Genomic DNA, 115,343 nt, shown 5'->3' on the forward strand with positions numbered 1-115,343 from the left:
CAACGCCCCGCAGGCCATCATCGAGCTCGTCCGCGAGCAGACGGTATCCTCCGAGGCCGATCGCGCTCGTCGCGTGCAGGCGTCGCAGGCCGCTCCGGCTGCTGCCGCCACCAACGACGAGACGGCTGCCGACGAGGCCGCTGCCGAGCAGAACGTCGTGGAGGCCGTCGAGGCCGACGCCACGGACGCTCAGGTCGAGAACGCCGACGCGGTCATCGAGGGTGTCGAGGCGGAGGACGCCCACGCGTCCAACGCCGACGAGGCCGACAAGAAGTAAGTGTCCTCTTCGGACTCTGCGCACGAGCCCGCCACCGATTCCGGTGGCGGGCTCGTCCGTTTGCGCCTCGACATCGCCTACGACGGCACGGATTTCGCGGGATGGGCCACCCAGCGCGATCAGCGCACGGTATGCGGAGTGCTCGAGGACAAGCTGAGCACCGTCGTCGGGTGGCCCGTTCGCCTGGTGGTCGCGGGGCGCACCGACGCCGGGGTGCACGCCGAGGGGCAGGTCGCGCATCTCGATCTGCCGCGGGAGGCGTTGTCGCGCATCGACTCCCATCGTCCCGGTGCGCCGCCCGATCTCGGGGTGCTGGTGCGGCGCCTCTCCCGGTTCCTGCCGCCGGACGTACGGGTGACCGACGTGACCGAGGTGACGACGGATTTCGACGCACGCTTCTCCGCGTTGCGACGCCACTACGAGTACCGGCTGTCGACGGCGCGGTTCGGTGTCGCGCCGATGCGGCGGGGTTTCGTGGTCGGGTGGCCGCGGTCGGTGGACCCGGGGGCGATGAACGACGCGTCGACGCGACTGCTCGGACTGCGCGATTTCGCCGCGTTCTGTCGGCGACGCGACGGGGCGACGACGATCCGCGATCTGCAGCGCTTCGAGTGGGCGCAGGACGGTTCCGACCTGACGGCGTTCGTCAGCGCGGACGCCTTCTGCTGGTCGATGGTGCGCTCTCTCGTGGGCGCGGTGTTGGCAGTCGGGGACGGTCGACGCGCGGTGACGTGGCCGGCGTCGTTGCTGGGGGAGTCGGACCGGTCCAGCGCGATCACGGTGGCTCCCGCGCACGGATTGTCGCTCGTTCGGGTGGACTATCCCGCCGCGTCGGAGTTGGCGGAGCGCAACGCGACCACGCGAGCGGTGCGGCCGTCGGCGCCCGGGTGCTGCGGCTAGGGTCCTGTCATGGCTCCGGTTCTGGGCGTGATCGTCGGCAGTGTCCGCGCGGGGCGTGTCGGTCCGACGGTGGCGCAGTGGTTCGTGCGCCGCGCGGAGGCGGACGGGCGATTCGACGTCCGAGTGCTCGACCTCGCAGAGGTGGCTCTGCCGCTCGATCTCTCGGGTGGTGAGGGACCCGCAGCCCTGGCGGCGTGGGTGGGGGAGTGCGACGCGTTCGTGTTGGTGACTCCCGAGTACAACCACGGCTATCCGGCGTCGCTGAAGCTCGCCCTGGATTCGGTCAAGCACGAGTGGCGCGGCAAGCCGGTGGGATTCGTGTCCTACGGCGGCATGGCAGGGGGCGTGCGTGCAGTGGAGCAGCTCCGGCAGGTGGTGGCCGAGCTGCACATGGTGTCGGTGCGGGACGCGGTGTCCTTCGTGCGAGTCAAGCGTGCGTTCGACGCCGACGGGAGCACGCGGGACGAGGTGGCCCCCGATGCCGCCGACCGGATGGTGGGACAGCTCGTCGACTGGGTCCGTCCCTCACCACGCTGACCGGCCCCGCGGCCGACCGATGGCGTCGGTCTCCGCGGCCGTGGACACCAGACGCACAGTCGTGGATCGACTGCCGACTCGGCACAGCACGCGGTCGGACGAACCCTGTTGCACGACAGCGACGTCCGCGGTGTCGTCGTCGCCGGCGGTGGTGAACACGCACGCGTGTCCGTTCGGTCGACGGGGGCCGGGGTGGTCGTGGACCAGAAGGTCGACCCGGGGGTCGATCGGATGATGTGGCGCTGCGAGGGTGAGCGCCGACGGGTCGGCCGCGGCGGCGACCGGCTGTTGCCAGACCGCGGGCCGGTCGGTGGCCACGACGACGCGGGCACCCGTGGCCACCGCGCGCCACACCAGCTGGAACACCACGAACGCCTCGGCGTCGACCGCGACGTGTCGCACTCCCGGTCCCCACAGGCGTACGGCGACGCCGCGACCGTCGTCGCGCACTCCGATCAGCTGTCCGCACCCGGCGAGGGGAACGGCGAGGAGTTCCGGATCGGCGGCGGCTACGGGGAGGAGGCGGTCCGGGCGGCGTCGGTAGCCGGGACCGTTCTCGCCGGCCCGGCGGCGGTCCGGTCGGACGCCGATCATGCCTCGGAGTTGTCGGTCGGTCGCGACCGAGAGGTGTCCCCGCGTCGTGGACCCGGCCGAGGTCAGCCACCACGACACGGCGTCCGCGGTACCGATCGCGGACCGGGTGGCGGCGACGGTGCGCCGACCCGTCGGCAGGGCGTGCCACAGCCCCGGATCGGCGTCGTTCCGGGCAGCGTCGAGTGCGTCGACGTCGAGCGGCCGCAGCAGGACCGCATGGGCAGCCGCCACGTGGACGAGCCGCTGCAGGTGAAGGTCGAGAACGGCCGCGAGACCGGCGGCGCCCCCGCCGCGGCGAGCGATCGCCGGGGCCGCGTGCACCACGTCCAGGACCATAGTCAGGTAGGTGCTGCGCACGGCGGCGGCTCCCGCCGCGCTCGTCATCGGAAGGACCGTGGCGTGAGGTCGCCCCGGGTGCCGCGGTCGACGGACCACGCTGTCCACGACGACGTCGATCGGGGCCTCGTCGCCGTCCGCGGCCCGAGCGAGCAGAGCCCGCACCGGAACCGACAGATCCGGCTCGACCGATTGCCCGTCGAGGATCGACCAGCCCTCGGAGCGGGTGGGCGTCAGCTCCGCCACCACGGCCGCCGTGGCCCCGTCCCAGACGAGCGCGGTCGGCCGGCCTGCGATGTCGACCGACACCGTCGTCGTCGACCGCGTGCGGGCGTGCGCCGGGGCCCACCGACCTCGGGGAGCCGACCGAATCCACCGAGCCCACGGAGACCACGAGGGCGCGACGGCGGCGGCGAGGAGAACCGCCGCACCGAGTGCCACGGCGATCACGACCGCCCACCCGACGGGTGCACCGAGTGCGGCCGCGACGAGGGCGACCACGGTGCCGCCGGCCACGGCCGTCGACACCCGGCGGTGTTCCCCGGGGCGGGGATCGGCGGCATCGGACGCGTCCGCGGCCGCCGGTGACCCGATGTACTGTGCCCTCAGCACGGACGGCCTCGGGGGGCGTCCGCGAACGGCCGGGGGGCCGGTGAGGTGGGGGGACGATGGCACGGACACCGACCACGAAGTGGCAGGTGGGGGCGCACCGATTCGCGACGCGGCGCGTGGACAACGCTCTGCTGCACGGTGATTCGAGTGCTCGGCACGATCCGCTCCGGTCGTCGGGGCGCGCCGCGGCCGTGGGCGCGGTGCTCGCGATCCTGATGCTGGCCGGGTGCGGGATCCTGGCGTTCCTGCGGCCTGCGCCGACCATCGGGGATGCCGAGATCGTGCGTGACGACGACACCGGGTCGATCTACGTCGTCCGTGACGGGGTGCTGCATCCGACCTCCGGTCTCGCGTCCGCACGGCTGTTCGTCGGTCGACCGGACGACGCGTTGGGTGTTCCGACGGAGCGCATCGCCGATCGACCTCGGGGCGCGGCGGTCGGCATCGTCGACGCTCCGCACTCCGTGGCGGTCCGGACGGACGCCACCGTCTGGTCGGTGTGCGATCGCGGTGCGTCGCCGGGACAGGCCGGACGCACGACGGTCTCCGTCGCCTCCGACTCGGGCACGGCGCGAACCCGGCAGCTCGGCGACGCGATGGTGTGGCGGCGCGACGACGTCACCTACCTCGTCCACGACGGCGTGCGTTCGCGCGTCGACCTGGCCGACACGGTGGTGGTGCGAGCCCTCGGACTGGACGGCGCGGTGCCCGTCCCGGTGAGCGCCGCGCTGCTCGACTCGGTGCCCGAGTCGCGACCGCTCGACGTGCCGCGCCCCGACGGCGCCGGAGCGCCGGTGTCCTACTCGTTGGGTGGCCGGGTGGTCGGATCCGTGGTGACGGTCGACCTCGGCGATCGCAGCCAGCACTACCTCGCCCTGGCCGACGGCATCCAGTCGATCGGTCCCGCGGTGGCCCAGGTTCTGCGGTTCGCCGACTCGGCCGGGCGCGTCGGCATCGACGTCATCGCCCCGGACGTGATCGCGCGCGCACCCCGAACCGAACGCCCGCTGGACGTCTCGGCCTTCCCGGACACCCCGCCGCGACTCGACACGGTCGGCGACGCGTGTGCGGTCTGGTCGGCGCCGGACGCCGGCCCCGTCACCGTCGTCGGCGGCCGCGAGGTTCCGGACCTGCGGCCGACGGCCGTCGAGCAGCCCGGGGCGGACGGTGGCGGGGACGCCGTCGACAGCGTCGATCTCGACGCGGGCGCGGGGGTGTACGTGGTGGCGACCGACCCGGAGGTCGCCGACACCCGACGTGACGGCCGCTTCTACGTGTCCGACACCGGCACGCGCTACGGCGTCCCGACGGACGACGATGCACGCGCGCTCGGATTCGGCGATCCCGTGCCCGTGCCGTGGTCCATGCTCGCGCTGCTCCCCGCCGGCCCGACCCTGACCGTCGACGCGGCGCGACGCAGTCACGACGGACCGCCGGTCGACTCGGTGTCGAACGGTCGGTGACGCCGAACAGCGCGGACCACCGCGACGCCGCCCAGAAGAAGGGCGCACGTTCCCGCTGCCGTGACCGAGACGGTCGCGGGACGACGATCGGGCGGAGGGTCGGCGGGCACGGGTGCGAGAGGACGCGACGCCGCCGGCGCGGTGACGTCGATCGCCGTGGCCGTCACCGCGGCCACCGGGTCCAGCGTTCCGAAACCCACGGCCGTGTCCACACCACCGGCCGGGGCGTGGGCGGTGCGCACGATGCGCTCGATCACCTCCGGAGCGCGGAGCTCGGGGAATCGTGCGCGCACCAAGGCGGCCGTGGCGGACACGAACGGAGCGGCGAAGCTGGTGCCGTCGAAGGGCACCGTCCGTCCGTCACGATCGACGGTGCCGGCGGCCAATCCGCGCCCCGTGGGGGACAACGAGACCACCCCGGTGCCCGGCGCTGCGATGTCGACCCAGGGCCCGCCGAGGGTGAACGCCGACGGTCGACCGTCGGGGTCCACCGACGCCACGGTCAGGACGTGATCGTCGAACCACGCGGGAGAGGCGACGGTGCGCACGGGGGCGTCGTCGACGTCGTCGCCGCGAGCCAGGTCGTTGCGGTCGCGACACCGCCGACCGTCGACGTTCCCGGCGGCCGCGACCACCACCACGTCCTTCTCGACGGCGGCGTACTGCACCGCGGCGCCGAGCGCGGAGTCGCCCAGGAGCGATCCGGCGGGCGCACAGGCGACCTCCGAGATGTTGACGACGGTCGCGCCCGCATCCGCGGCCGCGACCACGGCACGCGCCATGGTCGCGACGGTGCCGTACCCACTCGAGGTCGATCCGTCGTCGGTGTTCGGCGACGAGGATAGCGCCGCGTACGCGGAACTCGATTGACGAATGCCGAGGATGCGGGCGTCGGGCGCGCCGCCGACGAATCCCGTTGCCGGATCGTCGTGGCCGGCGATGAGGCCCGCGACGACCGTGCCGTGGGCGTCGCAGTCCTCCGTGCCGTCGCCGGTGGCGTCGACGTAGTCGCCCCCGGGCTGCAGGCCGGGGAGTTGGGGGTGGCGTGCCACCCCGGTGTCGATGACGGCGACGAGCTGGCCCGCCCCCCGCGTCAGCGGCCACACGTCGGCGAACCCGAGTTCGCGCTGCGCCGGCGGCGGTGCGCCCGTCGCGGCGGCGGGCGCCACCGCGGCGCAGGCCGTCCGCTGTTCGGTCGGCTCGTCGGGACCGATCGGGTCCGCGCTCGGGAGGGCGCCGGGGTCTATGACGGGCGACGCTCCCGCCACCGGCGCGGTCACCATCGCCGTGAACAGGGCGATCGCGGCACCCGTCCGCAGGACCGACGCCCGGATCACAGCCCACGCACCGTGGAGAGAGCGCCGACGATCCACACCGTGACGGGGATCAGTGCACCCGTCGCCGCGTACTCGCCCCAGTCCGCCGCCCGACGCACCGTGGGGGTGAACTCGTGGCGCGGCGCGAGGAGTCCACAGACGATCGTGACCACCGCGGCCGCGCCCGTCCCGGCCAACCACACGGCCGCGAGATCCGGCCGCACCACCACACCCACGGCGCACACCGCCGGGACGATGCAGCCCCCGGACACGGCAGCGATCAGCGCGCGGGTTCGGTCCCCGTGGCCGCGGCTCTGCGAACAGAACACGGCCGCGACCAGGACGGCGAACCCGAGGCGCACGGGATCCGTCGCGTCCGCGAGCTCGGCCGACGCCGCGACGACGGCCGCTGCGGCGGCCAGGACGGACAGCGCGGCGCCGTACCCCGTGAGGTAGCTGCGGGCCGTCGCACCGCGGGCGGCGACCAGATCGATGTCCGTGTCGACGGTGGCCGCGGCCGCGGCTCGAGTCGTCTCGGTGTGGCGATGGGCCACCCGGCCGGTCCCGGAGACCGCATCGCCGAGCGGGAGCGGACGGATACGGATGCCGGCTCGCGACGCCGCCAGGCGAGGGGCACGCGTGACGGCGATCGTGCAGACCGTCGCCGTCACGGCGGCCACGTGCGCCGTCGAGAATTCGGCGAAGGCGGAGACCGCCCCGACGACCGTGCCGACGACGGCGACGGCCGTGATCGCGGTGAAGGTCGCGCGGCCCACGTTTCCGGCGACCGCGGACGTCAGGACGCACACCGTGGCCACCGCGGCGAATCCGAGCACGGCATCGGCCGCGAGGTCGTGACCGGGTACCGCCCCGACCCCCGCTCCGAACGCGAGCAGGCACGCCGATCCGCGTGCGCTGCAGACGAGCAGCGGATCTCGGGTCACGGTGGCGCAGAGGTACGCCGCGGCGGCGGTCAGCACGGCCACCGTGATGCCGACGACGACCAGAGCGGCGTGATCGGCGACGATCGTCGCCGCGGCCGCGGCGGCTGCCACGGCGAGGCCGACGGGCCCCACCGAGGCCGGCCACCGGGTTGCGTCGCTACCGCCGGGGACGAGCGCGACCGCAGCCGCGAGGTCGTCCACCACGGGGGCGCTCACCGAGCCGCTCGGGGCCAGAACCAGAACGTCGCCGTCGCGAACATCGTTGTCCCACAACGACCTCGACCGCACCAATCGGCGCCCGGTGATCGTCCACAGCTCGTACGTCGCCGGGATCGACTCCGGTTCCGCCGCGCCGGCGCGGGGCCGCACGACGGCCAGCAGGGCCGGGACGACCGCCGCCACGGCCAGACCGGCGGGCACGCTGACGTCCGCCTCCACACCGTCCCGCACCACCGTCGTCCGGACCGATCCCGGGGCCACGGTGCGGACGGATCCGTCCGCTACCGCGCCCTCGCCGGACCGTCGGTCGATCGCCCCCGCGATCGGTTGCCCATTCATCGACCTGTCCCCCCGAACGGTCTCGCGCACCGGGGCGTCGATGCCGCCCCCGGAATCCGACAGCACTATAGGTGACCCCGCCGACACCGGCCGTCCGGCCGGGGAACTCGAGCCGAAACCATCCCCGGGTCGGCAGCGATCACCTCGTTCGTGTCGGACTGCCGGGTTATCGTCACGCGTGGTTCGTCGGCGGGGCGACGACACCGAGGGGGGATACGTCATGTCGATCGATGCAGCACTTGCGGACGGTGGTCCGCGGGCACCCGGTGCGAGGGTGCCGTTCAGCCGTCCGCGCTCCCGGTCGACGCCGCCGGCGGCGTCGACCGGCGACGTCGCGCTCGAGGCGCCGCCGGAAATCCCCGGGGTCGCACCCGCGAGTCCGATGGCACGCCTGATCCCGGTCGTGATGGTGGTGGCGATGGTCGGGATGGTCGTGTTCATGGTGACCTCGGGTGCGGCCGCCAACCCCACGGCACTGCTCTTCCCGGTGATGATGGGTGTGTCGATGCTGGCGATGGTCGCGAGCGGAGGTCGTGGTGGCGCCTCGCGTGCGGCCGAACTGGATCAGTCGCGTCGGGACTACGTCCGCTACCTCGACCGGGTGCGGGCGGACCTGGACCGCACCGCGCACACACAGAGCGTCGCGCTGCGGCACGCCCATCCGGAGCCGACGTCGCTGATCGCGCTCGTCGGGTCCGAGCGAATGTGGGAGCGTCGGCCCGTCGATCCGGACTTCCTGCACGTCCGGGCGGGGACCGGCAGCCAGCGACTGCTCACGCGGCTGGTGCCGCCGGAGACCGGGCCGGCCGAGGACCTCGACCCGGCGTGCGCGGCGATGCTGCGCGATCTCGTCCGCGCCCGAGCCATCGTGCCGGGATTGCCGACCGCGCTGTCCCTGTCGGCGTTCTCGGCGGTGACGGTTCCGGCGTCGGAGCGCGGCCGGTCGGTGCTGCGCGCGATCGTCGCGCAGGCGGCGACGTTCCACGGTCCGGACGACCTTCTCGTCGTCGTGTCGGCACCGGCGGAGGACGTCGAGTGGGACTGGGTCAAATGGCTGCCGCACCACCGGGTCGCGCTCGATCGTGACCCCCTCGACTCCCTCGGCGCAGTCGGCGCCGCGCTGCCGGAGACGCTCCGAGTCGTCGACCACGTCGAACTCGGTGCCGTGTTGTCCCGAGTTCCGGTCGAGGCGCGGGTCCTGGTCGTGGCCGACGGCCACGGCCACGACATCGCACGCGTGTCGACCGTGGTCGACCGGCCCGGGGTGACCGTCCTGGGAACCGTGCCCGGCGACGTCGGATCGGCTCTGCCGGACGACGCGACCGTCCCCCGTGTTCTCGACCTCGTCCTCGACGGGGACGACCTCGGCGCGCGCAGCAGCGTCGGTGTGGAGATGTTCGGCCGCGCCGATGCGGTCGACCGGCCCACGGTGACGGCATTGGCCCGTGCGCTGGCCCGATACGAGGCGGCGTCGGACGCCGGCGCCGAGGCGGGGCCGCGTCGATCCGATGCCTGGCACCACCTTCCGGGCATGACCGCACCGGACGAGCTCGATCCCGACGTCGCGTGGCGGGGCCGGACCGGTCGAGCGCGCCTGCGGGTCCCGTTCGGACTCGACTACGACGGGCGGGTGGTCGAACTCGACCTGAAAGAGGCCGCCGAGGGCGGCATGGGCCCGCACGGCCTGTGCATCGGTGCCACCGGCTCGGGCAAGTCCGAGTTGTTGCGCACGCTCGTGCTGGGGTTGATCGCGACGCACGCCCCCGACGTGCTCAATCTCGTGCTCGTCGACTTCAAGGGCGGTGCCACGTTCCTCGGACTGGACGATGCACCCCATGTCGCCGCCGTGATCACCAATCTCGCGGAGGAGGCGCACATGGTCGAGCGCATGCGTGACGCACTCGCCGGCGAGATGAACCGTCGGCAGGAACTGCTCCGGTCGTCCGGCAACTTCGCGAACGTGACCGAGTACGCGGCCGCTCGCGCGCGCGGTGCGGCGCTGGACCCGTTGCCCGCGCTGTTCGTCGTGGTCGACGAGTTCTCGGAACTGCTCAGCCGGTTCCCGGACTTCGCGGACCTCTTCGTCGCCATCGGGCGGTTGGGTCGGTCCCTGCACATCCATCTGCTGCTGGCCAGTCAGCGTCTCGACGAGGGGCGCCTGCGGGGACTGGACTCCCACCTGTCGTACCGCATCGGCTTGAAGACCTTCTCGCCCGGCGAGTCTCGCTCCGTCCTGGGGGTGCCCGATGCGTATCACCTCACGGGCGGACCCGGCGCCGGGTTCCTCAAGAGCGACGCCGGTGACCCGGTTCGCTTCACCGCGGCCTTCGTGTCCGGGCCCGTGGTGACGGCGGGCGGCGAGACCGCGTACACCGGACATGCGTCGTCCGGGCATCCGCCCGTGCGTCTCTTCTCGGCCGTCGACCGAGTCGGGCCCGCCGAGCTCGTCGAGTCGTCGGGCGCGTCGGGTTCGGGGATCGGGTCGCCGGTCGAGATCGACGTGTCGGGCCCGGCGACCGGATCGGCGACCACGGGGTCGGGCGGATCGCGAACGTTGCTCTCCGCCGTGGTCGATCGACTGCGCGGCCACGGTCGTCCCGCCCACCGGGTCTGGTTGCCCCCGCTCGATCGTCCCGTTCCGCTCGACGCGATCGCGGGGGGACCCACGCGGACCGGCACGGGGTCGCTCGCGGCCACCGTCGCCCTGGTCGACCGGCCCTTCGACCAACGACGCGACCCGCTGGAGCTGGACCTGTCGGGGTCGGCGGGTCACCTCGCCGTGGTCGGTGGACCGCAATCCGGGAAGTCGACCGCGGCCGCCACCGTCGTTCTCGCACTAGCGCAACGGTATTCGCCGAGCGCGTGCCGAGTGGTGGCACTCGACTTCGGCGGCGGGACACTGTCGTTGCTGCGCGGCCTGCCGCACGTGTCGGCCATCGCCGGGCGTGCCGATGCCGACGTGGTGCGCCGCATCGTCGCGGACACCGCGTCGCTGATTCGTCGACGGGAGTCGCTCTTCCGTGAGTGGGGGATCGCCTCGATGGAGGAGCTCCGCGCCTCGCGCGCCGCACGCCCCGACACCGACAGCGCCGACGTGATCCTCGTCGTGGACGGGTGGGCGACCGTGCGGTCGGACTTCGACGCGATCGAGGCCACGCTCGCGCGGATAGCGGCCACGGGCTTGTCCTACGGCGTCCACCTCGTTCTCACCGCCGGGCGGTGGGCGGACATCAGGCCGGCCGTGAAGGACGCGATCGGATCGCGTCTCGAGCTGCGGCTGGTCGACCCGCTCGATTCCGACGTGGGGCGGGCGCAGGCCTCGTCCGTTCCGCAACGCCCGGGTCGCGGCGTCACCAAGGACGGGCTGCATCTGCTGGTGGCGTTGCCGCGTCTCGACGGCGTGCCCTCGGCCGTGGGGCTGACCGGCGCCATCGGCGACGCGGTGACCCGAGTGCGCACGGGCTGGGCCGACAGTCCCGCCGCGCCGCCGTTGCGACTGCTTCCGCACCTCCTGCGCCGGGCGGACTTCCTGGCGACCGCGTTCGGGGTCGAGGCGTCACGGCCCTGGCCGCCGCCCGGCCGGGTCGGCTTCCACGGCGTTCTGCCCCTGGGCGTCGACGAGGACGAGTTGGCACCGGTGTCCGTCGATCTGGCCGAGAATCCGCACTTCCTCGTGTTCGGTGACGGGCGAAGCGGCAAGACCTCGGTGTTGCGGTCGTTGTGCGCGGGGCTGGTGGAGGCGAACGATGCTGCGTCCCTTCGCGTTCTGCTGATCGACTACCGACGCACGTTGCTCGACGTGATCCCCGACGACCGGCTGGCCGGACGGGCATCGTCCGCGGACGAGGCCGGCCCGATGGTTGTCGAGCTCGCGCGACACCTGCGCGGGCGGCGGCCGGGGCCGGAGACGACCAAGGAACAGCTGGCGGCGCGGTCGTGGTGGACGGGCCCCGAAATCGTGGTCGTCGTGGACGATTACGACCTCGTGGTCACGCCCAGCGGCAACCCGGTGGCCGAGCTGCTGGACCTCCTGTCGGTCGCCCGCGACGTCGGCCTGCACCTGGTGATCGCGCGGCGATCCGGCGGTGCGGCCCGGGCCCTGTACGAGCCGGTGCTGGCCCGCCTGCGGGATCTTGCGACTCCGGGGTTGATCCTCAGCGGCAATCGCGACGAGGGAGTCCTGCTCGGCACGGTCCGGCCGTCCGAACAACCACCCGGGCGGGGCACCGTCGTCGACCGTTCGCGCACCATCGTGGTTCAGACGGCCTACGCGGAGGACGCGTGATCGGCCTCGTGGTCGGTGTCGACGCGCTGTGGTGGTTCGACGGCGCCACGCTGCGTTCGCTTCCCACCGGCCTGGCTCGCTACGGGGACGTGGTGGTCGCCGAGGAGTCCGCGGACCCGGTGGACCTGTTGGGCGGAGTGGACGACTCGGTGTCGCTCGCGGGCCACGAGGTGCCGACGTCGGACGCGATCGGGGTGCTGATCGAGCGGGCCGTCCGTGCGGGCGACCTCGGCGGGCCCGTCGCGGACACCCTGGCTCTGGTCCACCCGCCCCACTGGGGCGCGGTCCGCTGCGCCGTGCTGACCGCCGCGGCGCGCCCGCACGCCCGGGACGTGACGGTCGTGGACTCCGCCGCCGTCGCGGCGCGGGCAGCGAACCGGATCGAGGCCTGTCCACACGACGGTGGCTGCCGTACCGCCGTCCTGGACCGCACGCCCGGACGGCTCACGCTGTCGACGGTCTCCTCGGTGGCCGCCGGACCGGTCCTGGCCGACTGCGCACTGCTGGTGCCGTCGACCGTCGCCGGCGGTGTCGACGAGATCGACCTCGAGGCGGCGGTCGCCCGAGCGCTGCGTGACGTCACCGCGACCCTGCCGATCTGCCGGGTCGTCGCCCACGGGCCGTCTGGCGCACTGACCGCGGAGGTGCTGTCGGGGCTCGCCTCGGTGCCCGTTCTGGAGGTCGACGACGGATCGCTCGCGACGGCGATGGAGAACCCGCGCTCGGGTGAGTACCCCGGCCTCTCGGAGCCGGCGGCTCGGGTCGTCGGCGACGAGCCGAACGGGCCGGCCCCGGGGCCGTACGACGCGCTCGACTCCGGCGTCTGGGACTCGTGGGGTGACACGGACGGCGCCACACCGCGGCGCGGGGCGTGGTTGGCGGACCGTGTGGCGTCGACACCGCCGGCGAGCGGACGGCGCCGACGCGCCGTGGGCGCCGCGGCCGCGCTGCTCACCGCCGCGGCAGCCGCGGTCGCGTTGGTCGTCGTGTGGCCGGTCGGGACGACGTCGGGCGCCGAGCGGAGCGCAGCGTCGGCACGATCGTCGGTGCCCGTGGCGCCGCAGCCGACCGAGTCGTCGTCGCCGTCACCGCTGCTGCCGCCGTCGCCGCCGCCCCCGCCGCTGCCGACGACCACCCCCGGGGCGACCCCGTTCCGCGTGGGTGCGCTGGGCCTGTCCGTTCCGACCGGGTGGCACCTCGAGCCCGGTCCCGGGCGCGCCGAACTGCGTCCCGACGACGGCACGCCGATGCGCATCCTCGTCGTCGTCCGGGACATCGACAGCGGGCTGGGGCTCGACGAGATCGAGGCGGAGCTGCGCACGGCGGCCGAGGGGTCCCGGCGCGTCGCGGGACTACGACGGACGGAAGGGAACGGACGTCAGCAACTCGAGTACCTGGAATCGCCGTCGGACGGCACCACCGTGGGGTGGACGGTCTTCGCCGCCCGCGGTGAGCAGATCAGCGTCGGGTGTCAGGGCGGCCCCGATTCGTACCCGGTTCTGTCGCCGGTGTGCGCCGAGTTGTTGGCCGGACTGTCGGTGCAGTGATCCGGCGGTCCGCTGCGGATTCGCCGAACGGGGAACCGTTCCGCGGCGGGCGGCGTCCAACAGAGTGCAGGGGTGCGACACCGCGGAACCCGCGCTATCGAGGGGGAATACATGTCACAGATGAGGACCACCGTCGAGACCATGCAGGTCACGGCAGGCAAGGTCGATCAGCTCACGCTCGAGGTCAAGGCGTTGCTCGATCAGCTTCGCGGCGACGTGGCCAGTGTCGGCGGCAGCTGGGAGGGTGCGGCCGCCGTCGCGTTCCAGAGCGTCATGAACAGCTGGGACACCAGCGCCAACAAGCTGCAGGTCGCCCTGGGCGCCATCGGGGATTCGATCAAGGCCTCCGGCACCGCCTACGCGGCCGCCGAGGACGACAACACGCGGGCGGTCACGGTCGCCGGCGCGCTGAATCTCTGACCCGTCCGACCCACCAACCGGAGAAAGGAAACGACATGAGGTACGTGTTCGGAGCGATCGACCAGGTCAGCGCGCAGATCGACGCGAAGCAGGCCGCGCTCAACGCCAAGCTCGACGAATTGCGGCAGATCATCACCCCGCTCGTCGCCGACTGGGAGGGCGCCGCGTCGGAGTCCTACCAGGACAAGCAGCGGCAGTGGGACTCCGCTGCACTCGAGCTGAACCAGGTGCTGGAGCAGGTCGGGTCGGCGGTGAGTCGCGGTAACGCGGACATGCAGGCGCGGGAGGCGGCCAACCGGGGGATGTTCGTCTGACTGGCCGTCGGCCGCGTCGTGCGCGACGCGGCCGACGTGTCGGTCCCGTCGAGCACACTGCTGGACATGACCGTCGATCTCGCCCTGGCTCGTGCTCGGATCGCGCAGGCCCGCGCCGAGGCGACGGCACGGGTGGCGTCCCTCGACGAGCAGCACCGGGGCATCGTCGAGGGATCACGCTGGACCACCGACGACGACGAGCACGATCCGGAGGGCTCCACCATCGCGTTCGAGCGCGCCGCCGTGGCGTCGATGCTGCGGGACGCCCGGCAGGAGGTCCGCGACCTCGACGAGGCCGAGGGTCGTGTCGACGCCGGCACCTACGGACTGTGCGAGCGGTGCGGGCGGGAGATCGCGGACGTGCGACTCGACGCACTGCCCGCCGCACGCCGGTGTATCGACTGCAACTCTCTACGTCGCTGACAGCGTTTTGACCTGCGATCCGGCGGGCCGGTAAGGTACCCCGTTGGCGTTCGATACATGCAGTCACCTCGATGCGTGTCTGCCGGTCTCTCGGGTCTCCACTGGCCGCCGAGAACCACCGATCGAACGTCGGCCAGCACATCGACGATGAGACAAGGAAGTCATTCGTGTCCACGTATGCGCCCAAGGCCGGGGATACCACCCGGACCTGGCACGTGATCGACGCCACCGACGTCGTTCTCGGCCGCCTTGCCGTCCAGGCAGCGAACTTGCTGCGCGGCAAGCACAAGCCCACCTTCGCCCCGAATGTCGACGGCGGTGACTTCGTTGTCATCATCAACGCCGACAAGGTCGCCATCTCCGGCAACAAGCGGACGGACAAGTTCCACTACCACCACTCCGGCCACCCGGGTGGTCTGCGCGCGCGCAGCATCGGTGAGGTCATGGACAAGAACCCGGACCGCGTCGTGGAGAAGGCCGTCAAGGGCATGATCCCCAAGAACAAGCTGGGCAGCGCCATCGCCAGCAAGCTCAAGGTCTACGCCGGCCCCGACCATCCCCACGCGGCTCAGCAGCCCGTTCCGTTCGAGATCAAGCAGGTGGCCCAGTGACTTCCCCCGAGCAGACCCCCGAGCAGTCGGTCGACGAGAACGTCGTGACCGAGACCGCCGAGTTCGCCCCCGAGGAGAGCGTCGAGATCGCCGACGAGTTCGTCTCCGTCGAGGATCCCGAGGTCGCTGCGGACATCGAGGCCGCCGCCCGTCCGGCCGTCTACATCGATCGTCCCGTCACCACGGTCGGTCGTCGTAAGGAAGCCGTCGTCCGCGTGCGTCTGACCCCGGGCACCGGGCAGTTCACGCTGAACGGCCGCACCCTCGAGGACTACTTCCCCAACAAGGTGCACCAGCAGCTCATCAAGAGCCCGTTCGTGCTGGTCGAGCGCGCCGAGAGCTTCGACGTGACCGGCCTTCTGCACGGCGGCGGCCCCTCCGGCCAGGCCGGCGCGCTGCGTCTCGCGATCGCCCGTGCCCTCATCGAGGCCACCCCGGACGATCGTCCGGCCCTGAAGAAGGCCGGCTTCCTCACGCGTGACCCGCGTGCGGTCGAGCGCAAGAAGTACGGCCTGAAGAAGGCCCGCAAGGCATCGCAGTACTCGAAGCGCTGATCCTCGGCACTTCACCCGACGCAGGCGCTCCGGCCGATCCCTCACGGGACGGCCGAGGGCGCCTGCGTCGTGTCGGGCCCGCGTCACTGCGCGCCCACCGTCACCCGCGTCACCCGCACCACCGCTCGAAAGAGGTAGCCGCCATGGGTCGTCTGTTCGGAACCGACGGGGTCCGTGGCCTCGCCAACGCGGACATCACCGCCGACCTCGCTCTGCGCCTGGGCCGCGCGGGAGCTGCCGTGCTCGGCGCCTCGGCGACGCCGGTGTCCCCGGACGGGTCCGCCTCCCGACCCGTCGCCGTGGTCGGCCGTGACCCGCGGGCGAGCGGCGAGATGCTCGAAGCCGCCATCGTCGCCGGTCTCGCCTCGGCCGGCATGGACGTGCTGACCGTCGGCATCGTCCCCACCCCGGCGCTCGCGTACCTCACCGACGCCTACGACGCGGCGCTCGGCGTCATGATCAGCGCGTCGCACAACGCCATGCCCGACAACGGCATCAAGTTCTTCGCCGCCGGCGGACACAAACTGGACGACGAGCAGGAAGACCGCATCGAGGCCCTGCTGGGCGCCGCACCGACCGGGCCCACCGGCGCCGGGATCGGTCGCGTGCGCACCGCCCCCGACGGACTGTCCCGGTACGAGGACCACCTGGCCAAGACCGTGCCGACCACGCTCGACGGCATCACCGTCGTCGTCGACTGTGCCCACGGCGCGGCTTCCGCCGCGGCGCCCGACGCCTACCGCGCCGCCGGTGCGACCGTCGTCGCCGTGAACGCCGACCCGACCGGCCTGAACATCAACGACGGGTGCGGGTCCACCCATCTGGACGTGGTCCAGCGCGCCGTCCTCGAACATGGGGCCGACCTCGGCCTCGCGCACGACGGAGACGCCGACCGGTGCCTCGCCGTGGACGCGAACGGCGACGTGGTGGACGGCGACGCGATCATGGCGATCCTGGCCCTGGCGATGAAGGACGCGGGCACGCTGCCGCAGGACACCCTCGTCGCCACCGTCATGAGCAATCTCGGTCTGCACATCGCGATGCGCGAGGCGTCGATCACGGTGCGCACCACCGCCGTCGGCGACCGCTACGTGCTCGAGGAACTGCGGGCCGGTGACTACGGGCTCGGTGGCGAGCAGTCCGGCCACATCGTCATCCCGGCGTTCGGTACCACCGGCGACGGCGTTCTCACCGGGCTGCAGCTGATGAGCCGGATGGCCTCGACCGGGCGCACTCTGCGCGACCTCGCGTCGGTGATGCGAACCCTCCCGCAGACGTTGATCAACGTGCGGGTCGAGGACAAGCAGGCCGCGACCGCCGACGACGCCGTGACCGCGGCCGTCGCCGCCGCCGAGGCCGAACTGGGGGACCGGGGCCGGGTGCTGCTGCGTCCGTCGGGCACCGAGCAGCTGGTGCGCGTGATGGTCGAGGCGGGCGACACCGAGACCGCCGAGCGACTCGCCGGCCGAATCGCCGAGCGGGTCGCCGCCGTCGGTCGGTAGTCGACCGACGGCGACGCAGCCGGACCCGCGTCAGCCGATGAGCGACTTCAGCAGCTCGACCTGCTTCACTCGCCCGGCGCTGTCGGAGGCGATCGGGTGGATGTTCAGGGTGGTGGCACCCGCGGCCTCGAACGCGGCCAGGCGCTCCTTGACGAAGCTCTCGGTGCCGATCAGCGAGATCGACCGCACCAGCTCGTCGGGCACCGCCGCCGTGGCCTCTTCCTTCTTGCCGGCGAGGTACAGGTCCTGGATCTTCTCCGCCTCGGCCTCGTAGCCGTAGCGGACGGCCAGGTCGTTGTAGAAGTTCTTGCCCTTGGCGCCCATGCCGCCGACGTACAGCGCGAGCTGCGGCTTGATCCAGGGGAGGAACTGGTCGGCGTCGTCGCCGATGGCGACCGCGGGGCTCGCGTAGACGTCGAGGTCGCCGAGCGCGGGATCACGCTTGGCCTTGCCCGCGGCGAGCGACTCGCCCCAGACCGACTCGGCCTTCTCCGGGTGGAAGAAGATGGGCTCCCACCCCTGGGCGATCTCGGCCGTCAGGGCGACGTTCTTGGGTCCGAGCGAGGCGATGACGATCGGAATCGACTCACGCACAGGATGATTGATCAGCTTGAGCGGCTTGCCCAGCCCGGTGCCCTTCTCGGCCGGCAGCGGGATCTGGTAGTACTTGCCGTCGAACTGCACCTTCTCGCGGCGCCAGACCTGCCGGCAGATGTCGACGATCTCGCGGGTGCGCCCGAGCGGAGCGTCGTACTTCACGCCGTGGAAGCCCTCGATGACCTGCGGCCCCGACGCGCCGATGCCCATGACGAAGCGGCCACCGGACACGTAGTCCAGACCGGCCGCGGTCATGGCGAGCAGCGACGGGGTCCGGGTGTAGATCTGGAAGATGCCGGACGCCAGCTCGATGGTGGACGTCTTGGCGGCGAGGAAGCCGATCTGGCTGACCGCGTCGAACGAGTACGCCTCGGGAACGAACGCGATGTCCATTCCGGCCCGTTCGAGCGCGCCGACCTCCTCGACGGTCTCCTGGAAACCCCCCGAGTAGTTGAGTTGCATCCCGATTCGCATGAGTCTCCTCGACGTCGTCGCCGGTGTCTTCTCACCTGCACGTGGGTCGGACGTTACCGCCCGGTAGGCGTCGGTCGTGGCGGTGGTCCGACGACGGTGGAACCGATCCGGCCCCGGGCCGCGTCCAAGTTCGGTGGGCGGCCACCCGGGCGCCGGTGAGGACGGGGGACGGCGATGAGCGATCCGATGGCAATGGATGCGGACGCGACGGAGGCCGCGGCCCGCGCGATGGCGGAGTCGGTGAGCCGCGCGGAGGCGGCGGTGGCCCGGTTGTCGGCGCGGTCCTTCGACGCAGCGCACGGCGGTCGTGAATACGGAGCCCGCGCCGCGACCGTCGACGCCCGCCTCCGTGACCTGGCGAGCGGCCTCGACTCCTGGAACAGGGAAACGCGCGCGGCGGCGGACGCCGTGGCGGGAGCGGTCGGCGCGACCCGCGCCACCGACGCGTCCGGCGCGTCGGGTGTTGCGGCCGCCGGGGCCGGCCGATGACCGACCCGAGCTCCCTCGACGCCGTGCTCGACCGCGGCGCGTCCGGATTGCGATTCTTCGGCCGGGTGCTGCCCTGGCGCGATGCCGCCGGGGGTGCCGGCCCGTCGTATCTGGACCTCTGTGCGGCCTACGACATGCAACGCGGGCTCGAGCCGGACGCTCTGCGTGCGGACGGCGAGACCTGTCGCGCGGCCGCGACGTCGCTGCGCGAGGAACTGTCCGTCCGAGACCGGGCAATCGGAGCGCTGTCCGAAGCGTGGACGGGCGGCGCCGCGACGGCGGCGGGCGACGTGCTCACCGCTCAGTCGACGCGGGCAGGTGCCGATCTCGATCGGCTCGACCTCGCCGCGGCCGCGCTGGTCCGTGCCGCGGACGGGCTGCACGCGATCGTGGAGGACAAGGCGGTCGCGGCGGCCGACCACGATCGCCTCGACGTGGGCGGTCGCGCGATGGTCGACGCGGAGGCCACCGTGGCAGCCGCGACGCAGGACCCGTCGTCGTGGTCGGTGGACACGGTGTCGCGGCTCGCGGCCGTCGTGCCCGAGTTGGCGGCCATGGTCGCTCCCGGTGCCGGGGCGTTGTGGGAACGGCCGGACGTGGTCGAGGCCGTTCGCGCGCAGTGCCGCGAGTGGACGGACGACGTCTTCCTGCCGGCGGTCGACGAGGCCACGGCGAGCTTTCAGCGACTGTGCGAGGACACGCATCGAGCGGTCGGGCGCATCTTCGACGTGGTCGACACGGCGCTCGAGGGTGTGACCACGGACCCGTACCCGACCCCCGACGCGCCCGACGCGCCCGTACCCACGGCGCCGATTCCGCCCCCCGCGCCGATTCCGCCCACCGCGACCGGGCCGGCGAGCGCGACCGGGCCGGCGAGCGCGGGATCGGTGTGCGCGGTCGAGTCGCCGGATCCCCAGCCGGTGCCGACCCAGCCCGTCGCGACCCACCCGGCGGGTGCCGTGGCCGCCGCGGCATCGGAGGACCGATTCGCCGCCCTGGTGCGGTCGGCGGTGTCCGACGCGGTGACGGCGGTGCTCGACCGCGCCGAGATTGCGGACCACCCCGCCGAAACCACTCCGTGCCCGGCCGGGACCGCGCAGTACCCCGCCGACGCGGGGGCGCCCACCGGTGCAGCGTCCGAGACGGGTCGGCCCGAGATCGGTCGGCTCGAGGTCGGTCGGCTCGAGGTCGAGGGCGCGGGTCACCACATCCGGATCGAGGTGCACGCCGACGGATCCCTCGACGTCACCGCGGGCCCCACCGACGCCCCGAACGCCGACGAGCCACCTTCGACACCGACCGCGCCGGAGGACACGCCCGCGGCGGAGCTAGACGCGGAGGCCCCCGTCGAGACGCCGTCGCCGGCTCCCGACCAGCCCGTCGAGGCCGCCGAGGCCGAGGCCGCCGAGGCCGCGGCCCCCGAAGCGCCGCCGCCGCCGGATCAGCCGGAGGCGCCGTCCGGAGAGTGCGCGCCCGCCCCGATCGTCGAGGGTGCGCCGGCGGCCGCAGTCGCGCCCACCCGGCCCGCGCCCGAGCCCTCGCCAGCACCCGAGCCCGACCAGCCGCCGGCTCCGGTCGACGGCGTCCGGCCGGAACTGGCCGAGGCGGGACCGCTGTGAACGAGCGCACCGTGGCCGCGCTCATCGACGAGGTGGTCGCCGATCATCGACGCTCCACGGCGCGACTGCGGGAGCGGCTCCGCCGCGACGCGCAACGGGACACGGATCGGCGGGACCGGGTGCTCGGACCGCGGGGCGACGACATCCCGACGAGCCGACCCGGCATCGACCCCATTCTGCGTCCGGTGCGCGAGAAGCGGCCCACCGAGAACGGCGCCACCGCGAACGGCGCCACCGAGCACGGCACGCCCGAGGGTGATCCGCGCCCTGCTCAGCGCCCGGCGAGGTGGCTGAGCTGACGCAACGCGCCGCCCTTGGAGGGCGTGTCGACCATCGGCTCGTTCGGGTCCAGCACCCGCGTGCCCTTGAACTCGGCGTCGGGGTCGGAGAACGCCGCGTAGTCCTCGTGCCGGGCGAGGCGGTGCAGCAGGAAGCCGGTGAGGAGCGCCCGGACCGCCTTGCGGGTCTTGGGCTGGGCGTTGCCGACGCCGAAGAAGCTGGCGAGCTTGCGGCCCTCCACGATGCCGTCGCCGACCGACTTGTCGATCACCCGCAGGACGGTCGGTCCGCCGAGGGCGCCGGCGAGGGCCACGGGCTCGGCCGTCAGGGAGGTCAGTTCCGCCGGGGCGCCGATCACCAGCGCCGGTGCGGTGACGGCGTCGGCGATGCCGTCGGTCAGGACGCGCGGGCTGGTGGGGCCGGGGTACAGCGCACCCACCGCCCGGATGTCGGATCGTTGCGACGCGGCGAGGACAGCCGCGCCGGCGCCCATGGCGTGGCCGGCGACGGCGAGCTTGTCCGGGTGCACCGAGATGTCGCCGGTGCCGAGACGGATGCCCGCGCAGATGTCGAGCGCGACCGTCAGGTCGTGAGCGAGGGCGGCGTGGGAGGGCACCGGCCCGCGCTGCGTGTCGGGCGCCGCCACGACGAAGCCCCACGAGGCCAGATGCTTCAGCGTGGAGTCGTAGTTCTTCGACGACGACATCCACCCGTGGGCGAACGCCACGGCCGGCAGCGACGACCCTTCCTTGGGTGCGTAGATCACACCGGGCAGGCCGGCGAGCGCCATGTCACCGCGGACCACGCGATGCGGACCGGTTCTGGCGAGGTCGGTGACCAGCTTCTGCGTCTTCGGCACGTCGTCAACCGTATCCGAGCCCGCGCGGTGGAGGGGAGGGACTCGCGGTGGGTGGCCGGAGGGGGCACCGTGCCGACGTAGGCTGTCGCCCATGTGCGGAATCGTCGGGTACGTCGGACATCGGCCTGCGCTGCCGATCGTGGTGGATGCGCTGCGGCGGATGGAGTACCGGGGATACGACTCCGCCGGGGTCGCCGTGTTGAACGGCGAGGGCGGGATGGCCGTCGAACGCAAGGCCGGGAAGCTCTCCAATCTCGACGCCGAACTGGACGATCTCGGCCGCGACACCTTCGTCGGCACCACGGGAATGGGCCACACCCGCTGGGCCACCCACGGTCGCCCCACGGACCGCAACGCGCACCCGCACCGCAACGCCGACTCCACGATCGCCGTGGTGCACAACGGCATCATCGAGAACTTCTCCCCGCTGCGGGCCGAGTTGGAGGCGGAGGGCGTCGAGTTCGCGTCCGACACCGACACCGAGGTCGCCGTCCACCTGGTGGCGCAGGCGTACGCGCAGGGTCCGACGGCGGGGGACTTCGTCGAGAGCGCCCTCGCGGTCCTGCGTCGCCTCGAGGGGGCGTTCACCCTCGTCTTCACGCACGTCGATCACCCGGACACCATCGTGGCCGCACGCCGGTCGACGCCGTTGGTGGTGGGCGTCGGGCAGGACGAGACGTTCCTCGGCTCGGACGTGGCCGCGTTCATCGAGCACACGCGCGACGCGGTCGAGCTCGGTCAGGACCAGGTGGTGGTGATCACCGCCGACGGGTACTCGATCATGAACTTCGACGGGACCGAGGCACAGGGTCGTCCGTTCCGCATCGACTGGGATCTCGCCGCCGCCGAGAAGGGCGGCCACGACTACTTCATGCTCAAGGAGATCCAGGAGCAGCCGACCGCCGTCGCGGACACCCTGCTCGGGCACTTCGACAAGGGCCGCATCACGCTCGACGAGCAGCGTCTGTCCGACCAGGAACTGCGCGACGTCGACAAGGTCTTCGTGGTGGCGTGCGGGAGTGCCTACCACTCGGGGCTGGTGGCCAAGTACGCCATCGAGCACTGGACGCGTCTGCCCGTCGAGGTCGAGCTGGCCAGCGAGTTCCGCTACCGCGACCCGGTGCTGGACCGGTCCACGCTGGTGGTGGCCATCTCCCAGTCCGGCGAGACCGCGGACACCCTCGAGGCGGTCCGTCACGCCAAGGAGCAGAAGGCGCGCGTGCTGGCGGTGTGCAACACCAACGGCTCGCAGATTCCGCGCGAGGCCGACGCCGTGCTCTACACCAGGGCGGGACCGGAGATCGGCGTCGCGTCGACCAAGGCGTTCCTGGCGCAGGTCACCGCCAACTATCTGGTGGGCCTGGCGTTGGCGCAGGCGCGCGGGACCAAGTACCCGGACGAGGTGGCGCGCGAGTACCGCGACCTCGAGGCCATGCCGGACCTCGTCGCGAAGGTGCTCGAGACGGTGGAGCCGGTGCGGGCGCTGGCGCGGGAACTGGCGACGTCGCCGACGGTGCTGTTCCTGGGTCGGCACGTCGGGTACCCGGTGGCGCTCGAAGGTGCCCTCAAGCTCAAGGAACTGGCGTACATGCACGCCGAGGGCTTCGCCGCGGGTGAGCTCAAGCACGGCCCGATCGCGCTGATCGAGGACGGGTTGCCGGTGATCGTGGTGATGCCGTCGCCGAAGGGGCGGGCGGTGCTGCACTCGAAGCTGTTGAGCAACATCCGGGAGATCCAGGCGCGCGGGGCGCGCACGGTGGTCATCGCGGAGGAGGGCGACGAGACGGTGCGGCCGTACGCCGACCACCTGATCGAGATCCCGGCCGCGCCGACGCTGCTGCAGCCGCTGCTGTCGACGATCCCGCTGCAGGTGTTCGCGGCGGAGGTCGCGCAGGCGCGGGGGTACGACGTGGACAAGCCGCGGAACCTCGCCAAGTCGGTGACGGTCGAGTAGCGGAGCGGATCGACCCGACGGCGCAGTCGAGTAGCGGAGCGGATCGACCCGACGGCGCAGTCGAGTAGCGGAGCGAGGCTCAGCGGACGATGACGACCCCGGTCATGTTGGGGTGGACGGTGCAGAAGTAGTTGTAGGTGCCGGGGTCGTCGAAGGTCTGACTGAACTGGCCGGCCGCGATCATGGGGCTGTGCAGCAGGGACGACGCGTTGTCGATGCCGACGACGTTGTGGGCCATGCGGTCGTCGTCGAAGAACCAGGTGACGGTGTCGCCGGGGGAGATGGTGACGCTGGCGGGGCTGTAGGCCATGTCGGCGACGGTGACGACGTCGGGCCCGGTGGGGCGGTCGGCCGTCGGGGTGTCCTCGGTGCAGGCGGTGAGCGAGATCGCCAGCGCCGCCGCGGTTCCGAGGAGGGCGAGGCGGTGGCGGGACGTGTCGAAGCGGGCCATGTCTCCACGCTAGACCTCGTTACGGTGGGGGCATGGAGTACGTGTTCACCGCGGACGAGGCCCGGTCGCTGGAACGTCCCGTCGTCGCGGCGGCGCCCGAGTACGCGGTGATGAGGCGCGCGGCGTTCGGCCTGGCGGGGGTGGTCGCGGCCGAGTTGCGGGCGCGGTGCGGCGGGGTCGTCGGTCGGTCGGTGGGGTTGCTGGTCGGGTCGGGTGACAACGGCGGCGACGCGCTGTTCGCGGGCGCGGTACTGCGACGCCGTGGGGTGGCGGTCTCGGCGGTGCTGATCGCTCCCGACCGAGCTCATGGTGGTGGTCTGGCGGCGTTCCGGGCGGCGGGCGGTCGGGTGGTGCCGCGGTTGGGGGCGGTGGAACTGGTGGTCGACGGCATCGTCGGTCTGTCGGGACGCGGGGGCCTGCGCCCGGAGGCGGCCGAGCACGTGCGGCAGGTGACGGCGCCGATCGTCGCCGTGGATCTGCCGTCGGGCGTGGACGTCGACACCGGCGCGGCGGACGGGCCGGCGGTGTCCGCGGCGGTGACGGTGACGTTCGGCGTGCGCAAGCCGGTCCACGTGCTCGCGGCTCCGCGGTGCGGTCGGGTGGTGGTCGTCGACATCGGGCTGCCGGACGCGACGACCGAGCTGGCCTGCGCCACCGACGCCGAGGTGGGGGCGGTGTGGCCGGTGCCCGGCCCGCACGACGACAAGTACAGCCAGGGGGTCGTGGGCGTCCTGGCGGGCAGCGAGAAGTACCCGGGTGCGGGCGTGTTGTGTACCGGCGCGGCGGTGGCGGCGACGGCCGGCATGGTGCGGTACGTCGGGACGGGCGGCGCCGAGGTGCTCCACCGCTACCCGGAGGTGGTCACCGCTCGGTCGATCGACGAGTCCGGCCGCGTGCAGGCGTGGGTGGTGGGGCCGGGCTTCGGGACGGACGACGACGCCGCTCAGCGTCTCGCGGACATCCTCGCCACCGATCTGCCGGTGCTGGTCGATGCGGACGGTCTGACGGTTCTCGCGTCGCGACCCGACCTGATCGCCGGGCGCAGCGCACCCACCCTGCTCACCCCGCACGCCGGTGAGTTCGCCCGCCTGACGGGCTCGGACCCGGGCCCGGATCGGGTGGCGTCGGTGCGCGCGCTGGCCGCCGACCGCGGCGTGACCGTTCTGCTCAAGGGTCGCGCGACGCTGATCGCGCATCCCGACGGCCGGATGATGGTCGACGAGGCGGGCTCGTCGTGGTCGTCGACGGCGGGGTCCGGAGACGTGCTCGCGGGCATGGCGGGGGCGTTGCTGGCCGCCGGTCTGTCCCCGCTGGTCGCGGCCACGGCGGCGGCGCGGGCGCACTCGATCGCGGCGGCGCTGGCCGCGGCCGGGTCCGGTCGACCGGCGGCGGCGCCGATCTCGGCGTCGGTGCTGTTGGGCGCGGTGCGGGACGCCGTGGGGACCTTGCGGGCACGAGCGGGCGTGGCGGGAATGGCAGAATCACCGCGGTGAGCACCGCGATTCCGTCGGCCGGCACGACGGCCCGTCCGCAGGCCGAGGCGGTGATCGACCTCGACGCCGTGGCCCACAACGTGCGGGTGTTGACCGCTCGGGCGGGCTCGGCGGACGTGATGGCCGTGGTGAAGGCCGACGGGTACGCCCACGGTGCGGTGCCCGTCGCGCGCGCGGCGTTGGCGTCCGGGGCCGCCGAGCTCGGGGTGGCCACGGTGCGGGAAGCACTCGCCCTGCGGGCGGCCGGGATCGCGGCGCCCGTGCTGTGCTGGTTGCACGCGCCGGGTGCCGACTTCGGCGCGGCAATCGAGCACGACGTCGAGATCGCGGTGTCGACTCCCCGCCAGATCGCGGACGTCGCGGCGGCCGCCCGGGAACTCGGACGACGGGCGACGGTCAGCCTGAAGGTGGACACCGGCATGAACCGCGGGGGACTGGCGCCGGACGTGTTCGATGCGGCCCTCGACCTGCTCGCGGCCGAACGGGGCAGCCTGGACGTGCGCGGCGTGTTCTCCCACCTGGTCGCCGCCGACGAGCCGGGGGACCCGGTGACCGATCTGCAGAAGCGCCGTTTCGACGCCGCGGTCGACGCCATGGTGCGCGCGGGTGTCCCGCCGCGGGTGCGCCACCTCGCGAACTCCGCCGCCACGCTGCTGCGTCCCGATCTCGCCTACGACATGGTCCGCCCCGGCATCGCGGTGTACGGCCTGTCGCCGGCGCCGGAGGTCGGCGCGTTCGATCTGCGTCCGGTGATGACGCTGCGCGCGACGGTCGTCCTGCTCAAGCACGTGCCGGCCGGTGGGGGCGTCGGCTACGGGCACCGCTGGATCGCGCCGCGCGACACCGTCGTCGCGTTGCTGCCGATCGGGTACGCCGACGGGGTGGTCCGATCCCTGAGCAACCGCTACGAGGTCGCGATCCGCGGACGCCGCCACCCGGCGGTCGGCCGCGTGTCGATGGACCAGATCGTGATCGACGTCGGGCCGGGCACCGACGTCGAGGTCGGCGACGCGGCGTACCTGTTCGGTCCCGGAGACCACGGTGAGCCGACGGCGCAGGACTGGGCCGGCACCCTGAACACCATCGGGTACGAGGTGGTCACCGGCGTCCGCGGGCGCGTGGAACGCACGTATCGAGGTGGGGACGCGTGATCGGCGCGCGGATGGCCGGCATCGTGGGCGGCGCGGCGAGCATCGCGGCCGTGGCGGCCGTGGCCGGGATCGCCGCGGTGCGGCGCCGGGTCGGCGACCCCGTTCCCGGCGTCGACCGCGCTGCGGACTTCGAGACGGTCGAGTTCGACCGCGGCAGCATCGTCGCGGCGAGCGACGGTGTGCCGCTGGCCGTGCGGGAGGTGGGTCCGACGACGGCCCCTCTCACGGTGGTGTTCGTTCACGGGTACTGCCTGCGCACGGAGTGCTGGTACTTCCAGCGTCGGGACCTGGCCGCCCGGTGGGGCGACGACGTGCGCATGGTCTTCTACGACCAGCGCGGCCACGGACGGTCGGGCGACGTCGCGCCGGAGGACTGCGACATCCCCCGACTCGGCGCGGACGTCGCCGACGTGATCCGCGCCGTGGCGCCGACGGGGCCGGTGGTGCTGGTGGGTCACTCCATGGGCGGCATGTCGGTGCTCGCGGCCTGCCGACTGTTCCCCGACGCGGTGGCCGACCGCGTGGCGGGGGTGGCTCTGCTCTCGACCACCGCCGCGGGCATCGCGACCACGGGTCTCGGCCGGAACCTGCAGAACCCCGCGGTGGACGCGTTCCGGCTCGCGGTGCGCTCCGCCCCCGGTGTCGTGCAGATCGGGCGGGGCGCCGTCCGGTCGGTCGTCGCCCCGGTCCTGCGGGCGGCGTCGTTCGGGACGACCGTGTCTCCGGCTCTGGATGCATTCGCGGAACAGATGATCCACGACACGTCGGTGACCACGATGGTCAACTTCCTGAAGGCCCTCGAGCTGCACGACGAGCGGGCGGCGCTGCCGATCATCGCGGACGTGGCCACGCTGGTGCTGTGCGGCGACGACGACTGGGTGATCCCGTTCGACAAGTCCCGCGAGCTGTCCGAGATGCTGCCGCACGCGGAGATGGTGCAGGTGCGCCGAGCGGGTCACCTGGTCCAGTTGGAGTTCCCGGACGAGGTGAACGACGCACTGGACCGGCTCGTCGAGCGGGTGCGGAGCGGCAGGATCGACGCGACGCCGAGGAGGATCACGGTTGGGTGAGGCGGACACGGCGGTCCTCGAGACCGCCGAGGACACCGAGCAGCTGGGCGAGCGGCTGGCCGCCGAGCTCGCCGCGGGCGACGTGGTGGTGCTCGACGGCCCGCTGGGCGCGGGCAAGACGACCTTCACCAAGGGTCTCGCCCGCGGACTCGGTGTGGTCGGTCGGGTGAGCTCGCCGACGTTCATGATCGCGCGCACGCACCGCCCGGGATCGGACACGGGGGTGGGCCTGGTGCACGTCGACGCCTACCGGCTGGGGCTGGGGACCGGGGCGTCGGCGACGGACGAACTCGATGCGTTGGACCTGGACACCGAACTCGCCGATTCAGTGGTGGTGGTGGAGTGGGGTGAGGGGCTGGCCGACACGCTCGCCGATCGCCACCTCGTGGTTCGCCTCCGGCGGGAGCCGGAGTCCGACGTACGCACGGCCTCCTGGCACTGGACCCGCGGTCGCGCCGAGTAACCTGATCGTCCGTGATCGTTCTCGCCGTCGACACCTCCACACCCGCGGTGACCGCGGGTCTCGTGCGACTCGATGTCGACGGAGCCGCCGCTCCCGTCGCCCTCGCCACCCGGGTGACCGTCGATGCCCGCCTGCACGCCGAGGTGCTGACCCCGCAGATCGTCGAGTGCCTCGCCGAGGCCGGACTCCAGCCCTCCGACGTGGACGCCGTGGTGGTGGGAACCGGGCCGGGGCCGTTCACCGGCCTGCGCGTCGGGATGGCCACCGGCATGGCGTTCGCCGACGCCCTTGGCGTGCCGGTGCACGGGGTGGGCAGTCTGGACGCGATCGCCGCCGCCGTGCCCGGTGAGCGCGAGGTCCTCGTGGTGACCGACGCCCGTCGCCGCGAGGTCTACTGGGCTCGATTCTCGGCGGGTCGCCCGGTGGCGGGTCCGTCGGTGTCGGCTCCCGGCGACGTCGAGGTGGGGTCGGCCGAGGTGGTGGCGGGGTCCGCGTCGCACGTCGACATGGTGGATCTGCCCGTCGAGCCGGTCGAGAGTCCGTCGCCCGAGTCGCTGGTCGCGGTGGCGGCCGGCGCGATTCGACGTGGGGATCGGCCAGAGGAGCCGGTGCCGCAGTATCTCCGCCGGCCGGACGCCGTGGCCACGGCCGATCGTGCAGCCGTGGCCACGGCCGATCGTGCAGCCGTGGCCACGGCCGATCGTGCAGCCGTGGCCACGGCCGATCGGGCAGCGCGTTCGTGACGGTGATCGAACCGATGGTTCCGGCGGACGCGGCGCGGTGCGCCGAACTGGAGACCATCCTGTTTCCCGGTGACGGTCCCTGGCCCGAGGACGCGTTCCGCGACGAACTGCGGACTCCGCACGTGCGGTACCGCGTGGTGCGCGACGACGACGGCGGTGTGCTCGGTTACGCCGGAATCGCGCTGCTGGGAACGGGTTCCGGCGCCGAGGCGGAGATCCACACCATCGGGGTCGATCCGGCGGCGCAGGGGCGGGGGATCGGACGGGCGTTGCTCGCCGACGCCCTGGCCGCGGCCGACGCACACGGTGGGCCGGTGTTCCTCGAGGTCCGCACGGACAACGACGCCGCGTTGGGTCTCTATCGTTCGTCGGGTTTCGCGATCGTCGGAACCCGGCGTGGTTACTACCGCCCGTCGGGCGCGGACGCGTACACGATGCGCCGTGAGCCCGGTGGTCGACCGACGACGGAAGGATCCGACTCGTGATCGTCATGGGTATCGAGAGCTCCTGCGACGAAACAGGAGTCGGCATCGTGCGCTATCACGAGAGCGGTGCCGCGGCCGGGACGTGCGAGATGTTGGCCGACGAGGTCGCGTCGAGCGTCGACCAGCACGCGCGCTTCGGCGGGGTGGTGCCGGAGATCGCGTCGCGGGCGCACCTGGAGGCGATCGTGCCGACCATGCGGCGGGCGTTGGCGGCCGCGGACGTCGAGCGTCCGGACGCGGTGGCGGTGACCATCGGGCCGGGGCTGGCGGGGGCGTTGCTCGTGGGCGTCGCGGCGGCGAAAGCGTATGCGGCGGCGTGGGGTGTCCCGTTCTACGCGGTCAATCACCTGGGTGGGCACGTCGCGGTCGACACGCTCGAACACGGTCCGATGCCCGAGTGCGTGGCGCTGCTGGTCTCGGGTGGGCACACGCATCTGCTGGAGGTCTCGTCGCTCGCGGATCCGATCGTCGAGCTCGGCAGCACCGTCGACGATGCGGCGGGCGAGGCGTTCGACAAGGTCGCCCGTCTGCTCGGTCTCGGCTATCCCGGTGGCCCCGTGCTCGATCGCCTTGCGGCGCAGGGTGATCCGACCGCCATCGCATTCCCCCGCGGCATGACGGGGCCTCGCGACGCGCGCTACGACTTTTCCTTCTCCGGCCTGAAGACCGCCGTCGCGCGGTACGTGGAGAAGTCGGAACGGACCGGGACGCCGCTGGTGGTCGCAGACGTCGCGGCGTCGTTCCAGGAGGCGGTGGCGGACGTGTTGACGCTCAAGGCGATGCGGGCGCTCGAGGACCGGGGAATCGACACGCTGGTCCTGGGCGGGGGAGCGACGGCCAACTCCCGTATCCGGTCGCTCGCCGAGGAGCGGTGTGCCGCAGCGGGTGTCACGCTGCGCGTACCGACCCCGCGCCGGTGTACCGACAACGGCGTCATGATCGCCACCCTGGGCGCCCACGTCGCCGCGTCCGGGGCGGCGCCGTCGTCGCTCGGGGCGGCGACGGATCCGGGTCTGCCGGTGTCGACGTCGCTGGTGCCCTGACGGGCCCCGGTCAGGGAGCGGCGGTCGGCCCCGTCGATGAACTGGACCCCGTCGTGGCGGGCACCCCGTTCGGCTGCGGGAGGGGCGCGGGCGTCCCGACGTTCGGTACCGGTTCCGGTGCCGTCGTGGTCACGGGCGGCGTCGGAGACGGGGCCGTCTCGGGCCCCGGTGTCACCGGTGGTGTCGGACCTGCGTCGGGATCGGGCGTCGTGGTCGCGCCCGGCCACCAGGGCGGCAGTCCCGGCAGCCCCGGCAGTTCGATGATCGGCAGATCCGGTGCCGGACGCAGGCTGGGTGTGGTCGGCGTCGTGGACTCCGGCGCGGTCGTGGCCGGTGCAGTCGACGTCGGGGTCGACGGGGCCGTCGCCGCCGGGGGCGCCGTGTAGTCGTAGGTCGCGGTGGGCGCCGGGTATCGGGGCAGCGGGGGCGCCGTGGGCGCCGCCGGGTCCTCCCAGCCGCCGGTGAGCGCGGGCGGGGGCGCGGGCAGCGCGTCCGGTGTGGAGGTGGCGGGGACCGACTGCTCGCGCAGCCCCGTCGTGGCACCGGTGGTGACGGTGGCGTCGTCGATCGGGGTGAGGGCCTGCACGCCGTAGGCCAGCACCACCGCCAGCACCGCGCAGGCGACGGCCACCATGCCGGCGGTCCGGACGCCGGAGGTGGCGGGCGTGGCCGCGGCTCTGGTCGGGGCCGCGAGACGCCGGGCGAGCAGCGCCGCGCCCTTGGCCACCGCGGCGTCGGGCTCGGTGGTGGTGACCAGGGGAACGTCGACGGTGTCGGCGACCGCGTCGACGACGGCGGGCACGAACGCGCCGCCACCGATGACGGCAGCCGCGTCGGGCCGGGCGGCCGGGCCGTGCACGGTCACCGCGGTGTCGATCAGGTCGGTGATCGCGGCGCGGAACGCGAGCAGGGGTGCGGCCAGGGCCGTGTCGAGTTCGGCCCGCGTCACGGTGACGGTCTCCCCGCCGGGCAGCTCGACGCTGCTGCGGTCGGTCGACGACAGCTGTTCCTTGGCCGTGGTCAGGCGAGCGGCGACGAGGGTTCGGTCCAGCGCGCGCACGGTCTGCAGACGCGACTCGACCGTGGCGGCGAGGGCGCGATCGACGACGCGGCCGCTCATCGCGTCGGTCCGCGTGGACGCGCGCACGGTGCCGTCGACCTGGTCGACCACGCTGATGGTGCTGCCGGACGCGCCGACGTCGATCAGCAGGACGTGCCCGAAGCGAGCCACCTCGCCGGTGTGCCGCAGCCAGCAGAGAGCGGCGTCGACGTCGGTGACGAGGTTGTCGGCGGTCAGGGCGTCGTCGTGCCGACGCAGGGCCGTGAGCAACGGCCGCGTGCGTGACGACGGCCGGTGCGCGACGCCGATGCGCGGCCGGACCGTCTCGCCGTCGCGGACGAGGTGGTCGGTCGCGAGGGTGAGCGCGGTGGTGACGAGCTCCGCAGGATCGGACCGCACGCCGTCGACGGTGAGCATGCGGTAGTCGAACAGTTCGCGGCCGGTGTCTGTGGTGGTGAGGACGGCGGCGCACACCGCCTCCGAGCCCGCGGAGACGCCGAGGGTCACGTCGGGGACGGCGCGGTCGGACGGGTCGGTCCGCGGGGGTGTCCGGTCCATGTGCGCCTCCTCTCGGCGTGGTGTCGGTGCTCCGGGCGTACTCGGTGGTCTCGGCGTTCGAGCCCGGTTCCGCGCACGCCGACGAGACGTCGCGTGCGCCGTTATGGGAACGTTACCGAACTCGGCGCGAAATAGCGCGCCCGTTCTCCGACGTTGTGAGTGCCGACGGCGGGCAGAACCCGCCCCGACAGGCGGCTTCGTCGCCTCGAGAAAAAGGATGTGAGTGCGCGTGTCCGTGGTTCCGGAGCCCCGAGATCCCGAGTCGGCCCCGTTCGAGGTGGGCGTCACGACGTTCGCCGAGACCTACCCGGAAGAGGGCGTGGCGAATGTGCGCGGCCACGGACAGCGCCTGCGCGAGGTGGTGGAGGAGGCCGAGCTCGCCGACCGCATGGGTCTCGACGTCTACGGGGTGGGCGAACATCACCGGGAGGACTTCGCGGCCTCCGCCCCCGCCGTCGTGCTCGCCGCCATTGCGGCCCGCACGTCGCGCATCCGCCTGACCAGCGCGGTGACGGTGCTCAGCTCCGACGATCCGGTGCGCGTGTACCAGGACTTCGCGACACTCGACCAGCTCTCCTCGGGCCGCGCGGAGGTCATCGCCGGCCGCGGATCCTTCACCGAGTCGTTCCCGCTGTTCGGCTACCGCCTCGAGGACTACGACGAGCTGTTCGCCGAGAAACTCGATCTGCTGGTGGCGATCGCGAACTCCGACCGCGTCACCTGGAGCGGACGCCACCGTCCGGCCCTCGCCGATCAGCCCGTCCACCCCCGCGCGCAGCAGGATCCGCTGCCGGTGTGGGTCGGGGTGGGTGGCAATCCGCAGTCGGTGGTGCGCGCCGCGTCGTACGGCCTGCCCGTGGCGCTGGCCATCATCGGCGGCGAGCCGGCGCGGTTCGCGCCGTTCGGTGACCTGTATCGCCGGGCGCTCGACGAGTTCGGAAAGCCCCGCACGCCGCTCGCGGTGCACGCGCACGGCTACGTCGGGGACTCCGACGACGCCGCGGCCGACGAGTTCTTCGGCCCGTACCGCACCGCGATGTCCCACATCGGCCGCGAGCGCGGGTGGCCGCCGATCGGCCGCGGCCAGTTCGACGCGGCCCGCTCGCCGCAGGGGTCGCTGGTGCTCGGCTCGCCGGACACCGTGGCCGACAAGATCGTCACGATGTCCCGCCTGCTCGGGCTGGACCGGTTCATGCTGCACATCAGCGTGGGCACCCTGCCGCACGAGAAGGTGCTGCGCAGCATCGAGTTCCTCGGCACCGAGGTCGCGCCGCGCGTGCGGGAGCGGATGGCCGCGACATCGGGCAGTCGGAGAGGTTGAGTGCTGGCACTCGCATGTATAGAGTGCTAGACGACGCCAGGGTCCGTCGGCCCGGCACCCGCGACGACGGGACGGCGATCCACAGCGTCACGCAAGTGATCCTGCTCGCGCAGGTGGACATGAAGACACGACGGCCGAGGACGACCCTCGGCCGCGACACCGAACGTGTGAAAGTGGAGGGCTCATCGTGGCAGGCGTGAACATCAAGCCGCTCGAGGACAAGATCCTCGTCCAGGCCGTCGAGGCCGAGACGACGACCGCCTCCGGTCTGGTCATCCCCGACACGGCCAAGGAGAAGCCCCAGGAGGGCACCGTGGTCGCCGTCGGCGAAGGCCGCGTGACCGACAAGGGGAACCGCATCCCGGTCGACGTCAAGGAGGGTGACACCGTCATCTACTCCAAGTACGGCGGCACCGAGATCAAGTACGCCGGCGAGGAGTACCTGATCCTGTCCGCACGCGACGTGCTGGCAGTCATCTCCAAGTAAGCCCCACGCTCTCCGCCCCGGTGTCCCTCAGTGGCCCGGGGCGGCTTGCGTTACGTCCGACCGACGAGGAGCCGTCAGCCGTATGGCCAAGCAACTGGAATTCAACGAGGCTGCCCGGCGCAGCCTGGAGAAGGGCGTCGACAAGCTCGCCGACGCCGTCAAGGTCACACTCGGACCCCGCGGCCGCCACGTGGTGCTCGCGAAGGCGTTCGGAGGACCGACCGTCACCAACGACGGTGTCTCGATCGCCCGCGAGGTCGAGCTCGAGGACCCGTTCGAGAACCTCGGCGCGCAGCTGGTCAAGAGTGTCGCCACCAAGACCAACGACGTCGCCGGCGACGGCACCACCACCGCGACGGTGCTGGCTCAGGCGCTGGTGCGTCAGGGTCTGAAGAACGTCGCCGCGGGCGCCAACCCCATCGCACTGGGCGTCGGTATCACCAAGGCCGTCGAGCACGTCTCCGACGCGCTGCTCGCCGCGGCCGTGCCGGTCGAGGGCGAGACCTCCGTGGCGCAGGTCGCCACCGTGTCCTCGCGTGACGAGGTCATCGGACGGATGGTCGGCGAGGCGCTCGGCCGCGTCGGCGCCGACGGCGTCGTCACCGTCGAGGAGTCCAGCTCGCTGGTCTCCGAGCTGGTCGTGACCGAGGGCGTGCAGTTCGACAAGGGCTACCTCTCGCCCTACTTCGTCACCGACGCCGACAGCCAGGAAGCCGTCCTCGAGGACGCGCGCGTCCTGCTCTACCGCGACAAGATCGGCTCGCTGCCGGACTTCCTGCCGCTGCTCGAGAAGATCGCCGAGGCCGGCAAGCCCGTCCTCATCGTCGCGGAGGACGTCGAGGGCGAGGCCCTGTCCACCCTGGTGGTCAACTCCATCCGCAAGACGGTCAAGGCCGTCGCGGTCAAGGCTCCGTTCTTCGGTGACCGCCGCAAGGCGTTCCTCGAGGACCTCGCCGTCGTCACCGGCGGCACGGTGATCAACGCCGACCTGGGTCTGACCCTGAAGGACGCCGGACTGGACCTGCTCGGCACCGCCCGACGCGTCGTCGTCTCCAAGGACGAGACCACCATCGTCGAGGGCGCGGGCACCGCCGAGGCCATCGCCGACCGCGTCGCCCAGCTGCGTCGCGAGATCGAGGCCACCGACTCGGACTGGGACCGCGAGAAGCTCGAGGAGCGTTTGGCCAAGCTCGCCGGCGGCGTCGCCGTCATCAAGGTCGGCGCGGCCACCGAGACCGACCTCAAGGAGCGCAAGTTCCGCGTCGAGGACGCGGTGAACGCGGCCAAGGCGGCCGTCGAGGAGGGCATCGTCCCCGGCGGCGGCGCCGCTCTGGTCCACGCCTCGCGCGGTCTCGCGGGCGGCCTGGGCCTGACGGGCGACGAGGCCATCGGTGTCGAGGCCGTCCGCCTCGCCCTGCGGGCTCCGATGTTCTGGATCGCCTCCAACGCGGGCGTCGACGGATCCGTCGTCGTCGGCAAGCTCGCCGACGCCGAGGACACCACCGGCTTCAACGCCGCGACGCTCACCTACGGCGACCTGGTCGCCGAGGGCGTCATCGATCCGGTCAAGGTGACGCGGTCCGCCGTCGTCAACGCCGCGTCGGTGGCCAAGATGATCCTCACCACCGAGTCCACCGTCGTCGACAAGCCCGTCGAGGACGAGGGCGACGAGGGCCACGGACACGGCCACAGCCACTGATCGAGCGACCCGCTCGGCCCGAACACGACGAGACCTCACCGGATCCGATCCGGTGGGGTCTCGTCGTCGGGTGGGTCGGCCGGAAGGCCGCCGGTCAGGACGCGATGCGGCGACGTCCGCGCCGGGCCAGTGCGTCGCGCTCCGCCTCGCTCAGGCCGCCCCAGATGCCGTAGGGCTCGTTCACGGCCAGCGCGTGCAATCGGCACTGACGCAGCACCGGGCACTCACGGCACATCTCCTTCGCGCGCGCTTCACGCTGGGCGCGGGCACGTCCGCGCTCGCCGTCGGGATGGAAGAAGACGGACGAGTCGACGCCGCGGCACGCGCCGTGCATCTGCCAGTCCCAGACGTCGGCGTTGGGTCCGGGAAGGTTCTCGGGCTGGGGCATGGCGTCCTCCTGCGTCGGTGGTGACCGGTGGTGGGTCGGATCTCGCGTCATCGGCGGTCACCGGTCCCGGCGTGGCGTCCACCAGGACCAGAGCAACCGTACGAAGGGGTCCGAAAAGGCGTCAACAGTCCGGATTCGTGGTGATCTCCACAGTCCGAGGCCGAATTTCTTAACCTGCCCGTCACGTGCGTCCGGTCCCGCCGGTCCCGGGCGACGGTCGTAACGCGGCCGTCATCCGGGCGACCAGCGCGCGTTACCGACGGGCCCGCGGTGGGCCGTCACGCGCGATGTGAACAGTGGGAAAACTCTGCGTCGGGCGCACCGATAGCGTGGTTCCGGTGATCGAGACGAACGACGTCCGGGCGTGGCGTCGCGCCGTGGAACTCGGCGGCCTCGGCTGGTACGCGCGGGCGCGCGCCGACGCCGCCGCGCTGCGCCGCTCACCGGACGCCGTCGTGCGCTCGATGGCCGCGAGCCTCGACGCGTCGCTCGTCCGGCAGGGCGGCGACCACCGCCGCGCGGCCGTGCTCGACGGTCGCGCCGCGGCCGAGGTGGGACTGCGGACCGCGTCCCCGGCCGCCGTGGACGCGCTGGTCGGGCTCGCGGCGGACGCACTCGGGGTGGGCCGGTTGTCGACGTCGACCGCGCTGCTCACCCGGGCGGCCGCTCTGCTTGCGCGCTGCGAGCCGGCGGGGGAGTCGCCGCGGGCGGGTGTGCGCTACCGGTGGGTCCGTGCGGAGGTGGCCATGGCGTCGGGCGACGGCGCGGCCGCCGAGCGCTGGGCGCTGAGCGCGTCCGCCGCGGCCGACGCGCTCGACTCGCCGCGGCACCGGGTGAAGTCGGCGGTGGTGCGCACCGCCGCCGCCCTCGTGACCGGCCGAGACGGGGTGCGCGGAGACGCACGACGCGTCCGACGCGAGGCCGAGGACGGCGGGTTCCTGCCGTTGGCGTGGGCCGCCGCGGCGATCGGGGACGCCGCGGGCGACCCCCTCGCCGCGGCCGAGCGGGCCCGGCTCGCCGCGGTCCTGCGTGCCCGCGGCGGACCGTTCGACTGAGCGTGCGGGGAGTGCAGTGCGTCGAGCCCGCCGCGAAGCGGACTGTTCGGTCACACGAATTCTCGCGGTGACTATCCTGAGAGGGTTCCCGGTCGGCGGCACCGGTCGGGAAGCGCGTTCGGTCGACGGACGGGTCGGGAGCAGCACGACGGGGGTGAACGCATGATCGTCACGGACGGAGGGCTCGACGCCGCCGTGGCCGCGGCGGCCCGCGGCGATCGCAACGCCATGGCCGTCGTGCTCGAGACCGTGCGACCCGTCGTCGTCCGCTACTGCCGTGCGCGCGTGGGCGCCGGAGACCGCGGTCAGATGTCCGCGGACGACGTCGCCCAGGAGGTCTGCATCGCCGTCATGACGGCGCTGCCCCGCTACGAGGATCAGGGCCGGCCGTTCATGGCGTTCGTCTACGGAATCGCCTCCCACAAGGTCGCCGACGCCCACCGCAGTTCGGCCCGTAACAAATCCGAACCCATGGCCGATGTTCCGGATGTCATGTCCACCGAGGAAGGCCCCGAGCAACGGGCGCTGGACTCGGAGGCAGGACGCCGCATGACCGAGCTGCTCTCGACGCTGCCGGAGAAACACCGCGAGATCCTGGTGCTTCGGCTGGTGGTCGGGCTGTCGGCGGAGGAGACGGCTGCCGCGGTGGGAAGCACCGCCGGCGCCGTCCGTGTGGCGCAACACCGGGCATTGGCGAAGCTGAAGACGGCTGTAGTGGGAGCAGGTGACAAGTATGGCCCGTGACACGGGGCGCGGCGCGGACCGCGACCGGTCGCTCGACGACGACGAGGACACCCCCGTCGATCTGATGGCCGTGCGTCGAGACGACGCCCTCATCGAGGCGATCGCGGGCCACGGTCCCGTCGCCACGGCGGACGCGGACGAGTATCGACTGGCCGCGCTGCTGGCCGAGTGGCGCGAGGACATCGTCTCCACCCCCATGCCCGCCGGCCCGTCGCTCGACGAGGTGCAGGCCGCCATGGACCGCGAGCGGGACGGCGCGGCCGATCGTGGTCGCGCCCGGAGCCGCCTGCGCATGCTCCGACCCGTGGTCGGTGCGGCCGCGGCGGTGGCCTTCCTCGCCGGCGGTGTGTCCGCGGTGTCCTTCGGGGCCGAGCCGGGCGACCCGCTGTGGAAGGTCAAGGAAGTGGTCTTCACGCAGGAAGCGGAGTCCACGGCGGCACGGGTCGACACGACGTCGGCACTGCAGAACGTCGAGACCGCGCTCGCGCGCGGCGACGCCGACCAGGCTCGTACCCTGCTGGCCGAGGCCGCCACGCGGACCCCGGCCGTCCGGGACGAGCAGCAGCGCGCCGAACTCCTGGGGTGGTGGACGCGGCTGAACCAGCAACTGTCGACGCTGACGCCTCCGGTGTTCCCGGCTCCGCCCGCGCCGACGGTCACGCCGGACGTTCCGGCGCCGGAGGCCCCGCAGCTGCCCCAAGACTTGTCGCCTCTGCCGTCCGACGTCGTGATTCCGTCGGCGATCCCGAGCCTGCCGCCGGCGCTGCCGCTGCCGTCGAACTTCCCGACTCTGCCGATCCCCGTTCCCACGGCGCTGCCGGGACTGCCCGTACCCACCACCACGACCGAACTGCCGGACATCCTCCGCCTGCCGGTGCTACCGAGCACCGCGCCGGCGCCCACGGCCGCACCGGACGCCGGCGAGCAGACGCCGAACTAGGGTCACCCCCGTACGACGAACGCCCACCGACCTCGCGGTCGGTGGGCGTTCGTCGTCGAGTGGTCGTTCGTGGTCGTTCGTGGTTTCGGGGGTCGGGTCAGGCGTCGAAGCCGTCGCCGTGCAGCGCGTCGTTCATCGACGCGTCGGCGTATCCCCGGCAGTAGTCCCAGGTGACGTAGGCGTCGGGAATGGGATCGTAGGCCGGCTCGTGGGGACGGACGGTGCCGTCGACCAGCAGTTGCAGCAGGTTCGCGCGCAGCATGTCCCAGTCGTGGAAGTGGTCCTGCTGGCAGTCCTCGCAGCAGACGACCAGTCCGCGGACACCGCGGTGGGAGAGCAGTGCCTCGTAGACCGCGAGATCGGCGAGATCCTCCTCCACCGCCAGGCGCTCCTGGGGGTCGAGGGGCTGTCCGGGCTCGATCGCGTCGAGTGCCGCCGAGGGGTCGGCGGGATCACCGGCGAACGGGTCTGGTGGAAGACCGGGAGGCAATTGATCGCGCACGTCGACCACGGTACGCAGCGAGGGCCGGTCCGCGCCACCGCTACGGACCGATGCTGGTCGTTCCGTGACTCGGGGGTGCGGATACGATCGGGACCGGCCGGAACGGTCGTGGACGGCAGAGTCCGCACCGTCGCCGTGGGCGCCTCGCGTCGTCCCGCCGGTCCGCACGTCGTCACTCCAGGAGGGCCCGCTGACATGACCACACCCGACCTCACGAGCACGGTCACGTCCGATGCCGCGGCGACCGAGCCCGTGGCTCCGCGTGTCCGGACCGGTGGCGACGACCCGAACAAGGTGGCGATGCTCGGACTGACGTTCGACGACGTCCTGCTGATCCCGGCGGCGTCCGACCTCATTCCCAGCAAGGTCGACACGTCCAGCCAGCTCACTCGCGACATCCGGTTGCGTGTGCCGCTCGTGTCGAGCGCGATGGACACCGTCACCGAGGCGCGCATGGCCATCGCCATGGCCCGCGCCGGGGGCATGGGCGTCCTGCACCGCAATCTGTCGGCGCAGGATCAGGCCGCGCAGGTCGAGGTGGTCAAGCGGTCCGAGGCCGGCATGGTCACCGATCCGGTCACGTGCTCGCCGACCGACACGCTTGCCGAGGTGGACGCGCTCTGCGCCAAGTTCCGCATCTCGGGACTGCCCGTCACCGACGAACGCGGTGAGCTCGTCGGCATCATCACCAACCGCGACATGCGGTTCGAGGTCGATCAGAACCGCAGCGTCGCCGAGGTCATGACCAAGGCCCCGCTGGTGACGGCGCGCGAGGGTGTGACCGCGGACGCCGCGCTGGGTCTGCTCCGGCGCCACAAGATCGAGAAGCTGCCCATCGTGGACGGCAAGGGCATGCTGACCGGCCTCATCACCGTCAAGGACTTCGTCAAGACCGAGCAGCACCCGCTGGCGACGAAGGACCGCGACGGCCGCCTGCTCGTCGGTGCCGCCGTGGGTGTCGGGGACGATTCCTGGTCCCGCGCCATGCTGCTGGCCGACGCGGGCGTCGACGTGCTGGTGGTCGACACCGCCCACGGCCACAACTCGCAGGTGCTGCAGATGGTGAGCAAGGTCAAGGCCGAGGTGGGGGACCGGGTGCAGGTGGTCGGCGGCAACATCGCCACCCGCGCCGGCGCCCGTGCGCTGGTCGAGGCCGGCGCGGACGCGGTCAAGGTGGGCGTCGGTCCCGGCTCGATCTGCACGACGCGTGTCGTCGCCGGTGTCGGCGCGCCGCAGATCACGGCGATCCTCGAGGCCGTCGCGGTGTGCAAGCCCGCCGGCGTCCCGGTGATCGCGGACGGCGGTCTGCAGTTCTCCGGCGACATCGCCAAGGCGCTCGCCGCCGGTGCGTCGACCGCGATGCTGGGATCGCTGCTCGCGGGCACCGCCGAGTCGCCGGGCGAATTGATCCTGGTGGGCGGCAAGCAGTTCAAGAGCTACCGCGGCATGGGTTCGCTCGGCGCGATGCAGGGCCGCGGCGCCGCCAAGTCCTTCTCCAAGGACCGCTACTTCCAGGACGACGTGCTGGCCGAGGACAAGCTGGTCCCGGAGGGCATCGAGGGTCGCGTGCCGTTCCGCGGGCCCCTCTCGCAGGTCATCCACCAGCTGACCGGCGGTCTCCGCGCCGCGATGGGTTACACCGGATCGACGTCGGTCGAGCACCTGCAGGAAGCGCAGTTCGTGCAAATCACCTCGGCGGGTCTGAAGGAGAGCCACCCGCACGACATCACCATGACCGTCGAGGCACCCAACTACACCGCTCGCTGACCTCGGCTGCACCCGGTCACCGGGCACGACACCCCCCCTAAGCAAGTTCGACGAAAGAAGGCACGCGCGTGCGCGACCTGGTGGAGATCGGCATGGGCCGCACGGCCCGTCGCACCTACGAACTCGAGGACGTCGACATCGTCCCGTCGCGGCGGACGCGCTCGTCGAAGGACGTCTCGACGGCCTGGCAGCTCGACGCGTACCGGTTCGACATTCCGGTGGTCGCCCACCCGACGGACGCGCTGGTCTCACCGTCGTTCGCGATCGAACTCGGCAAGCGGGGTGGCCTCGGCGTCGTCAACGGCGAGGGCCTGTGGGCGCGTCACGCGGACGTCGACGCGGTCATCGAGCGGCTCACCGACATCGCCTCCCGTGAGGTCGACGCCGACGCCGCGGTGGCGTTCCTGCAGGAACTGCACGCCGCGCCCCTGCAGCCGGATCTGCTCGCCGCTGCCGTCGCGACGGTGCGCGAGGCTGGAGTGACGGTCGCCGTCCGGGTCAGCCCGCAGAACGCCCTCGCGCTCACCCCGGGCCTCGTCGCCGCGGGTGTCGATCTGCTGGTGGTGCAGGGCACCATCATCTCGGCCGAGCACGTCTCCGCCGGCGGCGAGGAGCCGCTGAACCTGAAGACCTTCATCGCCGAGCTCGACGTGCCCGTCGTCGCGGGCGGTGTCAGCGATCACCGCACCGCGCTGCACCTCATGCGGACCGGTGCCGCAGGCGTGATCGTCGGCTACGGCTCGACCGAGGGTGCGACCACCACCGGTGAGGTCCTCGGCATCGGCGTGCCCATGGCCACGGCCATCGCCGACGCGGCCGCCGCGCGTCGGGACTACCTGGACGAGACCGGTGGCCGGTACGTCCACGTGCTCGCCGACGGCGACATCACGACGTCGGGCCACGTGGCCAAGGCCATCGCCTGCGGCGCCGACGCCGTCGTGCTCGGCGCTCCGCTCGCCGTGGCCGAGGAGGCCCCCGGCCGCGGGTGGTACTGGCCGTCCGCCGCCGCGCACCCGTCCATGCCGCGGGGGGCGCTGCTCGAGGCCGCGTTCGGCGAGGACCGGCCCAGCCTCGACCGGGTGCTGTTCGGCCCGTCGACGGATCCGTTCGGCTCGCTCGACCTGGTGGGCGGACTGCGCCGGTCCATGGCCAAGTCGGGCTACTCCGATCTCAAGGAGTTCCAGAAGGTGGGCCTGAACATCCGCGGCTGAGTGCCGCGGAACCCCGCCGGTTTCTGTCACCGGCGTTCACACCTACGCTAGGATCAGTGGTGTTTCTCACCGATCCCGGCGAAAGGTGCCCGCATGCGTGGCCAGTCGACCCCCACACGTGATTACGACGTCCTGATCGTCGGATCCGGCTTCGGCGGCAGCGTGACCGCACTGCGGCTCGTGGAGAAGGGCTACCGGGTCGGCGTGCTCGAGGCGGGTCGGCGGTTCGAGGACCACGAGTTCGCGGAGACCAGCTGGGATCTGAAGAAGTTCCTCTGGGCCCCGGCCCTCGGGTGCTTCGGCATCCAGCGCGTCCACCTGCTGCGGGACTGCCTGATCCTCGCGGGTGCCGGTGTCGGCGGCGGGTCGCTCAACTACGCCAACACGCTCTATCAGCCGCCGCGGTCGTTCTTCCAGGACCAGCAGTGGGCGCACATCACCGACTGGCACGACGAGCTCACCCCGTTCTACGAGCAGGCGCAGAAGATGCTCGGCGTGGTGCAGAACCCGCACATGACCCCGGCCGACGAGGTCATGAAGTCGGTGGCCGAGGACATGGGCGTGGGGGAGACGTTCATCCAGACCCCGGTCGGCGTGTTCTTCGGCGACGAGCCCGGCAAGACCGTTCCGGACCCCTATTTCGGAGGGGTGGGCCCGGATCGGCGCGGCTGCATCGAGTGCGGCGAGTGCATGACCGGCTGCCGTCACAACGCGAAGAACACGCTGCTCAAGAACTACCTCGGCCTGGCCGAGCGCGGCGGCGCCGAGGTGATTCCGATGACCACGGTCACCGATCTCGCCCCGCAGTCCGACGGCTCGTGGGTGGTCTCGACCCGTCGCACCGGCGCCCGCGTGCGCAAGGACCGCACGAAGTACACCGCACGGCACGTCGTGCTGGCCGCCGGCACGTGGGGCACGCAGCAGTTGCTGCACGCGCACAAGGACTCCGGCGCCCTGCCGAAGCTCTCGCCCACGGTGGGTCGGCTGACGCGGACCAATTCCGAGTCCATCGTCGGCGCGGGCAAACTGACCCACGATCCCTCGGTGGACCTCACGCGCGGCGTGGCCATCACGTCGTCGTTCCACCCGACGTCCGACACGCACATCGAGCCGTGCCGCTACGGCAAGGGCTCCAACGCGATGGGTTTGCTGCAGACGCTGATGACCGACGGCGGCGGACGCACCCCGCGCTGGGCGAAGTTCCTCGGCGAGGTGGGCCGCAACCCGCGCCGGTTCGTGCGCATGATGAACACCCGGCACTGGAGCGAGCGCACCATCATCGCCCTGGTCATGCAGAACCTCGACAACTCGATCACCACCTACACCAAGCGCGGGCCGTTCGGTCGCCGCGTCACCAGCAAGCAGGGCCACGGCCAGCCCAACCCCACTTGGATTCCGGCGGGCAACGAGGCCACCCGCCGCATCGCCGAGAAGATCGACGGCGTCGCCGGGGGCACCTGGGGCGAGGTTTTCAACATCCCGCTCACCGCCCACTTCCTGGGCGGGGCCGTGATCTCCGAGGACGCGACGGACGGGGTCATCGACCCGTACCACCGCGTGCACGGCTACCCCACGCTGAGCATCGTCGACGGCTCGTCGGTGTCGGCGAACCTCGGGGTGAACCCGTCGCTGACCATCTCGGCGCAGGCGGAGCGGGCGGCGTCGCTGTGGCCGAACAAGGGCGAGGAGGACCTGCGCCCCGCCCAGGGCGAGGCGTACCGCCGGCTGCAGCCGATCGCCCCGCACAGCCCCGTGGTGCCCGAGCACGCGCCCGCCGCATTGCGGCTGCCCATCGTCGCGATCACGAGCGGGTCGGCCGCCCCGGCGGCCCCGTCGCGCGAGTCGCGGGTTCCGAGCAGCACCGGCGCGGCGTGAGCGCGGCGGCGCTCTCTAGACTGACCGCGTGAGCGAGACGGACGAGACACGTCAGACGGAAGCGGTCGCCGCGGCCACCGGGAATGCCAACCCGGTGCTGGTGATCGACTTCGGTGCCCAGTACGCGCAGCTGATCGCCCGTCGCGTCCGCGAGGCCAGGGTCTTCTCGGAGGTGGTGCCCCATACCGCGTCCGTCGCGGAGATCGCGGCGAAGTCGCCGTCGGCCATCGTCCTCTCGGGTGGCCCGTCCAGCGTGTACGCCGAGGGCGCGCCGCAGTTGGACCCGGCGATCTTCGACCTCGACGTGCCCGTGTTCGGCATCTGCTACGGCTTCCAGGCCATGGCCGGTGCGCTCGGCGGCACCGTCAGCCATACCGGCACGCGGGAGTACGGTCGCACCGATCTCACGGTCTCCGGCGGTACCTTGCACGACGGTCTCCCCGGCACGCAGCCGGTGTGGATGAGCCATGGCGACGCGGTCACCGCGGCGCCCGAGGGTTTCGAGGTGGTGGCCACCAGCGCCGGCGCACCGGTCGCCGCGTTCGAGAACCGCGCCCGCCGACTCGCGGGCGTTCAGTACCACCCGGAGGTCCTGCACTCCCCCCACGGACAGCAGGTTCTCTCACGCTTCCTGCACGACATCGCCGGCATCGCGCCCGCCTGGACGGCCGCCAACATCGCCGACGCGCTGGTCGAGCAGGTCCGCGAGCAGGTCGGGGACGGGCGCGCGATCTGCGGGCTGTCCGGCGGTGTGGACTCGGCCGTCGCCGCCGCGCTGGTGCAGCGTGCCATCGGTGACCGACTGACCTGCGTCTTCGTCGACCACGGTCTGCTGCGGGCGGGGGAGCGCGAGCAGGTGCAGCAGGATTTCGTGGCGGCGACGGGTGCACGCCTGGTGACCGTCGACGCCGTCGAGACGTTCCTACGCGAGTTGGACGGGGTCTCCGATCCCGAGACCAAGCGCAAGATCATCGGCCGCGAGTTCATCCGGTCCTTCGAGGGCGCCGTGTCCGCCGAGCTCGGCGACAGCGCCGCGCACGGGGAGAGCATCGACTTCCTCGTCCAGGGCACCCTGTACCCCGACGTCGTGGAGTCCGGCGGCGGGACGGGCACGGCCAACATCAAGAGCCACCACAACGTCGGCGGTCTCCCCGAGGACCTGCAGTTCTCCCTGGTGGAGCCGCTGCGGCTGCTGTTCAAGGACGAGGTACGCGCCGTCGGCCGCGAGCTGGGGCTGCCGGAGGAGATCGTCGCTCGCCAGCCGTTCCCCGGTCCCGGCCTCGCGATCCGCATCATCGGAGCGGTCACCCCGGACCGGCTGGAGACCCTGCGTCACGCCGATGCGATCGCCCGCGAGGAGCTCACCACCGCCGGACTCGATGCGCAGATCTGGCAGTGTCCGGTGGTGCTGCTCGCGGACGTGCGCAGTGTCGGCGTCCAGGGTGACGGCCGGACCTACGGCCACCCGATCGTGCTGCGTCCGGTCTCGAGCGAGGACGCGATGACGGCCGACTGGACGCGCCTGCCCTACGACGTGCTCGAGAGAATCTCCACGCGCATCACCAACGAGGTCCGCGAGGTCAATCGCGTGGTACTCGACGTGACCAGCAAGCCCCCGGGCACCATCGAGTGGGAGTGAATCTCGCGTCCTCGGGCCGGGTCACCGCTCACTGAAACCACGGCGTCGGGTCGACTCCGGCCAGGACGACGGCCGCGAGGGCCGTCGTCGCCACGCCGGAGACCAGCAGGACGAGCGACGGACCGCGCCGACGGTCGCCGGTTGCGTCGGTCGCGTCTCGGGTCGCGTCTGCGTCGATGCGGGGCGTGTACTCATCCACGGGTGACCTCCACGTTGCCGAGGGTGGTGGTCGCGTCGAGGGTGAGCACCGGGGCGTCGGGCCCGCTGGTTCCGTCGACGCGCGCACCGGGGCTGCCGATGCAGTCCATGTTGCCGACGTTCGAGTTGCAGGTCACCACCACGTTCATCGACGACGGCACGGTGACCTCGGCGTTGCCCACCGTGGTGTCGACAGTGATCCGGCGATCCTCGGTCAACTCGAGTCCGCGCAGGTCGAGTTCGACGTTGCCCATGGACGTCGAGTAGGAGTCGGCCAAAGCCGTCATGGTCGTCGGCGCCGCCGTCACGTTGCCCATCCGCGGGGCGCCGGCGTCGACGCCGACCAGGGCGGACACGACGACGAATCCGGCGAGCGGACCGGCGACCACGAGCAGTCCGTAGCCGCGTCGTCGGAACGCGCCGACCACGAGTCCCAGTCCGATCACGGCCAGGGCGACGGCGCCGACGGTGGTCGCGGAGACCCACGAGCTGCCGAACACCGCGCCGAGCGCCACGGTGACCGCGGAGGCCACGACGGCGATCGCGATGGTGGCGGACGTCAGGTGCGACGAGCGCGGCGCGGTCGGCAGCGGCGCGATGGCGCGACGGGGCTCGGGCAGATCCCACGCGAAGGGTGCGACGCCCAGCGGGTCCCAGGCGGGCGGCGCGGCCGGTGCGGACGCGGTACCGTTACCGCCCTCCTTGCTCAGCGAGACCGCGGCGTCTCCGGTGGCGGCCGCCGGCTGCGGGTCGGGAACGTAGCGCTCGGGAAGCCGGGTGTAGGGCGACCAGTGCTGGGGTGCCGGATGCGACCACTGCTGATGCGGCAGAGGCGTTCCCGGTCCGGGCGGAGTCACCGACCACGGCGTCGTCCCGGCGATCCCCGGCAGGGCAGGTGGTTCGGGAGTGCGCCGGTGCAGCAGGTACCAGCCGCCGAGCATGGCGACCGTCGAGACCAGGCCCGATCCGGCGCCGATCGGGCCGGTGCTGACCAGAGCGATCGCGAGCACCACCGCGAGCACGACGGCGGTGGTCTGCGACTCCGAGCTGCGTCCGCGTCCGAGCAGCGACTCCGCGGCGGACGTGGTCTCGCCCGCTCGGGGGAACGTCAGCCACGCGGCGAGGTACAGCACGAGCCCGGACCCGCCGAAGAGAGTGGAGACGACGAACGCGACGCGCACCAGCACCGGATCGACCCGGTACCGGTGTGCGACACCCGCGGCGACACCGGCGCCGGGCCCGGCATCGGGAAGCCGGGACGGTCGGGTTCGCCAGATCTCGGACAGCTGCGTGGACGCGGTGGACGTGGTCATGGCATTCATCCTGCTGATCGCCGGCCGTCGGCACATCGGGGCGAACCCTGAATTCGCCACCACGCGTCGGCGGCCACGACATGGGGGTGAACCCCGATACCGTTCCGCCCCCCGTCGTGTCAGGATCGAGGGCGTGTCCACGCTGCCCGCCGTCGAGTCCGCGCCGTCGGCGACCCGTGTGCCGACGGGGTCGGCGCGCCCGGACACGGCGCCGCCGGAGCTGCGGCGCCGTGCCGGTGGCCGGGTCGTCGCCGGGGTCGCCGGCGGACTCGCCGATCACCTGTCGGTGGACGTCGGCCGCGTGCGGATCGCCTTCGCGGTGTTGTGCGCCATGGCCGGCGCCGGCATCGTCGCCTACGCCCTGTTGTGGGTGTTCACCTCCGCGGGCGACGACACCGCGAAACCCACCGGCCGAGAACGCCGTCGAGCGTGGGGACTCGCCGGACTCGGCATCCTCGGTGCGTTGGTGCTGGGATCCGGCCCCATCGGGCTGTCCTCGGCCGTCGTCGTCCCGGTGGTCGTCGTCGCGGTCGGCGCGACGGTGGTGTGGCGCGAACTCGATTCCGCCGGAACGCGATCGGCGTCGCCGCGGGGACAGCGCACCACGGTCCTCGGCTGGGCGCGCATCGTCGCCGGCGCGACGCTCGTCGTGGTCGGGCTCTGTGTCGTCGTCCTCTCCCGCGCCGACATGGCGGCGCTGCAGTCGTCGTTCGTCGCCGTGGCCGTCACGGTCGTGGGTATCGTGCTGCTGACCGTGCCGCTGTGGATGCGGCTCTGGCGCGCGCTCGCCGACGAGCGGGCGGCCCGCATCCGCACCGAGGAGCGCGAGGACATCGCCTCGCACCTGCACGATTCGGTGCTGCAGACCTTGGCCCTGATCCAGAAGCAGTCGCACGACTCGGCCGAGGTCGTGCGCCTGGCCCGCAGCCAGGAACGCGAGCTGCGCAAGTGGCTCTTCGGCGGCGGCCGGGACGATCACGCGAGCCTGGTGCGCGCGCTGACCACGATCGCCGGGGAGGTCGAGGACCACTACGGCATCACGGTCGATCCGGTGACCGTCGGAGACGTGGCGCTCGACGACGCGCCCGATTCCGGTGGGCTCGGTCGGGAGGCGGCGACCGCCGTGCTCGGGGCGACCCGCGAGGCGTTGGTCAACGCGGCCAAGCACGCCGGCGTGGCCTCCGTGGACCTCTACGCCGAGGTGACCCCCGAGTCCGTCGAGGTCTATGTTCGCGATCGCGGATGCGGATTCGATCCGGCCGCGGTGGCCCCCGACCGGCAGGGGCTCGCGAAGAGCGTGCGCGGGCGCATCGAACGTCGGGGCGGCACGGTGCAGGTGCGCTCGAATCCCGGCCGCGGCACCGAGATCGGCATCGTCGTTCCCCGCGAGCCCGGCCACGGCGAGAAGGCCGACCACCACCGCGACGGTCGCGGCGACCGAGAGGACCGATCCGCGTGACCGACCCGGACACCAGCACCTTCTCCGTCTTCCTGGTCGACGATCACGCGGTGTTCCGCTCCGGTGTCCGCGCCGAACTCGGCCGGGTCGACGACATCACCGTGGTGGGTGAGGCGGGCGGCGTCGCGGACGCGGTGCGCGGTATCGCCGCGACGAAGCCGGACGTCGTCCTGCTCGACGTCCACATGCCCGACGGCGGCGGCGTCGCGGTCCTCCAGGCGATCGACGACGGTCCCGTCTGCCTCGCGCTGTCGGTGTCCGACGCCGCCGAGGACGTCATCGCCGTCATCCGGGCGGGGGCGCGCGGCTACGTGACCAAGTCGATCTCGGGGGCGGATCTGGCGGACGCCGTCCGCCGCGTCGCGGGCGGCGACGCCGTGTTCGGACCGCGACTGGCGGGGTTCGTCCTCGACTCCTTCACCGGCCGGTCCGCGACTCCGGAACCGGCGCTGGACCCCGAATTGGACTCGCTGACGCCGCGCGAACTCGAGGTGCTGCGCCTGCTCGCGCGCGGCTACACCTACCGGGAGATCGCCGAGACACTGTTCATCTCCGTCAAGACCGTCGAGACCCACGCGTCCAACGTGCTGCGGAAGACGCAGCAGTCCAACCGCAACGCCCTGACCCGGTGGGCCCACCGCCGTCGGATCGAATGAGACGACTGCGCCCGGTCGCGACCGTCCTCGGCGCGCTCGGCCTGCTGGCCGGTGCGGTCGCCGTCGTGACGGCCCGGGTGGACGTTCCCCGGTTCGTCGTCGTGGGACCGGCGTCGTTCGCCCCGATCCTGTTGTGCTGCACCGTTCTCGGCATGCTGCTGTGCCTCGCGGTGCGGCGCTGGTGGATCGCGGGGGCCTCCGCGTCGGTGCTGGCGATCGCCGGGACGGTCGTGGTGCCGCTGTACGTCGCCGACGCCGCACCGTCGGCCGGCACACCGATCACCCTCATGCAGGCCAATGTGATGCTGGGGGAGGCGGATCCGGCGGCGCTGGTGGCGTCCGTGCGGGATCGCGGTGTCGACATCCTGACGGCGCAGGAACTCACCCCGGAGTTCGTCGACGCCCTCGACGACGCGGGAATGAGCGACGTCCTGCCCTACCGGTTCGCCATGCCCTACCCCGGCGGGGCGGGAGCGGGGATCTACAGCCGCGTCCCGGTGACCGACGGCCGGGAACTGGACGGGTATCTGCTCTCGAGCGTCACCGCACGCGTGGACCTCGGCACCGGACCGGTCCGCGTCTACGCCGTGCATCCCGTGCCGCCGTATCCGACGCCGACGCCCGTCTGGGCGCAGGAGATGGCGATGCTGCGCGACGAACTGCGCACGGCCGCAGACTCTCCCGAGCCGGTGATCGTGGGCGGCGACTTCAACGCCACCCACGCCCACGCACGGTTCCGGGCGCTCCTGACCGACGGCTGGTCCGACGTCGGCGACGCCGTGGGGGCGGGCATCGTCCCGACCTATCCCACCGACAAGAGCTACCCACCCCTGGTGGGAATCGACCACGTCCTGGTGCGGGGTGTCGGCGCGACGTCCTCGACGGCCGTCGACATCGCGGGGTCCGACCACCGGGGTCTGGTGGTGGAGTTGGCGCTCCGATAGGTGCCCGGTCGGGCTCGGGCGAAGGTCAGAGCACCAGCACCAGCACGAGCACGAGGATCAGCACCAGGACGCCCGCGCCGACACCGAGCCACAGCACCAGGTTCTCCGGCGGCCCCGACCGGCGGGTCGCGGGCTCGAAGGGCGGCGGAGCGTAGGTGGGCGGGAGCGTCTCGCGGTCCCCGATCGCCCCGTCTGCACTCGGCCGCGGCACGCGGTCCAACGGCACGGCGGTGGGGGCGGCCGGCAGGCCCGTCATGGTGCGGCCGTGGATGCGCTCGGCGCGACGGGTGGACGTCGGGACGCGGGCGCCGCGGGACGCCCAGAACGGAACCTGACCGTCCTGCGCGCGCAGCGGCGTGTTCAGCACCGCACCGGCACTGCCGTTCTTGCCGACGGCGAGGCGCACGAAGCGGTCGCGCACCTCGGCCATCGACGGACGACGGGACGGGTCCGGCTCGAGCATGTGCAGCAGGGTGGCCGTCATGGGCCCGCTGCGCCGCGGCGGGGTGATCCGGCCGCCGGCGACTCGGTGCAGCAGGGCGATCGAGTCGGCGTCGATGCCGAACGGCGGTTGTCCCTCGGTGGCGGTGTACAGGGTGGCGCCGAGAGAGAAGACGTCGCTGGCCTCGGTGGGGTCCGCGCCGCGTGCGACCTCGGGGGCGAAGTACGCCGGGGTGCCGGTGATGACGGCGCTGTTCTCCTCGTGCGTGTCGGTCTTGGCGCGGGAGATGCCGAAGTCGCTGATCTTGACCATGCCGAGGGCGCCGCCGCGGTCGGCCACGAGGATGTTGCCGGGCTTGATGTCGCGGTGCAGGATGCCGGCGGCGTGTGCGGCGGTGAGGGCGTCGGCGATCTGGGCGCCGATCTGGATCACCTCGAACGGCGGCAGCGTCTCGGTGATGTTGAGGGCCATGGCGAGGCTGCGGGCGGGCAGGTACTCCATGATCAGCCACGGCTCGCCGCTGTCGATCGCGACGTCGTGCATCGCGATGGCGTGGGGGTTGTTCAGTTGCGCCGCCATGCGCCCCTCGCGGAGAGCGCGGTCGCGCACCTCGCGGGCCGCGTCCGGGGGGAGGTCGACGGTGGAGGTCGCCTGCTTGACCGCCACTTTGCGGCTGAGCAGGGTGTCGCTCGCGAGCCAGACGGCGCCCATGCCGCCGCCGCCGATCTTGCTGTCGAGGCGGTATCGACCCGCCAGGAGATAGTCGGGTCCGACGGCCGGGCGAGAGCGGCGAGCGGGGGTCGCGGCGTCGCCGGGAGGCTGGGGATCCGTCACGGCGTCGAGGTTATCCGACCGCGCCCGCCGGTCCCGGTCGAGCCGCTCGACCAGGCGTTTTCCGGTCACCTTGACGTTCGAACACCCGGCGGCTTTACTGGAGTCGTTCGAAAACGTGTTCGAATATCTCGGTTCCCCCGAGTCCCGATCCGGGGAGTGAGTATGCCTGTTTCGGTCGATCTGGACGGTCTCGACGGTCTGTCGCGCAGCGAGCGGATCGAGGTGCTGCGGCGCCGCATCAGCGGTGCGACCGGCCCCGCTGCCGGTTCCCCTGCTGCCGGGTCCGCCGCCACGGCTCCGGCCCTGGAGTCCGTTCCCACCGAGGCGACCCGCCCCGCCCGGCCGGTGCTTCCGGTGCCGAGCGCGTTGTCGGCGTTGCTGCCGGAGGGCGGACTGGCCCGCGGATCGGTGGTGGCGCTCTCCGGGGCCGGGTCGCTGCTCACCGGCATCCTGGCGTCCGTCACCGCGTCCGGGCGGCACGCGGCGGTGATCGGGATGCCGCGGCTCGGCCTGCTCGCGGCGGCGGAGATGGGTGCCGAGCTGCATCGGCTGGCGTTGGTGCCGAATCCCGGGGCGGATCCGGTGGAGGTGGCGGCCGTGCTGCTCGACGGCATCGATCTGGTGGTGCTGGGCCTCGGCGGGTCCACCGTGCCGCCGTCGCGCGCACGGGCGGTGGTGGCGCGCGCCCGCACCAAGGGCGCCACGCTCGTCGTCACCGACGGCCGGTGGGACGGGGCGGAACTCACCCTGTCGGCGCACGTCGACGGGTACGACGGTCCCGGGTCCGGTGATCGCCGCGGTCGAGGCCGGGTGCGGGCGGTCCGGTTGGGCGTCGAGGTCCAGGGGAAGGCGATGCGGCCGCGCACGGGCCGTCTGGTGGTCGCGTCGGCCGGGGAGGGCGTCGAGTGGTCGACCGCGCGGGAGAGCGGTCCGATGCTGACGGCCTTGCCGTGACGGGCCCGGAGAATCGACGCGGGTCGAACGCGCGCCGCAACCGGGTGCTCGCCGTGTGGTGTCCCGACTGGCCGGCCGTGGCCGCGGCGGCCGCGGCGGACGTCCCCGCGTCCGCGCCGGTGGCCGTGGTGTCGGCGAATCGGGTGGTCGCCTGCTCGGCGACGGCCCGCGCGGCCGGGGTCCGGCGCGGCGGGACGCGTCGGGAGTCCCAGGCGCGGTGCCCGGAACTGCATGTGGCACGGGCGGATCCGGATCGCGATGCGCGTACGTTCGAGCCGGTCGCGGCCGCGGTGGACGAACTGATTCCGGGAATCGAGGTGTTGCGTCCGGGTCTGCTGCTGCTGTCGGCACGCGGCGCGGCGCGGTACTTCGGGGCGGAGGAGAACGCGGCCGAACGACTGGTCGACGCGGTCGCCGCGGTCGGCGTGGAATGTCAGGTGGGCATCGCCGACGAGGTCTCGACGGCGGTGATCGCCGCCCGGCACGGGGCGATCGTGCCCGCGGGTGGCGGCGCCGGGTTCCTCGCACCGCTGCCGGTGGCGGAATTGTCGGCCGAGCCGTCCCTCGCGGCGCCGGACCGGGTGGACCTGGTGGACCTGTTGATCCGTCTGGGGCTGCGCACGATCGGGGACTTCGGGACGCTCTCGCCGGTCGACGTGGCGTCGCGGTTCGGGACCGATGCGGTGGCGGCGCACCGCAGCGCCCGTGGGGAACCGGAACGTCCGCCGTCGGCTCGGGTGCTGCCGCCGGATCTCGACGTCGAGCACCACTGCGATCCACCGCTGGACCGGGTGGACGCCGCCGCGTTCGCCGGTCGTGCGTTGGCGGAGAAACTGCACGTCGCGTTGTCCGCGGCGGCGGTGGCCTGCACGCGGCTGCTGGTGCAGGCCCGAACGGCCAACGGCGAGCACCTCTCCCGCACGTGGCGGTGCGCCGAGCCGCTCACGCCGGAGGGCACCGCGGATCGGGTGCGCTGGCAACTCGACGGCTGGCTCACCGGACGCAGCGAGAACAAGCCGACGGCCGGGGTGGTGCTGCTCCGCCTCGAACCGGTCGAGGTGGTCACCGCCGGAGCGTTGCAGCTCGGTCTGTGGGGCGGGGTCGGCGACGAGGACGAGCGTGCACGACGCGCGTTGGTGCGCGTGCAGGGTCTGCTCGGTGGGGACGCGGTGCAGGTGGGGGTGCTCAGCGGCGGCCGCGGTCCGACGGAGCGGGTGACGATGGTGCCGTGGGGCGACGAGCCGGTTCCCGACGCCGATCCCGCCGCGCCCTGGCCCGGTCGCATGCCGTCGCCGTCGCCCACCGCCCTCACCACCACTCGCCCGGAGATCACGGTGGTGGGCGCGTCGGGGGAGCCGGTCGGGGTGACCGAGCGGGGGATGTTCGATCGGGACCCGGCGGTGCTGACGTGGGGGTCGAGCACGTGGTCGCTGCACGGGTGGGCGGGCCCGTGGTGCGTCGACGAACGGTGGTGGGATCCGGGTGCGGTGTCCACGGCACGACAGGTGGCGCGGGCGCAGATGGTGCTCGAGGACGCGCGCGCGGTGCTGGTGCTCCACGACGGAGGACGATGGTTCGTGGAGGGCATCTACGAATGAGCGACAGCAGTATCGACACCGGCTCCGGCCGCGCCCGCGACCGACTGCACGAGGCCACCGTCCTGCACGCGGACCTGGACTCGTTCTACGCGTCGGTGGAACAGCGGGACGACCCGTCGTTGCGTGGTCGGCCGGTGATCGTCGGCGGTGGCGTCGTCCTGGCCGCGAGCTACGAGGCCAAGGCGTACGGGGTCAAGACCGCGATGGGGGGTCGGCAGGCCCGCGCCCTCTGTCCGCAGGCGGTGGTGGTGCCCCCGCGGATGCACGCCTATGCGCAGGCCAGCAAGGACGTCTTCGAGGTGTTCGAGAACGTCACCCCGCTGGTGGAGGGCATCTCCATCGATGAGGCGTTCCTCGACGTGACCGGCCTGGCGCGACTGTCCGGATCGCCGGCCGACATCGCGGCGGACCTGCGCCGCACCGTCGCCGAGGACGTCGGGCTCCCGATCACCGTGGGGGTGGCGCGGACCAAGTTCCTGGCCAAGATCGCCAGTGCCGTCGCCAAGCCGGACGGGTTGCTCGTGGTCGATCCGGCCCGCGAACTCGAGTTCCTGCACCCGTTGCCGGTGGAACGCATGTGGGGCGTCGGCAAGGTCACCGCCCGCAAGCTGCACGCGCAGGGTATCCGCACCATCGGCGAGCTCGCCGCGGAGCGGGAGGGCGCGCTGGCCGCAGTGCTCGGATCCGCCGCCGGTCGGCATCTCCATGCTTTGTCGAACGGCGTCGACGCCCGGAGGGTCACCACCGGTCGCAGTCGTCGGTCGGTCGGCGCGCAGCACGCTCTGGGACGGCGACACAAGGATCCCGCGGAGATCGACGCCGCCCTCACCGCGCTGGTGGACCGCGTCACCTACCGGATGCGCAAGGGCCACCGCGCCGGTCGGACGGTGACCCTGCGTCTGCGGTTCGACGACTTCACCCGCGCCACTCGCTCGACCACCCTCGGCCGCGCCACCGCCGACACCCACGTCGTGCTCACCGCCGCGCGATCGCTGCTCGAGGCGGCGATGTCGACCATCACCATGCAGGGCCTCACGCTGGTGGGGGTGGCCGTCTCGAACCTCGAGGACGGTGCGGCGATGCAGCTGGAGTTGCCCTACGACACGCCCCCCGACGACCAGGAGCACGGCCACGAGCCCAGCCGGGAGCACGGCCACGGGTACGTCGACCGGGCTGCCCTCGACGCCGCGCTCGACGGCGTCCACCGGCGGTTCGGCTCCGCCGCCGTCACCCGCGGTGTGCTCCTCGGTCGCCAGGAGCTGCCCTCGGTGCCGCTGCTCGGCGACTGAGACGGCATCGGTCCCCGGGTACAGTGGCGCTCGGTGAGTACCGACGACGCCCCGCGCGAGAACATCCCGACCGGCCCCGGCCCGTCCCGGCCGCACCTGTACTACCGCGACTCCGGCGGTGAGGACGCCCGCGACTCGCCGGTGGTCCTGGTCCACGGTATGGGCGGGGACGGCGCCACGTGGAACCGGTTCGCGCAGAGCCTGATCCGCCGTGGTCGGCGCGTGATCGTGCCCGATCTGCGTGGGCACGGCCGCAGTGGCCGCGCCGCCGACTACTCCTTCGCCACGTTCGCGGACGATCTCGAGGCGCTGCTCGACCGCCTCCGCCTGACGCGTGTGGACCTGGTCGGGCATTCGCTCGGCGGACACACGGCCACGCTCGTCGCGCAACGCCGCGGCGACGCGGTGCGCAAGCTGGTGGTCGAGGAGGCCCCGTTGCCGCTGCGTCCCGGTGACCCGCCGCCGGTCCTGGGCGGAGCGCCGTCGCCGCGGGAGCTGCTGCACGCCCTGTCGTCGATCGTGCGCCATCCGCGTGCGGCGTGGGCGTTCGACCGGTCGATGACGGCGCCCGCTCTGACGCAGTTCCGCACCCCGGACCCGGCGTGGTGGTCGGCGCTGGCGTCCGTGACCGCGGACGTGCTGCTGGTCGTGGGTGGGTTGACCGGCATGGTCGACCGCGAGCGCCTCGCCGCGGCGGTCGCGGGGCTGCCGCGCAGTCGGGTGGTGGCGGTCGACAGTGGGCACAGTGTGCACCGAGATCGCTTCGAGGAGTTCAGGACTGCGGTGGAGCCGTTCCTCGACGGTCTGTGACCCGTCCAGACTCGTCGTCGACGCCTCGTGTCGACGTCGACCGCGACGCTACGGTCGGCGACATGCCGCTGCCCACGCGCACCACCGAGCCGTTCGCCCTCACCGCACTCGACGCCCGACTTGCCGGCCGCGCGGCCCTGTACGGCGTGTCGGAGTTCAGTCTGATCACCGTCACCGGATCCGGCGGTCCCGCCTACGTGCAGCTGCAGGTGTGTCCGTCCGGCGCGCGCTACCGCGCGGTGATCGAGAACCTGAGTCCGCGGGCGGCCCGCGATCTGAGGAAGGGTTACATCGCCAACTTCCACCACCCGGTGCTGTACGCGCAGGCGCTGCGGCTCGCCGCCGTGCGCCTGTCCGAACTGCTGCCGATCTCGCCGACCACCCGCTCGGTGCTCCTCGCCGCGCCCGCGCTGGCCGCCACCGCCGACATCGCGGAGAACGTGGTCAATCTCTGGATGCACGAGGACACCCGGCGCATCACCGACGCCACCGCCACGACGTCGAGCGTGCTCGCCGCCGTCAAATGGACGGGCACGATCGGACCGCTGCTCTACCTCTCGCGCGGCTTCCTGCCCCTGTGGTTCGGGGCCGTCCGGGACCGAGTGCCAGGATGGTCACGGAAGTCCTGACATCCCAGCATCCACGGAGGATCCGACGATGGCCGTCACCGCTCTGCTCGACCTCAGCCTCGATCCGGCCCGCCTGCCGGAGGCGCATCGCGTGCTCGCCGAGACCCTCGTCGCCACACGGGGATTCGACGGGTGCCTGGACGTCCGCGTGACCGCGGACGTCGAGGATCCCGCGCACGTCGTGGTCGTCGAGACGTGGCAGAGCCGGGAGCACGACGCCGCCTACCGCGCCTTCCGCGCGTCGCCCGAGGGGCGCAGCGAACTCGGCACCGTGCTGGTCGCCGCGCCGACGTTGACCGTGCTCGAGCAACTCGACATCTGAGCGGATCCGGTGCGCGCCGGTCACGACCGGTCGGCGAGCCAGGATGCGAAGTCCTGCTCGCCGCGGCGGAACTCGCCGGTGGGAAGCAGGGCGCCCGAGGCCATGCCGCGACCGGCGGCTCCCGGCACGCGCAGGGGCAGCACCAGACGACGCGACCCGCGGGCGCGCAGGACCCGCCGAGCCAGTTCCACCTGTGATTCCGGTGCCGGACCGGCGATCTCGACGACGGCCCGGCGCGGGGCGGCCGTGGCCACCTCGACGAGGAACGCCGCGACCTCGTCGACGGCGACCGGCCGGCTCCGCATGACCGGGACCACCGCGATCGGGCCCCGTGTCATGGTGAGGGTCTGGTCGGTGAACTCGTGGAACTGCGTCGCGCGAACCACGGTCCACGGCACGTCGGACTCGCGGATCAGCTTCTCCTGCAGCCGTTTTCCGGCGTAGTAGCCGGAGTCGACGCGGTCCGAGCCGACGATGGACAGTGCCACGTGATGTCCCACCCCGAGCCGCGCTTCCGCTCCCAGCAGCGTGCGGGTGACGGCGCCGAAGAACCGCTCGGAGGTCGACCGGGAGAGGGTGGTGACGTTGCTCGCGTCGATCACCGCCGCGACGCCGCCGAGGGCGTCGTCGAGCACCGTCGCGACGCCGCCGAGGGCGTCGTCGATCACCGCCGAGGGGACCGTCAGATCGATGCCGGCGGACCGGGACAGCACCACGGCCTCGTGTCCTGCGGCGCGGACGTGGTCCACGACCCGTCGTCCCGTCGTTCCCGTTCCTCCTGCCACGGCGATTCTCACGATGGCCGTTCCTTCCCGTGTCGACATACTGGAGCCGAGATGCGGCGTCCCATCGTGACATCGCGCGGGCGAGGCGAGAAGCCGAGTGAACGGAGAACCGAGGGCCATGGCGGGTGCGTACGCGATCGTGTCGGGGGCGAGCATCGCGGGCCTGTCCGCCGCTCTGTGGCTCCGCCGAGCCGGATGGGACGTCACGGTGCTCGAGCGGGCGCCGCGGTTCCGCGACGGAGGGCAGAACGTCGACGTGCGCGGCATCGCACGGGACGTGCTGGACCGCGCCGGGCTGACCGAGCGGGTCCGTGCGCTGAACACCACCGAGACCGCCACCGTCATGATCGGTGACCGCGGGCCGATCGGCGAGCTGCCCTCCGATGGGCCGGACGGGCCGACGGCGGAGTTCGAGATCCTCCGCGGCGACCTGGCCGGGGCGATACGCGACCTCCTCCCGCCCGAGGTGACCGTCCGCTTCGGCGAGTCCGTGTCCGCGGTGCACGACGGCGGCCGCCGTGTCGTCACCACCTCGACGGACGAGCTGCGCGGCGATCTGCTGGTGATCGCCGAGGGGGTGCGGTCGAGCACCCGCGATCTCGTCTTCGCCGACGACGTCGTCACGCGGGTGCCGATGGGGATCGACATGGTGTTCGGCACGATCCCTCGGACGGCGGACGACGACGACCGGTGGCGTTGGTACATCACCCACGGCGGGCGGCAGGCCCATCTGCGGCCGGACCCGCACGGCACCACCCGAGCGTTGCTCTCCTGTACCGCGGAGGACGATCTGGTGGGCGCGGACAGGGACCGCCTGCTCGCACTGCTGCGGCGCCGGTTCGGCGACGTCGGCTGGGCCGCTCCGCGCATTCTGGCCGGGTTCGCCGACACGGACGATCTCTACGTCGACCGGCTCGAACAGATCCGCATGAGCACCTGGCGTCGAGACCGGGTGGTGTGCCTCGGGGACGCCGCGTGGTGCGTCACCCCGCTCGGCGGCGGCGGTGCGTCCCTCGCTCTGACGGCCGGGTACGTGCTGGCCGCGTTCGTTCCGCCGGGGGCCGACGACGACACCGTGCGGCGCGGGCTCGCCGACGCCGAGCGGTGGTTGCGGCCGGTGGTCGACGAGGTGCAGTCCGTCGACCCGCGGGTGCTGCGCCTGGCCTATCCGCGGTCGCGGGCGGCGCTGGCGGTGACGCGTCTGGCGGTGCGGGCCGTGACGCGAACGCCGTTGTCCCGGCTGGTCGCCGGGGCGGGTGAGGTGGTGCCGACGGACCGGGACCTGCCGGAGTTCACGGCGCGCCGCTGACCCCCGAGGGCGGGTTCAGTGGCCGATCCCGACCTTCGCGTGCACCCGTTTCATCCAGGCGGGGGCCCACCAGTTGGCCTCGCCCATCAGCTTGACCAGGGACGGCACCAGCAGCATGCGGATGATGGTCGCGTCGATGATGAGCGCGAGGATCATGCCGACGCCGACGAACCGCATGATCGACAGGCCGGACACCGCGAAGGCGCCGGTGACGATGATGAGGATGAGGGCGGCGGCCGTCACGATGCGTCCCGTGCGCTGCGCGCCCACGAGGACGGCCGCCTCCGTGCTCGCGCCGGCCGTGCGGGCCTCGACCATGCGGGACATGAGGAACACCTCGTAGTCCGTCGACAGGCCGAAGACCACGGCGAGGATCAGCACGACGAACGTCGCTTCCAGCGGTGCGGGACTGACGCCGAGCAGGGAGGCGCCGTTGCCCTCCTGGAAGATGAACGTCAGCGCGCCGAACGTCGCGGCCATGCTGAGCGCGGCCATGGCGACCGCCTTGATCGGCAGCACCACCGACCCGAAGGCCAGGAACAGCAGCACCAGGGTCGAGCCGACCATGATCGCGAGCATCACCGGCAGCCAGTGCATGATCGCGGTGTTGCCGTCGAGCACCAGGGCAGCCGCACCGCCCACGGTGAGTGTGGTGCCGTCCGGTTCGGGAATCGCGCGGATCTCCTTCACCAGTTCCTGCTGCTCGGTGGAGTCGACCCCGGAGGCGAACGTCGCGTCGATGACCACGAAATTGCCGCTGGCCGTTCCGAACTGCACGTTCGCCACACCCTCGACGGCGCGGGTGGCGGTGACGACCGCGTTGATCGCCGGCCCGTTCGGGCGTGCGGAGTCACCGGTCAACACCAGGGTGGCGCTGTCGCCGGTGCTGCGGAAGTCGTCGGTGAGCGTCTCGTAGGCGATGCGCGCGGGATCGTCCGCGGGCAGAGCGGTGTAGGACACCTCGCCGAGCGTCGTCTTCAGCAGGGGGCTCGCGAGGATCAGCAGACCGGCGGTGATGACCGTCGCCACGATCACCGGTCGCCGCATCACGCGGGTGACGATGCCGCCCCACAGGTGATGCGCGCGTTCCTCGCCACGATCCGACGCCGTGCGCGACCAGGTGATCGCGTTGATGCGCGGGCCGAGGATGGCCAGGACGGCGGGTACCGCGGTGAGGGAGAGGATCGCGGCGCAGCCGACGGCGGCCATGGCGCCGTAGCCGAGCGAGCGGATGATCGCCTGCGGGAAGACCAGCATTCCCGCGAACGCGCAGACGAGCAGCAGGCCGGAGAACGCGATGGTCCGCCCGGCCGTGAGCACCGTGCGTCGCGCGGCCTCGCGGCCGTCGGCGCCCTTCCGCAGTTCCTCGCGGAACCGGCTGACGACGAACAGGCCGTAGTCGATGGCCAGGCCGAGGCCCAGCAGCGAGGCCACGTTGATCGCGAAGGACGAGATGTCGGTGAACTCCGTGAAGATGCGCAACACGGTGAGCGCCCCCGCGACGGCCAGGACTCCCACCGTCACCGGCACCGCGGCCGCCACCACGCCGCCGAAGATGAAGACCAGCAGGATCAGCGTGATCGGAATGGCGATGATCTCCGCCCGCACCAGGTCCTGCTGCAACTGGGTGTTGAACGAGATGCCGGCGACCGACGCCCCGGCGAACTGCGTCTGGATGCCCTGCGCCTCGAGCTTCGGCAGCAGGTCACCGAAGGACTGCAGGGTCACTCCCGTGTCACCGCCCAGGGACACCGTCGCGAGGGCCTTGGTGCCGTCGGTCGAGGCGAGGAATTCCTTCTGCGCGGCGGGCGCCGACCAGTAGGAGGTGACGTTCTCGGGCTGCACCTCGGCCTCGAACGCGTCGAGAACTCCGGTGACCTCGGGGCCGATGTCGTCGAGCGTGCGGCCCTCGGGGGCGGTGTAGATGGCGATGATGTCCGGCGCGGCCGTGCCCAGGCCCTGGATCTGGCGGGACACCGCCACTGCTTCGCTGCCGGGGTCCTCGTACCCACCCTGGCTGAGCTTGCCGAACACGCCGAGTCCCCACGTGGCGCCGGTGAGCACGATCAGGACCGCGGCGATCAGCACCCACCACGGCCGTGACACCACGAACGACGCCCAACGTGTCACAGCAGTTCTCCCTCTCGAGGTGTTCTCCGTCCGACCCCCGGCAGCGACTGTAGTGAACCGACTCGAGGGAACTCTGTGACGTGTTCGGACCGGGCGGTCAGTCGGGTGTGTCGACGGGGTCGGCAGGGTCGGCCAGCTCGGAGGTGTCGACGGTCACCGCGGTGGGCGGTCGCAGCGCGGTGACGGTGGCCCAGCCGTGCTCGACGAGGCTCGCATCGCTGTCGTCGTCGGTCTCGGTGTGGATCTCGTCGAACCGCACGGTGACGAACTCGTCGTCGCGGTCGCCGATCTCGGCCTGCACGGCGCCGAAGGTCGCGAGCCGGGCGGCGCGGATGCCGCGTAGGTCCGACGGTGGCACGGCCGGCACGTTGACGTTGATCACGCGATCGGGGTCGAGATGGTCGAGGAACCACCGCAGGGCGCGGGCGGTGACGTCGGCCGCGGTGTCCCAGGACGTGGCGGCGGGTCGGGCGGCACCGGGGTCCGCGCTCGGGTCGCCGGTGCGCGACGACACGGCGGCGAGCGACGACGCGTCCACCCCGGCCAGCGACACGGCCAGCCCGGGGATGCCGTGGGTGACGGCGGTCAGAGCTGCACCGACGGTGCCGGAGTGCAGCACCGCCGACCCGGTGTTGGGGCCGTGATTGATGCCGGACAGCACGACGTCCGGTCGCGGCCCGAACGCGCCGCGCGAGGCGACGAAGGCGATGAGGGCGGGGGAGGCGTGCACCGCGAAGGCGTCCACGTCGAGATCGTCGACGACGGTGCGCGTACTGCGCAGCCGCCCGCCGTCCTCGAGTCCGGACAGCGCGGCGGACGCGCCGCTGCGTTCCTCGTGCGGCGCGGCGACCACGACGTCGAGTCCGGCCTCGACGGCCACCCGCGTCAGGACCGCGATGCCGCGGCTCGACACCCCGTCGTCGTTGGTGATCAGTGCGCGCACGATGACCTCCCGGTCGGCTGCTCGTCGATGTCCACTCGGTCTCCGTCACGGCCGGTACGGCCGCACCTCGACCGAGCGCGCGACCGTGTCGACCAGTCCTCGCTGTCCTGTACCCAGTCCACGTCGGGTCACGTTCGCGGTTCCGGCGGCCCCGCCGAGGCGCAGGGCGTCCTCCATCGAGGCGCCGTGTGCCAGGGCGGTGGCGATGCCGGCACTCATGGAATCGCCGGCGCCGTGGTGGTCGGTCTGCTCCAGCGCCGGGGTGAGCACCTCGAGGACCGTGCCGTCGACCAGGGCGAGGGCCGGCTCGGCGGCACGGGAGAGGACGACGGTCTCCGCGCCCTCGTCGTGCAGGGCACGCATCGCGTCGATGAGCGCGTCCGGGTCCTCGGAGTCGGCCCGCCCGTCCTCGACGAGGTCCTCGTGGCTCATCTTGAGCACGGTGAGCCCGCCGGCGAGGGCGGCGGTGGCCGTCGGCCCGGAGAGGTCGGCGACCACCGGTGTGCCGAGGGAGCGCAGGTCGCTGCAGAGCCGTCGGTAGAAGTCGGGCGGGACGACTTCGTCGGTGTGCGGACCGCCGAGCAGGGCGATGTCGGCGCCGGCACCGCACTCGAGCGCGAGGCCGAAGAGGTCGTCGAGGGCGTGCCGGGCGAGCGGCGGGGGGTCGATGGTGGCGACCTCGGTACGTTCCCCGTCCCGACGATCGTGCACGTAGGACCCGGATTCGGTACCGAGGTCGACGGCGCGGACCGTGATGTTCTCGCGGCCGATGAGGTCGCGCAGGACGGCGCCGCTCTCGCCGCCGAACGCGCCGGTGAGCGTGACGTCGAGGCCGAGGTTGACGGCCATGCGGGCGATCCAGTGTCCCTGCCCGCCGGCGTGGACGTGCAACTCGGTGTTCCCGCCCGGTGCCGTGTCGAGGGTGATCGTCAGCAGGGGCGACGGTGCGAACACCATCGCCGTCGGGGTCTTCGCGGTGGTGGCCATCGTGCCACTGTGCCCGTTTCGTCCCGTTGTGAAACGGGTTTGCGACGTGTCGGTGGGCCGTGCTGCAATGGTCTCATCGGTACGAACACGTGTTCGAACACATGCCGGGCGTGACGGTCGAGAGGGGAGGGGGCGGACGTGGGATGGAACGACGGTCCGCCCAACTGGACGGAGATGGAGCGGTTGCTCTCCGGACGTCCCCGTCCAGGGTCGAGGGTGATCGATCCTCTGGTGGGCGACGGCGGAGACAGCCCGGCGTGGTCCCGCAAGCGGTCGCCGTACGAGGGCGAGGTGCGCCGCCCGGCCACCACGGTGCCCTACGCGGAACTGCACGCGCACTCGTCCTTCAGCTTCCTCGACGGCGCCTCGCAGCCGGAGGAGATGGTCGAGGAGGCCGTCCGGCTGGGGCTGGACGCGATCGCCCTCACCGATCACGACGGCATGTACGGGGTGGTGCGGTTCGCCGAGGCGGCGAAGGAACTCGGCATGAAGACGGTGTTCGGGTCCGAGCTGTCGCTGTCCGGCGCGGCCCCGGCGGAGTCGCGCGCGGGCACCGTCGATCCGGACGGCGTCCACCTGCTGGTGCTCGCCCGCGGGCAGGAGGGGTACCGGCGGCTGTCCCGGCAGATCGCCGCCGCGCACCTCGTGGGCGGGGAGAAGGGCCGACCGCAGTACGACCTCGACGCGCTCACCGAGGCCGCCGGTGGCCACTGGCAGATCCTCACGGGGTGCCGCAAGGGGAGTGTGCGTGCGGGCCTGGCGCGCGACGGCCTCGCGGGGGCCGACGCCGCGCTGCAGGATCTGGTCGATCGCTTCGGTTCGAATCGGGTGAGCGTCGAGCTCACCGCGCAGGGCGTGCCGGAGGACGACGAGCGCAACGACGCGTTGGCCGGCCTCGCGGCCCGGTACGGGCTGGGCGTCGTGGCCACCACGGCGGCGCATTTCGCCCGTCCGGACCGTCGCCGGTTGGCCATGGCGATGGCGGCCGTGCGGGCCCGGCGCAGCCTGGACGAGGCGTCGGGGTGGCTGCCGCCACTCGGGGGCGCGCACCTGCGGTCGGGGGTGGAGATGGATCGGATGTTCGCGCCGTATCCGACGGCCGTGTCCGGCGCGGCGGCACTGGGGGAGGAGTGCGCGTTCGATCTGCATCTGATCGCGCCGCAGCTGCCTCCGTTCGACGTGCCGGACGGACACACCGAGATCTCCTGGCTGCGCGAGCTGACCTACCGCGGCGCGGCGCGGCGCTACGGCCGGCCGGAGGAGGACCCGGCCGCCTACGCCCAGATCGAGCACGAGCTCACCGTGATCGAGCAGTTGAACTTCCCCGGTTACTTCCTCGTGGTCCACGACATCGTGGCGTTCTGCAAGCAGGCCGACATCCTGTGTCAGGGACGAGGATCGGCCGCCAACTCCGCCGTCTGCTACGCCATCGGCATCACCCACGTCGACCCGGTGCGCAACGGGCTGCTGTTCGAGCGATTCCTCTCCGTCGAGCGCGACGGCCCACCGGACATCGACGTCGACATCGAGTCCGACCGCCGCGAGGAAGCCATCCAACACGTCTACGCCAGGTACGGCCGGGACTACGCGGCGCAGGTGGCCAACGTCATCACCTATCGCGGCAAGTCCTCGGTGCGGGACATGGCGCGAGCGTTGGGCGCCTCGCAGGGACAGCAGGACGCCTGGAGCAAGCAGATCACCCGGTGGTCCGGCGTCGGGTCGGCCGACCTCGTCGCCGAATCGCGGGAGACCTCGATCCCCGTTCCCGTCCTGGACCTGGCCGCGCAGATCGAGAACTTCCCGCGTCACCTCGGAATCCATTCCGGGGGCATGGTGATCTGCGATCGACCCATCGCCGACGTGTGCCCGGTGGAGTGGGCGCGCATGGCGGGTCGGACGGTCCTGCAGTGGGACAAGGACGACTGCGCCGCCGTCGGGCTGGTGAAGTTCGACATGCTCGGTCTCGGCATGCTCTCCGCGCTGCACTACATGATCGATCTGGTGAAGGAGCACAAGGGAATCCACGTGGACCTCGCCGAACTCGACCTCGGTGAGGCGGCGGTGTACGAGATGCTCCAGCGGGCCGACTCGGTGGGAGTGTTCCAGGTGGAGTCGCGAGCGCAGATGGCCACCCTGCCCCGCCTCAAGCCCCGCGAGTTCTACGACCTGGTGGTGGAGGTCGCGTTGATCCGCCCCGGGCCCATCCAGGGACACTCGGTGCACCCGTACGTCCGCCGCCGCAACGGGCTCGAGCCCGTGACGTTCGACCATCCCTCGCTCGAACGCGCCCTCGAGCGCACCCTCGGCGTCCCCCTGTTCCAGGAACAGCTGATGCAGATGGCCGTCGACGTGGCGGGGTTCTCCGCGACCGAGGCCGATCAGCTGCGCCGAGCCATGGGGTCCAAGCGCAGCCCCGAGAAGATGGAGCGGATGCGGGAGCGGTTCTACGCCGGCATGCGCGAGCTGCACGACATCACCGGCCCCAAAGCCGACCGCATCTTCGACAAGCTCTACGCCTTTGCCAACTTCGGGTTCCCCGAGAGCCATTCGCAGAGTTTCGCGTCGCTGGTGTTCTATTCGTCGTGGTTCAAGCTGCATCACCCGGCGGCGTTCTGCGCGGGACTGCTGCGGGCGCAACCGATGGGCTTCTACTCACCGCAGTCCCTGGTGGCCGACGCACGCCGCCACGGGGTGGCGGTGCACGGGCCGGACGTGCAGGCCTCGCTCGCCCACGCCACCGTCGAGAACGCGGGCCTCGAGGTCCGGCTCGGTCTCGCGGAGGTACGCGGCATCGGCACGGACCTGGCGGAGACCATCGTCGCGGCCCGGGCCGACGGACCGTTCCGCGCCCTGCTCGATTTCACCGGTCGCGTGGAACTGACGGTGGCGCAGACGGAGTCGCTCGCCACCGCCGGCGCGTTGGCGTGCTTCGGCATCACCCGGCGGGAAGCGCTGTGGGCGGCCGGCGCCGCCGCGGCGGAGCGCCCCGATCGCCTGCCCGCCGTGGGGGCGTCGATTCGAGCGCCGTCGCTGCCCGGTATGAGCGCCTGGGAACTCGCCGCCGCCGACATCTGGGCCACCGGCGTCTCCCCGGACAGCTACCCCACGCAGTTCCTCCGGGAGCGGCTGGACGAGTTGCAGGTGGTCCCGGCCGATCGGCTCCTGTCGGTGACCGACGGTGATCGGGTGCTGGTGGCCGGCGCTGTCACCCACCGACAACGCCCGGCGACGGCCGCCGGCGTCACCTTCGTCAACCTCGAGGACGAGACCGGCATGATCAACGTGGTCTGCTCGGTAGGGGTGTGGCACAAGTACAAGCAGGCGGCCCAGCTCTCGCAGGCGCTCTACGTCCGCGGCATAGTGCAGAACGCCGAGGGTGTGGTCACCCTGGTCGCGGACAAACTCGAGCCCCTCGACCTCCGTGTGTTGCTGCGCAGTCGTGACTTCCGCTGAGCCCGGCCGTACACCGTGCCGGCGGGCGCGGTCCCGTGCCACCATGCGCCCATGAGAACAGCGCGTCCGAGAACAGCGCCCACGACAAGGCTGGCCGCCGTCCTGTGCATCGCGGGTCTGCTCGCGGCGGCCGGATGTGCCACCCGTGAGCCGGATCTCGGGCCGAGCGGCGAACCCCACGACGCCGGTGCCGTCAGCGCCCCCGGAACCGACTCGGGCATCGCCCTCACCGAGGCGGCCCCGGCACGCTCGCAGGTCACGCCGACCCGCCAGGACGTCGTGAACGCCGCCGTCTCCCTCGTCGCGGACGATCCGATCGCCGCGGCGGACCGCACGCAGGCGATCGCCGAGAACCGCGGCGGTCGAGTCGACTCTCGCACCGACTCGCCGTCGGTCGACGACGGACCCGCGTCCGCCGCGCTGACGGTGCGGGTGCCGGCCGACGGCCTCGACGCGGCACTCGACGAGGTCGGCACGGTCGGCCGCGTCACCGCGGTCGGGGTGGATCGGACGGACGTCACCGATCAGGTGACCGACGTCGACGCCCGCATCGCCGCCCTCGACGCCACCGTGACCCGACTGCGCGACCTCCTCGCCACCGCGTCGTCCACCGCCGATCTACTCGCCGCCGAGACGGCCCTGTCGGATCGGCAGGGGGAACTCGACAGCCTGCGGGGGCAGCAGCAGTCCCTGCGCGAGCGAATCGACCTCGCCACCGTGTCGGTGCAGATCACCGAGACCGAGACCGCGTCCCGCGGCGGGGTCGGCGACGCCTTCGCCGACGGCTGGCACGCGCTGCTGCGAGCGCTCACCGCGGTGGGGCTGTTCCTCGTCGCCGCGGTGCCGTGGGCCGCGCTCGTCGCGGTGCTCGTCGGCCTCGTGATCGGCCTGCTCCGACTGCGTCGGCGCCGCCGCACCCGAGCCCGACCGGCTCAGATGCTGCCCTCGAACCCGAGCTGACGCCACGCCTCGTAGATCACGACGGACGCCGCGTTGGTGATGTTCATCGACCGTCGGCCCGCCAGCATGGGGATGCGCAGTCGGTCCGTCACGTGCGGATCGGCGAGCACCTCCGGCGCGAGGCCGGTGGGCTCGGGGCCGAGCAGCAACACGTCGCCCGCGCGGTACTGCACGGAGGCGTAGGACGTCGTCGCGTGCGCAGTCAGGGCGAAGACCCGTTCCGGCGCCAGTGCCTCCCAGGCGGCGGCCAGGCTCGGGTGCACCGTCACCGACGCCAGGTCGTGATAGTCCAACCCCGCCCGCTTCAACTTCGGCTCGGACAGGTCGAACCCCAGCGGTTCGACGAGGTGCAGCTCGCACCCGGTTCCGGCCACGAGCCGAATGGCGTTGCCGGTGTTCTGCGGGATGCGGGGCTCGTGGAACATCAGACGAAACACCCGATCAGCCTGCCACGTCGCATCCACCCGTCGTCGCGTGGGAAACTGAGTGTCGTGACGGCGACTCGACTGGACGGCAAACTCACTCGCGACGAACTCTTCGTCGACCTGACCGCCCGGGTGTCGGCGCTGCGGGAGCGCGGCATCGTCCCCGGCCTCGGCACCGTCCTGGTCGGCGACGACCCCGGATCGGCCGCCTATGTGCGGGGCAAGCACAACGACTGCGCCAAGGTCGGCATCGCCTCGATCCGGCGTGATCTCCCCGCGGACATCACGCAGGACGAGTTGGATGCCGTCATCGACGACCTCAACGCCGATCCCGCGTGCACCGGCTACATCGTGCAGCTGCCGTTGCCGAAGCACCTCGACGAGAACCGGGCGCTCGAGCGGGTCGACCCCGACAAGGACGCCGACGGACTGCATCCCGTGAACCTCGGCCGTCTGGTGCTCGGCAAGGACTCGACCCTGCCGTGCACCCCGCGGGGCATCGTGCACCTGCTCCGTCGGTACGACGTCCCGCTGAACGGCGCGCACGTGGTGGTGGTGGGCCGCGGCGTGACCGTCGGTCGACCGCTGGGATTGATCCTCACCCGTCGTTCCGAGAACTCCACCGTGACGCTGTGTCACACGGGCACGCGGGACCTGGCCGCCGAGGTGCGCCGCGCGGACGTCGTCGTCGCGGGCGCCGGGGTGGTCGGCCTCATCACGGCCGACATGGTCAAGCCGGGTGCCGCGGTGATCGACGTCGGCGTCTCCCGCACCGACGACGGCCTGCGCGGCGACGTCGCCGCGGGCGTGGAGGACGTCGCCGGGTTCCTCTCGCCCAACCCCGGCGGGGTCGGTCCGCTGACGCGGGCGTTCCTGCTGTCCAACGTGGTCGAGCGCGCCGAGCGCACCGCCGGCGCCGACCGGTCGTGACCGCGCTGCGCCGTCAGCTGCCCGTCCTGATGGTGGCGGCCGTCGTTGTCGCCGCGGTCGTGCTGGTGCTCGCCGACCGCTGGCGCCGCGGCGCCTTCGTCTTCGGGATCGCCGTCCTGGTCGCCGCGGCGCTCCGGCTGCTGCTCACCGAGGATCGGGTGGGCGTCCTGGCGGTGCGCTCACGCACCTTCGACGTCGTCTCGATGGCCCTGGTCGGCGGCGCCGTGGTCTGGCTGGCAGTGTCGATCGACCCGCTCGGGACCGACTGACCGTTCTCGGTCGCGTTCGGTCACCCGTCGGACGACCGCGACACCCGCAGCGCCACCGGGACCAGCACCGCCAGAACGAGGATCGAGACGACGATCGAGTACGCCGTCGGGTGCATCGACGCCCAGTTGACCGGCTCGCGGATGGCCGGTGACGGCGCCACCGGGTTGCCGAACGCCTCGCGGGTGGATCGCGCCGTCGACGTGATCGGATTCCATTGCGCGAACGCGCGCAACGGCCCCGGCAACGTCGACGAGGGAATGAACGCCGACGAGATGAACGTGATGGGGAACAACACGATCATGAGCGCACTCTGCGCACTCTCGGCCGTACCGGCGACGAGGCCCACCACCGCGCCCAGCCAGGAAATCGCGAAGCCGAAGAACATGAGCAGCAGGACGGCCCCCAGCGCGTCCAGCACCGACGAGCGGATGCGCCACCCGACGGCGTAGCCCGCGGCGATCATCACGGCGATCGAGACCACCGAGACGAGAGTGTCGGACAGGGTGCGGCCCAACACGATCGACACCCGGGACATGGGCAGGGAGTGAAACCGGTCGACGATGCCCTCCTTGCTGTCCGTCGCCAGTCCGATGGCGGTGAACGCGGCGCTGAACACCACGGTCTGGGTGAAGATGCCGCCCATGAGGAACTCGCGGTAGGTGGGGCCGCCGAGTGCCCCGCCGAAGACGTAGGAGAACAGCAGCACGAACATCAGCGGCTGCACCGTGGCGCCGAGCAGCAGTTGCGGAACCCGCAGGATGGTCAACAGGTTGCGCTGGGTCATGGTCAGGCAGTCCACGAGGAAGCTGTGGACGTTCTGGGGACGCACCGCCGGGATCGACGGTTCCGGACTCGGTCGGCGTGCGTGCCGGGCGGCGCCGGGTTCGCGGCCGGTCGCACCACCACCACCGCCGTGGGCGGGACGGTGCTCGGTGCGCTCGGGTCGGTAGGTGGTCACGTCGGCTCCCCGGCGCCGACCGCTTCGACGGCCCCCATCGGCTCGGCGGAGCGGCCGGTGGATTCGAAGAAGACGTCGTCGAGGTCCGGCACGTTGATCCGCGCGTCACCGACGTCGATGCCGGTGCGGTGCAGGCGGGAGAGCACGTCCACCATGCTGGCGCTGCCGTGCCGCCCGTCCACGGTGAACCACCCCTCCGCGACCGTGGTGCGGTGGACCCGGAAGTTCATGTTCGGCAACAGATCCGAGGCCAGCCGTAGATCCTCCGGCCGGCGCAGCCGGACGTCCACAGCGGGAGGCCGGACCCGCTCCTTGAGTTCCGTCGGTGTGCCGCGGGCGACGACGACGCCGCGGTCGATCACGGCGATCGCGTCGGCCAACCGGTCCGCCTCCTCGAGGTACTGGGTGGTGAGCAGAACCGCGGTCCCTTCTGCCTTGAGTTCGGCGACGATGTCCCACATGTCGTTGCGGCTACGCGGGTCCAGGCCGGTGGTCGGCTCGTCGAGAATGATCAGCGGCGGCCGGGCGACCAGCGCGCCGGCGAGGTCGAGGCGTCGCCGCATGCCCCCCGAATAGGTGGACACGGCGCGCGAGCCGACGTCGTCGAGCCGGAACCGTTCCAACAGTTGCCGTGCCCGCGCTCGTGCGTCGCGCGCGCCGGCGCCGTACAGGCGGGCGAGCATGCGCAGGTTCTCGTAGCCGGTGAGCTTGTTGTCGACCGCGGCGTACTGACCGGACAGGCCGATCAGCCCCCGCACCCGACGGGGATCGCGCACCGCGTCCACCCCGGCGACCGTGACGGTGCCGGCCGTCGGCCGAACGAGCGTTCCGACGATGCGGACGGTGGTCGTCTTGCCGGCACCGTTGGGTCCGAGCACCGCGGTCACCTCACCGGCCGCGGCAGTGAGGTCGATGCCGTTCAACGCCCGGTGCGATCCGCGCCGCGAGGAGTAGTCCTTCACCAGGCCCCGCACCTCCACCGCGGGGGCGTTCCGCGGGTCGACGGCCGTCATCGAGTGCCGACGGTGGCGGATCGGAACCCGCCGAGCCGACGCGCGACCGCGGCCAGCGCCTCGGCGGACCCCATCGCGTTGTGCGCCGCGTCGACGGGAGTGTCGGTGATGGACCCCGCCACGTGCGGGCGCCACGACCACGCGCCGAGCCCCGTGTCCGGACCCGACGCCGCGGAGAAGACCTGCAGGTCCCCGCCGAACCGGCCCGGGGTATGCGCGTGGCCGAGGTCGACGAACAGTCGGTACCGCTCGTGCAGGCGACGCATCCGATCCGCGTCGAGGTGCGCGGTCGGTCCGCCCACACCGCGGATGAGGGCGATCGCACCCTCGACGTCCAGATCGTCCGGCACGTCGGCGTCGATCGGCACGAAGTCGCGGACCAGCGCGGCCACCGTCATCTCGGCGCGTGGCATGTCGGCGGGAATCGGGTACGCGTCGAGCACGATGAGATCGACGTCCTCGCCGAGCTTCTCGAACTCCACCGCCATCGCGTGCGCGAGCAGGCCGCCGAGCGACCATCCGAGCAACCGATACGGCCCGGCGGGGAACTCGGCCCGCACCACGTTCACGTAGTCGCGGGCGATCTCGCCGAGCGACGCGGGTTCCGGTGCGCGCGTGGCGATACCGCGCGCCTGCAGTCCCATCACCGGGACCGACGGGTCCAGATGGGGGAGCAGTCCCGCGTAGCTCCACGACAGGCCCACCGCCGGGTGGACGCAGACCAGCGGGGCGACGTCGTCCGCCCCGGACCGCAGGGGCAACACCACGTCCCACGACGCCCCGGCCGGGGCCGAGCGTGCGGCGCGCCGCGGCGCACGGTGATGCGAACCCACGGCCGTCGGTGCCGGCGGCGGTGTCACGGCCGCCGACGCCGGCGGCGCAATGGCCTCCGGCTGCCGGGTGTCGATTCCGTCGTCGAGCACGATCGCCTCCTGTAGTCGAGCGGACAGCGATGCCGGTGTCGCGGCATCGAAGAACCATGTGACGTCCACGGCGTCGGGGTTCACCCGGTCGCCGAGACGGTCGCGCATCAGGTCGAGGACCCGAACCGCGGCGAGCGAGTTGCCGCCGAGCGTGAAGAAGTCGCCGTCCGCGGGGACGTCGTCGACCTCGAGCACCTCCGCGAACGCCGAGCGCAGCATCGACTCCAGCGCGGCGCGTTCGTCGGTCGCCTCGGAAAGCGCGGGCACCGCGGGCACCACGGCCGCCACCGGGGCGGCGTCCCGGTCCTCGTCGACGAGGACCACCGACCGCAGGGCCTCGCGGTCCACCTTCCCGTGGGTGGTCAGGGGCAGCCGCTCGTGCAGAACGAACCGACTCGGTACGTGGGTGCGCGGCAGCGTGGCGGTGGCGTGCTCCCGCAGGGCCGCGTCGTCGACGCCGGGAGCACAGACGTGCGCCACCAGCATCGGTCCGTCGGGACCGGGGCTCACCAGCACCGCCGCGCCGAGCACGGCGGGATGGGCGGTGAGCACGGCCTCGACCTCGGCGGGTTCGATGCGCACGCCGCGCACCTTGGTCTGGGCGTCCGACCGCCCGAGGATCTCGAGGACGTCGGGCATCCGTCCGGCGGCACCGTCGGCAGGACGCACCCGCACCAGATCGCCCGTGCGGTAGGCCCGCGTCCCGGGGGGACCGGCGGCGTCGGCGACGAAGCGCGACGCGGTGAGCCCCGGCCGACCCGGGTAGCCGACGGCGAGACCCGCTCCGGCCACGTAGAGCTCGCCGGTCTCACCCGTCGGCACCGCCGCCAGGGTCGGCCCGAGCACACGCACCGCCGTGCCCGCCACCGGTGTCCCGATGTGCGGTGGCCGACCCGGCTGCTGCACACCCATGGTCGCGGCGACCGTGGTCTCGCTCGGCCCATAGGCGTTGACCAGGCGACGGGAGGACGCCCACCGCTCGGCCACGGCGGCGGGCAGGGCCTCACCGCCGGTGCCGACGGTGCGGACGCCGGGAACCGCGTCGGGCTCGAGCAGGGCCAGAGCGGCCGGTGTCAGGAAGACCGTGTTCACCGACTCCCGGTTCACGACAGCAGCCAGGGCCGATCCCGCGAAGGCGTACGGCGGGGCGACGATCGTCGCGGCACCACTGCCGACGGCGAGGAGGAGCTCGAGTACCGCGGCGTCGAATCCGGGGGACGCGACGTGCAGGACGCGCGACCGGTGGTCGGTCTCGAAGGTGCTGCGCAGCGTCGCCGCGAATCGATCGAGGCCACGGTGGGGGACCGCGACCGGCTTCGGGCGCCCGGTGGTGCCCGAGGTGTAGATCAGATAGGCCACGTCGTCCGGACGGGCGGCGCGCGCCGGCTCCGACGGCGGCGGTGGGGTGCCGTCGTGGTCGGTCGGAACACCGGCGGGGTCGAGCGACCACCAGGTGACCGAGTCGGGGAGCGAGACCGCGTCGATCTCGCGCGTGAGGCCGACGACCGGCGCCGCGTCGTCCAGGACGTACTGCAGGCGGTCGCGCGGGTAGGTCGGGTCGACCGGCAGAACCGCGGCCCCGGACAGGGCGACGCCCCAGAACGCGGTGACCGAGGCGGCGGACCGACCCATCGCCACCGCCACCACCGTGCCCGGCCCCGCGCCGGCGGCCCGCAGTCGCGCGGCGAGCGCGTCCGCCGCGGCGAGCAGTTCGGCGTAGGTGCGACGACCGTCGGACGCCGACACCGCCGGTCGGTGCGGCCCGTCGGTGGCCGCGGACACCAGCAGGTCGGCCATCGTCGACCCGCGCGGCACGGGCGCCGCCGCGAGGTCGCCGACCGGGCGATCCGGCGCGCGGGTACCGCGCTCGAGCACGTCGCACACCGCGGCGGCCAGGCGCCGAGCCGTCGCGGGCAGGAACATCTCGCGCGCGAACGTCACCTCGACGTCGGCGCCGCCGTCGCGCCGCGCGGTCACCGTGAACACCAGGTCGAACGCGGAGTGGCGCGGGGCGATCGCGAGGGCCGACACCGTCTGGTCGCCGAACTCGACGTGCACGGGCGGGGTCGGCCGGACGGACAGCACGATCTGCACGACAGGATGGCGCGCGGGATGCCGCGGCGGGTCCAGAGCGGCGACCACCTCGTCGAACGAGGTCTCGGCGTGGTCGAGCGCGCCGAGGTCGGCGTCGCGCACGGCGGCGACCGTCTCCGCGAAGGACGACGCCGGGTCGACCGCGGTGCGCAGCACCACCGTCTCGACGGCCATGCCCACCATGGACTCCAGGCCGGCGGCGTGGCGGCCGGCGTGCGGGGTGCCGAGCACGACGTCGGACGGGCCGGACGGGTCGGACGGGCCGGACACAGCGGCCCGGCCCTCGGCGGCGACGACGGCGGCGAGCGCCGCGTGGATCACCATGAACTCGGTGGCCCGGCTGCGTGCCGCCAGCGCCTGCACCGCGCGGCGTGTCTGCGCCGACAGCGGGACGGTGACGGAATCCGCTCGGCCCGAGGTGCGGTCCGGCCGCGGAAGGTCCGGTGCGACAGCGTGTTCCGGGGCGATGCCGTCGAGTCGGGTGCGCCACCAGTCCAGCGAGGCGGCCGCGCGAGCGGGGTCGAGCGCGGCGCGGCGGGCGAGCAGGTGGTCGATGTACTGGACCGGCGGCGTCGCCCACTGCGGGGACTCGCCCGCCGTGCGCGCGGCGTACGCGACCAGCAGATCGGCCGTCAGCGGACCGACGGATTCGCCGTCCGCCGCGATGTGGTGCACCGCCACGCCCAGCACGTGTCGATCGGCCGCCAGGTGGACGATGCAGGCGCGCACGGGAGCGTCGGTCGCGAGGTCGAATCGGTGGTCGCCCAGCTCGGTCAGTGCGGCGTGGACGTCGGGGTGATCGGTGAGCGGCGCGGACGGATCCGGTCCGGACACCGACGACACGTCGACGGTCCGGACGGGGATCTCGACGGAGTCGAGGACCCGGTGCGTCGGGACGCCCGCGGACGTGGGGTAGACCGTGCGCAGGGACTCGTGGCGCGCCACGACGTCGTTCAACGACGCGACGACGGCGTCGTCGTCGAGCGGCCCGTGCACGGCGAGACCCGACACGATGACGTACGCGGCGGCGGCCGGCGTGCGGTTGGCGAACCACATCGACAGCTGCGACGACGACAGCGGAACGACGGCCGGCCGCTCGGGCGGGTCGAGCACCGGCCGCGGCGTGGTGGCGTCCGCGATACCGGCGACACCGGCGACGTCGTCGAGGGCCGCCAGTCCGGCCACGGTGGGGTTCTCGAAGACCGCACGGACCGGAACGCGAACGCCCGTGCGCTCGGCCAGGGCGGCGGTGAACACGGTGGCCGACAACGACGTTCCCCCGAGGGCGAAGAAGTCGTCGTCCACCCCGACGGACTCGCGACCGAGAACCGCGGCGAGCACGTCGGCGACGACCCGCTCGTCGGGGGTCGAGGGCGCACGGTGCGCGGTGGTGCCGTCGAGGGTGTCGGGCAGGGGGAGGGCGGCGCGGTCGACCTTGCCGACCGGAGTCAGCGGCAGCGTGTCGAGGGGAACGACGGCCGTCGGCACCATGTGCCGGGGCAACCCGGCACGCGCCGCGGCGAGCACACGGGCGACGTCGATGTCGCCCGCGGACCCACCGGGAGCCGGGCGGACGAAGGAGACCAGCACGGTCTCCCCGGCGGGCCCGGGCGCCGTGACGGTGACGGCACCTGCCACGCCGGGGGCGTCGGCGAGGACGGCGTCGATCTCGCCGAGCTCGATGCGCAGACCACGGATCTTGACCTGGAAATCGCTGCGACCGGTGATGCGGACGTCGGGTCGTGCGCCGCCGACGGCGTCGGTGAACCGCCACACGGCCAGGTCACCGGTGCGGTACATCCGGGCGCCGGGCGGCCCGTACGGATCCGCGACGAACCGCGCCGCGGTCAGCGCGGGTCGGTCCTGGTAGCCGCGGGCCAGTTGCACTCCCGAGAGGTGCAGTTCGCCTTCCGTGCCCGGTGGCACCGGTGTCAGGTCGCGGCCCAGCACGGTGGCGCGCACCCCGGACACGGGGAGGCCGATGGAGACCTCCGTGCCCGCGAGATGCGGGGCGTGCGAGCAGATGGTGCTCTCGGTGGGGCCGTAGATGTCGACGATGCGTCGCCCCGGACCCCATTCCGCGAGCAGCTCGGCGCCGAAGTTCTCGCCGCCGATCCCGAGCGTCGAGGGCAGCCGCCGCGGCCCGTCTCCCGCCGACATGGTCGACAGCACCGACGGGGTGAGGAACGCGTGGGTGACCTCGTGCTCGTCGACGACGGCCGCCAGCTCGTCGCCGCCGACGACGCCCGGCGGGACGACCACCAGGGCGCCGCCGGAGCCGAACGCGAGACCGAGCTCGAGCATCGACGCGTCGAAGCTGGGGGAGGCGAACGCGAGCACCCGCGCCGAGGCGTCCGCACGGTAGGCGCGGACCAGCTCACGCGTGATGTTCGCGAACGCTCGCCGGGTGACCTGGACGCCCTTCGGACGACCGGTGGTACCGGAGGTGTAGGTCACGTACGCCGTGCAGTCGAGGGGCACGGGCACCGCGGCGCGGACGGGCGGCACGCCCTCCGGGGACAGCAGACCCTCGGTGGTGGTCCACAGGAACCCGTCGCTGGGAACGTCGGCCGGATCCGAGCACACCGCGTGCAGGGTCTTGCTGTCCCGCACCATGAACGCTCGGCGATCCGCAGGGTAATCCGGGTCGACCGGCACGATGCCGCCGCCCGCGCGAGCGACCGCCAGCACCGCGGCGATGGACTCGGTGGACCGGCGCACCAGACCGATGACGCGGCTGTCCGCCGACACTCCGTTGTCGAGCAGGCGCGCGGCTCCGCGTCGGACCAGGGCGTCCAACTCGGCGTACGTGGTGCGCCGCGTCCCGTCGACGACGGCGACCGCGTCGGGTGTCCGCGCGGCGTGCCGCCGGACCAGCGCGTCGAGCGTCCACTCGATCCCGACGGGCCGCGGCTCGCGATCGAGCGACCGCATCGGCACCGTCGCCGCGATCTCGGCCGGCAGCAGGATCGGAACGCGCGACACCGGGGCGGTCAGGTCCTCGGTCATGGCGTCGAGGACGGCGAGCACACGGTCGAGGATCGCGCGTGCCGTGCTCGCGTCGTACAGGTCGGTGGCGTACGTGAGGTCCAGGCGCAGCGGTGCCCCGGGGGACTCGTCGATCACGAGCTCGAGGTCGTACTTCGCCCGTTCGACCTCGAGCGGGAACTGCTCGAGGACGACGTCGCCCACCGTGGTGCGCAGATCCGGCGTGGTCCGCGTGGTGATCATGACGTCGAACAGCGGATGTCGGCCGGGCTGGCGCGGCGGATCGAGGGCGTCGACCACCGTCTCGAACGGCAGGTCCGCGCGGGTGAGGGCGTCGAGGTCCGTGGCGCGGACCGCGGCCAGGTGCTCGCCGAGCGTGCGATCGCCCGAGGTGGCCGTGCGGAGCACGACCGAGTTGACGAACATGCCGAGAACGCCGTCGAGGTCCGCGTGGCCACGGCCGGCCACCGCCGTGCCGACGGCGACGTCGTCGCCCGCGCCCAGTCCGCGCAGCACCAGTACCAGCGCGGCGTGCACGGCCATGAACCGGGACGTGCCGGTGCGCGAGGTCAGGGACTCGAGCGCCGTCCGGCGTCGGTCCCCGACGGGTGCGGACACCACGGCACCGCGGCCGCTGGGCTCCCGTGGCCGCGACCGGTCCGCACCGAGGCCGGGGGCCGACGGCAGTGCCGCCAACGTCGTCGTCCACCAGCCGAGCAGGTCGGCGGCGCGGGAGTCGGGGTCGTCCGCCGATCCGAGTTCACGACGCTGCCAGGCCGAGGCGTCGGCGTACTGCACGGCGGGCGCCGGCCACGCGGGGGCGGCGCCCGCGAGGCGGGCGAGGTAGGCCGTCGACAGGTCGGCCGCGAGCACCCCGAGGGACCACCCGTCGACGCAGATGTGGTGCAGGACCACGGCCAGGACGTGCCGCGACGGCTCGGACCCGACCCGGACGATGCGAGCGCGCAGCGGCAGGTCCGCCGCGAGGTCGAACGGCGTGGCGGTCGCGGACGCCAGCGCAGCGGCCACCTCGGACGACCGGCCCACCTCGAGGGTCTCGACGTCGAGCAGGTCCGCGACGTCCGCCGCGTCCCTGATCACCTGGACGGGCCCGCTCTCGCCCTCGGCCGGCGCGCGGAAGACCGTGCGCAGCGACTCGTGCCGAACCACCACGTCCCGCAACGCCGCGCTGGCGGCGTCGGCGTCGAACGGTCCGGTGATCTGCAGGGCGAGCGGAACGTGGTACGTCGAGGACGGATGGAACTGCTCGATCCACCACAGCCCGCGCTGCGCGGTCGACGCGGGCGGGGGATCCTCGCGGTCGCCGGGGCGCGGTCCCGGGCGGCGGTCGTCCCCGGTAGCACCGGAGTCGTCGGCCACGCGGCGGGCGAGGCGCTCGACGGTGGCGAGGGTGAAGACGTCCCGGACTCCGACGGCGCGACCCGATCGTTCCGTCAGACGCGCCGCGAGGCGCGTCGCGAGGAGCGAGTTGCCGCCCAGCTCGAAGAAGTGGTCGGTCGCCGCGACGTCGGGCAAATCCAGAATCTCGCCGACCACCTCGGCCACGAGGATCTCGTGCTCGGTCTCGGGTGCCCGCGCCGTGACCTCGTCCCGGACGTGCGGTGCGGGCAGGCGCTTGCGATCGATCTTCCCGTTGACCCCGAGGGGCATCCGCTCGAGCACGGTCACGCGGTTGGGCAGCATGTACGGGGGCAGGATGCGCGCGACGGCGTCGAGGACGTCGTCCGCCTCGGGGAGGCTCGCGCCCGCGGGACTGACGTACGCCTCGAGGGTGCGGCGCGCGCCGGTGCCGTGGACCAGGACCGCGGCGTCGCCGACCCGCGGCGCCGTCCGCAGTGCTTCCTCGACCTCGCCGAGTTCGATGCGGAACCCCCGCACCTTGACCTGGTGGTCCCGTCGACCGAGGTGGACGAGGGTGTCCCGGGCCGTGCGGCGAACCAGGTCGCCGGTGCGGTAGAGCCGGGCGCCGGGCACGATCGGGTCGGCGACGAACCGCTCCGAGGTCAGCGCGCCACGTCCGAGGTATCCGCGCGCGACACCGCCGCCGCCGATGTACAGCTCACCCACGCACCCGGGGGCGACCGGACGCAGGGACGCGTCGAGCACCAGCGCCCGCACGCCGGGGAACGGCGCGCCGAGTTCGACCTCTCGGCCCGCCTGCAACTCCCCGAACGTCACCGCGACCGTCGTCTCGGTGGGGCCGTAGACATTGACCATGCGCCGGCCCGGGCTCCACTCGTCCACCAGCGCGCCTGGAACGGCGTCGCCGCCGACGCCGACGGCGGTGAGGATGCGCTCGTGCGGCAGCGGGACCGTCGCGAGGGCCGACGGCGTCACGAACCCGGCGTCGACGTGGCCGGAATGGAGGACCTCGGCCAATTCGGAGCCGCCGTGGACACCGGGCGGGACCACCACGAGCGTGCCCCCGGAGCCGAAGGCGAGGACCAGCTCGAGCACGGATGCGTCGAACCCGGGGGAGACGAAGTGCATGACTCGGCGGCCGGGCCGCAGGCCGTGCGCGGCGATCGCGGCGCCGGTCATGGCGGCGAGGCCGCGGTGCGTGACGCCGACGCCCTTCGGGGTGCCCGTGCTGCCGGAGGTGTAGACGACGTAGGCCAGGTGATCCGGGCCCGGCCGCACCGCGTCGGACAGGTCGGGGGCCGACGCGGGTGAGGCCGTCGGGGGAGTCACCCAGTGCACGTCGGCGGGCAGGCCGTCGACGAGGTCCGGCAGCGTGATGCCGACGACGGCGCCCGAGTCGGCCACGATGGTGGCGATGCGGTCGGCGGGCAGCGCCGGGTCGACGGGCACGTGCACGCCCCCGCTGCGGGCGACGGCGTGCACCGCGGTGACCGACGTGTGCGAGCGCGGCAGCACCGACACCACGGGGACGTCGGGACCGACGCCGAGGTCCAGCAACGTCCGCGCCAGCGCGTTGGACCGTCGTCGCAGGTCCTGCCGGGTGAGCGAGACGCGTCCGTCGACGACGGCGAGCCCGCGCGGGTCCACGGTGTCGCCCCGCGCGAGCACGTCGGCGAAGGTGGCGAAGGTCGGTGGGACGGCGCGGGGCGCGGTCCAGGCGAGGGCGGCGGATTCTCCCTCCCCGAGCATCGACAGCGCGCGCACCTCGGTGTCGGGGTCACTGGTGCAGAAGTCGACCAGGAACCGCGCGAAGCGCTCGCTGTGGAGCACCAGATCGTCGGCGGTGTACAGCGCCGGGTTGGCCTCGAGGTCGACGCGCAACCGCCCGGTCGCGCGGTTCTCGTGCACGGTCACCGCGATGTCCGCGGTCGGTCCGGAGGTCAGGAGGTCCAGGTCGGCCGGGACGTCACCCAGGACGATGCGCTCGCCGAAGAGCATGAGATTGATCGTGGGTCCGAGCGTCACGCCCGTCAGGCCGAGCAGATCGGCGATCTCGGACGCCGGGAGCAGTTGGTGCCGCAGCGCACCGCTGACGCGCTGTCCGGTGTCGGCGACCACCTCCCCGACCGTGCGACCGCCGCCGATGCCGACCCCGATGGGCACGGCGTTGGCCGTCATGCACGCCGATTCCCGCATCCACGACGTGACGCGGGCGGCCATCGGCAGCGTCACCACGACGTCGCCGGTGTCGGTGGCGCGGGCCAGGAACGCGGCGAACGCGGCGGTCACGACCACCCCGAGGGTGGTGGAGAACCTGCCGACGGCGCCGCGCACCGCGCGATCGGCCGCCGTGCCGAGCAGGGTGTCGCAGCGATGGTTGTACGCCGACGGTGGGGCGGTGCGACCCGCGAGCGACACCGGCTCGCCCAGCGTCGGACCGACACCGGCCCAGTACGCGCGGTCCTTCGCGTACCGCGGCGAGGCCCGGTACGCGCGTTCGGCCTCGACGAAGTCGCGGGGGTGGCGGGCGCGCGACGGTGGCGGCGTCCGCCCCTCGAGCAGCGCGTTGTAGACCTCGGCGGTCCGGGCGGCCGCGACGGTCGCGCCGTAGCCGTCGATGGCGACGTGGTGCCCGCGGGCGTACCAGTAGTGGTGGTCGGGGCCGAGGGTGATGATCGCGGTGTAGCCGAGCGACTCGGAGTACAGGTCCACCGGCCGGGTGAACTCGGTCATCAGCTCCGCCGCGGCCTCCGCGGGATCGGGCTCGTCGCCGACGTCGATGTGGTCGAGGTCCATGTCCATCACCGCGCGGTCCAGCCGCTGACGAACCGCCGGCCGGTGGGTCGCGCCCCGGTCGGCCGAATCGGCCGGATCGTCGGTGACGAGCGTGGTGAGCATCGACCCGGTGTCGACGGTGGCGATGCGCATGGCCCGCTCGAGCAACTCGATGTCGACGGCGCCGCGGATCTCCATGTAGTGCGCGACCGCGAACGTCACGTCGGGGTTGAGCTCCTGCAGCAGCCACATGTCGCGCTGCGCGGTCGTCAGGTCGAAGCTCTGCTCGAACTCCGCCGCGGGCTCGTCGGGCCACTCGCTCGGCGCGCGGTCGACTCCCGGCCCACCCTCCGTCATCGACTTCCCCCCGGCGTTCGCGATCGACGCAGCGCGACGGGCGCACTGCGATTCGCACGCTAACAAACCGAAGGATCGGAAAGGGGGCAAGGAGACGGTCTCGAAGTACGGTCTGTGACGGGTGACAGACCGACGGGCTCACGGCGTGACGATGCCGGGAGTGCGGCGACCGTCGGCGTCAGGAGCGGTCGGACACCGCGTCGCTCGCCAGCGTCATGGTGGCGATCAGCAGCGCGGCGACGGCATCGGGTTCGGTGAGGAATCCGTCGTGCCCGTCGCGTGAGGAGATGATGCGCAGTCCCTCGCAGGTGGGCACCAGATCGGCGATCTCCTGTTGCTGACGCAGCGGGTACAGACGGTCGGAGTCGACGCCGCCCACCACCATCGGAACGCGTACCGACCGCAGCGCCGTGTCGATTCCCCCGCGGCCACGGCCGACGTCGTGCCGGTTCATCGCCTCGGACAGGACGGCGTAGCTGCCGGCGTCGAATCGGCGGACGAGCTTGGCGGCCTGGTGTTCGAGGTAGCTCGCGACGGCGTAACGACCGCCGCCCAGCGCGTCCTCGCCCACCTGCGAGTCGTTCCCGAACCGGGTGTCGAGCTCGTGCTCCGTGCGGTACGTCAGGTGGGCGATGCGGCGCGCGACGGCGAGGCCGGCGTCGGGGGAAGTTCCCGCGGCGAGGTAATCGCCGCCGTGCCAGTTCGGGTCACCGGTGATCGCGGCGATCTGGGTGGTCTGCGTGCCGATCTGGTCGGCCGACGCGCGGGCACCGACGGCGAGGACCAGCGCGGACGCCACGCGGTCCGGGTGGCCCACCACCCATTCGAGGGTGCGCATGCCGCCCATCGAACCGCCGACCACCGCGGCGAAGCGGTCGATCCCCACGGCGTCGGCGAAGAGTCGCTCCGCGGCCACCTGGTCGCGGATGGAGATCGCGGGGAAGCGCGACCCCCAGACCCCGCCGTCGGGATGCGGGGACGACGGCCCGGTGCTGCCCGCACATCCGCCGAGGACGTTGGTGGCGACGACGCACCAGCGGTCCGTGTCGAGGGGTGCCCCGGGGCCGACCATGCCGGTCCACCACCCCGGCGACAGGTGCCCGTCGCCGGCCGGTCCGGTGACGTGGGAGTCGCCGGTGAGGGCGTGTTCGACGAGCACGACGTTGCTGCGATCGGCGTTCGTCTCGCCCCACCGCTGGACGGCGAGGACCACGTCGGGCAGGACCGCCCCGCTCTCGAGGACGACGTCGCCGACGGACACGTGGCCCACCTGCCCGTCCGGCGGCGGGAGTGCCGCCGCCGGACGAGCGGGAGACCGAACATCGAGTGTCAAGAGGCGGCCCGGAAACCCTTCTCCAGATCGGCGAGGATGTCGTCGAGTCCCTCGATGCCCACGGCCAGCCGAACCAGGCCGGGAGTGACACCGGAGGCCAGCTGCTCCTCCGGGGTCAGCTGCGAGTGCGTGGTGGACGCCGGGTGGATGACGAGGGAACGCACGTCGCCGATGTTGGCGACGTGGCTGTGCAGCTCGAGGGCGTCGACGAAGCGCTTGCCCGCGTCGACCCCGCCCGCCAGTTCGAAGGCCACGATGGCCCCCGCGCCGCGCGGGGCGAGCGCCTGTCCCCGCTCGTACCAGGGCGAGGACTCCAGTCCGGCGTAGGCCACCGACGTCACCTCGGGGCGACCCTCGAGGAACTTCGCGACGGCCGTGGCGTTCTGCACGTGGCGCTCGAGACGCAGGCTCAGCGTCTCGATGCCCTGGCCGATGAGGAAGGCGTTGAAGGGCGAGACGGCCGCGCCGAGATCGCGAAGCAACTGCACGCGGGCCTTGAGGGCGTAGGCCGGCGCGCCCAGATCGGCGAAGACGACGCCGTGGTAGCTGGGGTCGGGCGTCGTGAAGTTCGCGAACCGGCCCTGCGTCCAGTCGAACGTGCCGCCGTCGACGATCACGCCGGCGATGGCCGTGCCGTGTCCGCCGAGGTACTTGGTGGCGGAGTGCACCACGATGTCCGCGCCGTGCTTCAGCGGCTGGATCAGGTACGGCGTCGCGACGGTGTTGTCGACGATCAACGGGATGCCGTGCCGGTGCGCGACCTCGGAGACACCGGGGATGTCGAAGATGTCGTTCTTCGGGTTGGAGATGGTCTCGCCGTAGAAGGCCCTGGTCTCCGGCCGGACCTCGCGCTCCCAGGAGGCGGGATCGTCCGGGTCCTCGACGAACGAGACCGTGATCCCGAGCTTCGGCAGCGTGTAGTGGAAGAGGTTGTAGGTGCCGCCGTACAGGCGCGGGCTGGAGACCACGTGGTCACCGGCCTCGGCGATGTTGAGGATCGCGAGCGATTCCGCGGCCTGGCCCGACGAGACGAGCAACGCCGCGACGCCGCCCTCGAGCGAGGCGATGCGCTGCTCCACGACGTCCTGCGTCGGGTTCATGATGCGCGTGTAGATGTTGCCGGGCTCGGCCAGGCCGAACAGCGCGGCGGCGTGGTCGGTGTTCTGGAAGGTGTACGACGTGGTCTGGTAGATCGGCAGTGCGCGCGCGCGGGTGGTGACGTCGGGTACCTGGCCGACGTGGACCTGCTTGGTCTCGAAGCTCCAGTTCAGCGCCGGGTCCTCGACCGGGGCGCCGGTGGCGTCGACGACGTCGGAGGCGGTCGCGTCGGTGTTCTGATCGGTCATGTGTTCTCGTGCTCCTCGTGAAGGGCATGTGGGGTGAATCGGCTCACCTCGGCAGGCGCTGCGTCTGCAGGGGTGAACCGGACACCGTGTGCAGACCGCAGAGGCGAACCGATTTCGTGGGAAACGAAGGGTCGGGGCCTATCGCGGGCTACGACACATGTGAGTACCTCCGAGAAGCCACCGTGTCGCGGTGGCCGGTCGTGGACCGGCGGCGGCCGGTCCTTGTCGGTGGGCCCGAGAACACGGACCCGCGCTTGCCATCGATCGTCGCCGGTCGACGACGATCGAGTAACCCGGTCATCACCCGGGGCACCCCACCGCGGTTGGAGGGTTGCCGGCCAGCTAGCCGGGGCTGACAGCTGGCGCTCATGACCTTGCCCGGAATTCTAGCGGGTACGCCTGCACGGCGACGCGCGCACCCCAGGTGGGTGTCGCGTCGTCGGGTGGGCCATCTCACGGTTGTTCGGCTGGCGAACGACCGTCGGGAGCGAGCACACTGGACCCTTCGTGCGCCGACCGACGGCGCAGAACTCCGAAGCCGTGCGCCATCCGATCCGGTGGTGCCCGACTGAATCGATCAAGACACCACCGATCGAGCGCGAGCACACCGATCGAGACCACCCGCGTCGAGAAGGACTGCACCTGTGACACCACCCTCCGTCGCCTTCGACATCGCTCCCGACACCGACACCGATACCGACACCGCTCCCGGCACGCATACCGACGCCGACCTCGAGGCCGCCCGCCTCCGGCGCCGCCGCCGCACCGGGGCGATGCTGGCCCTCGCGCTCGGCGGGTTCGGCATCGGGACGACCGAGTTCGTGTCGATGGGGCTGCTCCCCGAGATGGCCACGAGCATGTCGGTGTCCGAGCCGACGGCGGGTCATCTGGTCTCCGCGTACGCCCTGGGTGTCGTGGTGGGCGCGCCGGTGATCGCGGCGCTCGCCGCCCGTGTGCCGCGTCGGCTACTGCTGCTCGCGCTGATGGTGGCGTTCACCGCGGGCAACATCGGCACGGTCTTCGCACCGAGCTTCCACGAGTTGGTGGCGTCCCGGTTCGTCGCCGGCCTCCCGCACGGGGCCTACTTCGGCGTCGCGGCGCTGGTGGCCGCGCATCTGGCCGAGCCGGGCAAGCGGGCCCGGTCGGTCGCGCTGGTGATGATGGGACTGTCGGTGGCCAACGTCGTGGGCGTGCCCGCGGCCACGTGGATGGGTCAGGCCATCGGGTGGCGCAGCGCGTTCGCCGTCGTCGCCGTGATCGGCGCCCTGACCGTGGCGGCGCTCGCCGTGTGGCTGCCGAGGCTCGACGCGTTGCCGACCACCGACGCCCGCACCGAACTCGGCGCGTTCCGCCGCCCGCAGGTGCTGCTGACGTTGCTGGTGGGCATGGTCGGCTTCGGCGGCATGTTCGCCGTCTACACCTACATCGCGACGACGCTGACCGACGTGACCGGTCTGAGCAAGGCCGCGGTGCCCCTCGGCCTCGCGATCTACGGACTCGGCATGGTCGTGGGCAACTACGTCGGGGGTTGGCTGGCCGACCGCATGCTCGTCCGTGGCCTGTTCGTCGCCATGACGGCGGTGGCCGTGGTCCTCGCGAGTTTCGTCATCGCTGCCCGGCACCCGGTGTCCGCACTGATCGTGGTGTTCCTCATCGCTGCGGCGGGATCGTCGATCGTGCCGGGACTGCAGACACGGCTGATGGACGTCGCGGCGGACGCGCAGACGCTGGCGGCGTCGATGAACCACGCGGCCTTCAACTTCGCCAACGCCCTCGGTGCGGCGCTGGGGGGCGCCGTCATCTCCGCCGGGCTCGGGTACACCGCGCCCGCCGCGGTGGGTGCGGGTCTCGCCGTGGCGGGACTGGCCGTGCTCGGCGTGTCCGTCGCGGTGGAGAAGCGGGGGCGGGCGCACGACGCCGCCGTCGCGGCCCGTTAGCCTGCCCGTCGTGTCTCGCACCGTCACCACCGTCAACGTCAACGGCGTTCGCGCCGCGGTCCGCAAGGGCATGCTCGACTGGCTCGCGACCTCGTCGGCCGACGTGGTCTGCCTGCAGGAGACGCGCGCGACGGACGCGGAGCTGCGCGCGTGCCTCGACGGCATCGCCGACGCGTGGTCGATCGTCTCGGCCGAGCCGTCGGCGAAGGGCCGCAACGGGGTTGCGATCCTCTCCCGGGTTCCGTCCGTGTCGTCCCGGATCGGCTTCGACGACGAGTTCGCGGAGTCCGGCCGATACCTCGAGGCGCGGTTCGCGTCCACCGACGTCGATCCGGCGCTGACCGTCGCCAGCCTGTATCTCCCGTCGGGCGAGGTGAACACCGAACGGCAGGACGTGAAGGAACGGTTCATGGCGTCGTTCGCACACCACCTGGCCGACCTGGCGGCGTCGGGCGAGCACGTGATCGTCGGTGGGGACTGGAACATCGCCCACACCGAGCGGGATCTGAAGAACTGGAAGGGCAACCGCACCAAGTCGGGGTTCCTGCCGTCGGAGCGGGAGTGGCTCGACGCCCTCGTCGGTGACGACGGAGCGTGGGTCGACGTGGTGCGCGCCCTGCATCCGGACGTCGACGGCCCGTACAGCTGGTGGTCGTACCGCGGCAAGGCCTTCGACAACGACGCCGGGTGGCGCATCGACTACCAGATGTGCACCGCGGCACTCGCCGAGCGCGCCAAGGAGGCGACCGTGGAGCGGGCGGAGTCCTACGACGCCCGGTGGTCCGACCACGCGCCCGTGACGGTCGTCTACCGCTGACCCCCGTGGGGTCGACGCGGCCGTCTGATTGAATCTGTAGACCATGAGCACCGCACCCGGGACCGACGCCCCCGCCCGGAAGGACCGTGTCCTCTCGGGCATCCAGCCCACCGCGGACTCGTTCCATCTGGGCAACTACCTCGGCGCCGTTCGCCAGTGGGTGGACCTCCAGGACGAGTACGAGGCCTTCTACTTCATCCCGGACCTGCACGCCATCACGGTGCCCCAGGATCCGAAGGACCTGCGCGCGCGCACCCGCCGTGCGGCGGCCCAGCTGCTCGCGGTGGGCATCGACCCCGCGCGGTCCACGCTGTTCGTGCAGTCCCACGTGCCGGAGCACGCGCAGCTTGCGTGGGTTCTGAACTGCCTCACCGGGTTCGGTGAAGCCGGCCGGATGACGCAGTTCAAGGACAAGTCGGCGAAGCAGGGGAGCGACCACACCTCGGTGGGCCTGTTCACCTATCCGATTCTGCAGGCGGCGGACATCCTGCTCTATCGCCCGCAGCGGGTGCCGGTCGGCGAGGACCAGCGTCAGCACCTCGAACTCACGCGAGATCTGGCGCAGCGCTTCAACTCTCGGTTCAAGAAGACGTTCGTCGTGCCGGAGGCGCACATCGTCACCGGCATCGCGAAGATCTACGACCTGCAGGAACCCACCGTCAAGATGAGCAAGTCCGGAGCCACACCCGCCGGGCGCATCGAGATCCTCGACGATCCGGCGGTGTCCGCCAAGCGCATCCGGTCGGCCGTGACCGACACCGAACGCGAGATCGTGTACGACGTCGCACGCAAGCCCGGCGTCAGCAACCTGCTGGTGATCCAATCGGCGCTCACCGGCACTCCGGTCCAGACGCTGGTCGACGGGTACGTCGGCAAGGGCTACGGAGACCTCAAGTCGGACACAGCCGAGGCGGTGGCGGAGTTCGTCGCACCGGTCCGCCGCGCCTTCGACGAGTACGTCGGAGACCCGGCCGAACTGGATCGGATTCTGGCCGACGGCGCGGAGCGCGCTCGGGAGATCGCTGCGACGACGCTGGCGCAGGTGTACGACCGCGTGGGATTCCTGCCCCCGAGAAGCTGACCCTGCCCGACGCCGCCCGAGGCCGCCGGACGGCGCTGATCGATCAGCGTCGAGACAGCCTGCGCGCCAACAGGATCAGGCCGACGACGACGATGCCCCCGACCACCCCGACCCCGATTCGGACGGCGCCGTCGGCGGAATCGTCGACGCCCGGATAGGCGCCTCCGGCGTCGACGTCGGACTCGGCCCGCGCGACCGCGGACGGAGCCGTCGTGGCCGACGGGGTCGCGGAGGCTCGGTCGTCGCCGACGGTGTCGTCGGGCGCCAGCGTGCCGACCCTCGCGTCGGGTTGGGCGAATCCGAAGTCGAGCAGCCGGGCGGCCTGCTCCCACGGACGGATCGGCAGGACGTCGGCGGCCATCAACGACACGACCAGGCGTCGCCCGTCCCGTTCGGCCGCGCCCACGAAGGTCTGCCGGGCGTCGTCGGTGTAACCGTTCTTCCCGCCGAGAGTGCCGGGGTAGCGGAACAGCAGCGCGTTGTCGCTGGCCAGGGTGAACCCGGGGCGGTCCTCGTTGAGCGGCAGGTCGGGGTTCACCGGTGCGCCGGGCTGGTCGGGACGCGACGGGTTGTCCGGCTTCGCCGGATCCTTCGGGTAGCCGGGGAACGGAACCTCCTCGGCTGCAGCGAGTTCGGCGAACCGCGGGTCCGCCATGGCGGCCCGGAAGATGACGGCGAGGTCGTACGCGGAGCTGGCCATGCCCGGCCCGTCCAAGCCCGACGGCGTCGCGGTGCGGGTGTCGAGGGCGCCCAGGTCGCGGGCGCGATCGTTCATGGCCTGGACGGCACGCGCGGTGCCACCGAGCTGCCCTGCGAGCGCGTGAGCCGCGTCGTTCCCGGACGCCATCACCAGCCCCTGCAGCAGCTGCCGCACGGTGTACACGCCGCCCTTGCCCAATCCGACGGCGCTGCCCTCGGTCTCGGCGTCCTCCGCGGTCGCGGTCACGCGCGTGTCGAGGTTCAGCGAGTCCAGTGCCACCAGCGCGAGGAGCACCTTGATGGTGCTGGCCGGTCGATAGCGGCCGTGGGGGTCCTTCGCCGCGATGACGGCACCGGTGTCGAGGTCCGAGACGGTCCACGCGGTGGCCGAGATGTCGGCGGGGACGGCCGGCGCACCGTCGGCCAGGATCACGCCGCAGTCGCCGAGGTCGTTGCCACCGACGGGAACGTCGGGAACCGGCACCGGCGCAGGTGCGCTCGACCCGGGGGCCGGGGCCTCGGAGGCGTCGATCGCCGGCGGCGGTGTCTCGCGGTGCGGGCACGAGTTCGTGTCCGGGGTGGCGAACGGTGTGGTGGTCGGCGGGGGCTGTGCCGGTGCGGGTTGTGCTGCAGCGGGGGTGCCGAGCGCGGTGAGCGCGCCGACCGCGAGTACGGCCGCCAGCCGTCGATACCTGGTCATCGTCGTCGAGCGTAGGTGGCGGCCCGGCGCGACCGCGGGAGGTGTCCCGTCCGAGTTCGTGCGTGCGTGTCATGGACTGTGTCGGTGGGTGGCGGTACACTCGAACATACGAGCGACTGGGGGGTCGACAACATGGCTGCAGTGCAGGTGGGGACACGGACCGCGGTGACGCCGTGGGCTGCGCTGGACCACGCCGCGCTCGGCTTGCCTGCCACCACCGACCTCCCGCCTGCGGAAGCACTGGACGCGTTGGTGCACGCGACGGCCGGGGTGTCCTACCTGGAGTGGTTCAAGTACCAGCTCGCGGCGAAGATGCACACGGAGTCGGTGGTGCCGTTCGAGGACGAGGACCGCCGGGAGCTCGATGCGTTCACCCGCTGCGCCGCCTCGATCGCCACCACCCTGTCGATCACTCAGTGGGCGGCGTCCACTCTGCTGACCGATGCGGTCGCGCTGCGGGATCGACTCCCCACGGTCGCGCGCTGCCTGCGGGACGGGGTGGTCACCCCGCACCACATCCGCACCATCGTCTCCCGGACGGAGTTGATCGAGGGGCAGTGCTACGCCGCCCTCGTCGACGCCGACATCGCCGCCGCGTTGCGTAGACCCGGAACCTGGTCTAAGAAGCGGGTGGAGACGATGGTCGACACGATGGTGCACCGCCGTAACCCGGACGCCGTCCGCGAACACCGCGCCAGGGTGGCGCGGGAGCGCAATTTCACCGTGGAGACCGGGCGGGACGGGATGGCGTCGGTGACGGACACCCGGTCCGCCGAGGACACCGCCCTCGCCGCCGCCGCGGTGCAGCGGTTGGCAGGGCAGGTGTGCCCGAAGGACACCCGATCGACGGCGGCGCGGGCATCGGATGCGCACTACGCGTTGGTCACCCGAACCGAGTTCGGGTGCGACTGCGACCGCCCCATCACCGACTGCCGCTACAAGAGCGTCGACGTCAGCACGTTCGCAGCGACCGCGCCGCGGATCGTGATCCACCTGGTCACCGACACCACCACCCTCACCGGCCCCGTCCCCGCACCCGAGACCGACCGGGTCTGCAGATCGCCGCAGCACCTGCCGCGACCGAGCACCGAGTCGACCCCTGCGTCTCCTCTGCCCGAGGCCGATGCCGGCGCCGAGGTTCAGCCCGAACCCGCCGTCAATGGGGAGACGGCCGAGTCGGTGGCGCCGGAGCCGTCTGCGTCGGATCCCGTTGCGTCGGATTCTGTTGCGGAGGACCCGCGCGGATGTGAGGAGCCCGTCGGTCTCGATACCGTCGACGGCGTCGGATTCCTCTCCGGCATCGGCATCATCTCCGGCGCCCACGTCCGCGGCCTCGCCACCGACCCGCGCTCGGTGATCCGCCCACTCGGTGACGGCACCGACACCCCACTCCCGGCAACCCAACCGTCGGACCCCTACCGGCCCTCCGCGGCGCTCGATGCCTATGTGCGGGCGCGTGATCAGTTCTGCACCTGGCCCGGCTGCAACAAGCCGGCGTGGGACGCCGACCTCGACCACATCACCGAATACGACCACACCCACCCCGAGAAGGGCGGGCGCACCGACGCGACCGGACTCGGCGCCAAATGCCGCTTCCACCACCTACTGAAAACGTTCGGCGACTTCGTCGACGACCAGTACCCCGACCCCACCGACCCGAGCAGGCTCATCCGCACCATCACCATCCCCGAAGGACGCACCGTCCTCGGGCCGGCGTTCACCGGCCACGACACCCACCCCGGACTCGACATGATCGTCTTCGGCGACCCACCCCCACCACGAACGTCCGGCCTGACCGAACGCCGACGACCCCCCCGCACCGAGCAGAAACACGCCCGCCGACGACAAGAACGGAACCGCAACCGCCTCCGCAACCTCGGACTCCCCGCAACCCCGGCCGAGGCGGCGGACCACGCACCGCCCCCGTTCTGACGGACCCACCGACGCCGACAGCCGCACCCCGTGATCGAGGTGCGGCTGAGGGTGGTGCCGTGCTGTGCGGGTGGTGCTGCGGCTCAGTCGTTCTGAGGGAAGCCGAGGTTGATGCCGCCGTGGCTGGGATCGAGCCAGCGGGAGGTGACGGCCTTGCCGCGGGTGAAGAAGTGAACACCTTCGGTGCCGTGGGCGTGGCTGTCGCCGAAGAGGCTGTTCTTCCAGCCGCCGAAGCTGTAGTACGCCATGGGCACCGGGATCGGCACGTTGATGCCGACCATGCCGACCTCGACCTCGTTCTGGAACCGTCGGGCGGCGCCGCCGTCGTTGGTGAAGATGGCGGTGCCGTTGCCGTAGGGGTTGTCGTTGATCAGCTGCAGTGCCTCGTCGTAGGTGTCGACGCGCACGACGGACAGGACGGGTCCGAAAATCTCGTCGGTGTAGACGCTCATCTCCGGGGTGACGTTGTCGAGCAGCGTCGGTCCGAGCCAGAACCCGTTGGGGTCGCCGTCGGCCTGCACACCACGGCCGTCGACGACGACGGTGGCGCCCTCGTTCTCGCCGGCGTCGACGTAGGAGGCCACCTTGTCGCGGTGCGCCTTGGTCACCAGCGGTCCCATGTCGGAGCCGCGGGTGCCGTCACCGGTGCGCAGCGGGGTGGTGCGCTCGACGATCTTGGCGACGAGGTCGTCGGCGATGTCACCGACGGCGACGAGGGCGGAGATGGCCATGCAGCGTTCCCCGGCGGAGCCGAAGCCGGCGTTGACCATGGCGTCGGCGGCCAGGTCGAGGTCGGCGTCGGGCAGGACGATGGCGTGGTTCTTCGCGCCGCCGAGGGCCTGGACGCGCTTGCCGTGGGCGGTGCCGGTGGCGTAGACGTACTGCGCGATGGGGGTGGAGCCGACGAAGCTGATCGACTTGATCGCGCGGTTCTCGAGCAGTTCGTCGACGGCGAGCTTGTCGCCTTGGAGGACGTTGAAGACGCCGTCGGGCAGGCCCGCTTCCTTCCACAGCTCGGCGAGCCAGATGCTGGCGGTGGGGTCCTTCTCGCTGGGCTTGAGGACCACGGTGTTGCCGGCGGCGATGGCGACGGGGAAGAACCACATCGGCACCATGGCGGGGAAGTTGAACGGCGAGATGATGCCGACGGGGCCGAGGGGCTGGCGGATGGAGAAGACGTCCACCTTGGTGGAGGCGTTCTCGGTGAAGCCGCCCTTGAGCAGATGGGCGATGCCGCAGGCGAATTCGACGACTTCCTGGCCACGGGAGATCTCGCCGAGGGCGTCGGAGAGGACCTTGCCGTGTTCGGCGGTGATGATCTCGGCGAGTTCGCCCTTGCGGGCGTTCAGCAGCTCGCGGAAGGCGAAGAGCACCGCGGTGCGCTTGGCCAGGGAGGTGTCGCGCCACGCGGGGAACGCGGCTGCGGCGGCGTCGATGACGGCGCGGGCATCCTCGAGGTTGGCCAGCGCGAGGTTCCCGGTGACCTCACCGGTCGCGGGGTTGGTGACCTCGGCGGTGCGGTCGGAGGTTCCGGCGAACGGCTTGCCGTCCACCCAGTGGCCGATGGTGGTGCTCATGACTGTTCCTGCTTTCCGTACTTCGCGACGTGGTCGGTCATCGTCTGCAGCTGGTAGCGGGAGACGTCCCGCGCGTTCTCGTTCTCGGCGAAGACGCTGGACACCATGACGGTGTCGCGGTCGTAGAACCCGATGCGGTCGAGGCCGCCGAAGAACTGGTTCCAATCGACGTCGCCGTCGCCGATCTTCAGATGCTGGTGCACCCGAACGGGATTGCCGGGCGGGTTGGTGATGTAGCGGAGCCCGTGCGAGCGGTGGTGGTCCATGGTGTCCGCGACGTGGACCAGGCGAATCATGTCGCCGGCCTCGTCGAAGACGCGGTCGAGGTCGCCGCCCATGTGGAACTGGTGGCAGGCGACGACCACCATGCCCAGGTTCGGCGAGTTGACCCCGCGGATCACCCGCATCGCCGCCAGCCCGTCCTCGACGAAGTCGTCGGGATGCGGATCGATCAGGACGTCGAGACCCTCGCGCTCGATGATGGGCAGCAGCTCCTCCATCGATCGGTAGAACGCGCGCTCGGACTCCTCCGCCTTCTCGGGTCGACCGCTGAACTCGGTGTTCATCCGCTGCACCCCGAGGTCCACGGTGATCTGGATGGCACGCTTCCAGTACCGCACCGCCGCTTCCCGGGCGTCCTCGTCGGGACCGGACCACCGCAGGACCGGCAGAACCGAGGCGATGCCGACGCCGGCGTCGTCGCAGGCCCGACGGAAGCGTCGGACCAGATCGTCGTTCGCCTTGGGGTGGTTGAAGAACGGGATCATGTCGACGTGCGGGGTGAGCTGCAGCCACTCGTACCCCAGCTCGGCGACGACGCCCGGCAGCTCCAGCAGCGAGTGCTCGTGATGGAACGGGGTGGGATCGAGAGCGACCTTCATGGTCACGCTCCCGAGATGTCGGCGCGGGCGACCATGTCGACCGCCACGGGCTCACCGGACTCGAGGGAGAGCACACCGGCTTCGCAGACCGCGGCGGCGGCGTACCCGTCCCAGGCGCCGGGACCGTCGACGTAGTTGCCCGTCTCGGCGCCTGCGTGCACGGCGTCGACCCACCGCTGGATCTCCACGTCGTACGCCTGCCCGAACCGCTCGACGAAGCCCGGGGTGATGGTGCCGCCGCGGACGCCGGGTGCGGACGTCCGCACGAGGCCGACGTCGAGGCCGATCATGGCGCTGCCGCGCTCGGCGACCACCTCGGTCCTGACCTCGTAGGCGATGCCCGTGGTGACGAAGACCTCCGCGTCGACGTGCCGGCCGGACTCGGTGGTGAAGATCGCAATCTGCGGATCTCGAAGTCCCTCCGGCGCAGCGGGATTGGCCGACGGAGCGATGATCTGGATCTTCGTGATCTCCTCGTCCAGCAGAAACCGGGCGACGTCGACCTCGTGCACCAGCGAGTCGCGCACGATCATGGCGCTGTCGAAGTGGGGCGGCACCTCGGGGTTGCGGTGCGCGCAGTGCACCACGAGGGCGCGGCCCAGGTCGCCGGAGTCGAGGAGCGCCTTGAGCTGCTCGTACTCGCGGTCGAAGCGGCGCATGAAGCCGACCTGGATCAGCTTCTTGCCGGTCGCGGCTTCCGCCCGGACCACCTCGAGCGACGTCTCGACGGACGTCGTCAGCGGCTTCTCGCACATCACGGGCTTGCCGTGCTCGAGGCACGCCAGCAGCTGCTTCTCGTGCGTGGGGCCGGGGGTGGCGAGGACGACGGCGTCGACCTCGGGATCGGCGATGGCGTCGATGGGGTCCTCGACCACGCGGGCACCGGGGACGGTGTCGGCGATCTCGCGGGCCCGCTCGGTGACGTAGTCGTTGACGACGGCGACGCGAGCGCCGGAGATGGTCCGGGTGATGCGCTGGACGTGGTCGGCGCCCATGCGCCCGACACCGAGGACGGCGATGCGGAGTTCGGAATTCACTTCAGGGACGTCCGTTCTGGAAGGAGGTGTCAGGAGAAGGTGACGGCGGGAACGCCGCAGGAGCCGAGGTACTTTCGGGTGCGCTGCGCGATGGGCAGGGGAGCGTCGACCTCGCAGGGGTACATGTCCTGCTCGACGATCGCGAAGAGATCGGCGGTCAGCCGACCCTCGGTCGCGAGCCGCTCGACGGTCTCGAGCAGCGGCGGCATCGCCGGAATACCCAGGGGCGGTTCGGTCATCGCGCCCAGCCGGACCGCCTCGCCGAACGGCAGGTCCTCGGCGAGCACCTTGTCGCGCACCGCTTCGTCGACCTGCTTGAGGTGGAGGTACCCGATGCGCTCGGGAGCGCGCTCGATGATGGCGATGTTGTCGCCGCCGCAGTAGCTGATGTGGCCGGTGTCGAGGCAGAGGTTCACGAACTCGCTCGAGGTGCCGTCGAGGAAGCGGTAGACGTTCTCCTCGGTGTCGACGTGGCTGTCGGCGTGCGGGTGGTACTGCGCCTTGACGCCGTACTGCTCGAACATCCGCTTGCCGAGCTCGTTCATGCCCTCGGTCTTCTTGCGCCACTGGTCGGCGGTGAGGTTCCGGTCCTCCAGGACGGCGCCCGTGGACGGGTCGCGCCACATCTCGGGGATGACGACGACGTGCTTGCCGCCGACGGCGGCGGTCAACTTGGCGACGTCCTCGATCTGCGTCCAGACCGCGTCCCACGCGTCGTCCTGGTGGAGATGCTCGAAGACCGTGCCGGCGGACAGCTTCAGGTTCCGAGCCTCGAGTTCCGCCGTGAGCTTCTGCGGGTCGGTGGGCAGGTAGCCGAAGGGGCCGAGTTCGATCCACTCGTATCCGGACGCGGAGACCTCGTCGAGGAATCGCTCGTACGGGGTCTGCTGCGGATCCTCGGGGAACCACACGCCCCAGGAATCCGGGGCGGAACCGACGCGGATGACGCTCATGGTGAAGCCTTTCGGGACTGGTTGTGCCTGATGTGCTGGCAAGGAAGAACGGGTCACTCGGACGGGCGCAGATACGGACGCTGGATGCGCTTCCACCGCTCGTAGGTGGCGTAGGCGGTCCGTGTGGACTCGAGGGTCGACGTCTCCGACACCGGGACGTCCCACCAGGACTCGGAGTCCGGTGCGGCGATGCGGGGGTCCGTCTCGACGTGGATGACCGTCGAGGTTTCGCTCGCCTTGGCGGCCTTGACGGCGTCGGTGAACTCCGAGCCGGTGGTCACGCGGACGACGTCGACGCCGAGGCTGGCCGCGTTGGCCGCCAGATCGACCGGAAGCAGGTCTCCGTCGAGACGACCCTGGCCGTCCCGGTACCGGTAGGCCGTACCGAATCGCTGGCTGCCGAGCGATTCCGAGAGGGAGCCGATGGAGGCGAAACCGTGGTTCTGCACCAGGATCACGATGACCTTGACGCCTTCCTGCACGGCGGTGACCAGTTCGGTCGCCATCATGAGGTAGGAGCCGTCGCCGACCATGACGAACACGTCCCGGTCCGGCTCCGCCATCTTGGCGCCGATGCCGCCGGCGATCTCGTAGCCCATGCACGAGAAGCCGTACTCGACGTGGTAGCCCTTGGGATCGCGGCTGCGCCACAGTTTGTGGAGGTCGCCGGGCATGGAGCCGGCGGCGCAGACCACGACGTCGCGCGGGTCGGAGAGGGTGTTGGCCAGGCCGATGACCTGATTCTGGTTCAGCGGCGCCGACGTGTCCTCCACGGCGAACACCGAGGACACGGTGTCCTCCCACTGCGCGGCGAGTTCCGCGGTGCGCGTGCGGAAGTCGTCGTCGACGGACCAGTCGCCGAGCGCAGCGGTCAGCGCGCTCAGCGCTTCACGGGCGTCGGCGACGACGGACACGCCGCCCTGCTTGACCGTGTCGAGGGTCGCGACGTTGACGTTGACGAAGCGCACCGACGGGTTCGTGAACGCCGTGCGCGAGGCAGTGGTGAAATCGCTGTAGCGCGTACCGATTCCGATGACGACGTCGGCCTCGGTGGCGAGGGCGTTCGCGGCGGTCGTCCCGGTGGACCCGATCGCGCCGACGGACTGCGGGTGGTCGTAGGGGAGGGCGCCCTTGCCGGCCTGACTCTGTCCCACCGGAACGCCGGTCCGCTCGCAGAACGCGGCCAGGGCGTCGGTGGCGCCGGAGTAGATCACGCCGCCGCCCGCCACGATCAGCGGACGGCGCGCGCTGCGGATCACGGCCGCGGCGCGCTCGATCGCGTCGCTCTGGGGCAGTGTCCGGCCGACGTGCCAGGTGCGCTCGGCGAAGAGCGACTCCGGCCAGTCGAACGCCTCGGCCTGCACGTCCTGCGGAATGGCGACGGTGGCGGCGCCCGTCTCCACGGGGTCGGCGAGCACGCGCATCGCACCGATCAACGCAGCGGGCAGCTGCTCGGGTCGCCACACGCGATCGAAGTACCGCGACAGCGGCTTGAACGCGTCGTTGACGGTGACGTCGCCGCTCGCGGGGAGCTCGAGTTCCTGGAGCACCGGTGCACTGGCCCGGGTGGCGAACGTGTCCGCCGGCAACAGCAGCACCGGCAGTCGGTTGATCGTGGCGAGGGCGGCGCCGGTGAGCATGTTGGTCGAGCCGGGGCCGACGCTCGCGGTGACGGCCCACGTCTGCAGCCGGTCCTTCTGCCGTGCGTAGGCGACCGCGCTGTGCACCATGGCCTGCTCGTTGCGGCCCAGGACGTACGGCAGGGCGGGCTCGGTGCCGGACTCGTGCGCGTCGATCTCCGCCTGCAGCAGCGCCTGACCGAGGCCGGCGACGTTGCCGTGTCCGAAGATTCCGAACGCGCCCGCGAAGAACCGGGCACGCTCGCCGTCGCGTTCGACGTACTGGGCGGCCAGGAATCTCACGACCGCCTGCGAGACCGTCAGGCGGACGGTCGATTCGGCGTTCTCGGTCTTGCTCGCCGAGATGGGTGCGGTGGAGACCACGGTCATGCTCCTCGAGGTGGGGTGGTGGGGGTCCGATGCGGCTCGAGCGGGAGCCGGGGGTCGACCTGCTGGTCGGTCCAGGTGCCGCGGATCCAGGTGTGGTCGGGATCGTCGACGATGTTCCAGGCGCGTTCGGCGCCCGGTCCGGCCATGACGTTCAGGTAGTACATGTGATAGCCCGGTGCGGCCACGGACGGACCGTGGTAGCCGTGGGGCACGAGGACCACGTCGCCCGTCCGGACTTCCTCGAGCACCTCGATAGGCCGCTCGGGGGTGCCGTACACGCGGTGATAGCCGAAGCCGGCGGATCCGTCGGGGCCGTCGGCGATCTCGAAGTAGTAGATCTCCTCGAGGGCGGACTCGTGCTCGGTGTTCTCGTCGTGCTTGTGCCCGGGGTAGGAGGACCAGTTGCCGCCCGGCGTGACGACCTCGCAGGCGATGAGCGAGTCCGCCTCGAACGTGTCCGCGGTTCCGAAGTTGTGGACCTCGCGGCTGCAGTTGCTCGCTCCGCGCAGCTCGACCGTGACGTCGCTCGCCGGCACGTACCGGAACGGCAACCGCGTCCGCGCGCGGGCACCGCACAGAGCAAAGCGACCACCCGAGGTGCTGGCGACGGTGTACGACGAGTCCCGCCCGACGTAGGCGAAGTCGGACGGTCCGTCGAACACCGTGGCGCGACCGGCCAGTTCGACCGTCTCGCCGTCGCAGGTGACCGTGGCCGAGCCGGACAGGGGCACCACCATGATCTCGTCGTCACCGGACTCCAGCTCGGCGGACTCGCCGGCCGCGAGGCGCAGCGTGCGCAGGCTCGATTCGCTCCAGCCGGCCGACTCGGGGGTGACCACCACGTCGAACGGGGCGTCGGCGGAGGCGCCGACCGGGATGTAGTACTCGGAGTTCACGGCCCGTCACCGCACCATCGTCACGGCGGTGTCGACGGCCGCGGCCACGTCGCCGTCGCGGGGGTAGAGCAGGGTGCGCCCGACGATGAGTCCGCGCACGGCTGGAATCTCCAACGCGCGAGACCAACTGGCGAACGTCTCCTCGGGCGCCTCCTGCGGGTCACCGCCGAGCAGCAGCGTCGGCAGGGTGGTTGCGTCCATGACGCGCTCCATGTCGTCGACGACGGGCAGCTTGAGCCACGTGTGCGACGACGTCGACCCGAGACCCTGGGCGACGTGCATGCTCTTGATGACGGCATCGGTGGACAGGTCGTTGACCACCTTGCCGCCCTCACGGCGGCTCAGGAACGGCTCGAGCATCGCGATCAGGCCGTGGGCGGCGAGCTCGTCGATGGCCTGCGCCGTCGCGGTCATCATCGACAGCGTCCCCGGATCGTCGAGCGCGACGCGGTTGAGCATCTTGGCGCCGTTCATCCGGGCCTTCGCGGTGGAGGCGGCCGTGGCTCCGGTCATACGGTCGTCGAGTTCGAACGACGCGCCGGCCAGTCCGCCGCGGTTCATCGACGAGAACACCACCTTGTCCTCGAGCGCGCCGAGGAGCACGAGATCGTCGAGGATGTCCGCCGTCGCGAGCACGCCGTCGACGCCGGGGTTCGCGAGCGCCGTGCGCAGCCGGTCGAGCAGGTCGGTGCGGCTGTTCATCGCGGTGGCGTTCGAGCCGACCGACAGTGCGCCGCGCGCGGGGTGGTCGGCGGCGACGATCATCAGGCGGCCGTTGCCGCGGACGGTGGGCCGCGTGGTGCGGGTGGCCCAGGCGCGCTCGATGGCGCCGGGGTCGGTCGCGCGCAGCGCGGTCACCTCGGCATAGGTGCGGGCGGCGGGCGTCGCGCCGAGAGTCGGTGCGGCCGAGTCGGTCCCGCGGGATTCGGTGTCGGTGAGGACGGTGTCAGACATGAGCGGGCTCCGTCGGATCGGCTGCGGACGCGTCCGCGAGTGCGGCGACTTCGTCCGCGGTGGGCATGGCGGTGGAGCATTCGAGCCGGGAGGCGACGATCGCGCCGGCGGCGTTGGCGTGACGCAGGATCTTCTCGAGCGGCCAGCCGGCGAGCAGGCCGTGGCAGAGCGATCCGCCGAAGCTGTCGCCCGCGCCGAGTCCGTTGACCACGTCGACGGGGTTCGGCGGGACCTCGACCCGCTCGGTGCGGGTCTTGCCGAGCACGCCGCGCGGGCCCTGCTTGACGATGGCCAGGTCCAGGCCGAGGTCGAGGAGGGCGTCGGCTGCGCGATCGGGATCGGTCTCACCGACGGCCACTTCGCACTCCTCGCGGTTGCCGACGGCGACGGTGACGTGCGCGAGGGCGCGCTGGACCTGCTCCGTCGCGGCGGCTGGGGAGTCCCAGAACATGGGCCGGTAGTCGAGGTCGAGCACGGTGAGCGGTGCCCGACCGCGAGCGTCCCACGCCGAGAAATGCGCACTGCGGCTGGGCTCTTCGGACAGTCCGGTGACCGTGGACCAGTAGAGCGCGGCCGCCCGCACGGCGTCGGCGTCGATGTCGTTGGGGCGGATCTGCAGATCGGGGGCCGTCGGCTTCCGGTAGAAGTACAGCGGGAAGTCGTCCGGCGGGAAGATCTCGCAGAAGGTGACGGGCGTGGCGTGGGCGGGATCGGTGACGACGAACGACGCGTCGACGCCGAGGCGCTCCAGTTCCGCGCGCACGTAGCGTCCGAAGGGGTCGTCGCCGGCCCCGGAGATCAGGGCGCTGCGCCGGCCCAGGCGCGCTGCGGCGACGGCGACGTTGGCGGCGCTGCCGCCGAGGAACTTGCCGAACGTGCTCACGTCCTCGAGTCCGACCCCGGTCTGCAGCGGGTAGATGTCGACACCGCTGCGCCCGATGGCCAGGACGTCGAATCCGGCGTGCGGCGTGTCGGGTGCGGCTGTGGTCACGTGATCTCCCGGGGTGTGGGTCGGCGGTGTCGGTAACGGTGAGCGGATACGGCCCGCGACTACTGTGCGCCGCACCACACCGGAATGTCAACAGTTTGTCCTGACATTATAACTTGATGTCATACAGGCTCTGATCACCTACACTCACACCACTCGACGGTGCGCTGCGTCACGGTCGAGTCCGCATCCCGAGGTGACCACGCCTCGTCTCGCTGTCGATCGGAGACCGAGTGAACCACCCGCTCAGCGCGCCGCAGCTGGCCGTGGAGTTGGACCGATCCAGCCCCGTCCCGCTGTACTACCAGCTCGCCCGTGCCATCGAGGAGGCCGTTCTTTCCGGACAGCTCGCGCCGGGAGACCGCTTCGAGAACGAGTTGGCCCTGGCCGAACGGCTCAACCTCTCCCGGCCGACCACCCGTCGCGCGATCCAGGAGTTGGTGGACAAGGGCCTGCTCGTCCGCAAGCGCGGCGTCGGAACGCAGGTGGTGCAGAGCCCCGTGCATCGCCCGGTCGAGCTCACGTCGCTGTTCGACGACCTGGCCCGCGCGGGGCAACACCCGAGTACCAAGCTGCTCGAGTACTCCGTCGGTCTGCCGGGGGACGAAGTGGCGCGCGAACTCAACATCGGCCCGGACGAAACCGTGGTCACGATCGCACGACTGCGCAGCACGCAGGGCGAGCCGCTCGCGCTGATGACGAACTACCTCCCTCTCGACCTCGCTCCGGAACCCGCCGAACTGGAGGCGCAGGGGCTCTACCAGTCGCTGCGCACCAAGGGTGTGCACGTCCGTCTGGCTCGACAACGGATCGGCGCCAAGTCGGCCGGCCGTGAGGAGGCCGAGCTGCTCGACGAGAAGCTCCGCGCTCCGTTGCTCACCATGAACCGCACCGCCTTCGACGATTCCGGCAAGGTCGTCGAGTACGGCGTCCACGTCTACCGCGCCTCCCGCTACAACTTCGAGACCACCCTCGTCGACCGCTGACGCGGTCGGCCCCCACCCCGTCGTGTCCCGACGGGTGCTCGGCCGTGCCCGGACCGTCCTCTGCGCGGCCGTCCCCGACTTCCCGAAAGGTGTTCCCCGCCATGTCCTCTCGTCCACTTCGGGTCGGTGTGATCGGCTTCGGCTGGATGGGTCGCGTGCACACGCAGGCCTACGCCCGAGTGCGCCACCACTTCTCCGAGCTGCCGCTGACGCCGGTCCTCGCCGCCGTGGCCGACGACGTGCCCGGCCGCGCGGCCGAGGCCGCCGAGGTCTTCGGCTTCGCCGGACACACCACCGACTGGCACGACGTCGTCACCGATCCCGACGTGGAGGCGGTGTCGGTCACGGCGCCGAACTTCCTGCACCGGGAGATCGGCACCGCCGTCGCTCGCGCGGGCAAGCACCTGTGGATCGAGAAGCCCGTCGGCCTGACCCGCGACGACGCCGCGGCCGTGGCCGAGGCGGCTGCCGCAGCGGACGTGCGGACCGCCGTCGGCTTCAACTATCGCCACGCTCCGGCCGTCGTGCAGGCGCGCGAGATGATCGCTGCGGGTGAGCTGGGCACGGTGACCCACGCACGCGTCCGGTTCTTCAGCGATTACGCCGCACACCCGGACGGCGCGCTCAGCTGGCGCTTCGACCGTGCCCGGGGAGGCAACGGTGTCCTCGGTGACCTCGCTTCGCACGCAGCGGATCTCGTGTGGTTCCTGCTCGGCGACATCGCGAGTCTGGTCGCCGACACCGCCGTCTTCGTTCCCGAGCGTCCCCGGCCCGCCGGGGCCACCAGTGGGCACAGCCGTGCCACCGGCGGCGAGCGAGGTCCGGTCGAGAACGAGGACTACGCGAGCGCGCAGCTGCGTCTGGTCTCCGGAGCGCGGGCGACCCTCGAGGCCAGCCGCGTCGCGGTCGGCGAGCAGAACGCCTACGGATTCGAGATCCACGGCACGGCCGGCGCCGTGACGTGGGACTTCCGCCGCATGAACGAGCTCGTCGTCGGCCGCGGCACCGCCTATCAGGATCAGCCGATGTCCACGGTGTTCGTCGGCCCGGGCGCGGGGGACTACGCCGCGTTCCAGCCCGGATCGGCCTCCGCGATGGGATACGACGATCTCAAGGTGATCGAGGCCCGCGACTTCCTGCAGTCCGTCCACGACGCTCGACCGGTGGGTGCGACGATCGTCGACGCGGTGCGCAGTGCGGCGGTGCTCGACGCGATGGTCGAATCGGTCGATTCGGGTGCGTGGACGGCCCCGCGCATGTGAGCTGCTGCAGTCCTAATGTCCGAACAAAGTATTGACAATCGTGTGTGACCGGTATTACATCTACCCAGGCGAGTGAGCCAGGCTCCTTCCCAGAGAGCGAGCCGACCCGCATTTTCCGAGAGGACAGTCAATGAAGGTTCGTCAGGGTACGACCAGTGGCGGCCGGGCCGTCGGGCGTCGGGGTGCCGCGCTGGCGCTCGGCGCCGTCGTCGCCGTGTCCGTCGCTGCGTGCTCGAGCACGGGGGGCGCACCGGAATCCAGTGGCGGCGGCGAAGGTGGGGGCGGCACCGTCGACACCCCCCGCGCCACCATCGCCATGATCACCCACGAGGTTCCGGGTGACACGTTCTGGGATCTCATCCGCAAGGGTGCCGAGGCCGCCGCGGCGAAGGACAACATCGAGCTGCGCTACTCCGCCGACCCCGAGGCGCCCAACCAGGCCAACCTGGTCCAGAGCGCGATCGACTCCGACGTCGACGGCATCGCGGTCACCCTCGCCAAGCCCGACGCCATGGCGCCGGCCGTGCAGGCCGCCGAGGCCGCCGGAATCCCCGTGGTGGCCTTCAACTCCGGGTACGACGACTGGAAGGCGCAGGGTGTCGGTCAGTACTTCGGTCAGGACGAGACCATCGCCGGCCGGGCCGTGGGTGAGCGTCTCACCACGGAGGGTGCCAAGAAGACTCTCTGCATCATCCAGGAGCAGGGCCAGGTCGCGCTCGAATCCCGGTGCGCCGGTGTGACACAGGGCTTCACGGGCGGCTCCACCGAGATCCTCAACGTCAACAGCAAGGACATGCCGTCCGTCGAGGCGACCATCACCGCCAAGCTGCAGCAGGACCCGTCCATCGACCACGTGGTCGCCCTCGGCGCCCCGATCGCGCTCACCGCGGTGCAGTCCAAGGCCAACGCCGGCAGCGACGCCACCGTGGTCACCTTCGACACCAACTCCGCCCTGGTCGACGCCATCGAAGCCGGCGACGTGGCGTGGGCCGTCGACCAGCAGCCCTACCTCCAGGGCTACCTCGCCGTCGACTCGCTCTGGCTCTACCTGAACAACGGCAACACCATCGGTGGCGGCACCCCGGTTTTGACCGGCCCCGCGTTCATCGATTCCTCCAACATCGACGCCGTCGCCGAGTACGCCCGGAACGGCACTCGCTGATACCCGACACCCGGCGGCAGACCCCCCGTCGCCGCCGGGTGTCGCCCAGCACGGAAGGACCTCCCATGACCACCCAGGCCGATCTGGATCTGTCGAAACACACCGTCGTGACCGACGAGCGCGTACGGAAGCAGAAGCCGTTCCAGCGCTTGCTCGTTCGTCCCGAGATCGGCGCCCTGTTCGGCGCGATCATCATCTTCGTCTTCTTCGCGATCGTGGCTCCGCCGTTCCGGTCGCCGGAGGCACTGGCCACGGTGCTGTACGCCTCCTCCACGATCGGCATCATGGCCATCGGCGTCTCCCTGCTGATGATCGGCGGGGAGTTCGACCTCTCCACCGGTGTGGCCGTGACGTTCTCGTCCATCGCCGCCTCGATGCTGGCCTACAATCTGCACCTCAACGTCTGGCTGGGTTCACTGCTGGCGCTCGCACTCGCGCTCGGCGTCGGCTTCCTCAACGGCTACCTGGTGATGAAGACCAGAATCCCGTCCTTCCTCATCACCCTCTCGACGTTCCTCATGCTCACCGGTATCAACCTCGCCGTGACCAAGCTCGTCACCGGACAGGTGGCCACACAGTCGATCTCGGACATGCAGGGCTTCGACTCCGCCAAGGCCGTGTTCGCCTCCTCGTTCACCATCGGCGGTGTCTCCATCCGCATCACCGTCCTGTGGTGGGTGATCTTTACCCTGGTCTCGACGTTCGTGCTGATGAAGACGCGCATCGGCAACTGGATCTTCGCCGTCGGTGGCAACCAGGACTCCGCGCGGGCGATCGGCGTCCCGGTGACCAAGGTCAAGATCGGCCTGTTCATGTTCGTCGCGTTCTGCGCCTGGTTCGTCGGCATGCACCTGCTGTTCGCGTTCAATACCGTGCAATCCGGTCAGGGCGTGGGCAACGAGTTCCTCTACATCATCGCCGCGGTGATCGGTGGCTGCCTGCTCACCGGCGGCTTCGGCACCACCGTCGGCGCGATGATCGGTGCGTTCATCTTCGGCATGACCAACCAGGGCATCGTCTACGCCGGCTGGAACCCCGACTGGTTCAAGTTCTTCCTCGGCGCGATGCTGCTGTTCGCGGTCGTGGCCAACAATTCCTTCCGCTCCTACGCAGCCAAGAGGTGACCTAAGATGACCACCATCTCCGAAACCCCCACCCGGGAGCCGTCGGATCACGGCAGTGGCGGGAAGGGCCCCCTGATCGAGCTGAAGGACGTCGGCAAGTCCTACGGCAACATCATCGCCCTGTCCGGCATCAACCTCCGCGTCGGCGCCGGCGAGGTGACCGGTGTGCTCGGCGACAACGGCGCCGGCAAGTCCACCCTGATCAAGATCATGGCCGGACTGCACCAGCAGAGTGAGGGGCAGCTGCTCGTCGACGGCGAGGAGACCCGTTTCGGCTCGCCGAAGGACGCGCTGAACAAGGGCATCGCGACGGTGTACCAGGACCTCGCCGTGGTCTCGCTGATGCCGGTGTGGCGCAACTTCTTCCTCGGCCAAGAGCTGCGCAAGGGGCCGTTCCGCGCCCTCGACGCCGCGGCGATGCGCGCCACCACCAAGGAAGAACTGCACAAGATGGGCATCGACCTGCCCGACGTCGACGCCCCCATCGGGTCCCTGTCGGGTGGTCAGCGTCAGTGCGTGGCGATCGCCCGCGCAATCTTCTTCGGCGCCCGCGTCCTCATCCTCGACGAGCCCACCGCCGCCCTCGGCGTCAAGCAGTCGGGCATGGTGCTCCGCTACATCTCCGCGGCCAAGGAGCAGGGCTTCGGCGTCGTGTTCATCACCCACAACCCGCACCACGCGTACATGGTCGGCGATCACTTCGTCCTGCTCAACCGCGGTCGGCAGAAGCTCGACTGCACCTACGACGAGATCAGCCTCGACGACCTGACCAAGGAGATGGCCGGCGGCGACGAGCTCGAGACGCTGACGCACGAATTGCGCCGCTGACGACCGGCGCGCCACTGACGGGAAACGCCCCGCACCGACTTCGGTGCGGGGCGTTCGTCGTTCAGCGTGGAGCGAGTCCTGCCGCTCGGTAGGCGTCGTCGACGAGGTCCATGGTGGCCACGGCGTCGTCGACGTCCAGAGGATAGGGCGCCCCGGTCTCCAGATGTGCTGCGAGAGCGTCCAGTTGATAGTGGTACGTCGGCCGGGTGTCGAGTCGCTCCACGTGGACGCCGGAGGCGTCGGTGACCGTCACCCGCCCGTCCAGGTTGGGACGGATGAAATCGTGCGCGAACACCTCACCGTCGGTGAACAGCAGCCGCATCGTGAACTCGAAGCGCGGATGCACCATGGAGTTGACGCTGCGGGCCGGGACGCCGCTGGGGAACTCGAGGTCGATCGTCGTCGCCGCGTCGACCCCGGGGTCGCGTTCCTCGGCCTGCGCCGACACCACCCGCGGCGCGCCGCCGGCGCCGGCCGCGTCGGCCAGCATGCGACACACGTGCAGGCCGTAGCAGCCCAGATCCATGATCGCCCCGCCCGCCATCTCGAGGGACCACCGCGGATCCCCGGCGTCGGGCTCCGGCATCGCCATGACCACCTCGACGCCGGTGAGGTCGCCGAGTTCGCCGGACCGCGCGAGCTCGAACACCCGCTGGGTCACCGGGTGGAAGAGGTAGTGGAACGCCTCCACGATCCGCCCGCCCGTCCGCTGCGCGACGGCCGCGACCTCGCGGGCCTCGGCGGCGCCCCGCGCGAACGGTTTCTCGGTCAGAACGGTCTTGCCCGCCTCGAGAGCGCGGATGTTCCACGGTGCGTGCAGGGCGTTCGCGAGGGCGTTGTAGACGAGGTCCACCTCCGGATCGGCGAGCACCGCGGCGTAGTCGTCGGACACCCGCTCCACCCCCTGCTGCTGCGCGAAGTCCTCGGCCCGCGACCGGTCGCGCGCGGCGACGGTGACCAGTCGATGACCGAGGGCGTGCGCCGGTGCGACGATCGCGGATTCCGCGATGCGGGAGGCGCCCAGGACGCCGATTCTCATGGGTTCGCGTGTCACACGGTCACGACGCGGGCGTCGGTCACCGAGCGCAGGTAGGCCACGCTGGCTTTCACGTCGAGAACGGGCCCCGCGTCGTCGACGGGATCGTCGGTCAGGATGGTGTCCTGCTCGAGGACAAACCAGCCGTCGTACCCGGCGTCCAGCAAGGTGTCCACGACCCCGCCGATGCCGACGTCGCCCGTCCCGAGCGGGGTGTACATCCCGGCCTGCACCGCGTCGGTGTAGGTCAGGTCGCCGGCCTGCACCCGCGCCGCGAGCGCTGCGTCGACGTCCTTCAGGTGCGTGTGCGTGATGCGCGACGACGCCTGCCGCGCCAACTCGGCGGGGTCGGTACCGCCGATCATGAGGTGCCCGGTGTCCAGGCACAGGGGGATCGAGGACCCGTCGAGCACGCGGTGGACCTCGTCGCGCTGCTCGATCATGGTGCCGACGTGGGGGTGGAGCACGGCCCGGATGCCGCGCTCTGCGGAGGCCGCGGCGAGGCGATCGAGGTTGCGCAGCAACGTCGTCCACTCGTCGTCGGTCAGCTCCGGGCGGGCGTCGTACCCGTCGCGTCCGCTCACCGCGGCGAGCACGATCACGTCCGCGTTCGCGGCGACGAACCCGTCCAGCAGGCCGGAGATCCCGGGCACGGGATCGTGTCCGCTCTCGTGCAGGAGAACCGGCGCGAACCCGCCGACCGAGGTGAGGCCGTGGTCGGCGAGCGTGCGAGCGAGCTCCTGCGGATCGGACGGCAGGAAGCCGTCGGGTCCGTTCTCGGTGGCGGTCAGTCCCGCCTCGCGCATCTCGCGCAGCACGCGGTCGACGCTGATCTGGTGGCCCCAACCGGGGACCTCGCAGACGCCCCACGAGATGGGTGCTCCGGCGATACGAACGGTCATGATCGAACCTCTTCCAGGGTGACGGGGGCGGAGCGGTGGAGCGACGCGGTGGCGGCCTCCGCGATCCAGGCCACCTCCAGTGCGTCGGCGGGGGTGCAGGGCGACGAACGTCGACCGGCGACGACGTCGAGGAACGCGGCGAGCTCGGCGCGGTAGGACTCGGCGAACCGGTCCACGAAGAACGAGTGCGGTGTCGCGGACGGGAACGGGTGCGGTCCCCGATCGTCGTGAGCGGGATCGACATTGCGGACGGGCGTGGCGGCGTCCCACCCGGCCACGACGGTGTCGGTGCGTCCGTGCACCTCGAGTCGACAGTCGTAGCCGCGGCCGTTGAACCGGGAGTTCGACACCACGCCGAGGGTGCCGTCGTCGAACGTGAGCAGCGTGGTCGCGGTGTGCACGTCGCCCGCGGCGGTGAAGCGCGGATCGTCGGAGGCGGTGCCCGCCGCGAACACCGAGACGACCTCACGGCCCACGATCCACCGCACGGTGTCGACGTCGTGCACGCTGCAGTCGCGGAACAGACCACCCGACGCCGCGATGTAGTCCGCCGGAGGCGGTGCGGGGTCGAGGGTGGTGGAGCGGACGGTGTGCAGCGCGCCGAGCTCGCCGGCCCGCACGGCCCGATACGCCGCGGCGACGGCCGGATCGAACCGGCGGTTGAACCCGACCTGCACCGGCACCGCGGAGCTCGCGAGCCCCGACACCACGGCGGCGCTCTCGACCGCCGTGGACGCCAGCGGCTTCTCGCAGAAGACGGGAATTCCCGCGTCGACTGCGGTGAGCAGGACGGACGCGTGGGCGGGGGTCGCGGCGGCGACCACCACACCGTCGATGTCGGCGCTGAGCAGGTCGTCGAGCGTGGTGACCGCGGTGGCGCGGTGTCGGTCCGCGACGGACGCGGTGACGTCCGGACGGTCGTCGAGCACCACGAGCGAGGACACCCCGTCGAGCGCGGCGAGCGTGTCGCAGTGGAAGGCACCGATTCGCCCGAGGCCGACGACGCCGATACGTGCGCCCATCAGTCCTGCCCCCCGACGACCTGCTGGTCCCACTCGATGACCGAGCCGGTGACCACGCCGCTGCGCGTCGAGAGCAGGAAGACGACGGCGTCGGCGATCTCCTCGGGGCGCCCGAGGGTGCCCATCGGCTGCCGCGCCGCGGCCTGCTCGGCCCAGTCGTCCGGCGCGTCGTGAAACCGCTTCTGCGTCACTGCTTCTCCCTCGGTCTCGGTCCAGCCGATGTCGAGGGTGTTGATGCGAATGCGGTCGAACCGGTGCGCGTGCGCGGCGTTCTTCGTCAGTCCGGCGAGCCCGGCCTTCGCGGCGACGTAGGGGGCGAGGTAGGGCTGGCCGCCGCGGGCGGAGGTCGATCCGATGCACACGATCGTGCCCGGCGCCCCGCGACGCACCATGTCCCGCACGGCGGCCTGCATGACGAAGAACGGTCCGCGCAGGTTGACGGCCATGTGCTGATCGAACAGCTCCGGCGTGGTGTCGATCAGCGACCCCCGGCTGGTCAGTCCGGCGCTGATGCAGACCGAGTCGACGCGTCCGAAGTGCGCCGCGGTCCGCTCGACCGAGGCGCGGGCCTGCATGGGGTCGGCGACGTCCGCCTCGACGTAGAGGACGTCGTGACCGGATGCGCGCAACTCGGCCTCGAGGGCCGTGCCGACGCCGGTGCGGCGCCCCGAGAACGCCACGCGTGCACCATGCGCCAGGGCGCTCCGGACCACCGCCGCACCCACGCCGGCGGTTCCGCCGCTCACCAGGACCACCCGGTCCGTCAGAAGATCTTGCACCCGTCGAGTCTTGCGGTGACGGCGCATCGAGACAACACTGCACAGCACATCAAAAACACCTCGAGGAGACTGAGCGTGGCCCATCGCTACAAGGTGCGGGAGATCGCCCAGCAGGCCGGTCTCAGCGAGGCCACCGTCGATCGCGTCCTGCACGGGCGACCGGGGGTGCGCGAGGACACGCGCGCCGAGGTGGAGCAGGCAGTCGAGGACCTGGACAAGCAGCGCACGCAACTGCGCCTGAACGGCCGGAAGTTCTTCGTCGACGTCGTGATGCAGGCCCCGGAACGTTTCTGCGCCGAGGTCCGCACGGCGCTCGAAGCCGAACTGCCGACGCTGTCGCCGGCGCTCGTTCGAGCCCGGTTCCACTTCCGCGAGACCGAATCGGTGGACGACGCGGTGGCCACCCTCGCCGGCATTCGTGGTCGGGGGTCGCACGGTGTGATCCTCAAGGCGCCCGATCGGCCGGAGGTGGCGGCGGCCGTCGACGACCTCGTCGCCGGGGGCATTCCCGTCGTCACGTACGTGTCCGACATTCCCACCAGCGCGCGCGTCGCCTACGTCGGGATCGACGATCGGGCGGCCGGGGCGACGGCCGGCTACCTCGTGGACCGATGGTTCGGGCGCGGGGACGAGGACGCGGCCGTCCTGGTGACGCTGAGCCACGATTCGTTCCGGGCCGAGGGCGAGCGGGAGGCGGGGTTCCGGCGCGCGCTGCGCGATCTCGCCGCCGCCGAGCACCGGCCGCCGCGGCGCGTGGTCGACATCGCGCAGAGCAGCGGGTTGGACGAGACCGTGGAGGACCTGGTGACGCAGGCGCTCCAGCGCGATCCCGCGGTGGCCGGCGTCTACTCCATCGGCGGAGGCAACGCCGCGACGGTCCGCGCGTTCGCGCGATCGGGCCGTCCGTGCCGGGTGTTCGTCGCGCACGACCTCGACACCGACAACCGACGTCTGCTCGCCGAGGGGGCGTTGTCGGCGGTGTTGCACCACGACCTCCGGGCGGACGTGCACCGCGCCTGCCGACTGCTCATGCAGGCGGCGGGCGCGGTGACGGGGGTGCGCACCGGGTCGTCCCCGGTGCACGTGGTGACTCCCTACAACGTGCCCGGGTGACCGGACCGCAGATTCAGGGCGTGTGCCGGATCGTGAGAGCGCGGACCTCCTCGGCGAACTGCTCCGGGGACATCGACTCGTGCAGGGCCCGGTGCACCAGCTCGGCCTGGGTCTCCCCGGCCATGCCGGTCATGGGCGGATCGAGGTCGAGGTTGGTCGGAAAGGCGTAACCCTCCGCCGACGCCGCCACGACCGCGCGCACGTCCTCGTCGCGCCCGGCGGCGGCGAGGGCCCGCAGCTCGGGGTAGAGCGCGCGCACCATTGCCTCGCGGTCCACGCTGTCGATCGCGCGACCGAACGCGGACGACACCTGCAGCAGGTTGGCCATGCGGTACACGTCCGTGGTGGTGTTGTGTCCCGCCGCGTGGAACAGGGCCGGGTTGAAGAACACGGCGTCCCCGGCCGCGAGCGGGAGCTGCACGTAGTGCCGGGCGAAGAATTCCCGGAACTCCGGCAACCCGAACGCGATGTACCCGGGCTCGTACTGCTGCGAGTACGGCAGGTACATGGTGGGGCCTGAGTCGATCGGCATCGCGCAGTGCGCCACCGCACCCTGCAGGGTGAGAGCGGGCGACAGGCGATGCACGTGGGCCCGGAACGCCGCCGCGGTCTCGGTGGACATGAACCCCAGGTGATAGTCGCGGTGCGGACTCTGCGCTGCGCCACCGGGGTTGACCACGTTGATCGACGACGTCACCTGGTACATCGGGCCGAGCCAGGCTTCCGAGACCAGGGCCAGGACGTCGTTGGCGTAGTACCGGGCGAACAGGTCCGGTCGGTCGACGGCCAGCTTCTGCAGCGCCGACCAGATGCGGTCGTTGGCGCCGGGGGCGGCGAAGTGGTCGCCGCCGGCGAAGCCGTCCGCGTGCTGGCGGGCGATGGTCTCGGTGAAGTACGCGGTGGTCTCGGCGAGCGCGTGCTCGTCGGTGAACGCACCGCGGAACACCACGATGCCCGGCCCGTCGAGCAGGGCGCGCGCGAGCTCGTCCTGCACGTCGGCGCAAGTGTCCGGGTCGGCGGTGTGCGTGCGCAGGCGCGCGGCGTCGTAGAACAGCACGCCCCGGTCGGTGTCGTCGGCGAACGGGTAGTCCGTGAGGTCGGTGGTGCTCTCGACGAGGGCGCGCAAGTCGTCGAGTCGGCAGTCGGCTGCGGAGAGTCGGCCGGCCCGGGCGGGCAGGGACGCGGTGGAGGTCATGATGTCAGCGTGGCCCGTCTCGGAGGCGCTCACAAGACCGAAAACACCTCGAGTTCGCCTCGAGAACCGGATCGAGCCGGTCGGGGCGGTGGTCCTCGGCTAGGGGAAGCCCTCCGCGGGGTACCCCGTGGCATGAGCACTCACGAGCCCCTCGGACCGTTGGACAAGGACTACCTCGCAGCCGACCTGTACGGCTACCAGGGCCTGCTCACCGAGGAGGAGAACGCCGCCGTCCTGCGCACCCGCCGATTCCTCGAGGACGAGGTCCGTCCCCGCGCCAACGAGTTCTGGGAGAAGGCGGAGTCACCGCGCCACCTGCTGCCGCGCCTCGCCGACCTCGACATCGTGGGCCTCGACTACGAGTTCGACGGCAACCCGGCGTCCCGCAAGATCCTCAGCGGGTGGCTCGCGTTGGAGTTCTCCCGCGTCGACCCGTCGACCGGAACCATGTTCACCGTGCACAGCGGACTCGCGATGAGCAGTATCGCGATTCTCGGTTCGGACGAGCAGAAGAACCGGTGGTTGCCGGCGATGAAGCGCATGGAGAAGATCGGCGCGTTCGGGCTCTCCGAACCCCACGGCGGGTCCGACGTGGCCGGCGGCCTCGAGACCACCGCCCGACGCGAGGGCGACGAGTGGGTGCTGAACGGCAGCAAGCGATGGATCGGCAACGCCACCTTCGCCGATCTGATCGTCGTGTTCGCCAAGGACGAGGCGGACGGCGAGGTCAAGGGGTTCGTGCTGGAGAAGGGGGAGAACGGATTTCCCGACGGCTTCCGCGCCGAGAAGATCGAGCGCAAGTACTCGCTGCGCGCGGTGGAGAACGCCGACCTGTACTTCGAGGACTGCCGCATCCCGGCAGCGGACAAGCTCGAGTACGCCGACTCCTTCGCCGACACCGCGAAGGTGCTGTCGCTGACGCGCGGGGGAGTGGCCTGGGGTGCCGTGGGCATCATGATCGGCGCGTTCGAGCGGGCCGTCGACTACGCCCGCGAGCGGGAGCAGTTCGGCGCACCCATCGCGTCGTTCCAGCTGATCTCGGACCTGATCGCTCGGATGGCCGGGAACATCACCGCGAGTCTGGGGATGGCGCTCCGGGTCTCGCAACTGCAGGACTCCGGGGTGCGGCACGACGAGCACGCCGCCCTGTCGAAGGCCTACTGCACCACGCGGCTGCGCGAGGTGGTCGGCTGGGCGCGCGAGATCCTCGGCGGCAACGGAATCGTGCTCGACTACGACGTGATCCGGTACTTCGCCGATGCGGAGGCCGTCTACTCGTACGAGGGCACGTCGCAGATGAACAATCTCATCGTCGGGCGCGGCGTGACGGGCTTCTCGGCGTTCGTCTGACATGCACGAAGCCCGCCCCTGCGATGCAGGGGCGGGCTTGGCGTGTGTCGAGCGAGAAGGTCAGCGGGCGAAGAGCAACGCGCGCTTGACCTCCTGGATCGCCTTGGTCACCTGGATGCCGCGAGGGCAGGCGTCGGTGCAGTTGAACGTGGTGCGGCAGCGCCACACACCCTCGACGTCGTTGAGGATGTCGAGACGCTCCGGAGCACCCTCGTCACGGCTGTCGAAGATGAACCGGTGCGCGTTGACGATCGCGGCGGGACCGAAGTAGCTGCCGTCCGACCAGTACACCGGGCACGAGGTGGTACAGCACGCGCACAGGATGCACTTGGTGGTGTCGTCGAAGCGAGCGCGGTCGGCGGCCGACTGGATGCGCTCACGGGTGGGCTCGTTGCCCGACACCATCAGGTACGGCTTCACCGCGCGGTACGCGTCGAAGAAGGGCTCCATGTCGACGATGAGGTCCTTCTCCACGGGCAGGCCGCGGATCGGCTCGACCGTGATGGTCAGCGTCTTCGACTTGTCCTTCGGCAGCATGTCGCGCATGAGCACCTTGCACGCCAGGCGGTTCACGCCGTTGACGCGCATGGCGTCCGAGCCGCACACACCGTGCGCGCAGGAGCGACGGAAGGACAGCGTGCCGTCCAGGTAGCTCTTCACGTACAGCATGAGGTTGAGCAACCGGTCCGTCGGCAGCGTCGGGACCTGGAAGCTGTCCCAGTGCGCACCGAGATCGTTCTCGGGGTTGAAGCGAGCGATCTTCAGGGTGACCATGACGGCGCCTTCCGGCACCTCCGGCAGGTCGCTCTGGTCTTCGCTCTTGTCGATAGCGGGTGCGCTCATCAGTACTTACGCTCCATCGGTTCGTAACGGGTCTGCACCACGGGCTTCCAGTCGAGGCGGATGTCCGACAGCAGTCCGTCGCCCACCTTGTAGGCCATGGTGTGGCGCATGTAGTTCACGTCGTCGCGCTCGGGGTAGTCCTCGCGGGCGTGTCCGCCGCGGGTCTCCTTGCGGTTGAGCGCACCGGCGACGGTGACCTCGGCCATCTCGAGGAGGAAGCCGAGCTCGATGGCCTCGAGCAGGTCGCTGTTGTAGCGCTTGCCCTTGTCCTGCACCGTGATTCGGCCGTACCGCTCCTTGAGCCCCTGGATGTCCGTGAGGGCCTGCTTCAGGGTGTCCTCGGTGCGGAAGACGGACGCGTTGTTGTCCATCGACTGCTGGAGCTCGGTCCGGATGGTGGCGACCTTCTCGTGCCCGTGGTCGGACAGGATCAGCTCGAGCCAGTCCTGCACCATCTTCGCCGGCTCCTCGGGGAGCGGGACGAACTCGGTGGAGTTGGCGTACTCGGCGGCCGCGATGCCGGCACGACGGCCGAACACGTTGATGTCGAGCAGCGAGTTGGTGCCCAGACGGTTCGACCCGTGCACCGAGACGCACGCGCACTCGCCGGCGGCGTACAGGCCGGGGACGATGTCGTCGTTGTTGCGGAGGACCTCACCGCGGATCTTGGTGGGGATGCCGCCCATGACGTAGTGGCACGTCGGGTACACCGGGACCAGCTCCGTCACCGGATCGACACCGAGGTAGGTGCGCGAGAACTCGGTGATGTCGGGGAGCTTCTCCTCGAGCACGTCCTCGCCGAGGTGCGTGACGTCGATGTAGACGTAGTCCTTGTTGGGGCCGGCGCCGCGACCCTCGAGG

Annotated in this window: 96 protein-coding genes and 1 riboswitch (2 of these 97 running past the window's edge); of the genes, 58 read left to right on the forward strand and 38 right to left on the reverse strand. The window is 71.8% G+C overall.

Going from position 1 to position 115,343, the window contains the following annotated elements; translation table 11 throughout:
• The 3 genes in view from rplQ to HQ603_RS02990 are tightly spaced (at most 60 nt apart) and all read left to right on the forward strand, a layout consistent with a single transcriptional unit that may run on beyond the window.
• On the forward strand, positions 1–277 hold the 3' end of the coding sequence (gene rplQ, locus HQ603_RS02980) for a 50S ribosomal protein L17 (protein ID WP_068102247.1). It extends 317 nt beyond the left edge of the window; only the last 277 of its 594 coding nucleotides appear in the window; its start codon lies beyond the left edge, outside the window; its stop codon occupies positions 275–277.
• 60 nt (positions 278–337) lie between these two features.
• A complete protein-coding gene (truA, locus tag HQ603_RS02985) occupies positions 338–1,177 on the forward strand; it encodes a tRNA pseudouridine(38-40) synthase TruA (RefSeq protein ID WP_222683235.1) in 840 nt (279 codons plus the stop codon).
• Positions 1,178–1,186: 9 nt separating this feature from the next.
• Positions 1,187–1,714 carry an NADPH-dependent FMN reductase gene (locus HQ603_RS02990; RefSeq protein WP_222682835.1) on the forward strand — a complete coding sequence of 176 codons (528 nt, stop codon included), beginning with the start codon at positions 1,187–1,189 and terminating at the stop codon, positions 1,712–1,714.
• Here HQ603_RS02990 and HQ603_RS02995 read toward each other — a convergent pair.
• Positions 1,703–3,256: a type VII secretion protein EccE gene (locus HQ603_RS02995; RefSeq protein ID WP_222682836.1), complete on the reverse strand. Its 1,554-nt coding sequence runs from the start codon at positions 3,254–3,256 to the stop codon at positions 1,703–1,705. The genes HQ603_RS02990 and HQ603_RS02995 overlap by 12 nt on opposite strands.
• Before the next feature lie 56 nt (positions 3,257–3,312).
• On the opposite strand from HQ603_RS02995, the gene eccB reads away from it, so the two are divergent.
• Positions 3,313–4,719, forward strand: coding sequence for a type VII secretion protein EccB (gene eccB, locus HQ603_RS03000; RefSeq protein ID WP_222682837.1), 1,407 nt, complete (start codon positions 3,313–3,315; stop codon positions 4,717–4,719).
• Here the strand turns inward: eccB and mycP are convergent.
• Together mycP and eccD are read right to left on the reverse strand one after the other, a co-directional pair.
• Positions 4,677–6,056, reverse strand: coding sequence for a type VII secretion-associated serine protease mycosin (gene mycP / locus HQ603_RS03005; RefSeq protein WP_222682838.1), 1,380 nt, complete (start codon positions 6,054–6,056; stop codon positions 4,677–4,679). The genes eccB and mycP overlap by 43 nt on opposite strands.
• Complete coding sequence (gene eccD, locus HQ603_RS03010; RefSeq protein WP_222682839.1) at positions 6,053–7,537, reverse strand: type VII secretion integral membrane protein EccD; 1,485 nt, start codon at positions 7,535–7,537, stop codon at positions 6,053–6,055. The genes mycP and eccD overlap by 4 nt, the downstream gene beginning before the upstream one ends.
• Positions 7,538–7,757: 220 nt before the next feature.
• Between eccD and eccCa the strand changes: the two genes are divergently transcribed.
• From eccCa to glmM, 8 genes are all read left to right on the forward strand, one after another.
• Positions 7,758–11,822: a type VII secretion protein EccCa gene (gene eccCa / locus HQ603_RS03015; protein WP_222682840.1), complete on the forward strand. Its 4,065-nt coding sequence runs from the start codon at positions 7,758–7,760 to the stop codon at positions 11,820–11,822.
• Complete coding sequence (locus HQ603_RS19085) at positions 11,819–13,369, forward strand: type VII secretion-associated protein (protein WP_222682841.1); 1,551 nt, start codon at positions 11,819–11,821, stop codon at positions 13,367–13,369. The genes eccCa and HQ603_RS19085 overlap by 4 nt, the downstream gene beginning before the upstream one ends.
• Before the next feature lie 120 nt (positions 13,370–13,489).
• Entirely contained in the window at positions 13,490–13,789 is a 300-nt protein-coding gene (locus tag HQ603_RS03025; RefSeq protein ID WP_222682842.1) for a WXG100 family type VII secretion target, read from the forward strand.
• A gap of 35 nt (positions 13,790–13,824) precedes the next feature.
• Positions 13,825–14,103 (forward strand): WXG100 family type VII secretion target, encoded by a 279-nt coding sequence (locus tag HQ603_RS03030; RefSeq protein ID WP_222682843.1) that lies wholly within the window; start codon positions 13,825–13,827, stop codon positions 14,101–14,103.
• A gap of 66 nt (positions 14,104–14,169) precedes the next feature.
• Entirely contained in the window at positions 14,170–14,526 is a 357-nt protein-coding gene (locus tag HQ603_RS03035) for a TraR/DksA family transcriptional regulator (protein ID WP_222682844.1), read from the forward strand.
• A 167-nt stretch (positions 14,527–14,693) separates the two neighbouring features.
• Positions 14,694–15,137, forward strand: coding sequence for a 50S ribosomal protein L13 (gene rplM / locus HQ603_RS03040; protein WP_222682845.1), 444 nt, complete (start codon positions 14,694–14,696; stop codon positions 15,135–15,137).
• Positions 15,134–15,691, forward strand: a complete 558-nt coding sequence (gene rpsI, locus HQ603_RS03045) for a 30S ribosomal protein S9 (RefSeq protein ID WP_371830954.1) — start codon at positions 15,134–15,136, stop codon at positions 15,689–15,691. Before rplM ends, rpsI begins: the two co-directional genes overlap by 4 nt.
• 143 nt (positions 15,692–15,834) lie before the next feature.
• Positions 15,835–17,193 carry a phosphoglucosamine mutase gene (gene glmM / locus HQ603_RS03050; RefSeq protein ID WP_222682846.1) on the forward strand — a complete coding sequence of 453 codons (1,359 nt, stop codon included), beginning with the start codon at positions 15,835–15,837 and terminating at the stop codon, positions 17,191–17,193.
• Positions 17,194–17,223: 30 nt separating this feature from the next.
• Here glmM and HQ603_RS03055 read toward each other — a convergent pair whose 3' ends face one another.
• Positions 17,224–18,264, reverse strand: coding sequence for an LLM class F420-dependent oxidoreductase (locus HQ603_RS03055; RefSeq protein WP_222682847.1), 1,041 nt, complete (start codon positions 18,262–18,264; stop codon positions 17,224–17,226).
• Between the two features lie 174 nt (positions 18,265–18,438).
• Between HQ603_RS03055 and HQ603_RS03060 the strand changes: the two genes are divergently transcribed.
• The 3 genes from HQ603_RS03060 to HQ603_RS03070 are packed head-to-tail and all read left to right on the forward strand — an operon-like array spanning position 18,439 to position 20,671.
• On the forward strand, positions 18,439–18,753 hold the full coding sequence (locus tag HQ603_RS03060; RefSeq protein ID WP_222682848.1) for a hypothetical protein: 315 nt from the start codon (positions 18,439–18,441) through the stop codon (positions 18,751–18,753).
• Positions 18,750–20,372 (forward strand): hypothetical protein, encoded by a 1,623-nt coding sequence (locus HQ603_RS03065; protein ID WP_222682849.1) that lies wholly within the window; start codon positions 18,750–18,752, stop codon positions 20,370–20,372. The genes HQ603_RS03060 and HQ603_RS03065 overlap by 4 nt, the downstream gene beginning before the upstream one ends.
• Positions 20,369–20,671: a hypothetical protein gene (locus HQ603_RS03070; protein WP_222682850.1), complete on the forward strand. Its 303-nt coding sequence runs from the start codon at positions 20,369–20,371 to the stop codon at positions 20,669–20,671. The genes HQ603_RS03065 and HQ603_RS03070 overlap by 4 nt, the downstream gene beginning before the upstream one ends.
• Here the strand turns inward: HQ603_RS03070 and HQ603_RS03075 are convergent.
• Positions 20,644–21,510, reverse strand: coding sequence for a poly(ethylene terephthalate) hydrolase family protein (locus HQ603_RS03075; RefSeq protein ID WP_308126335.1), 867 nt, complete (start codon positions 21,508–21,510; stop codon positions 20,644–20,646). The genes HQ603_RS03070 and HQ603_RS03075 overlap by 28 nt on opposite strands.
• Before the next feature lie 91 nt (positions 21,511–21,601).
• On the opposite strand from HQ603_RS03075, the gene glmS reads away from it, so the two are divergent.
• Positions 21,602–23,464: a glutamine--fructose-6-phosphate transaminase (isomerizing) gene (glmS, locus tag HQ603_RS03080; protein ID WP_222682852.1), complete on the forward strand. Its 1,863-nt coding sequence runs from the start codon at positions 21,602–21,604 to the stop codon at positions 23,462–23,464.
• 79 nt (positions 23,465–23,543) lie between these two features.
• Here glmS and HQ603_RS03085 read toward each other — a convergent pair whose 3' ends face one another.
• On the reverse strand, positions 23,544–23,915 hold the full coding sequence (locus tag HQ603_RS03085; RefSeq protein WP_222682853.1) for a plastocyanin/azurin family copper-binding protein: 372 nt from the start codon (positions 23,913–23,915) through the stop codon (positions 23,544–23,546).
• A gap of 32 nt (positions 23,916–23,947) precedes the next feature.
• Here HQ603_RS03085 and HQ603_RS03090 point away from each other — a divergent pair, with 32 nt between their 5' ends.
• Genes HQ603_RS03090 through tsaD form a run of 7 tightly spaced genes read left to right on the forward strand, consistent with a single transcriptional unit; the run spans position 23,948 to position 30,363 of the window.
• Positions 23,948–25,408 (forward strand): NAD(P)H-hydrate dehydratase, encoded by a 1,461-nt coding sequence (locus HQ603_RS03090; protein WP_222682854.1) that lies wholly within the window; start codon positions 23,948–23,950, stop codon positions 25,406–25,408.
• Positions 25,396–26,559: an alanine racemase gene (gene alr / locus HQ603_RS03095; RefSeq protein ID WP_371830962.1), complete on the forward strand. Its 1,164-nt coding sequence runs from the start codon at positions 25,396–25,398 to the stop codon at positions 26,557–26,559. Before HQ603_RS03090 ends, alr begins: the two co-directional genes overlap by 13 nt.
• 11 nt (positions 26,560–26,570) lie before the next feature.
• Positions 26,571–27,629, forward strand: coding sequence for an alpha/beta fold hydrolase (locus HQ603_RS03100; protein WP_222683238.1), 1,059 nt, complete (start codon positions 26,571–26,573; stop codon positions 27,627–27,629).
• On the forward strand, positions 27,622–28,092 hold the full coding sequence (tsaE, locus tag HQ603_RS03105) for a tRNA (adenosine(37)-N6)-threonylcarbamoyltransferase complex ATPase subunit type 1 TsaE (protein WP_222682856.1): 471 nt from the start codon (positions 27,622–27,624) through the stop codon (positions 28,090–28,092). Before HQ603_RS03100 ends, tsaE begins: the two co-directional genes overlap by 8 nt.
• A gap of 11 nt (positions 28,093–28,103) precedes the next feature.
• Positions 28,104–28,835 (forward strand): tRNA (adenosine(37)-N6)-threonylcarbamoyltransferase complex dimerization subunit type 1 TsaB, encoded by a 732-nt coding sequence (tsaB, locus tag HQ603_RS03110; protein WP_222682857.1) that lies wholly within the window; start codon positions 28,104–28,106, stop codon positions 28,833–28,835.
• Positions 28,836–28,849: 14 nt separating this feature from the next.
• Positions 28,850–29,320, forward strand: a complete 471-nt coding sequence (rimI, locus tag HQ603_RS03115; RefSeq protein ID WP_222683239.1) for a ribosomal protein S18-alanine N-acetyltransferase — start codon at positions 28,850–28,852, stop codon at positions 29,318–29,320.
• The gene (tsaD, locus tag HQ603_RS03120; protein ID WP_222682858.1) at positions 29,317–30,363 is read left to right on the forward strand and encodes a tRNA (adenosine(37)-N6)-threonylcarbamoyltransferase complex transferase subunit TsaD; all 1,047 of its coding nucleotides are present in this window, start codon (positions 29,317–29,319) and stop codon (positions 30,361–30,363) included. The genes rimI and tsaD overlap by 4 nt, the downstream gene beginning before the upstream one ends.
• Positions 30,364–30,373: 10 nt before the next feature.
• Here tsaD and HQ603_RS03125 read toward each other — a convergent pair whose 3' ends face one another.
• The gene (locus HQ603_RS03125; protein WP_222682859.1) at positions 30,374–31,981 is read right to left on the reverse strand and encodes an Hsp70 family protein; all 1,608 of its coding nucleotides are present in this window, start codon (positions 31,979–31,981) and stop codon (positions 30,374–30,376) included.
• Between the two features lie 229 nt (positions 31,982–32,210).
• On the opposite strand from HQ603_RS03125, the gene HQ603_RS03130 reads away from it, so the two are divergent.
• The 3 genes from HQ603_RS03130 to groL all read left to right on the forward strand — a co-directional run bounded on the left by HQ603_RS03130 (position 32,211) and on the right by groL (position 35,488).
• The gene (locus tag HQ603_RS03130; protein WP_308126336.1) at positions 32,211–33,302 is read left to right on the forward strand and encodes an LLM class flavin-dependent oxidoreductase; all 1,092 of its coding nucleotides are present in this window, start codon (positions 32,211–32,213) and stop codon (positions 33,300–33,302) included.
• Between the two features lie 187 nt (positions 33,303–33,489).
• Complete coding sequence (gene groES / locus HQ603_RS03135) at positions 33,490–33,789, forward strand: co-chaperone GroES (protein WP_027503792.1); 300 nt, start codon at positions 33,490–33,492, stop codon at positions 33,787–33,789.
• Between the two features lie 82 nt (positions 33,790–33,871).
• The gene (gene groL / locus HQ603_RS03140; protein ID WP_222682860.1) at positions 33,872–35,488 is read left to right on the forward strand and encodes a chaperonin GroEL; all 1,617 of its coding nucleotides are present in this window, start codon (positions 33,872–33,874) and stop codon (positions 35,486–35,488) included.
• Positions 35,489–35,582: 94 nt separating this feature from the next.
• Here the strand turns inward: groL and HQ603_RS03145 are convergent, their stop codons facing one another.
• Positions 35,583–35,876 (reverse strand): WhiB family transcriptional regulator, encoded by a 294-nt coding sequence (locus HQ603_RS03145; RefSeq protein WP_222683242.1) that lies wholly within the window; start codon positions 35,874–35,876, stop codon positions 35,583–35,585.
• Between the two features lie 338 nt (positions 35,877–36,214).
• Between HQ603_RS03145 and HQ603_RS03150 the strand changes: the two genes are divergently transcribed.
• The 3 genes from HQ603_RS03150 to HQ603_RS03160 all read left to right on the forward strand — a co-directional run bounded on the left by HQ603_RS03150 (position 36,215) and on the right by HQ603_RS03160 (position 38,615).
• Positions 36,215–36,931, forward strand: a complete 717-nt coding sequence (locus HQ603_RS03150) for a hypothetical protein (RefSeq protein WP_222682861.1) — start codon at positions 36,215–36,217, stop codon at positions 36,929–36,931.
• 162 nt (positions 36,932–37,093) lie between these two features.
• Positions 37,094–37,675 carry a sigma-70 family RNA polymerase sigma factor gene (locus HQ603_RS03155; RefSeq protein WP_222682862.1) on the forward strand — a complete coding sequence of 194 codons (582 nt, stop codon included), beginning with the start codon at positions 37,094–37,096 and terminating at the stop codon, positions 37,673–37,675.
• Positions 37,665–38,615, forward strand: coding sequence for an anti-sigma-D factor RsdA (locus HQ603_RS03160; RefSeq protein ID WP_222682863.1), 951 nt, complete (start codon positions 37,665–37,667; stop codon positions 38,613–38,615). Before HQ603_RS03155 ends, HQ603_RS03160 begins: the two co-directional genes overlap by 11 nt.
• 97 nt (positions 38,616–38,712) lie before the next feature.
• On the opposite strand, the gene HQ603_RS03165 is transcribed toward HQ603_RS03160, so the two are convergent.
• Positions 38,713–39,117, reverse strand: coding sequence for a DUF5319 domain-containing protein (locus HQ603_RS03165; protein ID WP_222682864.1), 405 nt, complete (start codon positions 39,115–39,117; stop codon positions 38,713–38,715).
• Positions 39,118–39,417: 300 nt separating this feature from the next.
• On the opposite strand from HQ603_RS03165, the gene guaB reads away from it, so the two are divergent.
• The 4 genes from guaB to guaA all read left to right on the forward strand — a co-directional run bounded on the left by guaB (position 39,418) and on the right by guaA (position 45,609).
• Positions 39,418–40,884 (forward strand): IMP dehydrogenase, encoded by a 1,467-nt coding sequence (gene guaB / locus HQ603_RS03170; protein ID WP_222683244.1) that lies wholly within the window; start codon positions 39,418–39,420, stop codon positions 40,882–40,884.
• Positions 40,885–40,952: 68 nt separating this feature from the next.
• Complete coding sequence (locus HQ603_RS03175) at positions 40,953–42,095, forward strand: GuaB3 family IMP dehydrogenase-related protein (RefSeq protein ID WP_222682865.1); 1,143 nt, start codon at positions 40,953–40,955, stop codon at positions 42,093–42,095.
• Positions 42,096–42,188: 93 nt separating this feature from the next.
• Positions 42,189–43,970 carry an FAD-dependent oxidoreductase gene (locus HQ603_RS03180; RefSeq protein ID WP_222682866.1) on the forward strand — a complete coding sequence of 594 codons (1,782 nt, stop codon included), beginning with the start codon at positions 42,189–42,191 and terminating at the stop codon, positions 43,968–43,970.
• Between the two features lie 94 nt (positions 43,971–44,064).
• Positions 44,065–45,609: a glutamine-hydrolyzing GMP synthase gene (guaA, locus tag HQ603_RS03185; protein WP_308126359.1), complete on the forward strand. Its 1,545-nt coding sequence runs from the start codon at positions 44,065–44,067 to the stop codon at positions 45,607–45,609.
• Between the two features lie 28 nt (positions 45,610–45,637).
• On the opposite strand, the gene HQ603_RS03190 is transcribed toward guaA, so the two are convergent.
• On the reverse strand, positions 45,638–45,808 hold the full coding sequence (locus HQ603_RS03190) for a hypothetical protein (protein ID WP_222682868.1): 171 nt from the start codon (positions 45,806–45,808) through the stop codon (positions 45,638–45,640).
• The gene (locus HQ603_RS03195; RefSeq protein ID WP_261773200.1) at positions 45,801–47,120 is read right to left on the reverse strand and encodes a PspC domain-containing protein; all 1,320 of its coding nucleotides are present in this window, start codon (positions 47,118–47,120) and stop codon (positions 45,801–45,803) included. The genes HQ603_RS03190 and HQ603_RS03195 overlap by 8 nt, the downstream gene beginning before the upstream one ends.
• A gap of 178 nt (positions 47,121–47,298) precedes the next feature.
• Between HQ603_RS03195 and HQ603_RS03200 the strand changes: the two genes are divergently transcribed.
• From HQ603_RS03200 to HQ603_RS03210, 3 genes are read left to right on the forward strand one after another with little or no spacing between them, the layout of a single operon-like run.
• A complete protein-coding gene (locus HQ603_RS03200; RefSeq protein WP_308126360.1) occupies positions 47,299–48,579 on the forward strand; it encodes an ATP-binding protein in 1,281 nt (426 codons plus the stop codon).
• Entirely contained in the window at positions 48,576–49,235 is a 660-nt protein-coding gene (locus HQ603_RS03205) for a response regulator (protein WP_222682871.1), read from the forward strand. Before HQ603_RS03200 ends, HQ603_RS03205 begins: the two co-directional genes overlap by 4 nt.
• A complete protein-coding gene (locus tag HQ603_RS03210) occupies positions 49,232–50,179 on the forward strand; it encodes an endonuclease/exonuclease/phosphatase family protein (protein ID WP_222682872.1) in 948 nt (315 codons plus the stop codon). Before HQ603_RS03205 ends, HQ603_RS03210 begins: the two co-directional genes overlap by 4 nt.
• A gap of 25 nt (positions 50,180–50,204) precedes the next feature.
• Here the strand turns inward: HQ603_RS03210 and HQ603_RS03215 are convergent, their stop codons facing one another.
• On the reverse strand, positions 50,205–51,455 hold the full coding sequence (locus HQ603_RS03215; RefSeq protein WP_308126337.1) for a serine/threonine-protein kinase: 1,251 nt from the start codon (positions 51,453–51,455) through the stop codon (positions 50,205–50,207).
• A 162-nt stretch (positions 51,456–51,617) separates the two neighbouring features.
• On the opposite strand from HQ603_RS03215, the gene HQ603_RS03220 reads away from it, so the two are divergent.
• The 6 genes from HQ603_RS03220 to HQ603_RS03245 all read left to right on the forward strand — a co-directional run bounded on the left by HQ603_RS03220 (position 51,618) and on the right by HQ603_RS03245 (position 57,057).
• Entirely contained in the window at positions 51,618–52,409 is a 792-nt protein-coding gene (locus tag HQ603_RS03220) for a hypothetical protein (protein WP_222682873.1), read from the forward strand.
• Positions 52,406–54,007, forward strand: coding sequence for a DNA polymerase Y family protein (locus HQ603_RS03225; RefSeq protein ID WP_308126338.1), 1,602 nt, complete (start codon positions 52,406–52,408; stop codon positions 54,005–54,007). Before HQ603_RS03220 ends, HQ603_RS03225 begins: the two co-directional genes overlap by 4 nt.
• Positions 54,004–55,296 carry a DNA polymerase IV gene (gene dinB, locus HQ603_RS03230; RefSeq protein WP_222682874.1) on the forward strand — a complete coding sequence of 431 codons (1,293 nt, stop codon included), beginning with the start codon at positions 54,004–54,006 and terminating at the stop codon, positions 55,294–55,296. The genes HQ603_RS03225 and dinB overlap by 4 nt, the downstream gene beginning before the upstream one ends.
• A gap of 33 nt (positions 55,297–55,329) precedes the next feature.
• Complete coding sequence (locus HQ603_RS03235) at positions 55,330–56,106, forward strand: alpha/beta fold hydrolase (protein WP_371830955.1); 777 nt, start codon at positions 55,330–55,332, stop codon at positions 56,104–56,106.
• 62 nt (positions 56,107–56,168) lie between these two features.
• Positions 56,169–56,735, forward strand: coding sequence for a hypothetical protein (locus HQ603_RS03240; RefSeq protein ID WP_222682875.1), 567 nt, complete (start codon positions 56,169–56,171; stop codon positions 56,733–56,735).
• Between the two features lie 28 nt (positions 56,736–56,763).
• The gene (locus HQ603_RS03245; RefSeq protein WP_222682876.1) at positions 56,764–57,057 is read left to right on the forward strand and encodes a putative quinol monooxygenase; all 294 of its coding nucleotides are present in this window, start codon (positions 56,764–56,766) and stop codon (positions 57,055–57,057) included.
• Positions 57,058–57,077: 20 nt separating this feature from the next.
• On the opposite strand, the gene HQ603_RS03250 is transcribed toward HQ603_RS03245, so the two are convergent.
• Positions 57,078–57,854: an SDR family oxidoreductase gene (locus tag HQ603_RS03250; protein WP_222682877.1), complete on the reverse strand. Its 777-nt coding sequence runs from the start codon at positions 57,852–57,854 to the stop codon at positions 57,078–57,080.
• Positions 57,855–57,960: 106 nt separating this feature from the next.
• Between HQ603_RS03250 and HQ603_RS03255 the strand changes: the two genes are divergently transcribed.
• A complete protein-coding gene (locus tag HQ603_RS03255) occupies positions 57,961–59,151 on the forward strand; it encodes an FAD-dependent monooxygenase (RefSeq protein ID WP_222682878.1) in 1,191 nt (396 codons plus the stop codon).
• A gap of 15 nt (positions 59,152–59,166) precedes the next feature.
• Here HQ603_RS03255 and HQ603_RS03260 read toward each other — a convergent pair whose 3' ends face one another.
• The 3 genes from HQ603_RS03260 to HQ603_RS03270 all read right to left on the reverse strand — a co-directional run bounded on the left by HQ603_RS03260 (position 59,167) and on the right by HQ603_RS03270 (position 63,211).
• On the reverse strand, positions 59,167–61,281 hold the full coding sequence (locus tag HQ603_RS03260) for an MMPL family transporter (RefSeq protein ID WP_222682879.1): 2,115 nt from the start codon (positions 61,279–61,281) through the stop codon (positions 59,167–59,169).
• 97 nt (positions 61,282–61,378) lie between these two features.
• Positions 61,379–62,224: a 5'/3'-nucleotidase SurE gene (surE, locus tag HQ603_RS03265; RefSeq protein WP_222682880.1), complete on the reverse strand. Its 846-nt coding sequence runs from the start codon at positions 62,222–62,224 to the stop codon at positions 61,379–61,381.
• 45 nt (positions 62,225–62,269) lie between these two features.
• Positions 62,270–63,211, reverse strand: a complete 942-nt coding sequence (locus HQ603_RS03270; protein WP_222682881.1) for a 1-phosphofructokinase family hexose kinase — start codon at positions 63,209–63,211, stop codon at positions 62,270–62,272.
• Between the two features lie 138 nt (positions 63,212–63,349).
• Between HQ603_RS03270 and HQ603_RS03275 the strand changes: the two genes are divergently transcribed.
• Positions 63,350–66,664: an error-prone DNA polymerase gene (locus tag HQ603_RS03275; protein WP_222682882.1), complete on the forward strand. Its 3,315-nt coding sequence runs from the start codon at positions 63,350–63,352 to the stop codon at positions 66,662–66,664.
• A gap of 51 nt (positions 66,665–66,715) precedes the next feature.
• Positions 66,716–67,624, forward strand: a complete 909-nt coding sequence (locus HQ603_RS03280; RefSeq protein ID WP_222682883.1) for a DUF4349 domain-containing protein — start codon at positions 66,716–66,718, stop codon at positions 67,622–67,624.
• Here HQ603_RS03280 and HQ603_RS03285 read toward each other — a convergent pair.
• A complete protein-coding gene (locus tag HQ603_RS03285; protein ID WP_222682884.1) occupies positions 67,597–68,061 on the reverse strand; it encodes a tRNA (cytidine(34)-2'-O)-methyltransferase in 465 nt (154 codons plus the stop codon). The genes HQ603_RS03280 and HQ603_RS03285 overlap by 28 nt on opposite strands.
• A gap of 54 nt (positions 68,062–68,115) precedes the next feature.
• On the opposite strand from HQ603_RS03285, the gene HQ603_RS03290 reads away from it, so the two are divergent.
• Both HQ603_RS03290 and HQ603_RS03295 read left to right on the forward strand, forming a co-directional pair.
• Positions 68,116–68,979 carry a bifunctional methylenetetrahydrofolate dehydrogenase/methenyltetrahydrofolate cyclohydrolase gene (locus tag HQ603_RS03290; RefSeq protein WP_222682885.1) on the forward strand — a complete coding sequence of 288 codons (864 nt, stop codon included), beginning with the start codon at positions 68,116–68,118 and terminating at the stop codon, positions 68,977–68,979.
• Between the two features lie 29 nt (positions 68,980–69,008).
• The gene (locus HQ603_RS03295) at positions 69,009–69,248 is read left to right on the forward strand and encodes a DUF3017 domain-containing protein (protein ID WP_222683250.1); all 240 of its coding nucleotides are present in this window, start codon (positions 69,009–69,011) and stop codon (positions 69,246–69,248) included.
• Positions 69,249–69,268: 20 nt separating this feature from the next.
• Here HQ603_RS03295 and HQ603_RS03300 read toward each other — a convergent pair whose 3' ends face one another.
• The 5 genes from HQ603_RS03300 to HQ603_RS03320 form a co-directional block, all read right to left on the reverse strand.
• A complete protein-coding gene (locus HQ603_RS03300; protein WP_308126339.1) occupies positions 69,269–70,207 on the reverse strand; it encodes an ABC transporter permease in 939 nt (312 codons plus the stop codon).
• Positions 70,204–71,220, reverse strand: a complete 1,017-nt coding sequence (locus HQ603_RS03305; RefSeq protein ID WP_222682886.1) for an ATP-binding cassette domain-containing protein — start codon at positions 71,218–71,220, stop codon at positions 70,204–70,206. Before HQ603_RS03305 ends, HQ603_RS03300 begins: the two co-directional genes overlap by 4 nt.
• Positions 71,217–81,740: a non-ribosomal peptide synthetase gene (locus HQ603_RS03310; protein ID WP_222682887.1), complete on the reverse strand. Its 10,524-nt coding sequence runs from the start codon at positions 81,738–81,740 to the stop codon at positions 71,217–71,219. Before HQ603_RS03310 ends, HQ603_RS03305 begins: the two co-directional genes overlap by 4 nt.
• A 178-nt stretch (positions 81,741–81,918) precedes the next feature.
• Positions 81,919–83,073, reverse strand: a complete 1,155-nt coding sequence (metX, locus tag HQ603_RS03315) for a homoserine O-acetyltransferase MetX (RefSeq protein ID WP_261773202.1) — start codon at positions 83,071–83,073, stop codon at positions 81,919–81,921.
• Positions 83,070–84,419: a bifunctional o-acetylhomoserine/o-acetylserine sulfhydrylase gene (locus HQ603_RS03320; protein ID WP_222682889.1), complete on the reverse strand. Its 1,350-nt coding sequence runs from the start codon at positions 84,417–84,419 to the stop codon at positions 83,070–83,072. Before HQ603_RS03320 ends, metX begins: the two co-directional genes overlap by 4 nt.
• 245 nt (positions 84,420–84,664) lie before the next feature.
• A riboswitch (SAM riboswitch) is annotated at positions 84,665–84,793 on the reverse strand.
• Positions 84,794–85,192: 399 nt separating this feature from the next.
• On the opposite strand from HQ603_RS03320, the gene HQ603_RS03325 reads away from it, so the two are divergent.
• From HQ603_RS03325 to trpS, 3 genes are read left to right on the forward strand one after another with little or no spacing between them, the layout of a single operon-like run.
• Positions 85,193–86,356: an MFS transporter gene (locus HQ603_RS03325; protein ID WP_222683253.1), complete on the forward strand. Its 1,164-nt coding sequence runs from the start codon at positions 85,193–85,195 to the stop codon at positions 86,354–86,356.
• Positions 86,357–86,366: 10 nt separating this feature from the next.
• Positions 86,367–87,173, forward strand: coding sequence for an exodeoxyribonuclease III (locus tag HQ603_RS03330; protein WP_222682890.1), 807 nt, complete (start codon positions 86,367–86,369; stop codon positions 87,171–87,173).
• A gap of 43 nt (positions 87,174–87,216) precedes the next feature.
• On the forward strand, positions 87,217–88,254 hold the full coding sequence (gene trpS, locus HQ603_RS03335) for a tryptophan--tRNA ligase (protein WP_222682891.1): 1,038 nt from the start codon (positions 87,217–87,219) through the stop codon (positions 88,252–88,254).
• Positions 88,255–88,297: 43 nt separating this feature from the next.
• Here trpS and HQ603_RS03340 read toward each other — a convergent pair whose 3' ends face one another.
• Positions 88,298–89,653, reverse strand: a complete 1,356-nt coding sequence (locus HQ603_RS03340) for a D-alanyl-D-alanine carboxypeptidase family protein (RefSeq protein WP_222682892.1) — start codon at positions 89,651–89,653, stop codon at positions 88,298–88,300.
• A 132-nt stretch (positions 89,654–89,785) separates the two neighbouring features.
• Between HQ603_RS03340 and HQ603_RS03345 the strand changes: the two genes are divergently transcribed.
• Positions 89,786–91,585, forward strand: a complete 1,800-nt coding sequence (locus tag HQ603_RS03345) for an HNH endonuclease signature motif containing protein (protein ID WP_222682893.1) — start codon at positions 89,786–89,788, stop codon at positions 91,583–91,585.
• Between the two features lie 83 nt (positions 91,586–91,668).
• On the opposite strand, the gene HQ603_RS03350 is transcribed toward HQ603_RS03345, so the two are convergent.
• Genes HQ603_RS03350 through iolC form a run of 8 tightly spaced genes read right to left on the reverse strand, consistent with a single transcriptional unit; the run spans position 91,669 to position 100,883 of the window.
• Positions 91,669–93,162 (reverse strand): CoA-acylating methylmalonate-semialdehyde dehydrogenase, encoded by a 1,494-nt coding sequence (locus HQ603_RS03350; RefSeq protein ID WP_222682894.1) that lies wholly within the window; start codon positions 93,160–93,162, stop codon positions 91,669–91,671.
• Positions 93,159–94,043, reverse strand: coding sequence for a sugar phosphate isomerase/epimerase family protein (locus HQ603_RS03355; protein WP_222682895.1), 885 nt, complete (start codon positions 94,041–94,043; stop codon positions 93,159–93,161). Before HQ603_RS03355 ends, HQ603_RS03350 begins: the two co-directional genes overlap by 4 nt.
• Before the next feature lie 2 nt (positions 94,044–94,045).
• Positions 94,046–95,080 carry a Gfo/Idh/MocA family protein gene (locus tag HQ603_RS03360; protein ID WP_068102080.1) on the reverse strand — a complete coding sequence of 345 codons (1,035 nt, stop codon included), beginning with the start codon at positions 95,078–95,080 and terminating at the stop codon, positions 94,046–94,048.
• Positions 95,081–95,109: 29 nt separating this feature from the next.
• Complete coding sequence (locus tag HQ603_RS03365) at positions 95,110–96,033, reverse strand: sugar phosphate isomerase/epimerase family protein (protein WP_068102078.1); 924 nt, start codon at positions 96,031–96,033, stop codon at positions 95,110–95,112.
• A 53-nt stretch (positions 96,034–96,086) separates the two neighbouring features.
• Positions 96,087–98,042, reverse strand: a complete 1,956-nt coding sequence (gene iolD, locus HQ603_RS03370; RefSeq protein ID WP_222682896.1) for a 3D-(3,5/4)-trihydroxycyclohexane-1,2-dione acylhydrolase (decyclizing) — start codon at positions 98,040–98,042, stop codon at positions 96,087–96,089.
• Complete coding sequence (iolB, locus tag HQ603_RS03375) at positions 98,039–98,938, reverse strand: 5-deoxy-glucuronate isomerase (RefSeq protein ID WP_222682897.1); 900 nt, start codon at positions 98,936–98,938, stop codon at positions 98,039–98,041. Before iolB ends, iolD begins: the two co-directional genes overlap by 4 nt.
• A gap of 6 nt (positions 98,939–98,944) precedes the next feature.
• Positions 98,945–99,892: a Cgl0159 family (beta/alpha)8-fold protein gene (locus HQ603_RS03380; RefSeq protein ID WP_261773203.1), complete on the reverse strand. Its 948-nt coding sequence runs from the start codon at positions 99,890–99,892 to the stop codon at positions 98,945–98,947.
• The gene (gene iolC, locus HQ603_RS03385; protein ID WP_222682898.1) at positions 99,885–100,883 is read right to left on the reverse strand and encodes a 5-dehydro-2-deoxygluconokinase; all 999 of its coding nucleotides are present in this window, start codon (positions 100,881–100,883) and stop codon (positions 99,885–99,887) included. Before iolC ends, HQ603_RS03380 begins: the two co-directional genes overlap by 8 nt.
• A gap of 230 nt (positions 100,884–101,113) precedes the next feature.
• Here iolC and HQ603_RS03390 point away from each other — a divergent pair, with 230 nt between their 5' ends.
• The 5 genes from HQ603_RS03390 to HQ603_RS03410 all read left to right on the forward strand — a co-directional run bounded on the left by HQ603_RS03390 (position 101,114) and on the right by HQ603_RS03410 (position 106,242).
• A complete protein-coding gene (locus HQ603_RS03390) occupies positions 101,114–101,866 on the forward strand; it encodes a GntR family transcriptional regulator (protein ID WP_068102073.1) in 753 nt (250 codons plus the stop codon).
• Positions 101,867–101,967: 101 nt separating this feature from the next.
• Positions 101,968–103,128, forward strand: a complete 1,161-nt coding sequence (locus HQ603_RS03395; protein ID WP_222682899.1) for a Gfo/Idh/MocA family protein — start codon at positions 101,968–101,970, stop codon at positions 103,126–103,128.
• A 130-nt stretch (positions 103,129–103,258) separates the two neighbouring features.
• Positions 103,259–104,290, forward strand: a complete 1,032-nt coding sequence (locus HQ603_RS03400; protein ID WP_222682900.1) for a substrate-binding domain-containing protein — start codon at positions 103,259–103,261, stop codon at positions 104,288–104,290.
• A gap of 65 nt (positions 104,291–104,355) precedes the next feature.
• The gene (locus HQ603_RS03405; protein ID WP_222682901.1) at positions 104,356–105,414 is read left to right on the forward strand and encodes an ABC transporter permease; all 1,059 of its coding nucleotides are present in this window, start codon (positions 104,356–104,358) and stop codon (positions 105,412–105,414) included.
• A 6-nt stretch (positions 105,415–105,420) separates the two neighbouring features.
• A complete protein-coding gene (locus tag HQ603_RS03410; RefSeq protein WP_222682902.1) occupies positions 105,421–106,242 on the forward strand; it encodes an ATP-binding cassette domain-containing protein in 822 nt (273 codons plus the stop codon).
• Positions 106,243–106,303: 61 nt separating this feature from the next.
• Here HQ603_RS03410 and HQ603_RS03415 read toward each other — a convergent pair whose 3' ends face one another.
• The 4 genes from HQ603_RS03415 to HQ603_RS03430 are packed head-to-tail and all read right to left on the reverse strand — an operon-like array spanning position 106,304 to position 110,008.
• Positions 106,304–107,281 (reverse strand): Gfo/Idh/MocA family protein, encoded by a 978-nt coding sequence (locus HQ603_RS03415; RefSeq protein ID WP_222682903.1) that lies wholly within the window; start codon positions 107,279–107,281, stop codon positions 106,304–106,306.
• Positions 107,282–107,292: 11 nt separating this feature from the next.
• Positions 107,293–108,180 carry a sugar phosphate isomerase/epimerase family protein gene (locus tag HQ603_RS03420; protein ID WP_222682904.1) on the reverse strand — a complete coding sequence of 296 codons (888 nt, stop codon included), beginning with the start codon at positions 108,178–108,180 and terminating at the stop codon, positions 107,293–107,295.
• Positions 108,177–109,202 (reverse strand): Gfo/Idh/MocA family protein, encoded by a 1,026-nt coding sequence (locus tag HQ603_RS03425; protein ID WP_222682905.1) that lies wholly within the window; start codon positions 109,200–109,202, stop codon positions 108,177–108,179. The genes HQ603_RS03420 and HQ603_RS03425 overlap by 4 nt, the downstream gene beginning before the upstream one ends.
• Positions 109,202–110,008, reverse strand: a complete 807-nt coding sequence (locus HQ603_RS03430) for an SDR family oxidoreductase (protein ID WP_222682906.1) — start codon at positions 110,006–110,008, stop codon at positions 109,202–109,204. The genes HQ603_RS03425 and HQ603_RS03430 overlap by 1 nt, the downstream gene beginning before the upstream one ends.
• A 48-nt stretch (positions 110,009–110,056) precedes the next feature.
• Between HQ603_RS03430 and HQ603_RS03435 the strand changes: the two genes are divergently transcribed.
• Entirely contained in the window at positions 110,057–111,094 is a 1,038-nt protein-coding gene (locus HQ603_RS03435) for a LacI family DNA-binding transcriptional regulator (RefSeq protein ID WP_222682907.1), read from the forward strand.
• Between the two features lie 13 nt (positions 111,095–111,107).
• Here HQ603_RS03435 and HQ603_RS03440 read toward each other — a convergent pair whose 3' ends face one another.
• Entirely contained in the window at positions 111,108–112,289 is a 1,182-nt protein-coding gene (locus HQ603_RS03440) for a phytanoyl-CoA dioxygenase family protein (RefSeq protein ID WP_222682908.1), read from the reverse strand.
• 132 nt (positions 112,290–112,421) lie between these two features.
• Here HQ603_RS03440 and HQ603_RS03445 point away from each other — a divergent pair, with 132 nt between their 5' ends.
• On the forward strand, positions 112,422–113,639 hold the full coding sequence (locus HQ603_RS03445; protein WP_222682909.1) for an acyl-CoA dehydrogenase family protein: 1,218 nt from the start codon (positions 112,422–112,424) through the stop codon (positions 113,637–113,639).
• A gap of 60 nt (positions 113,640–113,699) precedes the next feature.
• On the opposite strand, the gene HQ603_RS03450 is transcribed toward HQ603_RS03445, so the two are convergent.
• Positions 113,700–114,482 (reverse strand): succinate dehydrogenase iron-sulfur subunit, encoded by a 783-nt coding sequence (locus HQ603_RS03450; RefSeq protein WP_068102051.1) that lies wholly within the window; start codon positions 114,480–114,482, stop codon positions 113,700–113,702.
• On the reverse strand, positions 114,482–115,343 hold the end of the coding sequence (gene sdhA / locus HQ603_RS03455) for a succinate dehydrogenase flavoprotein subunit (RefSeq protein WP_222682910.1). It continues 890 nt past the right edge of the window; the window shows 862 of its 1,752 coding nt (coding positions 891–1,752); its start codon lies off the right edge, out of view; its stop codon occupies positions 114,482–114,484. The genes HQ603_RS03450 and sdhA overlap by 1 nt, the downstream gene beginning before the upstream one ends.

Origin of the sequence: Rhodococcoides corynebacterioides (genome assembly GCF_019834675.1) — a bacterium.
Taxonomy (GTDB): domain Bacteria; phylum Actinomycetota; class Actinomycetes; order Mycobacteriales; family Mycobacteriaceae; genus Rhodococcoides; species Rhodococcoides corynebacterioides_A.

Coding starts and splice junctions, on each gene's coding strand:
- HQ603_RS02990 (WP_222682835.1), top strand. CDS start 1,187: ATGGCTCCGGTTCTGGGCGTGATCGTCGGCAGTGTCCGCGCGGGGCGT.
- eccB (WP_222682837.1), top strand. CDS start 3,313: ATGGCACGGACACCGACCACGAAGTGGCAGGTGGGGGCGCACCGATTC.
- eccD (WP_222682839.1), bottom strand. CDS start 7,537: ATGAATGGGCAACCGATCGCGGGGGCGATCGACCGACGGTCCGGCGAG.
- eccCa (WP_222682840.1), top strand. CDS start 7,758: ATGTCGATCGATGCAGCACTTGCGGACGGTGGTCCGCGGGCACCCGGT.
- HQ603_RS03025 (WP_222682842.1), top strand. CDS start 13,490: ATGAGGACCACCGTCGAGACCATGCAGGTCACGGCAGGCAAGGTCGAT.
- HQ603_RS03030 (WP_222682843.1), top strand. CDS start 13,825: ATGAGGTACGTGTTCGGAGCGATCGACCAGGTCAGCGCGCAGATCGAC.
- HQ603_RS03035 (WP_222682844.1), top strand. CDS start 14,170: ATGACCGTCGATCTCGCCCTGGCTCGTGCTCGGATCGCGCAGGCCCGC.
- glmM (WP_222682846.1), top strand. CDS start 15,835: ATGGGTCGTCTGTTCGGAACCGACGGGGTCCGTGGCCTCGCCAACGCG.
- HQ603_RS03055 (WP_222682847.1), bottom strand. CDS start 18,264: ATGCGAATCGGGATGCAACTCAACTACTCGGGGGGTTTCCAGGAGACC.
- HQ603_RS03060 (WP_222682848.1), top strand. CDS start 18,439: ATGAGCGATCCGATGGCAATGGATGCGGACGCGACGGAGGCCGCGGCC.
- HQ603_RS03065 (WP_222682849.1), top strand. CDS start 18,750: ATGACCGACCCGAGCTCCCTCGACGCCGTGCTCGACCGCGGCGCGTCC.
- glmS (WP_222682852.1), top strand. CDS start 21,602: ATGTGCGGAATCGTCGGGTACGTCGGACATCGGCCTGCGCTGCCGATC.
- HQ603_RS03085 (WP_222682853.1), bottom strand. CDS start 23,915: ATGGCCCGCTTCGACACGTCCCGCCACCGCCTCGCCCTCCTCGGAACC.
- HQ603_RS03090 (WP_222682854.1), top strand. CDS start 23,948: ATGGAGTACGTGTTCACCGCGGACGAGGCCCGGTCGCTGGAACGTCCC.
- HQ603_RS03100 (WP_222683238.1), top strand. CDS start 26,571: ATGGCCGGCATCGTGGGCGGCGCGGCGAGCATCGCGGCCGTGGCGGCC.
- rimI (WP_222683239.1), top strand. CDS start 28,850: ATGGTTCCGGCGGACGCGGCGCGGTGCGCCGAACTGGAGACCATCCTG.
- HQ603_RS03125 (WP_222682859.1), bottom strand. CDS start 31,981: ATGGACCGGACACCCCCGCGGACCGACCCGTCCGACCGCGCCGTCCCC.
- groL (WP_222682860.1), top strand. CDS start 33,872: ATGGCCAAGCAACTGGAATTCAACGAGGCTGCCCGGCGCAGCCTGGAG.
- HQ603_RS03145 (WP_222683242.1), bottom strand. CDS start 35,876: ATGCCCCAGCCCGAGAACCTTCCCGGACCCAACGCCGACGTCTGGGAC.
- HQ603_RS03155 (WP_222682862.1), top strand. CDS start 37,094: ATGATCGTCACGGACGGAGGGCTCGACGCCGCCGTGGCCGCGGCGGCC.
- HQ603_RS03160 (WP_222682863.1), top strand. CDS start 37,665: ATGGCCCGTGACACGGGGCGCGGCGCGGACCGCGACCGGTCGCTCGAC.
- guaB (WP_222683244.1), top strand. CDS start 39,418: ATGCTCGGACTGACGTTCGACGACGTCCTGCTGATCCCGGCGGCGTCC.
- HQ603_RS03180 (WP_222682866.1), top strand. CDS start 42,189: ATGCGTGGCCAGTCGACCCCCACACGTGATTACGACGTCCTGATCGTC.
- HQ603_RS03195 (WP_261773200.1), bottom strand. CDS start 47,120: ATGACCACGTCCACCGCGTCCACGCAGCTGTCCGAGATCTGGCGAACC.
- HQ603_RS03210 (WP_222682872.1), top strand. CDS start 49,232: ATGAGACGACTGCGCCCGGTCGCGACCGTCCTCGGCGCGCTCGGCCTG.
- HQ603_RS03220 (WP_222682873.1), top strand. CDS start 51,618: ATGCCTGTTTCGGTCGATCTGGACGGTCTCGACGGTCTGTCGCGCAGC.
- dinB (WP_222682874.1), top strand. CDS start 54,004: ATGAGCGACAGCAGTATCGACACCGGCTCCGGCCGCGCCCGCGACCGA.
- HQ603_RS03240 (WP_222682875.1), top strand. CDS start 56,169: ATGCCGCTGCCCACGCGCACCACCGAGCCGTTCGCCCTCACCGCACTC.
- HQ603_RS03245 (WP_222682876.1), top strand. CDS start 56,764: ATGGCCGTCACCGCTCTGCTCGACCTCAGCCTCGATCCGGCCCGCCTG.
- HQ603_RS03255 (WP_222682878.1), top strand. CDS start 57,961: ATGGCGGGTGCGTACGCGATCGTGTCGGGGGCGAGCATCGCGGGCCTG.
- HQ603_RS03270 (WP_222682881.1), bottom strand. CDS start 63,211: ATGGCCACCACCGCGAAGACCCCGACGGCGATGGTGTTCGCACCGTCG.
- HQ603_RS03280 (WP_222682883.1), top strand. CDS start 66,716: ATGAGAACAGCGCGTCCGAGAACAGCGCCCACGACAAGGCTGGCCGCC.
- HQ603_RS03295 (WP_222683250.1), top strand. CDS start 69,009: ATGGTGGCGGCCGTCGTTGTCGCCGCGGTCGTGCTGGTGCTCGCCGAC.
- HQ603_RS03305 (WP_222682886.1), bottom strand. CDS start 71,220: ATGACGGCCGTCGACCCGCGGAACGCCCCCGCGGTGGAGGTGCGGGGC.
- HQ603_RS03310 (WP_222682887.1), bottom strand. CDS start 81,740: ATGACGGAGGGTGGGCCGGGAGTCGACCGCGCGCCGAGCGAGTGGCCC.
- HQ603_RS03320 (WP_222682889.1), bottom strand. CDS start 84,419: ATGACCGATCAGAACACCGACGCGACCGCCTCCGACGTCGTCGACGCC.
- HQ603_RS03325 (WP_222683253.1), top strand. CDS start 85,193: ATGCTGGCCCTCGCGCTCGGCGGGTTCGGCATCGGGACGACCGAGTTC.
- trpS (WP_222682891.1), top strand. CDS start 87,217: ATGAGCACCGCACCCGGGACCGACGCCCCCGCCCGGAAGGACCGTGTC.
- HQ603_RS03340 (WP_222682892.1), bottom strand. CDS start 89,653: ATGACCAGGTATCGACGGCTGGCGGCCGTACTCGCGGTCGGCGCGCTC.
- HQ603_RS03345 (WP_222682893.1), top strand. CDS start 89,786: ATGGCTGCAGTGCAGGTGGGGACACGGACCGCGGTGACGCCGTGGGCT.
- HQ603_RS03350 (WP_222682894.1), bottom strand. CDS start 93,162: ATGAGCACCACCATCGGCCACTGGGTGGACGGCAAGCCGTTCGCCGGA.
- HQ603_RS03355 (WP_222682895.1), bottom strand. CDS start 94,043: ATGAAGGTCGCTCTCGATCCCACCCCGTTCCATCACGAGCACTCGCTG.
- HQ603_RS03365 (WP_068102078.1), bottom strand. CDS start 96,033: ATGAGCGTCATCCGCGTCGGTTCCGCCCCGGATTCCTGGGGCGTGTGG.
- iolD (WP_222682896.1), bottom strand. CDS start 98,042: ATGACCGTGGTCTCCACCGCACCCATCTCGGCGAGCAAGACCGAGAAC.
- HQ603_RS03380 (WP_261773203.1), bottom strand. CDS start 99,892: ATGTCTGACACCGTCCTCACCGACACCGAATCCCGCGGGACCGACTCG.
- HQ603_RS03395 (WP_222682899.1), top strand. CDS start 101,968: ATGTCCTCTCGTCCACTTCGGGTCGGTGTGATCGGCTTCGGCTGGATG.
- HQ603_RS03400 (WP_222682900.1), top strand. CDS start 103,259: ATGAAGGTTCGTCAGGGTACGACCAGTGGCGGCCGGGCCGTCGGGCGT.
- HQ603_RS03405 (WP_222682901.1), top strand. CDS start 104,356: ATGACCACCCAGGCCGATCTGGATCTGTCGAAACACACCGTCGTGACC.
- HQ603_RS03410 (WP_222682902.1), top strand. CDS start 105,421: ATGACCACCATCTCCGAAACCCCCACCCGGGAGCCGTCGGATCACGGC.
- HQ603_RS03415 (WP_222682903.1), bottom strand. CDS start 107,281: ATGAGAATCGGCGTCCTGGGCGCCTCCCGCATCGCGGAATCCGCGATC.
- HQ603_RS03420 (WP_222682904.1), bottom strand. CDS start 108,180: ATGACCGTTCGTATCGCCGGAGCACCCATCTCGTGGGGCGTCTGCGAG.
- HQ603_RS03425 (WP_222682905.1), bottom strand. CDS start 109,202: ATGGGCGCACGTATCGGCGTCGTCGGCCTCGGGCGAATCGGTGCCTTC.
- HQ603_RS03430 (WP_222682906.1), bottom strand. CDS start 110,008: ATGCGCCGTCACCGCAAGACTCGACGGGTGCAAGATCTTCTGACGGAC.
- HQ603_RS03440 (WP_222682908.1), bottom strand. CDS start 112,289: ATGACCTCCACCGCGTCCCTGCCCGCCCGGGCCGGCCGACTCTCCGCA.
- HQ603_RS03445 (WP_222682909.1), top strand. CDS start 112,422: ATGAGCACTCACGAGCCCCTCGGACCGTTGGACAAGGACTACCTCGCA.
- HQ603_RS03450 (WP_068102051.1), bottom strand. CDS start 114,482: ATGAGCGCACCCGCTATCGACAAGAGCGAAGACCAGAGCGACCTGCCG.